Source organism: [Actinomadura] parvosata subsp. kistnae, from assembly GCF_900323885.1.
Taxonomy (GTDB): Bacteria; Actinomycetota; Actinomycetes; order Streptosporangiales; family Streptosporangiaceae; genus Nonomuraea; species Nonomuraea composti.
In genome coordinates this window covers 907,581-1,022,438 of the sequence record NZ_OOHJ01000018.1, presented here as the reverse complement: position 1 = coordinate 1,022,438, position 114,858 = coordinate 907,581, and the positions used below count along the sequence as shown (strand labels likewise).

The 114,858-nt window shown below is 71.9% G+C and carries 99 protein-coding genes and 1 pseudogene (2 of these 100 running past the window's edge); 58 read left to right on the top strand and 42 right to left on the bottom strand.

The annotated features are described in order from the left end of the window. A protein-coding gene (locus KIS93_RS24745) for an RNA polymerase sigma factor (RefSeq protein ID WP_080045418.1) crosses the window boundary here: on the bottom strand, positions 1-98 show its 5' end (the start). 1,546 nt of this gene lie to the left of the window's left edge; the window shows 98 of its 1,644 coding nt (coding positions 1-98); the start codon lies at positions 96-98; its stop codon lies off the left edge, out of view. 290 nt (positions 99-388) lie between these two features. On the opposite strand from KIS93_RS24745, the gene KIS93_RS24740 reads away from it, so the two are divergent. Genes KIS93_RS24740 through KIS93_RS24720 form a run of 5 tightly spaced genes read left to right on the top strand, consistent with a single transcriptional unit; the run spans position 389 to position 4,310 of the window. Beyond that, on the top strand, positions 389-1,447 hold the full coding sequence (locus KIS93_RS24740; RefSeq protein ID WP_080045419.1) for an ABC transporter ATP-binding protein: 1,059 nt from the start codon (positions 389-391) through the stop codon (positions 1,445-1,447). Then, positions 1,440-2,120 (top strand): ABC transporter permease, encoded by a 681-nt coding sequence (locus KIS93_RS24735; protein WP_080045420.1) that lies wholly within the window; start codon positions 1,440-1,442, stop codon positions 2,118-2,120. The genes KIS93_RS24740 and KIS93_RS24735 overlap by 8 nt, the downstream gene beginning before the upstream one ends. Further along, positions 2,117-2,809 carry an ABC transporter permease gene (locus KIS93_RS24730; protein WP_080045421.1) on the top strand — a complete coding sequence of 231 codons (693 nt, stop codon included), beginning with the start codon at positions 2,117-2,119 and terminating at the stop codon, positions 2,807-2,809. Before KIS93_RS24735 ends, KIS93_RS24730 begins: the two co-directional genes overlap by 4 nt. A 39-nt stretch (positions 2,810-2,848) precedes the next feature. Then, a complete protein-coding gene (locus KIS93_RS24725) occupies positions 2,849-3,781 on the top strand; it encodes an ABC transporter substrate-binding protein (RefSeq protein ID WP_080045422.1) in 933 nt (310 codons plus the stop codon). Positions 3,782-3,824: 43 nt separating this feature from the next. Beyond that, positions 3,825-4,310, top strand: coding sequence for a flavin reductase family protein (locus tag KIS93_RS24720; protein WP_155129145.1), 486 nt, complete (start codon positions 3,825-3,827; stop codon positions 4,308-4,310). Between the two features lie 41 nt (positions 4,311-4,351). Here KIS93_RS24720 and KIS93_RS24715 read toward each other — a convergent pair whose 3' ends face one another. The 3 genes from KIS93_RS24715 to KIS93_RS24705 form a co-directional block, all read right to left on the bottom strand. Next, entirely contained in the window at positions 4,352-5,809 is a 1,458-nt protein-coding gene (locus tag KIS93_RS24715) for a sialidase family protein (protein ID WP_080045423.1), read from the bottom strand. 227 nt (positions 5,810-6,036) lie between these two features. Beyond that, on the bottom strand, positions 6,037-7,734 hold the full coding sequence (gene sppA / locus KIS93_RS24710) for a signal peptide peptidase SppA (RefSeq protein WP_080045424.1): 1,698 nt from the start codon (positions 7,732-7,734) through the stop codon (positions 6,037-6,039). 76 nt (positions 7,735-7,810) lie between these two features. Then, complete coding sequence (locus tag KIS93_RS24705) at positions 7,811-8,800, bottom strand: NAD(P)-dependent alcohol dehydrogenase (protein WP_080045425.1); 990 nt, start codon at positions 8,798-8,800, stop codon at positions 7,811-7,813. A gap of 160 nt (positions 8,801-8,960) precedes the next feature. Here KIS93_RS24705 and KIS93_RS24700 point away from each other — a divergent pair, with 160 nt between their 5' ends. After that, a complete protein-coding gene (locus KIS93_RS24700; protein ID WP_080045426.1) occupies positions 8,961-9,602 on the top strand; it encodes a DUF2306 domain-containing protein in 642 nt (213 codons plus the stop codon). Between the two features lie 11 nt (positions 9,603-9,613). Here KIS93_RS24700 and KIS93_RS24695 read toward each other — a convergent pair whose 3' ends face one another. From KIS93_RS24695 to KIS93_RS24670, 7 genes are all read right to left on the bottom strand, one after another. Next, positions 9,614-10,261, bottom strand: a complete 648-nt coding sequence (locus KIS93_RS24695; protein WP_268967029.1) for a response regulator — start codon at positions 10,259-10,261, stop codon at positions 9,614-9,616. Between the two features lie 92 nt (positions 10,262-10,353). Next, positions 10,354-10,623 (bottom strand): sensor histidine kinase, encoded by a 270-nt coding sequence (locus KIS93_RS65610; protein ID WP_335673919.1) that lies wholly within the window; start codon positions 10,621-10,623, stop codon positions 10,354-10,356. Then, positions 10,521-11,495, bottom strand: a complete 975-nt coding sequence (locus tag KIS93_RS24690; RefSeq protein WP_246005364.1) for a sensor histidine kinase — start codon at positions 11,493-11,495, stop codon at positions 10,521-10,523. Before KIS93_RS24690 ends, KIS93_RS65610 begins: the two co-directional genes overlap by 103 nt. A 721-nt stretch (positions 11,496-12,216) precedes the next feature. Beyond that, complete coding sequence (locus tag KIS93_RS24685; RefSeq protein WP_080045429.1) at positions 12,217-13,566, bottom strand: S8 family peptidase; 1,350 nt, start codon at positions 13,564-13,566, stop codon at positions 12,217-12,219. A 236-nt stretch (positions 13,567-13,802) separates the two neighbouring features. Continuing rightward, a complete protein-coding gene (locus KIS93_RS24680) occupies positions 13,803-15,776 on the bottom strand; it encodes a S8 family peptidase (protein WP_080045430.1) in 1,974 nt (657 codons plus the stop codon). Between the two features lie 97 nt (positions 15,777-15,873). Continuing rightward, positions 15,874-18,039 (bottom strand): 1,4-alpha-glucan branching protein GlgB, encoded by a 2,166-nt coding sequence (glgB, locus tag KIS93_RS24675; RefSeq protein WP_080047527.1) that lies wholly within the window; start codon positions 18,037-18,039, stop codon positions 15,874-15,876. A gap of 237 nt (positions 18,040-18,276) precedes the next feature. Then, positions 18,277-21,492: an AfsR/SARP family transcriptional regulator gene (locus KIS93_RS24670; protein ID WP_080045431.1), complete on the bottom strand. Its 3,216-nt coding sequence runs from the start codon at positions 21,490-21,492 to the stop codon at positions 18,277-18,279. A 97-nt stretch (positions 21,493-21,589) separates the two neighbouring features. Between KIS93_RS24670 and KIS93_RS24665 the strand changes: the two genes are divergently transcribed. Then, positions 21,590-22,441, top strand: coding sequence for an NAD(P)-dependent oxidoreductase (locus KIS93_RS24665; RefSeq protein ID WP_080045432.1), 852 nt, complete (start codon positions 21,590-21,592; stop codon positions 22,439-22,441). 18 nt (positions 22,442-22,459) lie between these two features. On the opposite strand, the gene KIS93_RS24660 is transcribed toward KIS93_RS24665, so the two are convergent. From KIS93_RS24660 to KIS93_RS24650, 3 genes are all read right to left on the bottom strand, one after another. Beyond that, positions 22,460-23,791, bottom strand: coding sequence for a maltokinase N-terminal cap-like domain-containing protein (locus tag KIS93_RS24660; protein WP_080045433.1), 1,332 nt, complete (start codon positions 23,789-23,791; stop codon positions 22,460-22,462). 3 nt (positions 23,792-23,794) lie between these two features. Continuing rightward, positions 23,795-25,495 (bottom strand): maltose alpha-D-glucosyltransferase, encoded by a 1,701-nt coding sequence (gene treS / locus KIS93_RS24655; RefSeq protein WP_080045434.1) that lies wholly within the window; start codon positions 25,493-25,495, stop codon positions 23,795-23,797. 72 nt (positions 25,496-25,567) lie between these two features. Further along, a complete protein-coding gene (locus KIS93_RS24650; protein WP_080045435.1) occupies positions 25,568-27,685 on the bottom strand; it encodes an alpha-1,4-glucan--maltose-1-phosphate maltosyltransferase in 2,118 nt (705 codons plus the stop codon). Positions 27,686-27,928: 243 nt separating this feature from the next. On the opposite strand from KIS93_RS24650, the gene glgP reads away from it, so the two are divergent. After that, positions 27,929-30,511: an alpha-glucan family phosphorylase gene (glgP, locus tag KIS93_RS24645; protein WP_080045436.1), complete on the top strand. Its 2,583-nt coding sequence runs from the start codon at positions 27,929-27,931 to the stop codon at positions 30,509-30,511. A 201-nt stretch (positions 30,512-30,712) separates the two neighbouring features. Continuing rightward, on the top strand, positions 30,713-31,609 hold the full coding sequence (locus KIS93_RS24640; protein ID WP_080045437.1) for a MurR/RpiR family transcriptional regulator: 897 nt from the start codon (positions 30,713-30,715) through the stop codon (positions 31,607-31,609). Here KIS93_RS24640 and KIS93_RS24635 read toward each other — a convergent pair. The 5 genes from KIS93_RS24635 to KIS93_RS24615 form a co-directional block, all read right to left on the bottom strand. Next, the gene (locus tag KIS93_RS24635; RefSeq protein ID WP_080045438.1) at positions 31,572-33,485 is read right to left on the bottom strand and encodes an N-acetylmuramoyl-L-alanine amidase; all 1,914 of its coding nucleotides are present in this window, start codon (positions 33,483-33,485) and stop codon (positions 31,572-31,574) included. The two genes, KIS93_RS24640 and KIS93_RS24635, sit on opposite strands and share 38 nt — an antisense overlap. Positions 33,486-33,598: 113 nt before the next feature. Further along, positions 33,599-35,344, bottom strand: coding sequence for an ABC transporter ATP-binding protein (locus KIS93_RS24630; protein ID WP_268966917.1), 1,746 nt, complete (start codon positions 35,342-35,344; stop codon positions 33,599-33,601). After that, positions 35,341-37,173 carry an ABC transporter transmembrane domain-containing protein gene (locus tag KIS93_RS24625; protein WP_080045439.1) on the bottom strand — a complete coding sequence of 611 codons (1,833 nt, stop codon included), beginning with the start codon at positions 37,171-37,173 and terminating at the stop codon, positions 35,341-35,343. Before KIS93_RS24625 ends, KIS93_RS24630 begins: the two co-directional genes overlap by 4 nt. 56 nt (positions 37,174-37,229) lie before the next feature. Then, positions 37,230-38,207, bottom strand: coding sequence for a zinc-binding dehydrogenase (locus KIS93_RS24620; protein WP_080045440.1), 978 nt, complete (start codon positions 38,205-38,207; stop codon positions 37,230-37,232). 100 nt (positions 38,208-38,307) lie between these two features. Beyond that, complete coding sequence (locus KIS93_RS24615; protein WP_080045441.1) at positions 38,308-39,237, bottom strand: zinc-binding dehydrogenase; 930 nt, start codon at positions 39,235-39,237, stop codon at positions 38,308-38,310. Positions 39,238-39,334: 97 nt separating this feature from the next. Between KIS93_RS24615 and KIS93_RS24610 the strand changes: the two genes are divergently transcribed. Further along, complete coding sequence (locus tag KIS93_RS24610) at positions 39,335-39,973, top strand: TetR/AcrR family transcriptional regulator (protein ID WP_080045442.1); 639 nt, start codon at positions 39,335-39,337, stop codon at positions 39,971-39,973. A 50-nt stretch (positions 39,974-40,023) separates the two neighbouring features. Here the strand turns inward: KIS93_RS24610 and KIS93_RS24605 are convergent, their stop codons facing one another. Together KIS93_RS24605 and KIS93_RS24600 are read right to left on the bottom strand one after the other, a co-directional pair. Next, complete coding sequence (locus KIS93_RS24605) at positions 40,024-41,190, bottom strand: helix-turn-helix domain-containing protein (protein ID WP_080045443.1); 1,167 nt, start codon at positions 41,188-41,190, stop codon at positions 40,024-40,026. Next, complete coding sequence (locus KIS93_RS24600) at positions 41,183-41,941, bottom strand: hypothetical protein (RefSeq protein WP_080045444.1); 759 nt, start codon at positions 41,939-41,941, stop codon at positions 41,183-41,185. Before KIS93_RS24600 ends, KIS93_RS24605 begins: the two co-directional genes overlap by 8 nt. 158 nt (positions 41,942-42,099) lie before the next feature. Between KIS93_RS24600 and KIS93_RS24595 the strand changes: the two genes are divergently transcribed. From KIS93_RS24595 to KIS93_RS24580, 4 genes are all read left to right on the top strand, one after another. Beyond that, positions 42,100-42,879 (top strand): hydroxypyruvate isomerase family protein, encoded by a 780-nt coding sequence (locus KIS93_RS24595; RefSeq protein WP_080045445.1) that lies wholly within the window; start codon positions 42,100-42,102, stop codon positions 42,877-42,879. Between the two features lie 120 nt (positions 42,880-42,999). Next, complete coding sequence (locus KIS93_RS24590) at positions 43,000-43,887, top strand: 2-hydroxy-3-oxopropionate reductase (protein WP_080045446.1); 888 nt, start codon at positions 43,000-43,002, stop codon at positions 43,885-43,887. A gap of 71 nt (positions 43,888-43,958) precedes the next feature. Next, entirely contained in the window at positions 43,959-44,651 is a 693-nt protein-coding gene (locus tag KIS93_RS24585) for an HNH endonuclease family protein (RefSeq protein WP_222107619.1), read from the top strand. Beyond that, positions 44,652-44,921 carry a hypothetical protein gene (locus tag KIS93_RS24580; RefSeq protein WP_080045447.1) on the top strand — a complete coding sequence of 90 codons (270 nt, stop codon included), beginning with the start codon at positions 44,652-44,654 and terminating at the stop codon, positions 44,919-44,921. It abuts the gene before it with no gap. A 511-nt stretch (positions 44,922-45,432) separates the two neighbouring features. Here the strand turns inward: KIS93_RS24580 and KIS93_RS24575 are convergent. Next, positions 45,433-45,912 carry an SbtR family transcriptional regulator gene (locus tag KIS93_RS24575; protein WP_080045448.1) on the bottom strand — a complete coding sequence of 160 codons (480 nt, stop codon included), beginning with the start codon at positions 45,910-45,912 and terminating at the stop codon, positions 45,433-45,435. A 141-nt stretch (positions 45,913-46,053) separates the two neighbouring features. Between KIS93_RS24575 and KIS93_RS24570 the strand changes: the two genes are divergently transcribed. After that, positions 46,054-46,494: a PaaI family thioesterase gene (locus KIS93_RS24570; protein ID WP_080045449.1), complete on the top strand. Its 441-nt coding sequence runs from the start codon at positions 46,054-46,056 to the stop codon at positions 46,492-46,494. A gap of 280 nt (positions 46,495-46,774) precedes the next feature. Next, positions 46,775-47,461 (top strand): rhodanese-like domain-containing protein, encoded by a 687-nt coding sequence (locus KIS93_RS24565; RefSeq protein ID WP_080045450.1) that lies wholly within the window; start codon positions 46,775-46,777, stop codon positions 47,459-47,461. Positions 47,462-47,994: 533 nt separating this feature from the next. Here KIS93_RS24565 and KIS93_RS24560 read toward each other — a convergent pair. Further along, on the bottom strand, positions 47,995-48,279 hold the full coding sequence (locus tag KIS93_RS24560) for a HesB/IscA family protein (protein ID WP_155129157.1): 285 nt from the start codon (positions 48,277-48,279) through the stop codon (positions 47,995-47,997). A gap of 101 nt (positions 48,280-48,380) precedes the next feature. Between KIS93_RS24560 and KIS93_RS24555 the strand changes: the two genes are divergently transcribed. Both KIS93_RS24555 and KIS93_RS24550 read left to right on the top strand, forming a co-directional pair. Then, positions 48,381-49,055: a hypothetical protein gene (locus tag KIS93_RS24555; protein ID WP_080045452.1), complete on the top strand. Its 675-nt coding sequence runs from the start codon at positions 48,381-48,383 to the stop codon at positions 49,053-49,055. Positions 49,056-49,076: 21 nt separating this feature from the next. After that, the gene (locus tag KIS93_RS24550; RefSeq protein ID WP_080045453.1) at positions 49,077-49,850 is read left to right on the top strand and encodes an enoyl-CoA hydratase/isomerase family protein; all 774 of its coding nucleotides are present in this window, start codon (positions 49,077-49,079) and stop codon (positions 49,848-49,850) included. A gap of 145 nt (positions 49,851-49,995) precedes the next feature. On the opposite strand, the gene KIS93_RS24545 is transcribed toward KIS93_RS24550, so the two are convergent. After that, entirely contained in the window at positions 49,996-50,823 is an 828-nt protein-coding gene (locus tag KIS93_RS24545; RefSeq protein ID WP_155129160.1) for a hypothetical protein, read from the bottom strand. Positions 50,824-50,978: 155 nt separating this feature from the next. Here KIS93_RS24545 and KIS93_RS24540 point away from each other — a divergent pair, with 155 nt between their 5' ends. The 11 genes and pseudogenes from KIS93_RS24540 to KIS93_RS24495 all read left to right on the top strand — a co-directional run bounded on the left by KIS93_RS24540 (position 50,979) and on the right by KIS93_RS24495 (position 62,687). Next, positions 50,979-51,350: a hypothetical protein gene (locus tag KIS93_RS24540; protein WP_080045455.1), complete on the top strand. Its 372-nt coding sequence runs from the start codon at positions 50,979-50,981 to the stop codon at positions 51,348-51,350. After that, positions 51,341-52,552, top strand: a complete 1,212-nt coding sequence (locus tag KIS93_RS24535) for a DUF6395 domain-containing protein (protein WP_080045456.1) — start codon at positions 51,341-51,343, stop codon at positions 52,550-52,552. The genes KIS93_RS24540 and KIS93_RS24535 overlap by 10 nt, the downstream gene beginning before the upstream one ends. Then, entirely contained in the window at positions 52,537-53,391 is an 855-nt protein-coding gene (locus KIS93_RS24530; RefSeq protein WP_230465818.1) for a M55 family metallopeptidase, read from the top strand. The genes KIS93_RS24535 and KIS93_RS24530 overlap by 16 nt, the downstream gene beginning before the upstream one ends. Next, a complete protein-coding gene (locus KIS93_RS24525; protein WP_080045457.1) occupies positions 53,384-54,943 on the top strand; it encodes a flavin monoamine oxidase family protein in 1,560 nt (519 codons plus the stop codon). The genes KIS93_RS24530 and KIS93_RS24525 overlap by 8 nt, the downstream gene beginning before the upstream one ends. Positions 54,944-55,004: 61 nt before the next feature. Then, the gene (locus tag KIS93_RS24520; protein WP_080045458.1) at positions 55,005-55,517 is read left to right on the top strand and encodes a YbaK/EbsC family protein; all 513 of its coding nucleotides are present in this window, start codon (positions 55,005-55,007) and stop codon (positions 55,515-55,517) included. Between the two features lie 131 nt (positions 55,518-55,648). Beyond that, positions 55,649-57,652, top strand: a complete 2,004-nt coding sequence (locus KIS93_RS24515) for a serine/threonine-protein kinase (protein ID WP_186404417.1) — start codon at positions 55,649-55,651, stop codon at positions 57,650-57,652. Positions 57,653-57,668: 16 nt separating this feature from the next. Continuing rightward, entirely contained in the window at positions 57,669-59,477 is a 1,809-nt protein-coding gene (locus tag KIS93_RS24510) for a serine/threonine-protein kinase (protein WP_080045460.1), read from the top strand. A 35-nt stretch (positions 59,478-59,512) separates the two neighbouring features. Further along, positions 59,513-60,169: pseudogene (locus KIS93_RS69095) on the top strand (serine/threonine-protein kinase); the annotation flags it as partial. 160 nt (positions 60,170-60,329) lie between these two features. Continuing rightward, positions 60,330-60,719, top strand: a complete 390-nt coding sequence (locus tag KIS93_RS65600) for a hypothetical protein (RefSeq protein WP_246005362.1) — start codon at positions 60,330-60,332, stop codon at positions 60,717-60,719. A 214-nt stretch (positions 60,720-60,933) separates the two neighbouring features. Then, the gene (locus KIS93_RS24500) at positions 60,934-61,713 is read left to right on the top strand and encodes an electron transfer flavoprotein subunit beta/FixA family protein (RefSeq protein WP_080045462.1); all 780 of its coding nucleotides are present in this window, start codon (positions 60,934-60,936) and stop codon (positions 61,711-61,713) included. 20 nt (positions 61,714-61,733) lie between these two features. Continuing rightward, positions 61,734-62,687, top strand: coding sequence for an electron transfer flavoprotein subunit alpha/FixB family protein (locus KIS93_RS24495; RefSeq protein ID WP_080045463.1), 954 nt, complete (start codon positions 61,734-61,736; stop codon positions 62,685-62,687). Between the two features lie 406 nt (positions 62,688-63,093). Here the strand turns inward: KIS93_RS24495 and KIS93_RS24490 are convergent, their stop codons facing one another. Further along, the gene (locus tag KIS93_RS24490; protein WP_080045464.1) at positions 63,094-63,453 is read right to left on the bottom strand and encodes a cupin domain-containing protein; all 360 of its coding nucleotides are present in this window, start codon (positions 63,451-63,453) and stop codon (positions 63,094-63,096) included. Then, the gene (locus KIS93_RS24485; protein WP_080045465.1) at positions 63,453-63,887 is read right to left on the bottom strand and encodes a hypothetical protein; all 435 of its coding nucleotides are present in this window, start codon (positions 63,885-63,887) and stop codon (positions 63,453-63,455) included. Before KIS93_RS24485 ends, KIS93_RS24490 begins: the two co-directional genes overlap by 1 nt. A 351-nt stretch (positions 63,888-64,238) precedes the next feature. Here KIS93_RS24485 and KIS93_RS24480 point away from each other — a divergent pair, with 351 nt between their 5' ends. Together KIS93_RS24480 and KIS93_RS24475 are read left to right on the top strand one after the other, a co-directional pair. Next, entirely contained in the window at positions 64,239-65,021 is a 783-nt protein-coding gene (locus KIS93_RS24480; RefSeq protein WP_080047531.1) for a helix-turn-helix domain-containing protein, read from the top strand. A 226-nt stretch (positions 65,022-65,247) separates the two neighbouring features. Beyond that, a complete protein-coding gene (locus KIS93_RS24475) occupies positions 65,248-65,643 on the top strand; it encodes a hypothetical protein (protein WP_155129163.1) in 396 nt (131 codons plus the stop codon). Here the strand turns inward: KIS93_RS24475 and KIS93_RS24470 are convergent. After that, positions 65,640-66,482, bottom strand: coding sequence for a helix-turn-helix transcriptional regulator (locus KIS93_RS24470; protein WP_080045467.1), 843 nt, complete (start codon positions 66,480-66,482; stop codon positions 65,640-65,642). The genes KIS93_RS24475 and KIS93_RS24470 overlap by 4 nt on opposite strands. A gap of 271 nt (positions 66,483-66,753) precedes the next feature. Between KIS93_RS24470 and KIS93_RS24465 the strand changes: the two genes are divergently transcribed. Beyond that, the gene (locus KIS93_RS24465; RefSeq protein ID WP_080045468.1) at positions 66,754-67,515 is read left to right on the top strand and encodes an SDR family oxidoreductase; all 762 of its coding nucleotides are present in this window, start codon (positions 66,754-66,756) and stop codon (positions 67,513-67,515) included. Positions 67,516-67,630: 115 nt separating this feature from the next. After that, positions 67,631-68,248 carry a dihydrofolate reductase family protein gene (locus tag KIS93_RS24460; protein WP_080045469.1) on the top strand — a complete coding sequence of 206 codons (618 nt, stop codon included), beginning with the start codon at positions 67,631-67,633 and terminating at the stop codon, positions 68,246-68,248. A 50-nt stretch (positions 68,249-68,298) separates the two neighbouring features. On the opposite strand, the gene KIS93_RS24455 is transcribed toward KIS93_RS24460, so the two are convergent. The 7 genes from KIS93_RS24455 to KIS93_RS24425 form a co-directional block, all read right to left on the bottom strand. Next, complete coding sequence (locus tag KIS93_RS24455) at positions 68,299-69,579, bottom strand: sensor histidine kinase (RefSeq protein WP_420895880.1); 1,281 nt, start codon at positions 69,577-69,579, stop codon at positions 68,299-68,301. A gap of 179 nt (positions 69,580-69,758) precedes the next feature. Next, positions 69,759-70,469, bottom strand: coding sequence for a response regulator transcription factor (locus KIS93_RS24450; RefSeq protein WP_246005361.1), 711 nt, complete (start codon positions 70,467-70,469; stop codon positions 69,759-69,761). A 20-nt stretch (positions 70,470-70,489) separates the two neighbouring features. Beyond that, a complete protein-coding gene (locus KIS93_RS24445; RefSeq protein ID WP_155129166.1) occupies positions 70,490-71,254 on the bottom strand; it encodes a hypothetical protein in 765 nt (254 codons plus the stop codon). Next, positions 71,251-72,150 (bottom strand): ABC transporter ATP-binding protein, encoded by a 900-nt coding sequence (locus KIS93_RS24440; RefSeq protein WP_155129169.1) that lies wholly within the window; start codon positions 72,148-72,150, stop codon positions 71,251-71,253. The genes KIS93_RS24445 and KIS93_RS24440 overlap by 4 nt, the downstream gene beginning before the upstream one ends. 120 nt (positions 72,151-72,270) lie before the next feature. Then, the gene (locus tag KIS93_RS24435; RefSeq protein WP_080045473.1) at positions 72,271-72,768 is read right to left on the bottom strand and encodes an HIT family protein; all 498 of its coding nucleotides are present in this window, start codon (positions 72,766-72,768) and stop codon (positions 72,271-72,273) included. Between the two features lie 12 nt (positions 72,769-72,780). Next, complete coding sequence (locus KIS93_RS24430) at positions 72,781-73,968, bottom strand: MFS transporter (protein ID WP_080045474.1); 1,188 nt, start codon at positions 73,966-73,968, stop codon at positions 72,781-72,783. A 408-nt stretch (positions 73,969-74,376) separates the two neighbouring features. Beyond that, positions 74,377-74,892 (bottom strand): TetR/AcrR family transcriptional regulator, encoded by a 516-nt coding sequence (locus tag KIS93_RS24425; RefSeq protein WP_080045475.1) that lies wholly within the window; start codon positions 74,890-74,892, stop codon positions 74,377-74,379. A gap of 53 nt (positions 74,893-74,945) precedes the next feature. Between KIS93_RS24425 and KIS93_RS24420 the strand changes: the two genes are divergently transcribed. Beyond that, positions 74,946-76,109 (top strand): cysteine desulfurase family protein, encoded by a 1,164-nt coding sequence (locus KIS93_RS24420; protein WP_268966918.1) that lies wholly within the window; start codon positions 74,946-74,948, stop codon positions 76,107-76,109. Positions 76,110-76,152: 43 nt separating this feature from the next. Here the strand turns inward: KIS93_RS24420 and KIS93_RS24415 are convergent, their stop codons facing one another. Beyond that, the gene (locus KIS93_RS24415) at positions 76,153-77,205 is read right to left on the bottom strand and encodes a DUF695 domain-containing protein (RefSeq protein ID WP_080045477.1); all 1,053 of its coding nucleotides are present in this window, start codon (positions 77,203-77,205) and stop codon (positions 76,153-76,155) included. A 66-nt stretch (positions 77,206-77,271) separates the two neighbouring features. Between KIS93_RS24415 and mnmA the strand changes: the two genes are divergently transcribed. Continuing rightward, positions 77,272-78,330: a tRNA 2-thiouridine(34) synthase MnmA gene (mnmA, locus tag KIS93_RS24410; RefSeq protein ID WP_080045478.1), complete on the top strand. Its 1,059-nt coding sequence runs from the start codon at positions 77,272-77,274 to the stop codon at positions 78,328-78,330. Here mnmA and KIS93_RS24405 read toward each other — a convergent pair. Then, positions 78,323-78,955 carry an MBL fold metallo-hydrolase gene (locus KIS93_RS24405; protein ID WP_080045479.1) on the bottom strand — a complete coding sequence of 211 codons (633 nt, stop codon included), beginning with the start codon at positions 78,953-78,955 and terminating at the stop codon, positions 78,323-78,325. The two genes, mnmA and KIS93_RS24405, sit on opposite strands and share 8 nt — an antisense overlap. A gap of 24 nt (positions 78,956-78,979) precedes the next feature. Between KIS93_RS24405 and KIS93_RS24400 the strand changes: the two genes are divergently transcribed. The 7 genes from KIS93_RS24400 to gatB all read left to right on the top strand — a co-directional run bounded on the left by KIS93_RS24400 (position 78,980) and on the right by gatB (position 89,442). Continuing rightward, on the top strand, positions 78,980-79,960 hold the full coding sequence (locus tag KIS93_RS24400; protein ID WP_080045480.1) for a methionine synthase: 981 nt from the start codon (positions 78,980-78,982) through the stop codon (positions 79,958-79,960). Positions 79,961-80,054: 94 nt separating this feature from the next. Beyond that, on the top strand, positions 80,055-82,232 hold the full coding sequence (ligA, locus tag KIS93_RS24395) for an NAD-dependent DNA ligase LigA (protein WP_080045481.1): 2,178 nt from the start codon (positions 80,055-80,057) through the stop codon (positions 82,230-82,232). 197 nt (positions 82,233-82,429) lie between these two features. Beyond that, positions 82,430-84,484 (top strand): putative bifunctional diguanylate cyclase/phosphodiesterase, encoded by a 2,055-nt coding sequence (locus tag KIS93_RS24390; RefSeq protein ID WP_080045482.1) that lies wholly within the window; start codon positions 82,430-82,432, stop codon positions 84,482-84,484. An 82-nt stretch (positions 84,485-84,566) separates the two neighbouring features. After that, positions 84,567-86,006 carry an AAA family ATPase gene (locus KIS93_RS24385; RefSeq protein ID WP_080045483.1) on the top strand — a complete coding sequence of 480 codons (1,440 nt, stop codon included), beginning with the start codon at positions 84,567-84,569 and terminating at the stop codon, positions 86,004-86,006. Between the two features lie 99 nt (positions 86,007-86,105). After that, positions 86,106-86,405 (top strand): Asp-tRNA(Asn)/Glu-tRNA(Gln) amidotransferase subunit GatC, encoded by a 300-nt coding sequence (gene gatC / locus KIS93_RS24380; RefSeq protein ID WP_080045484.1) that lies wholly within the window; start codon positions 86,106-86,108, stop codon positions 86,403-86,405. Continuing rightward, positions 86,402-87,892, top strand: coding sequence for an Asp-tRNA(Asn)/Glu-tRNA(Gln) amidotransferase subunit GatA (gene gatA, locus KIS93_RS24375; RefSeq protein WP_080045485.1), 1,491 nt, complete (start codon positions 86,402-86,404; stop codon positions 87,890-87,892). Before gatC ends, gatA begins: the two co-directional genes overlap by 4 nt. A gap of 44 nt (positions 87,893-87,936) precedes the next feature. After that, positions 87,937-89,442, top strand: a complete 1,506-nt coding sequence (gene gatB, locus KIS93_RS24370) for an Asp-tRNA(Asn)/Glu-tRNA(Gln) amidotransferase subunit GatB (RefSeq protein WP_080045486.1) — start codon at positions 87,937-87,939, stop codon at positions 89,440-89,442. A gap of 192 nt (positions 89,443-89,634) precedes the next feature. Here the strand turns inward: gatB and KIS93_RS24365 are convergent, their stop codons facing one another. The 3 genes from KIS93_RS24365 to KIS93_RS24355 are packed head-to-tail and all read right to left on the bottom strand — an operon-like array spanning position 89,635 to position 92,602. Next, on the bottom strand, positions 89,635-91,152 hold the full coding sequence (locus tag KIS93_RS24365) for a tripartite tricarboxylate transporter permease (protein ID WP_080045487.1): 1,518 nt from the start codon (positions 91,150-91,152) through the stop codon (positions 89,635-89,637). Next, positions 91,149-91,631, bottom strand: a complete 483-nt coding sequence (locus tag KIS93_RS24360) for a tripartite tricarboxylate transporter TctB family protein (RefSeq protein ID WP_080045488.1) — start codon at positions 91,629-91,631, stop codon at positions 91,149-91,151. Before KIS93_RS24360 ends, KIS93_RS24365 begins: the two co-directional genes overlap by 4 nt. Then, on the bottom strand, positions 91,631-92,602 hold the full coding sequence (locus tag KIS93_RS24355; RefSeq protein ID WP_155129172.1) for a tripartite tricarboxylate transporter substrate binding protein: 972 nt from the start codon (positions 92,600-92,602) through the stop codon (positions 91,631-91,633). Before KIS93_RS24355 ends, KIS93_RS24360 begins: the two co-directional genes overlap by 1 nt. Before the next feature lie 144 nt (positions 92,603-92,746). On the opposite strand from KIS93_RS24355, the gene KIS93_RS24350 reads away from it, so the two are divergent. The 3 genes from KIS93_RS24350 to KIS93_RS24340 all read left to right on the top strand — a co-directional run bounded on the left by KIS93_RS24350 (position 92,747) and on the right by KIS93_RS24340 (position 97,064). Further along, on the top strand, positions 92,747-94,315 hold the full coding sequence (locus KIS93_RS24350) for an ATP-binding protein (RefSeq protein WP_230465819.1): 1,569 nt from the start codon (positions 92,747-92,749) through the stop codon (positions 94,313-94,315). Continuing rightward, positions 94,312-94,968: a response regulator gene (locus KIS93_RS24345; RefSeq protein WP_080045490.1), complete on the top strand. Its 657-nt coding sequence runs from the start codon at positions 94,312-94,314 to the stop codon at positions 94,966-94,968. The genes KIS93_RS24350 and KIS93_RS24345 overlap by 4 nt, the downstream gene beginning before the upstream one ends. A gap of 92 nt (positions 94,969-95,060) precedes the next feature. Next, a complete protein-coding gene (locus KIS93_RS24340) occupies positions 95,061-97,064 on the top strand; it encodes a VanW family protein (protein ID WP_080045491.1) in 2,004 nt (667 codons plus the stop codon). A 713-nt stretch (positions 97,065-97,777) separates the two neighbouring features. On the opposite strand, the gene KIS93_RS24335 is transcribed toward KIS93_RS24340, so the two are convergent. Then, entirely contained in the window at positions 97,778-98,845 is a 1,068-nt protein-coding gene (locus KIS93_RS24335; protein ID WP_080045492.1) for a PQQ-dependent sugar dehydrogenase, read from the bottom strand. A 38-nt stretch (positions 98,846-98,883) separates the two neighbouring features. On the opposite strand from KIS93_RS24335, the gene KIS93_RS24330 reads away from it, so the two are divergent. From KIS93_RS24330 to KIS93_RS24285, 10 genes are all read left to right on the top strand, one after another. Further along, the gene (locus KIS93_RS24330) at positions 98,884-99,792 is read left to right on the top strand and encodes a 2-hydroxyacid dehydrogenase (RefSeq protein ID WP_080045493.1); all 909 of its coding nucleotides are present in this window, start codon (positions 98,884-98,886) and stop codon (positions 99,790-99,792) included. Between the two features lie 236 nt (positions 99,793-100,028). Beyond that, positions 100,029-102,659: a putative bifunctional diguanylate cyclase/phosphodiesterase gene (locus tag KIS93_RS24325; protein WP_230465820.1), complete on the top strand. Its 2,631-nt coding sequence runs from the start codon at positions 100,029-100,031 to the stop codon at positions 102,657-102,659. Between the two features lie 205 nt (positions 102,660-102,864). Then, a complete protein-coding gene (locus tag KIS93_RS24320; protein ID WP_080045494.1) occupies positions 102,865-104,604 on the top strand; it encodes an acetolactate synthase large subunit in 1,740 nt (579 codons plus the stop codon). Further along, positions 104,597-105,121, top strand: coding sequence for an acetolactate synthase small subunit (gene ilvN, locus KIS93_RS24315; protein ID WP_080045495.1), 525 nt, complete (start codon positions 104,597-104,599; stop codon positions 105,119-105,121). The genes KIS93_RS24320 and ilvN overlap by 8 nt, the downstream gene beginning before the upstream one ends. A 23-nt stretch (positions 105,122-105,144) precedes the next feature. Then, positions 105,145-106,128, top strand: a complete 984-nt coding sequence (gene ilvC / locus KIS93_RS24310) for a ketol-acid reductoisomerase (RefSeq protein WP_080047534.1) — start codon at positions 105,145-105,147, stop codon at positions 106,126-106,128. 127 nt (positions 106,129-106,255) lie between these two features. After that, the gene (locus KIS93_RS24305) at positions 106,256-107,224 is read left to right on the top strand and encodes an NAD(P)-dependent alcohol dehydrogenase (RefSeq protein ID WP_080045496.1); all 969 of its coding nucleotides are present in this window, start codon (positions 106,256-106,258) and stop codon (positions 107,222-107,224) included. Positions 107,225-107,278: 54 nt separating this feature from the next. Continuing rightward, the gene (locus KIS93_RS24300; protein ID WP_080045497.1) at positions 107,279-107,803 is read left to right on the top strand and encodes a PadR family transcriptional regulator; all 525 of its coding nucleotides are present in this window, start codon (positions 107,279-107,281) and stop codon (positions 107,801-107,803) included. Positions 107,804-107,805: 2 nt separating this feature from the next. Further along, the gene (locus KIS93_RS24295) at positions 107,806-108,528 is read left to right on the top strand and encodes a siderophore-interacting protein (protein ID WP_222107617.1); all 723 of its coding nucleotides are present in this window, start codon (positions 107,806-107,808) and stop codon (positions 108,526-108,528) included. 89 nt (positions 108,529-108,617) lie between these two features. Further along, positions 108,618-109,385 carry a type I methionyl aminopeptidase gene (map, locus tag KIS93_RS24290; protein ID WP_080045498.1) on the top strand — a complete coding sequence of 256 codons (768 nt, stop codon included), beginning with the start codon at positions 108,618-108,620 and terminating at the stop codon, positions 109,383-109,385. A 222-nt stretch (positions 109,386-109,607) separates the two neighbouring features. Then, positions 109,608-109,847, top strand: a complete 240-nt coding sequence (locus tag KIS93_RS24285) for a hypothetical protein (RefSeq protein ID WP_155129175.1) — start codon at positions 109,608-109,610, stop codon at positions 109,845-109,847. 89 nt (positions 109,848-109,936) lie between these two features. Here KIS93_RS24285 and KIS93_RS24280 read toward each other — a convergent pair whose 3' ends face one another. Next, complete coding sequence (locus KIS93_RS24280; protein ID WP_080045500.1) at positions 109,937-110,866, bottom strand: adenosine deaminase; 930 nt, start codon at positions 110,864-110,866, stop codon at positions 109,937-109,939. 87 nt (positions 110,867-110,953) lie between these two features. Here KIS93_RS24280 and KIS93_RS24275 point away from each other — a divergent pair, with 87 nt between their 5' ends. Then, the gene (locus KIS93_RS24275) at positions 110,954-112,135 is read left to right on the top strand and encodes a PucR family transcriptional regulator (RefSeq protein WP_080045501.1); all 1,182 of its coding nucleotides are present in this window, start codon (positions 110,954-110,956) and stop codon (positions 112,133-112,135) included. On the opposite strand, the gene KIS93_RS24270 is transcribed toward KIS93_RS24275, so the two are convergent. Then, positions 112,100-113,284 (bottom strand): metal-dependent hydrolase family protein, encoded by a 1,185-nt coding sequence (locus KIS93_RS24270; RefSeq protein WP_080045502.1) that lies wholly within the window; start codon positions 113,282-113,284, stop codon positions 112,100-112,102. The two genes, KIS93_RS24275 and KIS93_RS24270, sit on opposite strands and share 36 nt — an antisense overlap. A 219-nt stretch (positions 113,285-113,503) precedes the next feature. Here KIS93_RS24270 and KIS93_RS24265 point away from each other — a divergent pair, with 219 nt between their 5' ends. Both KIS93_RS24265 and KIS93_RS24260 read left to right on the top strand, forming a co-directional pair. Continuing rightward, a complete protein-coding gene (locus tag KIS93_RS24265) occupies positions 113,504-114,562 on the top strand; it encodes an ABC transporter substrate-binding protein (protein WP_080045503.1) in 1,059 nt (352 codons plus the stop codon). Next, positions 114,559-114,858, top strand: partial view of an ABC transporter ATP-binding protein gene (locus tag KIS93_RS24260; protein WP_080045504.1) — the 5' portion only. It continues 453 nt past the right edge of the window; the window shows 300 of its 753 coding nt (coding positions 1-300); the start codon lies at positions 114,559-114,561; the stop codon falls past the right edge of the window. Before KIS93_RS24265 ends, KIS93_RS24260 begins: the two co-directional genes overlap by 4 nt.

The window sequence follows — 114,858 nt, the reverse complement described above, 5'->3', positions numbered from 1 at the left end:
TGGTCGGCGCAGTACGCGAACAGCCCGGCGGCATGGAGGTCGTAGAGCTCTGCGATCACTTCTGCGCGCCGGCGCTGATCGGTGAGCGACTGGGACACGGGCCGGTTCCTCTTGCTGGATGCGGACGCTGGGGGGTGAGTGCGCGTCAGGAGTTGTGAGCTGAAGCGTCAAGAATTGTGAGGGTTATCATGCCAACTCTTCGTGGTCCGGCGCACTACCAGATCCAGATTTCGTCGGAATCTCCCAGCTCAGGTGAAACGCTTCAGGAAAACCCGAGGGGACAGGCCGGTACGAGCCGCCGTAGTCTGTGGGTTCAGCAGATCATGCGGCGGTCGTGGCACGGGGGCTGCGGCACTGCCGCCGGAAGCCCCTGAGCGAGAGTTCGCGCGTGATCACATTCGAGTCTGTCACCAAACGCTATCCGGACGGCACGGTCGCGGTCGACCGCCTCACCCTGGAGGCGCCCACCGGCCGGATCACCGTGTTCGTCGGCCCGTCAGGCTGCGGGAAGACCACCTCCCTGCGCATGATCAACCGGATGATCGACGCGACGGAGGGCCGCATCCTCCTCGACGGCGTCCCGGTGCAGGGCATCGACCCGCCGACGCTGCGGCGCGGCATCGGGTACGTCATCCAGCAGGCCGGCCTGTTCCCGCACCGGAAGATCGTCGACAACATCGCCACCGTCCCCTACCTGCTGGGCTGGGACCGCAAGAAGGCCAGGGCCACGGCCATGGAGCTGCTGGAGCGCGTCGGCCTCGACCCGGCGCTGGCGGGCCGCTACCCGTTCCAGCTCTCGGGCGGCCAGCAGCAGCGCGTCGGCGTGGCCAGGGCGCTGGCCGCCGACCCGCCCGTGCTGCTCATGGACGAGCCGTTCAGCGCCGTCGACCCCATCGTCCGCACCAACCTCCAGGACGAGCTGCTGCGGCTGCAGAGCGAGCTGAACAAGACGATCGTGTTCGTCACCCACGACATCGACGAGGCCATCAAGCTGGGCGACCAGGTGGCGGTGCTGCAGGTGGGCGGCAGGCTGGCCCAGCTCGCCGACCCCAAGACGCTGCTGTCGGAGCCGGCCGACGACTTCGTCCGCGAGTTCCTGGGACAGGACCGGGGGATCAGGCGGCTGCGCTTCATCTCCACGGCGGGGCTGCGGCTGCGTACCGACCTGACCGTGGCGGAAGGTTTCGACGGCAGCTCGCCGGAGCGGTGGCTGCTGGTGGTCGACGGCGACGGCCGGCCGCTCGGCTGGCGCTCCAGCGACCGGCCTGAGGAGCTGGAGCCGTTCGGGACGTTCGTGCACGGCACCGACAGCATGCGCGCCGCGCTCGACGCGGCGCTGCTGTCGCCGTCCGGCTGCGCGGTGGCCGTGGACGAGCGGGGCAGGGCCGTCGGCGTGGCCACCCGGCAGGCACTGGACGAGGCGCTGGCGGAGGCGGCAGATGGGTGACGGTCCTCCCTCCATCTGGGAGTGGATCGGGCGCAACTGGGACACCGGCCGGGCCGACAGCATCAGGAACCTGCTCACCGACCACCTCACGATGTCGCTGGTGCCGATCGTGCTCGCGCTGGTCCTCGCGCTCCCGCTGGGCCTGGCCTCCGTGCGCTGGCGCTGGCTCTACCAGCCCACCACGGGGCTCATGAACGTCGTGTACGCGCTGCCGTCGCTGCCCGTCTTCATGCTGCTGATCTCGGTGACCGGGCTGTCGCAGACCACCGTGATCATCCCGCTCACCTTCTACGGCATGGCGGTGCTGATCCCGGCCGTGGTCGACGGGCTCAACTCGGTGCCGGACCACGTACGCCAGTCGGCCGTCGCGATGGGCTTCACTCCGCTGCGCCGCCTGCTCCAGGTCGAGCTGCCGATCGCGGTGCCCGTGGTGCTGGCCGGGATGCGCGTGGTCGCGGTCTCCAGCATCAGCCTGGTCAGCGTGGGGGCGCTGATCGGGCAGGGCGGGCTCGGGGGGCTGTTCACGCGGGCGTACCAGAACCCGTTCATGCCGCCGGTGATCGTCGGCATCGTGCTCATCGTGCTGCTCGCGCTGGTCGCCGACGGCCTGCTGGTGCTGGCCCAGCGGCTGCTCACCCCCTGGGTGCGGGCGCGGAAGGGGCAGGCGTCATGACGTGGCTGTCGTCGTTCGTGAGCTGGCTGGGCGAGTTCTTCGGCAGCGGCGAGAACTGGTCGGGGCCGGGCAGCATCCCGGTCCGCCTGCTGGAGCACCTGGAGTTCTCGGGGCTGGCGCTGCTGCTGGCGGTGCTGATCGCGGTGCCGCTGGGCCTGGCGATCGGGCACACGGGCCGGGGCGAGCTGCTGGTCGTCGTGTCCGCGAACCTGGCCAGGGCGCTGCCCACGCTGGGCCTGCTCGTGATGTTCGTGCTGCTGCTGGGCACGGCGTCGATCTGGCCGGTGATCATCCCGCTGGTGCTGCTGTCGGTGCCGCCGATCCTGGTCAACACGTTCGAGGGGATCAAGGGGGTCGATCCCGAGCTGCGCGACGCCGCGTACGGGATGGGGCTGCGCGGCCCGCAGGTGCTCGGGCGGGTGCTGGTGCCGGTGGCGCTGCCGCTGATCCTGCTCGGCTGCCGGTTGTCGGCCATCCAGGTGGTGGCCACCACCACGGTCGCCGCCTACACCGGGCTGGGCGGTCTCGGGCGTTATGTGATCGACGGTTTCGCGACGAAGGATTACGCGAGCGTCGTGGGGGGTTCAGTACTGATTGTGCTGTTCGCCCTTGTGGTGCAGGTCCTGTTCGCGCTCGCCCAGAGAGTGACGGTGTCGCCTGGGGTGAGCCAGCGGTTGAAGGTCCGATAGTCTCCTGTATTACCTCCCGCTTGGAAGGGGAAAAGCAAGATGAGACGCAAGTACGGCGTCGCCGGCGTGTTCCTGACGGCGATGCTCGCACTCGCCGCCTGCGGGGGCGGCGGCAGCACCGGGGGCAACCCGCTCGACACGACGAGCGCCGCCCCCAGCGGCTCGGCCTCGGCCTCCGGAGCCGGCGGCAAGGCCGTCGTCGGCTCCTTCGACTTCGACGAGAGCGTGCTGCTCGCCTCCATCTACGCCCAGGCGCTGGAGGCCAAGGGCGTGCAGGTGGAGGAGAAGCCGCGCATCGGCAGCCGCGAGGTCGTCTACGACCAGGTCAAGGGCGGCGGCCTGACGATCGTCCCCGAGTACAACGGCAACCTGCTCGCCTTCATCGACCCGAAGGCCACCGCCGCCACCACCGACGAGGTGAACGCGGCGCTCAAGGAGAAGCTGCCCGCCGAGCTCGAAGTGCTCGACTCCTCGCCCGCCGAGGACAAGGACAGCCTGTCGATCTCCAAGGACACCCAGACCAAGCAGTCGCTGAACACCATCGAAGACCTCGCCAAGGTCTCCAAGGACATGGTCGTCGGCGGCCCGCCCGAGTTCAAGAAGCGGTGGGAGGCGCGCTTCAAGGAGGTCTACGGCCTGGAGTTCAAGGAGTGGAAGCCGACCGGGCCCACCACCTCCGACGCCATCAAGGACGGCTCCATCCAGGTCGGCAACGTCTTCACCACCGACCCCAAGATGGCCGCCAACAACCTCGTCGCGCTCCAGGACCCCAAGAACATCTTCCCCGCCCAGAACGTGACGCCCCTCCTGAACAAGGCCGCCGCCAGCGACACCATCAGGACCACCCTGAACGGCATCTCGGCCAAGCTGACCACCGAGTCCCTGCTGAAGATGATGCAGCAGATCTCCGTCAACAAGGACGAGCCCGCGACCGTGGCCAAGGAATGGCTGACCACCAACGGCCTCGGATGACCCCCGCACCGCCACGGGCCCCCGGACGCCGGGGGCCCGCGCGGTGAGCGAGCTGTTCACGGAGGCGATGGCGCAGCTCGCCGCCGGGGTCGCGGTCGTGACGGTTCGAGACGGGCGCGACGACCTCGGCACCACCGTGTCGGCCCTCATGTCCGTCTCGCTGGAGCCGCCGCTGGTCCTGGTCAGCCTGGCCGCCCGGAGCTACCTGAACGAGGTCCTGCTCCGGCAGGACCGCTGGGCCGCCTCCCTGCTGTCGTCGGGCCAGGCCGCCGTCGCCAGCCGCTTCGCCACCGCCGGCCGGCCCAGCGCCCGCCTGCTGGTGGCCGGCACCCCGCACCACCGGGGCGAACGGACGGAAGCGCTCGTCATCGACGGCGGGGTGGCCGCGATCGAGGCCGAGACCACCCAGGTGGTGCCGGCCGGCGACCACACGCTCTTCATCGCCGCCGTCCTCGCCGTCGACTACGTCGACCCCGCCCAGGCCCCTCTGGTACGGCTGCGCGGCCGCTACCGCTCGACGTCCTCCTGACCCGGGCTCAGCCCGGGGAAGACGGCGCTGTGCAGGTCCACTCAGCCGGGGAAGACGGCGCTGTGCAGGTCCACCGGGTTCGCGGCGTCGGCGGTCGCGACCCCGTACACGGCGGTGAACGTGCTCCCCGCCGAGACCAGCCCCGTGTAGTCGCCGAGCAGCCGCCCGACGCTGGTCACCGGGACCTTCCGCGTGTCGAACGGCCCCTCGACGTGCCGCTCGCGCCACGACCCCGGCTTCGCGCAGTCGCCCGCGCACGTCACCGCCCACAGGTCGGTGGGCAGGGTGGCCGGGTCGGGCGTGTTGTTGCGGAAGTCGTAGTAGGTGATCGCCACGGTGCCCGTCCTGGACGCGGCCACGACCGGCACGGCGGCCGAGCCCGTGGGCGTCTTGTCCACGCGGATCGGGGCCGACCAGGTCTTCCCGCCGTCCGACGAGCGCGAGTAGGCGACGTGGAAGGTGCCGTCGGAGTCCTGGCTCGGCCAGACGGCGTTGACCACCCGCGTGCCCGGCTGGGCGGCCAGCAGCGGCAGGGCGGCGTTGCGGATCGGGTCACCCGAGTCGTCCGGGTCGGGGATGCGCGGGCCCACCGCGAGCGGGGCCGGGACGTTCAGCGTCGGCGCCGACCAGGTCGCGCCGCCGTCGGTCGAGCGGATCACCTGGGTCGAGCCCTCCGTGATCGTCTCGTGGTGCATGCCGATCAGCAGCGTCCCGTCCGGGAGCGCCACGAGCTGCGTGCCGATCACGCCGCTGTTCGTCGGCACGTCGTAGACCTTGCGCGTGGTCCAGGTGCGGCCGTCGTCCGTCGACTTCGCCAGGTAGACCGGCTGCACCCAGTTGGGCGTCGTGCTCGTCGACTGGTCGTCGATGCGGTCCCACACCGCGTAGAGCACGCCCGGCCGGTACGGGTCCGCGGTGACCGACGGGCGGTCGTTGAAGAAACGCACGTTGTCGTCGCGCTGCAGGGTGACCGGCGCCTCCCACGTCCGGCCGCCGTCACCCGAGCGGGACACCAGGATGGCGGTGACGTCGCCGGCGCGCGACATCGCCAGCGACGCGGCCACCGCCGTGCCCGACGGCGTGACCGTCACCCAGTGGTCCGTCGCGACGTCGTAGTCGCCGCCGTCGCAGCGGGAGAAGGCGGGCCGGTTCCCGGACTGCCGCCAGGTCAGGCCGCGGTCGTCCGACACGGCCACGCCCGTGCCGTTGCTGCCGTAACGGTTCCAGCGGTCCTGCTGGAAGACCGTGACGAGACGTTGCGGCCGGTACGGGTCCTGCGCCAGCGCGGGCAGGACCTCGGTGTTCGGGTTCAGGGTGTAGCCGTCGGCGGGCGGCGGGCCGCAGTCGGCGGGTAACGGGCTGACGCCCGAGACCTGCCGCACGATGGCGGCCCCCGCGGCTCCGGTGGCCGCGTCGTCGTCCGCCGTGGCGGGTTGGGCGAGGGCGCAGGCCAGCAGGACAGCAGCGGCCGGCAGAAGAGCCCTGGAGGGTCGGATCACGAGCCTTCCTCGTTCTCGTCGTGTCCATGAAGACGTCGCCGGACCTTCCCGAGGGGGTCCGGCGAACGACGGAGGAAGATTACCGGCCCAAGATCAGGTTTGTTCGCTTTATCCGCAAAGGCGATGTCTGACCTGGTCCTTCGTGATGCTCGCGAGTTGACCGGCTCTCGACCGCGCGCACCCGTCGCGCGGTCTTCACTGGATCGTGCACCAGCCCGCCACGCGGGTCAGCGGATCGTGTACCAGCCCGGCAGGATCAGCGGACCCACCGCCGGCAGGCCCAGCTCGGCCGACAGGCGGGCCAGCGGGCCCCAGGCGTCCATCCGGATCCTGGCCAGCGCCGCCGACCTGTCCTCGCTCGACTCCGGGCCGCGCAGCCGCTCCAGCGGGTTCAGCCGGGGATAGGTGCGTACCGGCGCGTCCTCCGCCAGGCCGGCCCGCTTCCTCGCCATGGCCAGCGCGTCCTCCAGCCCGCCCAGCTCGTCCACCAGCCCGCTCGACCGGGCGTCCGCGCCCGTCCAGACGCGGCCGCGGGCCAGCTCGTGCGCCCGCTCCCGGGACAGGTCGCGGCTCTGCGCCACCTTGCCCACGAAGTCGTCGTAGATGCGGTCGAGCCAGGCGTTGATGCGCTCCCACTGCTCCGGCGAGAAGCCGCGGGAGGTGGAGAACATGCCGGCGTTCGCGCCCTCGGCCACCATCTCCGAGTTGACCCCCACCTTCTCCAGCAGCTCCGCGAAGACGGGCTTGCCGCCGTACACGCCGATCGAGCCGGTCAGCGTGCCCGGCTGGGCCACGATCACGTCGGCCGCCATCGAGATGAAGTAGCCGCCGGAGGCCGCCAGGTCGCCCATGGACACGATCACCGGCTTCACCTTGCGCGTCAGCGTCACCTCGCGCCAGACCGTGTCGCTGGCCACGTACGAGCCGCCGGGGCTGTCCACCCGGAACACGACCGCCTTGATGTGGTCGTCGCGCCGGGCCGCCCGCAGCGCCGCGCTGATCGTGTCGGAGCCCATGGCGCCGCCGCCACCAAGCGGGCTGCGGCCGCTGCGGCCCGTCCTGATCATGCCGGTGGCGTGCACGAGCGCGACCGCGTCGGCCATCGGATGCGGCAGCTTCCGCACGGCCGCGCCCCTGGCGTAGCGGGAGACGTACAGCAGGTGCGCGTCGTCGCCCGCGGCCCGCTTCAGCTCGTCGTACACCTCGTCGCGGTAGGCCAGCCCGTCGACCAGCCCGGCCTCCTGCGCCTCCGAGGCGGTGAACGGCCCGCGGTCGACCAGCTCCCGCACCTTCCCCGGATCGAGCCGCCGCCCATCGGCGATGCCCGCGACCAGCGTCTCCGTCACCGACTCGACGATCCGCGCCATCGACTCGCGGTGCGGATCCGTCATGTGGTCCTGGGTGAAGGTGTTGGGCGCCGTCTTGTACTCGTGCCGCTGCCCCGCCTCGAACCCGACCCCCAGCTTCTCCAGCGCCCCCTTGACGAAGCGCTGCTCCAGCGCCACCCCCGTCAGCCCGACGTCGCCGCTGGGCTGCAGGTAGAGCCGCTCGAAGGCGGTGGCCAGGTAGTACGGCACGGTGCCGCCGCCGAACTCCCCGAACGACTCGGAGAACGCGACCGTCAGCTTCCCGGAGGCCCGGAAGTGGATCACCGCCTGGCGCAGCTCCTGCACCATCGCCAGCCCCAGCGGCTGCCCCCCGATCTTCACCACCAGCGCCTTGACCCGCGGGTCCTGCCGGGCCCGCTTGAGCCCGGACAGCACGTCGGCCAGGCGCGGCTTCCGCATGGACAGCACGGCGGCGAGCGGATCGGCCGGCGGGCCCTCGGTGAGACCCTCTGTGAGGTCCAGCTCCAGGATCAGCGGGGCGGTGCGCCGCTGGCGAAGCTTTTCGACGGTTTCGATGATCGCCTTACCTGCGTCCATAGAGCCACCCTAAGCGACACAAATCGAAGTGCGGCGGCGCTCGCGTCGGCCGCCGTAAACCCGTGCGCGAGGACGATCACACCCGGACGACGACCTTGCCCGGGGTGTGGCCCTCCTCCTGGTAGCGGACGGCCGCCCGCAGGTCCTCGAAGTCGTAGACGCGGTCGAGCACCGGTGTGAGCCGGCCCTTGTCGATGAGGGCGGTCAGTTCCTCCAGGTTGCGCCGGTTGCCCTTGCAGGCGAGCACGTTCGTGAGCACCGCCTTCTGGGGGACGAACGCGGAGGCGGCGAGGGTGGCGAAGACGTGGCCGGCGGGCTGGAGCCAGCGGGTGGCCGCGCCGCCGATCAGGACGCAGACGCCCTTGCGGGTCAGCACCCGGCGGCACTCCGCGAACGAGCGGTTGCCCGCGATGTAGAGGAGCGCGTCGTAGACCTGGCCGCTGCGGGTGAAGTCCTCCTTGGTGCGGTCGAAGACCTCGTCGGCGCCGAGCGAGCGCACCAGGTCCAGGTTGCGGGTGCTGCACACGCCCGTGACGTGCGCCCCGTACGCCTTGGCGAGCTGCACCGCGAACGTCCCGACGCCGCCCGACGCGCCGTTGACCAGCACGCGGGAGCCCGGCCGGACCGCGCCCTGGTCGCGCAGCGCGAGCAGGGCGGTGCCGGCGGCCAGCGGCACGGACGCCGCCTCCTCGAACGTCAGGCTCGCCGGCTTGGGCGCGAGCTCGGTCTCCGGGACGCACACGTACTCGGCGAACCCGCCGCCCTTGGCCGTCATCGCGAACACCTCGTCGCCCGGCCCGAACCCCGTCACCCCGGGCCCGACCGCCGCGACCTCGCCGGACACGTCCGCGCCCAGGATGGTGATCCGCGGCCGGCGCAGCCCGAGCGGGCCGGGCATGAGCCGGGAGATGAACGGCTCGCCGCGCATGAGGTGCCAGTCGGCGGGCTGGACGGAGGCGGCGCGCACCCGCACCAGCACCTCGCCGGGGCCGGGCGCCGGCCGGTCCACGTCCTTGAGCTGCAGGACGTCGGGGGAGCCGTACGAGCCGAGAACGTACGCCTTCATCGGGGTCTCCTTCCGGGAGGGTCGATGGGGCTCAGTGTGCGAGCGACCTGCGGGAAGGCGTAACGGTCGAAAGTACGAGCTCTGGCCTGGCCGATCGGCTCATCCAGGTCCGGCCGTCCGGGCGATGAGGCGGGGCGGGCCCGGCGGACACCATCGGGGCATGCCCAAAGACCTCGTCGCCCCCAGGAGGGGCTGGCTGGTGCCGGCCGGGCTCGTCGCGCTCGGGTTCGTCCCGCTGCTCGCGGGCGCCGTCCGGCTCGCCGAGCTGATCTCCGGCGCGGAGATCACGCAGGCCAACGCCCGCTTCTTCGCCTCGCCCGTGCCGATCGTCGCGCACATCGTCGGCGTGACCGTCTACAGCGCGGTGGGCGCGTTCCAGTTCGCGCCCCGGTTCAGGCGGCGCCGGCGCGGCTGGCATCGGCGGGCCGGGCGGGTGGTGGCCGGGTTCGGGATGGTGGCGGCGGCGTCGGGGCTGTGGATGACCGTGTTCGCGGAGCTGCCGGCCGGGGACGACGGGCTGCTCACCGTGTTCCGGTGGGTGGCGGGGACGGTCATGCTCGCCTCGCTCGTGCTCGGCCTCGCCGCCATCCGCCGCCGGGACGTGCGCCGCCACCGCGCCTGGATGATGCGTGCGTACGCGATCGGGCTCGGGGCGGGCAGCCAGGCCGTGACGCAGGCGGTGTGGATCACGGCCGCCGGCGCGCCGCCCGATCACCTCACCCGGGCGTTGCTGCTGGGGGCGGGGTGGGCGATCAACGCCGCCGTGGCCGAAGTGATCATCCGGCGGGCGGGTGTCGCCTGAGGGGGGCGCCGTCAGCGTGGCCGGACGCGGTTCGTCTCGTACGCCCACATGGCGATCTCCACCCTGTTGCGGACGCCCAGTTTCGTCATCAGGCTCGCCACGTGGCTCTTGACCGTGCTCAGCGAGATGTGCAGCTCGTCGGCGATCTCGCTGTTGGTCCGCCCGCGCGCCACCGTCACCAGGATCTCCTCCTCCCGCTCGGTCAGCGGCTCGATCGGCTGCACCCGCGGCTGCGCGGGCCCGGTGCCGGCGAACGCGGACAGCAGGCGGGCCGTGATGCTCGGCGCGATGAGCGCGTCGCCGCCCGCCGCCGCGCGCACCGCCTGGGCCAGCAGCTCGGGGCCCGCGTCCTTGAGCAGGAAGCCGCGGGCGCCCGCCCGGAGCGCCGCGTAGACGTACTCGTCGAGGTCGAACGTGGTGATCACGACGACGGCCATCGGGTCCGCCACGTCGGGCCCGGCCAGGGAGCGGGTGGCCTCGATGCCGTCGCAGCGCGGCATGCGGATGTCGAACAGGCACACGTCCGGACGCAGGCGCCGCGCCAGCTCGACGGCCCGGTGCCCGTCCGCCGCCTCCGCCACCACCTCGATGCCGGGCTGGGCGTCGAGGATCATCCGCAGGCCGGTACGGGCGATCTCCTGGTCGTCGGCGACGATCACACGAATGGGCCCGCCCTGCTCCACGCCGTCCGCGTCCTCGCCCGTAGGGTCCCGATCGCCCGTCTCCTCCACCGGTACCGGTTCCAAGGTCGTCATGAGGCTCCCGTCCGAGGCAGTACGGCGGTCACGGTCCAGCCGCGACCGGGATTGGGCCCGGCCTCGCAGGTGCCGCCGAGCAAACCGGCCCGTTCGATCATCCCGACCAGCCCGTACCCGGCGGACGTCATGGGCCGCCCCGCGGTGCTGTCACCGTCGTCGGTCACCCGCAGCCGGACGGACGTGTCGTCGGCGGCCACCCGCACCTCGATGCGGGTGGCGTGCCGGGCGTGCCGCCGCGCGTTCGTGACCGACTCCTGGGCGATCCGGTAGATCGCGGCCCCCACGGACGCGGGCACGCCGTCGAGGTCGCCGTCGATCCGCACGTCCACGGCCGGTCCGACCCGCCCCGCCCCGCGAGCTGCCGCAGGTCGGTGAGGTGCGGGTTGGGCGCCAGCTCCGGCGCGGACAGCTCGTCGCGGCGCAGCACCCGCACCATGGTGCGCATCTCGGCGAGCGTACGGGACGCCTCCGCCTCGATCACCCGCAACGCGTCCACGGCGGCCCCCGGATCCGCCGCCGCCGTCGCGATGCCCGCCTGCGCCCTGATCGCCATCGCGGAGACGTGGTGGGCGACGGTGTCGTGCAGATCGCGGGCCAGCTGCTCCCGTTCGAGCAGCTTGACCTGGTCGAGCTCCCGCATCCGCGCCCTGGCCCGGTACCGGAAGGTGCCGCCCAGCGCCATCCCCGCGAACACGACCGCGAACGCCCCCGCGACGTCCCCCGAGACGATGTGCCCCGCCACCACACCCGCCAGCACCGCCACGACGATCAGCACCAGCCCCGCCGCCACCTCCCGCCCCGACCCCCAGCGGGCCAGCGCGTAAAGCAGGATCAGGATGTACGCCGCGGACCCCAGCTCGGCCGGATCCGCACCCGTGAGCAGCTGCACCACCGCCGAGGCCACGACCGGGACCGCCAGGGCGGTCAGCGGTCGCGTGCGGCGCCACAGCAGGGCGGGCAGCATCAGGGCGGTGAAGGTCACCGAGATCGGCCGGTACTGCAGGTCCGTCCGGAACACGGCCTCCAGGACGATGGCCAGGGCGAGCAGCCCTACGAGCGCCCAGTCCCGCCACACCCGGGGCGGCGCCTGGGGCGGACGGGGCTCGTCCCATAACGAGCGGAGAAGGCCCTGCACGCAATCATCGTACGAGGCCATGACCCGGTCCTCACCAGTGCCTTGTTCTCGGCGCCGGACGGCCGGGCTGGTACAGGGGAATCGGGCTGCGTGGGAGCGCAAAAGGCACCCAGGAGCGCATCACCAGGCACCCAAGGGCCCGCCGCCAGGCGTCCGGGGGCGCGCCGCCAGGCGTCTGGGGGCGCGTCGCCAGGCATCGCGAGTGCGCCGGAGGCGCGGGGTGCGTCGTCAAGCGCCTGAGGGGGACGACCGAGCGGAGCCGCCCGAGCGGAGACGCCCGAGCGAAGACGCCTGAGCTGTGTGGCGCGCGTAGCGCGCCTCTGTGGCGAAGCTTGTGGTTCGGGGTGGGCTCCCAACGGCCAGGCCGGTAATTGGGATTGGGGTGGGCGAGTGCGCCGGAGGCGCGGGGGTTGCGCCGTCAGGCGCCGGAGTGAGGGGGTCTGAGCTTTTGAGGCGCGTAGCGCCCGCTGGGGCGGAGTCCTTGGTTCGGGGTGGGCTCCCAACGGCCAAGCCGGTAAATGGGATTGGGGCGGGCGAGTGCGCCGGAGGCGCGGGGGTTGCGCCGCCAGGCGCCGGAGTGAAGGGGGTCTGAGCTTTTGAGGCGCGTAGCGCCTCTGTGGCGAAGTCCTTGGTTCGGGGCGGGCTCCCAACGGCCGGCCACCCCATCGGGCAACGGGTGGGCGCCAGGGGCCGGGCGCGGGTGTGGCCCGGCCCCCTGTGGTCAGATGCCCGGGTTCACGGGGGCCTGGGCGGTGGTGGTGGCGCGTTCCATGTCGATCCGTGATTTGATCACCGCCGTCCCCGCCGAGTCGAACTGGACGGGTGTGCCGGTGTCCTGGAGTCGTTGCAGGCTTTGTGCGACGGTGTTCTCCGGGAAGCGCTGCCGCATGAGGGCGAACGCTCCGGCCACGTGTGGTGCGGCCATCGAGGTGCCCTGCTTGACCCCGTACGCGTCGTCGGGCACCGCGGAGTTGACGGCGACGCCGGGTGCGAAGAGGTCGAGCAGGTTGCCGCGGTTGGTGAAGGTGGGCAGGGCGTCGGCGTCGTCGGTGGCGCCGACGGCGACGGCGGTGGAGATGCAGGCGGGGGAGGAGACGGCGTTGGGCAGGCCCGCGTTGCCTGCCGCGACGACGGGCGCCACTCCGAGGCCGGCCAGCGCGTCGAACTCGGGTTTGACGCCGGAGGCGGCCGGGTCGGCGTCGCACGCTTCGGTGTAGCCGCGGCTGCCGCCGAGGCTCATGTTCACGGAGGCGACGTTGAACGTCCTGACGACCCGCGTCACGTATTCGAGTGCGAGTTTCTGGTCGGAGGTGTAGCTGAGGAAGCAGGGTGCGGTGGAGCCGCCGATGGCGCAGGTGAGCGGGTTGTCGATGCGGCTGAACACTTGGATGGGCAGGAGGCGGGCCTCGGGGGCGACGCCGTTGGCGGGCGCTCCCGGGGTCATCCTGCCTGCGGCGATGCCGGCGACGTGGGTGCCGTGTGAGCAGGCGTTGGCGCCGTTGACGGTGCACTGCGGGATTTCGACGTTGGCGGAGCCGGGGCCGGTCTGGCTGGGCTGGTTGTTGGGGCAGAGTGAGACGGCGCCGTCCCTGCCGCTGGAGGAGGAGAAGCACGCCTCGTCCGCGATGCGGCCGGTGAAGAACGGGTGGTCGCTGTCGATGCCGGTGTCGAGGACGGCGACGGTGGTGCCGGTGCCGTTCCAGCCGGCCCGGTTGGCCTGGACGGAGCGGATGGTGACGGTGCTGGTGTCGAGGAAGGGCATGCTCAGTTCGTCCTTGTAGACGGACTGGACGCGGGAGTCCCGTTTGAGTTTCTCCAGCGTGGTGCCGTCGACTTCGGCGACGAAGAAGTTGGGTGACTGGGCGGCTTCGAGGACGCGGCTGCCCTCGGAGGCCTGTTCGATGTCGGCGGCCACGGCCTCGACGCTTTGGCCTGGTTTGAGCTGGATGATGCTGCGTACTGCGCTCTTTTCCTTGATCTCCGAAACGAGCGCGGGGCTGATGATCGGGTCACCGGTGTCGGTGGTGTCGGCTCGGAGAGCCGGACCGGCGCAGAGCGCACCGGTTGTCATGGCCAGCGTCGTAGCGCCGGCCAGCAGAGACCGTAGCCTCACTTCTTCCTCCCGGAGGCTGGAGCCGTGAAGCGTTTCCGGCTCCCGGCTGCGTACGACCGCTTACCTCCCCACCTGCGACAACTGTGATGTCAGTGACGTATGTAACCCGATTAAACGTTGGAGGCATTTTTGCTTTTAAGCGACACAAGCGAAAAGGCCGGTCGCAAGTGACCGGCCTTTTTCAGGAAATGCTGTTATTTGACGGTTTTGAGGATGTTGCTGGTGGCCTTCTTCAGTGCCGCCGCGCTCGGCTTGCTGCTCAGCCGCACCTTCTCCGCCGCGGCCAGCGCCGTCGTGCCGTTCGTGCCGTGCGCCCAGTTCAGCCACGCGGTCAGCAGCGCGCTGTCCAGCTTGGCCTTGCGCGTCTGGGGGCTCTTCAGCACCCGGTACGCCGTCCCCAGCGACGACGCCTTCGTCAGCTCGGGGAACACCTTGCTCGACTTGCCGATCAGCTTCAGATAGCAGGAGAGCGTCTCGTCCGAGATCGTGCCGCTGGCCCGGTGCAGCTCCAGGGCCCACTTCTTGGCCGTCAGCTTCTGGGCGGCGGTGCCGCGCGTGCAGACCGCCGCCGGTAGCTTGGCCGTCTCGGTCACGGTCACGGTGACCGTCACCGTCGGCAGCGGGACCGGCGTGGACGACGCCGAAGGTGCGGGGTCCGTGGGAGTGGGCGTGGGGCCGCTGCTGTCGCTCGGGTCCGGCTCGGGCGCGGTGTCGTCGATGGTGCCGTCCGTCCCGGGGGACGGGGTCTGCGTGACGGGCGGCTGCACGGCCGCGCCGGTCAGGGCCGCCGCCAGGTCCAGGCGCGGGGTGGTGACCTGGGTGCCGGACACGTCGTAGACGTACGGCCGGCCGGTGCTCTTCAGCGTCTCGATCAGCTCGGTCATCGGCTTGCCCGGCGAGGCCGCCTTCATCAGCGCCAGCGCGCCGGTGACCTGCGGGGTCGCCATGGAGGTGCCGCTGTAGACGACCGTGGTGTTGTCCGGGACGGCCGACTCGATGTCCACGCCGGGCGCGAACAGGTCGAGCAGCGGGCCCCGGTTGGACCACTCGGCGATGGTGTCGGAGTTGTCGTTCGCGCCGACGGCCACCGCCGTGGAGACGCAGGCGGGGTGGGCGGTGCCCTCGTAGTACTCGTTGCCCGCCGCCACCACGGTCGCGATGCCCTTGGCCAGCAGCGCGTCGAACTTCTCCTTGAAGATCGCGCCTTCCTCGGTGGTGTCGCAGCTCTGGTCGTAGAGCATGCCGCCGAGGCTCATGTTGACCGCCGCGATGGGCTGGTTCAGGTCCCGTACGTAGTCGAGGGCCTGGCGCAGCGACGACTCGTACGCCACGAGGCAGGCCGGCTCGCCGCAGCTGGCCTCGTCGTTGAGCCGGCTGAACACCTGCACCGCCACGATGCCCGCGCCCGGCGCCACCCCTCCGGTGCCGGCCGCGATGCCGGCCACGTGGGAGCCGTGGTCGCACAGGTTCACGCCGTCGAGCAGGCACTTGGGCGTCATCGCGTCCGCCGCGTTGCCGTCCGTCTGCGCGTTGGTGCCGTTCGGGCAGAGCGACTCGACGCCGCTGTCCTCCGTGGCGGAGAAGCACGCCTGGGCCACGATCCGGTCCTTGAACCACGGGTGGTCCACGTCGATGCCGGTGTCGAGCACCGCCACGACCTGGCCGGCCCCGGCGTTGCCCGCCGCGTGCACCTTGTCGGCGCCGATCAGCGACAGGCTGGGGGCGACCTCGGCCGGCGTGTACGTCCGGTCCCGGTGGATGGAGGCCACCCGCGGGTCCTCGGCCAGCTTGGCCAGCTCCTCCGCCGTGCCCTCCACGACCATGAACGGCTGGCTCTGCGGCTGCAGCACCACGTCCACGCTCTCGGCGGCGGCCTGGGTGGCGACGGGGGCGGTCTCGGCGGGGTGGGTCAGCTCGACGATGGCCCGCTCGGTGCCGCCGTCCACGCCTAAGCCGTCCTCGACCTTGCTGTCCGGATCGGCGCTGTCCGGATCGGCGCTCTCAGGATCCGGGGAGTCCTCCGTTGAAGGGGGAGGCGGAGGCTGTTCCGTGGGGGTTTGCGTCACACTCGGCTGCGGCGTGGGCGTGGGGTCCTCCGCGTAGGCGGGGCCCGACAGCGGCAGCAGGGCCAGAGCGATCGTGCTGACGATCAGGGGGCGGAATCGCACGCGTCCTCCGAGGGGGATGATCTCGGAGTTTAGGGCGATTTGTCCCGGAGGCACAGGCCCCCGGGGGGTTTCTCACCGAACTTTCAGCGCGTGCACCTCATTCGTTCAGCCGACCGCTCCCCTCGTGGGTGAGCCAGACCGCGCCCAGCGGCGGCACCCGCAGCGTCGTCGAGTACGGCTGCCCGTGGCACGGCTCCTCCTCGGCCTCGACCGCCCCCAGGTTGCCCACGCCGCTGCCCCAGTAGTCGTAGGCGTCGGTGTTGACCGCCTCCGTCCACCGGCCGCCGTACGGAAGCCCGAGCCGGTAGTTCTCGTGCGGCCCGCCGCTGAAGTTCACCACGCACGCCACCGCGGACCCGTCGGCGGCGAAGCGGACGAACGACAGCGTGTTGCCCGAGGCGTCGTCGGCGTCGATCCACCGGAACCCCTCCGGCCGCGTGTCCTGCTCCCACAGCGCGGGAGTCTCGCGGTAGAGCCGGTTGAGGTCGCGCACCAGCCGCTGCACGCCCTGGTGCCCGTCGAACTCCAGCACCCACCAGTCGAGCCCCCGGCTCTCCGACCACTCCGAGCCCTGGCCGAACTCGCCGCCCATGAACAGCAGCTGCTTGCCCGGATGCGCCCACATGAACGCCAGCAACGCCCGCAGCTGCGCGAAGCGCTGCCACTCGTCGCCCGGCATCTTGCCGAGCAGCGAGCCCTTGCCGTGCACCACCTCGTCGTGCGACAGCGGCAGCACGTAGTTCTCGGAGTAGGCGTACAGCAGCGAGAACGTCATCTCGTGGTGGTGGTACTGGCGGAAGATCGGCTCGTGGCGCAGGTACTGGAGCGTGTCGTGCATCCAGCCCATGTTCCACTTGAACCCGAACCCCAGCCCGCCCAGGTGCACCGGCCGCGACACGCCCGGCCAGGCCGTCGACTCCTCGGCGACGGTCGTGATGCCCGGCGCCTCCCGGTAGCAGACGGAGTTCATCTCCTTCAGGAACTCGACCGCGTCGAGGTTCTCCCTGCCGCCGTACACGTTCGGCGTCCACTCGCCCTCACGCCGCGAGTAGTCGAGGTAGAGCATCGAGGCCACCGCGTCCACCCGCAGGCCGTCGATGTGGAACTCCTTGAGCCAGAACAGCGCGTTGGCCACCAGGAAGTTGCGCACCTCCCTGCGGCCGAAGTCGAACACGTACGTGCCCCAGTCCGGGTGCTCGCCCCTGGCCGGGTCCGCGTGCTCGTAAAGAGGCGTGCCGTCGAAGCGGGCCAGCGCCCAGTCGTCCATCGGGAAGTGCGCCGGCACCCAGTCGAGCAGCACGCCGATGCCGCGCTGGTGCATGCGGTCCACGAAGTGGCGGAACTCGTCGGGCGTGCCGAACCTCGCCGTCGGCGCGTAGTAGGAGGTCACCTGGTAGCCCCACGACCCGCCGAACGGGTGCTCGGCCACCGGCAGCAGCTCCACGTGCGTGAAGCCCAGGTCCGCGACGTACTCGGAGAGCTGGTCGGCCAGCTCCACGTACGACAGCCCCGGCCGCCACGACCCCAGGTGCACCTCGTAGATGCTCATCGGCCCGTTCTGCGCCTGCCGCTCGCGCCGCTCGACCATCCAGGCGTCGTCCTGCCAGCTGTAGTCGGACTTGTCGATCACCGAGGCCGTCATCGGCGGCACCTCCGTGCGCCTGGCCATCGGGTCGGCCTTGTCCCGCCACACGCCGTCGGCGCCCAGCACCTGGTACTTGTACCGCTGGCCCGCCCCGAGCCCCGGGATGAACAGCTCCCACACCCCCGACCGGCCCAGCGAGCGCATCGGGTAGGCGACGCCGTCCCAGTGGTTGAAGTCGCCGACGACCCTGATGCCGCGCGCGTTCGGCGCCCAGACGGCGAACGCGGTGCCCTGGACGTCCTCGTGCTCCATCACGCGCGCCCCGAGCACCTCCCACAGCCGCTCGTGCCGGCCCTCGCCGATCAGGTGCAGGTCCACCTCGCCCAGCGTGGGCCAGTGCCGGTACGGGTCGCGCACCTCGTACGGCTCCGCGCCGGCGTACTTGACGCTCAGCGTGTACGCGGGCACCTTGTCCAGCCCGGGGACCGTCACCTCGAACACCCCGTGCGCCTGGTGCTTCATGTCATGGGCAGAGCCGTCCTCCAGCACCACCCGCACGCGCTCGGCCAGGGGGCGCAACGTGCGGAAGACCACCCCGCCGCTCACGGGGTGTGCTCCGAGCACGGAGTGGGGATCGTGGTGCGCTCCGCCCGCGAGGCGGTCGAGCTCTGTCCTCATCGGCATGCTCCCAACACTGCCTTATGATGACCCGTCCATCCCAGGCACTGCCCGCTTTCACCGAGACAATCACTGCAAGTGCGAAAAACAGGGAATGTTCTTGGGTTTAGATGACACCCTCGCCGCCTGTCCCCGGCCCTGATACGGCGTCCTCCAGCGCCTCGGATCGGGCCGTGGCGAGCACGTCGTCCAGCGGCGGCGCGGCGCCTTCGGCCAGGGTCGTGGTGAGCGTGTCCTTCAGCGGCGATGTGGCGCCTCGGCCAGGGCCGTGGCGAGCGTGTCCTCCAGGGGCGAGGCGGCGCCTTCCGACAGGGCCGCCGTCAGCGCGTCCTCGCCCAGGGCGGTGCGCAGGGTGGCCGTGATGCGGTCCACGTCGCCGCGCTCGCCCGGCGGTAGTGGCGCGCCCACCGACGCCCTGAGCGCGGCGGCCCGGCCCAGCAGTCGCGCCGCCTCCCCGGGCCGCCCGTCCAGGGCCAGGGCTCCTGCCAGGCCCTCCAGCGCCAGCGCGCTCGCCCGGGGGTCGCCCACCTTGCGGGCCGCCGCCAGCCCCTGGCGTTGCAGGTCCAGCGCCTGGGCGGCGTCGCCGCGCAGCTCGGCCACGAACCCCAGCTCGGCCAGGATCAGCGCCGCCCCGGGGTCGCCGGAGACGTCCTTCACCCAGCCCAGCCAGGCCCGCAGCCGCCGCTCCGCCTCGTCCAGCCGGCCCTGACGGCGCGCGCTCAACGCCAGACCCAGCTCGGCGAACTCCTCGGCGGGCCGGTTCGACTGCTCCGCCGCCAGGCGCCTGGCCCGCTCGTGGTAGTCGTCGGCACGTACGTGGTCGCCCTTCAGCAGGGCGATCCGGCCCAGCCGCGACAGCGCCTCCGACACCGAGGTGGCCAGCCCCAGGTCCTCGGCGATGGCCAGGGCTTCCAGGCGCAGCGCGGTGGCCTGGTCGTAGTCGCCGGTGATCTCGGCCAGCGTGCCCAGGTTCTCGGCGGCGCGCAGCTCGCCCCACCGGTCGCCGGTCCGCGCGAACAGGGCCTGCCCCTGCTCGGCGCTGTCCCGCAGCGCCGCGAGGTCGCCGCGCATCGCCGCGTGCCGGCCCAGCAGGGTCAGCGCGGCGGCGGTGCCCCAGTCGTCGCCGAGCCGCCGGAACTCGGCCAGCGCCGTCTCCACCAGCTCCTGGCTCGCGGACAGGTCGTCGTACCCGAACAGGGCGAACCCGGTGAACCACCGCGCCCGCGCTCTCGCCAGCGGCTCCTCGATCGCCGCGAACAAACCCGGGTCCAGCGGTACGAGGCGGCCCGCCAGCAGCTCGAACCCGGCCCGCCACACCTCGGCCTGCGCCGTGGCCGGGTCGCCCGGCGGCGCCACTGACAGGGCCACCGACAGGGCGCGGCGGGCCTCGCCCAGCCGGCCGCGCAGCACCCAGTACCAGGCCAGATGGTTCACCAGCGTCAGCGCCTCGGCCGCCGCCCTCGCCTTGACCGCCGTGTCCAGGGCCGTCCTGAAGTTGGCCGCCTCGGCGTCGAGCCGGGCGAGCGCCGCCCCCTGCCCGGCTCCGCGCAGGGCCGGCTCCAGCCGGGCGGCCAGGGCAGCGTAGTGGCGCGCGTGCCTGAGCCGCACGCTCTCCAGCTCGCCCGCCTCGGCCAGCCGCTCCTGGCAGTACGCGGCCACCGACTCCAGCAGCCGGTACCGCGGCCCGGCCACCTCCGGCCGCGGGCCTGGGACGGTGAGCCCCGCCGCCTCCGGTCGAGGGCCCGGGGCGGTGAGCCCCGCCGTGTCCGGTCGAGGGCCTGGGGCGGCGAGTCCCGCCGTGCGGACCACCAGGGAGCGGTCCACCAGGCGGGCCAGCAGGTCGAGCACGTCGAGGCCGGGCTCGGCGGCGACGTCCTCGGCCGCTTCCAGCGTGCAGCCGTCGGCGTGCACGGCCAGGCGCCGCAGCACCACCCGCTCGGCGCCCGTCAGTAGCTCCCAGCTCCAGTCGATCATGGCGCGCAACGTCTGCTGCCGGGCCGGGGCGCCGCGCAGGCCGGAGGCGAGCAGCCGGAAGCGGTCGTCGAGGCGTTCGGCGAGCTGGCGCGGGGTCAGCGCCCGCATCCGCGTGGCGGCCAGCTCCAGGGCCAGGGGGATGCCGTCCAGCCGCGCGCAGATCTCCGCCACGTCGCCGTCGGGCTCGATCCCCGCCCGCGCGGTGAACAGCTGCACCGCCGCCTCGCGCCCCAGCGGCGGCACGCTCCACAACGCCTCGCCCTCGATGCGCAGCGACTCCTGGCTGGTGGCCAGCACGCGCAGCCCGGGGGCGGCCCGCAGCAGCCGGCCGGCCAGCGTGGCGACCTGCTCGACCAGGTGCTCGCAGTTGTCCAGGACGAGCAGCGTGGGCCGGGCCGCGAGGACGGCGGGCAGGCGCTCGGTGATGCAGCCCGGCGCGTCGTCCCGAAGGCCCGGCACGTCGTCGCGCAGGCCCAGCACGCCCGCGATCACCTCGGCCACCTCGACGACCTGCGCCCCGGCCCCGAGCGAGGCCAGCTCCACCAGCCACACCCCGCCCTCGAACCCCTCGGCCTCCGACGCGGCGGCCAGCGCGAGGCGGGTCTTGCCGACGCCGCCCGGGCCCGTGAGCGTGACCAGCCGGTTGGCGCGCAGCAGCGCCCGTACCTCGGCCACCGCCTCGTCCCGCCCGATCAGGCCGGTCAGCGGCGCGGGCAGGTTCGTACGGGGCCGCGCGGCGGGCGCCTCCAGCGACGGGTCCTGCTCCAGGATCGCCTGGTGCAGCGCCGCCAGCTCGGGCCCGGGGTCCAGCCCGAGCTCGCCGGCCAGCCGTCGCCGCAGGTCCGCGTACCCGGCCAGCGCCTCGCCCTGCCGTCCGGCGCGGTAGAGGGCTTTCAGGTGCACGGCCCGCAGCCGCTCGCGCAGCGGATGCGCGGCGACGAGCTCGGCCAGCTCGGCGGCGAGCGGCGCGTGCTCGCCGAGTTCGAGCCGGGTCTCGGCCAGCTCCTCCATCGCGACGAGCCGCTGCTCCTCCAGCCGGGCCACGGCGGCCTGGGCGAACGGCTCGTCGGCGAACTCGGCGTAGGCGCCGCCCCGCCACAGCCCGAGCGCCTCGCGCAGCAGCGACGCCCGCGTCTCCAGGTCGCCGGCCTGCCGGGCGCGCAGGAGCAGCGACTCGAACCGCCCGGCGTCCACGGACTCGGGGTCGGCGCGCAGCACGTACCCGGGCGCCCGGTAGGCGACCAGCTCCCGATCGCCCAGCGCCCGGCGCAGCTGGGAGACCTTCACCCGCAGCGCCGCCGGGGCGTCGGCGGGCGGCCGCTCGCCCCAGAGGTCGTCGATCAGCCGGTCGGCGGAGACGGTGCGCCCCGCCTGGATCAGCAGCCCCGCCAGCAGCGCCCTGACCTTGACCTCGGGCACCTGGACCGGCCGTCCGTCCGCCGTCCACACCGCCAGCGGGCCCAGCACCCCGAACCGCATCCGCCCCCCATAACCCGTTCAGAACCCGACCATAACCGCCCCCGAGCAGGCTGGCCGCAGCAAGACCCTCTCGGAACACTTCCTAAGGAACGCTGAAATGTCGGAAACCATCTCCCTGCTCGGGCTCGGCCTCATGGGCACCGCGCTCGCCGAGAGCCTGCTGGCCGCCGGCCACCAGGTCACCGTGTGGAACCGGACGCCCGCCAAGGCCGAGCCCCTGCTCGCCAAGGGCGCCAAGCAGGCGGCCACCCCCGAGGAGGCCGTCGCGGCGAGCCCGCTGGTGATCACCTGCCTGCTCGACTACCCGTCCGTGAGGGCCACGCTGGAGGGTGCGTCGCTGGAGGGGCGGGTGATCGCCAACCTCACCACCGGGCGTCCCTCGGAGGCCCGCGAGACGGCGGAGTGGGTGGCCGGGCGCGGCGGCGAGTACGTGGCCGGCGGCATCATGGCCGTCCCCCAGATGATCGCCCAGCCGGGCGCGCTCATCCTCTACAGCGGCTCCAGGACGGCCTTCGAGCGGTACGAGGGCGCGCTGTCCGCCATGGCCGAGCCCCGCTTCACCGGGGACGACCCCGGCATGGCGCCGCTGCTGGACCTGGCCATGCTGACCGGCATGTACGGCCAGATCGCCGGCCTGCTGGAGGCCGCCGCGCTGGTCAGGTCGGCCGGCTACCCGCTGACGGACTTCGTGCCGTCGCTGCTGGTGCCGTGGCTGAACGCGATGGCCGCGCAGCAGCCGCAGTGGGCCGAGAAGATGGCCTCCGGCGACCACAGCACCCAGGTCTCCAACCTGGAGATCAACCGGGCGGGCGTGGCGAACCTGGTGCAGACCTTCTACGAGCAGGGCGTCAAGCCGGACCTGCTGCTGCCGCTGAAGGCCGTCATCGACCAGCGCACCGCGCGGGGGCTGGGCCACGAAGGGCTGTCGGGCCTGATCGAGGAGCTCTAACCAGCTCCGGGACGCGCATCAGGTCGCGCGTGGACGGAAGGCGGCGAGCGGGATCGAGATCCACGAGGGTCGGTTGCGGGCCTCGTAGACGACCTCGTAGACCGCCTTCGACAGCTCGAACGCGCGCAGCAGCGCCGCGTCCGCCGGCGTGATGACGCCGCCGCCCTCGGTGTAGCCGTCGAGGAAGGCGGCCCGGTTGCGGTCGGCCCACTCCTGGGCCCTGGGCTCCAGCCCGTCGGCCTCGGGGTGCCCGGCCAGCAGGTGCCTGGCCGCGTAGTCGAACGAGCGCAGCATGCCCGCCACGTCCCGTAGCGGTGAGGACAGCGCCCGCCGCTCGGCGAGCGGCTGCCCTGGCTCGCCCTCGAAGTCGAGGATGATCCAGTCGGTCGGCGTGCGCATGACCTGGCCGAGGTGGTAGTCGCCGTGAACCCGTTGCACAGGCACCTCGTTGGTGAGCAGCTCGACCTGGTGGTAGGCGTGCTCAATGGCGCTCACGTGCTGCCGCAGCTCGGGCACCTCGGCCACAGCCCGGCCGAGCCGCCGCCTGAAGCCCTCGGCCATGCGCTTGACCTCGTGGATCTCGATGACGCTGGTCGGGAAGGCGGCGGCCAGCTCGTGGTGCACGCGGGCGGTGGCGTTGCCCAGCCGCAGCGCCTCGGCCGCGAAGTCGCCGCCCGCCTCGCCGGCCGGCACCTGGGGCAGGCAGGCGTACAGGTCGCGCACGCTGGCCAGCGCGAGGTCCCAGCCGTCGTTGGCGGGCGTCAGGAACTCCTGCATGATCGCGAGCGTGGTGCCGGTGCCGTCGAGGTCGGTCTCGATCCACCCGTACGGCTGGGCGATGTGCGGCGCGTCCCTGGCCGCCAGCGCGGTGATGATCTCCAGCTCGGGATTCACGCCGGGGATGAGCCGGCGGAACAGCTTGCAGATGTAGGCGTCCCCGTACACCAGGGAGGTGTTGGACTGCTCCGCCCCGAGCACGAGGCTGCGCGGGGCGGTGTCGATGGTGACGCCGGGCACGTGCCGCATGCGCAGGCCGCTGCGGGTCTCGTCGCGGGCCATGCCGTCGAGCAGCCAGCTCATGCGCTCGGAGTCGTGCACGGCGTCGTAGAGCTTGCGGTCGCCGACGGTGCCGATGAGGGCGTGGGCGAGGCGGTCGGGCAGGTCGTCCCGCTCGCCCAGCAGGATCTGGTAGCGATCGCGCGAGCCCTCCTGCCAGACGGCGACGATCAGGTGCCTGAGCCCGGGCGTCAGCTCGACGTCCGAGTCGATCGACAACTCGTCGATCGGGCGCCCCTTGCCGCCGAACCATCGTTGACGACTGATCCATGCGGCAAGGAGCTCGTCAAGCACGGCTTACTCCTCCTGGGTGATCGCCGGCGGGAGTGTGAACCAATAGAACCCATGCCCGGGAAGCGTCAAAAGATACGGAAGTTCGCCAATTGCCGGGAATGGTACGCCTCCCATGGTCTCCACGGGGGACACGCCGACGAATCTCCGCAGGTCCAGCTCGACCGGCTGCGGGAAGCGTGACAGGTTGTTCACGCACAGCATCCGGTCGTCGCCCAGCTCCCTGACGAAGGCGAGCACGCTGGGGTTGGAGGAGTTGAGCTCCGCGTAACCGCCCAGCCCGAAGACCGGGTGGCGCTTGCGGATTTCGATCATGCGCCGGGTCCAGTGCAGCAGCGAGCCGGCGTTCTTCTGCTGGGCCTCGACGTTGATCGCCTGGTAGCCGTAGATCGGGTCCATGATCACCGGCAGGTAGAGGCGGCCGGGGTCGCAGTCGGAGAAGCCGGCGTTGCGGTCGGGGTCCCACTGCATGGGCGTGCGGACGCCGTCGCGGTCACCGAGCCAGATGTTGTCGCCCATGCCGATCTCGTCGCCGTAGTAGAGCACGGGGGAGCCGGGCAGCGACAGGAGCAGCGCGGTGAACAGCTCGATCTGGTTGCGGTCGTTCTCCAGCAGGGGCGCCAGGCGGCGGCGGATGCCGACGTTGGCCCGCATGCGGGGGTCCTTGGCGTACTCGGTGTACATGTAGTCGCGTTCCTCGTCCGTCACCATCTCGAGCGTCAGCTCGTCGTGGTTGCGCAGGAAGATGCCCCACTGGCAGTGCTCGGGGATCTTCGGCGTCTGCGCCAGGATCTCGGAGATGGGGTAGCGCGACTCCCTGCGCACGGCCATGAAGATGCGCGGCATCAGCGGGAAGTGGAAGGCCATGTGGCATTCGTCCCCGCCGCCGACAGGGTCGCCGAAGTACTCCACGACGTCCGACGGCCACTGGTTCGCCTCGGCCAGCAGCACGCGGTCGGGGTAGAGGCGGTCGACCTCGGCCCTGATGCGCTTGAGGTATTCGTGGGTGCGCGGCAGGTTCTCGCAGTTGGTGCCCTCCTCCTCGAAGAGGTACGGCACCGCGTCGAGGCGGAACCCGTCGATGCCGAGGTCCAGCCAGAAGCGCAGCACCTCCAGCATCGCCTCCTGCACGTCCGGGTTCTCGTAGTTGAGGTCCGGCTGGTGGTGGAAGAAGCGGTGCCAGTAGTACTGGCCGCGGACGGGGTCGTAGGTCCAGTTGGAGGTCTCGGTGTCGATGAAGATGATGCGGGCGTCCTGGTACTTCTCGTCCGTGTCGGACCACACGTAGAAGTCGCCGAACGGGCCCTCGGGGTCGTGCCGGGAAGCCTGGAACCAGGGGTGGGCGTCGCTGGTGTGGTTCATCACGAGGTCTGCGATGACGCGCATACCACGTTTGTGTGCTTCGTCCACAAGCTTCACGAAGTCTCCGAGATCGCCGAACTCCGGGAGGATCTTCATGAAGTCGGCGATGTCGTAGCCGCCGTCCCGCAGCGGCGACTCGTACAGGGGCAGCAGCCAGAGACAGTCGACGCCCAGCCATTGCAGGTAGTCGAGCTTGCTGATGAGCCCTCTGACGTCGCCGGTCCCGTCGCCGTTGGAATCGGCGAACCCGCGGATCAGGACCTCGTAGAAAACCGCGCGCTTGTACCAGTAGGGATCGCGCGGCTTTTCCTCGTCAAAGGTGTTGGGAATGGGTGTGGAGCTCATGAGCCGCCTCGCAGGAGGCTCATGAGGGAGGCGCTGTCACACACGTTGAAGACTCCCCGCTGAATTCAGTTTCTACCGTGGCGCGGCTCGTACGGTGAGAATATGGGCTGGCTGGATGTGTGGGTCGAGGCGCACGTAGTTACGCTGCCCCCACCGGTACGACTCGCCCGACAGCTCGTCGTCGACGACGAACTCGGCGTTCCAGTCGAGGCCGAGGGCGGGCAGGTCGAGGTCTACCGTCGCCTCGTGGGTGTGGTGCGGATCCAGGTTGACGACCGCCAGAACGACATCGCCCAGCCCGTGCCTTCGTGTGGCCGTGTCATAGGCGCCCGGGAGTCGTTTGGAGAAGCAGACGATGTCCGCCTGGTCGACCCTATGGAACCGTAGATTACGCAATTCCTGAAGCGCCGGATGCGCTCTTCGGAACAAATTCAGTTGCGTGATGAGGGGGGCCAGGCTCCGCCCTTCACGCTCTGCCGCAGCCCAATCGCGCGGTTTGTATTGATATTTCTCGCTATCCAGGTATTCCTCGCTGCCCGGGCGTACCGGGACATTCTCGAAGAGTTCGTACCCGGAGTAGACGCCCCAGGTGGGCGAGGCGAGCGCCGCCAGGACGGCCCTGATCTTGAACGCGGGGACGCCGCCGTGCTGCAGGTACTCGTGCAGGATGTCCGGCGTGTTGACGAACAGGTTCGGCCGCAGATAGCAGGAAGTCTCGTGGGCGAGCTCCGTGAGATACGTTTCCACGTCGTACTTGGAGTTCTTCCACGTGTAGTACGTGTACGACTGGTGAAAGCCGGTCTTGGCCAGGGCGCGCATCATCGCCGGCCTCGTGAACGCCTCCGAAAGGAAGAGCACGTCGGGGTCGGTGCGGTGGATGTCGGCCAGCAGCCGCTCCCAGAAGGCCACCGGCTTGGTGTGCGGGTTGTCCACCCGGAAGATGCGCACGCCGTGGTCCATCCAGTGCCGCAGCACCCGCTTGACCTCGTTGTAGACGCCCTCCGGGTCCTTGTCGAAGTTGATCGGGTAGATGTCCTGGTACTTCTTCGGCGGGTTCTCGGCGTACGCGATCGACCCGTCCGCCCGGATGGTGAACCACTCCGGGTGCTCCTTGACCCACGGGTGGTCGGGGGAGCACTGCAGGGCGAAGTCGAGGGCGATCTCCAGGCCCAGCTCCTTGGCCCGGCCCACGAACTCGTCGAAGTCCTCGATCGTGCCGAGGTCGGGGTGGACCGCGTCGTGGCCGCCGTCCTCCGACCCGATCGCCCAGGGCGAGCCGGGCTCGTCGGGCTCGGGGCTGAGCGTGTTGTTGCGGCCCTTGCGGAACGTGGTGCCGATCGGGTGGATGGGCGGCAGGTAGACGACGTCGAAGCCCATCTTGGCGATCGCGGGCAACCGCTTCGCCGCTGTCTGGAAATTTCCGGATTTGGAGATGCCGTGCTCGTTCACCACCGCGCCCTCTGAACGCGGGAAGAACTCGTACCAGGAGCCGTAGAGCGCCCTGCGGCGATCCACCCTGATCTTGTGGGACTTCGACCTGGTCACCAGCTCCCGGAACGGGTGCGCCTCCAGCAGCGCGGCCGTCTCGGGGAGCTGGGCGATCGAGAGCCGGGCCCGCGGGTCCAGCTCCTCGTCCCGCAGCCTGGCCGCGACCGACAGCAGCGCCGCGCGGTGACCGCAGGCGCTGTCGCCGTTGCCGCCCTGCTTGCGCGTGCCGTTCCCGGCGGCCTTTCCGCCGTTCGCGGCGGCCGGAGTGCCACTCGCGGTCGCCGGGGTGCCGTTGGGGCAGTCGGCGGCACGCACGGCCTTGGCGGCGCGCTCGAACAGCCGCGCGCCCTCCTCGCACATCAGATCGACGTCCATGCCGCGCGGGATCTTGATCTCGGCGTCATGCAGCCAGGTGCTGATCGGGTCGCTCCACGCCTCCACGCGGAACAGCCAGTCACCCTCGGCGGGCAGGCTCACGTCGACTCCCCACCGGTCGGTGCCGGGGGCGAGCTCACGCATCGGTTTCAGGCGGCCGCGCTGGCCGTCGGGCGTGGTGAGCACCACGCCGGCGGCCACCGCGTCGTGGCCCTCTCTGAACACGGTCGCCGAGACCTGGAAGGTCTCGCCGGCGACCGCCTTGGCGGGCCACTGCCCGCAGTCGACGACGGGGGAGATGTCCGTGATGGGAATTCGTCCGATCATCGCATTCGAGAGTTTGCGGCGGCACTCCCGGTGCCGCCGGAGGCTTCCCTGGCAGGAACGATCCTTGCATGTAAATTGTGGACAGCAGCGGATAGACCTCCCGAGAGTGTCTACGGGAGAGCCCAACAACCTGGAAAGTTGCCCCAATAGTCCCTCTTCATGCTTGTTCCCGGAAGGGGTTTGAACGGCCTTCATGAGGGTGAAGGACTCAGAGGTCCCTCCTAGCCCGTAGGGTGCAGAAACGTGAGAGCTATCCGCCGTTTTACCGTCCGCACCGTCCTGCCCGCGGAGCTGGCCGCCCTCGGCGAGCTCGTCCACAATCTCCGCTGGTCCTGGCACCCGGAGACGATGGACCTCTTCGCGGAGGTCGACGCCGCCCTGTGGGAGCAGGTCGGGCACGATCCCGTGGCGTTGCTCGGCGCCGTCACACCGGCCCGGCTGAGCGAGCTCGCGGCCGACCGGCGCTTCCTGCGCCGCCTCGCCGACGCCGCCGACGACCTGCGCGAATACATGACCTCGCCACGCTGGTACCAGACGCTGCCCGACAGCGCGCGGGCCATCGCCTACTTCTCGCCGGAGTACGGCATCGCCGCCGCGCTGCCCCAATACTCGGGCGGCCTCGGCATCCTGGCCGGAGACCACTTGAAGGCGGCCAGCGACCTCGGCGTGCCCATCCTGGCGGTCGGCCTGCTCTACCGCCACGGTTACTTCACTCAGTCGTTGTCGCCAGAGGGCTGGCAGCTGGAGCACTACCCGTCTCTAGACGCGGGCGGGCTGCCGCTGAGCCTGCTGAAGGACGCCGACGGCGCCCCCGTCAAGATCCGCATCGCCCTGCCCGACGAGCGCGTCCTGCACGCGCAGGTGTGGGTGGCGCAGGTCGGGCGCGTCCCGCTGCTGCTGCTCGACTCCGACGTGGCCGACAACGACGCCGCCGCCCGCGACGTCACCGACCGCCTCTACGGCGGCGGCACCGACCACCGGCTCATGCAGGAGCTGCTGCTCGGCGTCGGCGGCGTGCGCGCCATCAGGGCCTACTGCAAGATCACCGGCCATGCCGAGCCCGAGGTCTTCCACACCAACGAGGGCCACGCCGGCTTCCTCGGCCTCGAACGCATCCGCGAGCTCACCGAGGCCCGCCTGACCTTCGACGAGGCCCTGGAGGCCGTCCGCGCCGGCACCGTCTTCACCACCCACACCCCCGTGCCCGCCGGCATCGACCGCTTCCCCATCGACATGATCGAGCGGCACTTCGGCGGCGCCAACGCCTGGCCGACCGTCCCGGTCGAGCGCATCCTCGCGCTGGGCGCCGAAGCCGACCCCGGCCGCTTCAACATGGCCGTCATGGGCATGCGCCTCGCCCAGCGGGTCAACGGCGTGTCCCAGCTCCACGGCGAGGTCAGCCGGGAGATGTTCAAGAATCTTTGGCCGGGATTCGACCTCGACGAGGTGCCGATCGGCTCCATCACCAACGGCGTGCACGCTCCCACCTGGGTCGGCAGGGAGCTCATGGAGCTGGCCGGGCGCGAGGTGCCCTCCCTCCTCGAGCGGGCCCGCGGCTGGGACGCCATCCAGAAGATCCCCGACGCCGACATCTGGGAGATCCGCGGCGTGCTGCGCCGCCGGCTCGTCGAAGGAGCCAGGGAACGCCTGCGCCGCTCGTGGCGCGAGCGCGGCGCCTCCGACGCCGAGCTGGGCTGGATCGACGACGCCCTCGACCCCGGCGTGCTGACCATCGGCTTCGCCCGGCGGGTGCCGTCGTACAAGCGGCTCACGCTCATGCTGCGCGACCCCGAACGGCTCACCGAGCTGCTGCTCGACCCCGACAAGCCGGTCCAGATCGTCATCGCCGGCAAGGCGCACCCCGCCGACGAGGGCGGCAAGAAGCTCATCCAGCAGATCGTCAAGTTCGCCGACCGCCCCGAGGTGCGGCACCGGATCGTGTTCCTGCCCGACTACGACATGGCGCTCGGCCAGCTCATGGTCCAGGGCTGCGACGTGTGGCTGAACAACCCGCTGCGCCCCCTGGAGGCGTCCGGCACGTCCGGCATGAAGTCCGCCCTGAACGGCGGCCTCAACCTGTCGATCCGCGACGGCTGGTGGGACGAGTGGTACGACGGCACCAACGGCTGGGCCATCCCCACCGCCGACGGCGTCAACGACCCCGACCGGCGCGACGAGCTGGAGGCCGCCGCCCTGTACGACCTCATCGAGCACGAGGTGTCCGACCGGTTCTACGACCGGGCCCTCGACGGGCTGCCGCGGCGCTGGCTGGAGATGGTCAAGCACACGCTCACCTCACTCGGGCCGAAGGTCCTGGCCGGGCGCATGCTGCGCGACTACGTCGTCGACCTCTACAACCCGGCCGCCGCCTCCGCCCGCGCGCTCAGCGCCGACGCCTACGCCCCCGCCAAGACGTTCGCCGCCTGGCGGGTCCGGGTCACCAGGGCCTGGCCGGGCGTGCGGGTCGAGCACGTGGAGGCGGCCGGCGTGGGCGACACCCCGGAGGTCGGCGCCACCGCCGAGCTGCACGCCACCATCGCGCTGGGCGACCTGGAGGCCGACGACGTGCTGGTGGAGGCCGCGTACGGGAAGGTCGGGCCGCACGACGAGCTGGTGCACCCGTCGTACGCGAAGCTCACGGTGCGCTCGGTGGACGACGACGGCCGCGCCCACTACACGGGCACGGTCCCCCTCGACCGCACGGGCGCCTTCGGCTACACGGTCCGCGTAGTCCCCGCCCACCCCCTGCTCGCCACCCCGGCCGAACTGGGCCTGATCGCCGTCCCAGAGGAGCCGGCAGGCATGACGAACGGAACGCTGCGCTAAAGAGCCGCCGTCGTGCGGCGGGAACCGGTGCGTGAGCTACGGCGAGCGCAGCGGGTCTCCGACACGCATGACGGCGGCCGCCCGTGGGGGTTCCCCAAAGCTTGTAGGGGTGATCGATCACCGTCGAGGACGGTCACTCCGGAGAAGCGATCAGGGGCGGCGGGGACGGCGCGGATCGTGCGCAGGCGGCATAATCGGGGCGTGGACGACAGTGGGAACGGCCTGCGGGCTGACACTCTGGTGGCCACGGTCCGCGGTGTGCTGCCGTCCCTGACGCCTGCCGCCCAGACCGTCGCCCGCCTCATATTGGAGGACCCCGCGACGGTGGCCAGGAGCACCATCACGGAGCTTTCCGCCGCCTCGGGCACGAGCGAGGCCACGATCGTACGCACGGCGAGGCTGCTCGGCTTCGCCGGATATCCCCAGCTCAGGCTGGCTCTGGCGGCGGCGGCCGCGCAGCCCGACCGGCTGGTGCCGGGTGACCTGGCCCCCGACGACCCCCTGTCGGAGGTGATCCAGAAGGTGGCGCGGGCCGAGTCGGAGGCGATCAACGACACCGTCGCCCAGCTCACCTCCGAGCGGCTGGGCCTGGTCGTGGACGCGATCGTCGGCGCCCGGCGCATCGACGCGTTCGGGGTCGGCGCCTCCGGCCTGGTCGCCGAGGACGTCGCGCAGAAGCTGCTGCGCATCGGCCTGTCCAGTCACGCCTTTCAGGACGCGCACCTGGCGCTGACCAGCGCGGTGCTGCTGCGCGAGGGCGACGTCGCGATCGGCATCAGCACCTCGGGCGAGACTCCCGACGTGATCGAGCCGCTGACCCGGGCCAAGGAGGCCGGGGCCACGACGGTGGCGATCACGAACAATCCGCGGTCGTCCATCGCGGAGCTGGCCGAGCACGTGCTGATCTCGGCCGGGCGCGAGACGGAGTTCCGTCCCGGCGCCCTGGCCAGCCGGATCAGCCAGCTCCTCGTGGTCGACTGCGTGTTCGTCGGTGTCGCCCAGCGCACGTTCGACTCTTCTCAGCAGGCGCTGGCGAGCACCAGGCGCGCCGTCAACGAGTTCACCCGGAGAACGTCACCTGCACGTCGTCAGCCTTGACGAACATCACGCGGTGCCCGAACTGGATCTCCAGGTACTTCGTCCTGCCCCGGACCACCTTGTGGTCCTCCAGGTTGAAGGTGACCGCCCGGTAGTACTCGGTGGCGGCCGGGCCCGCGAGCGTGTACTTCTCGCCGGCGGAGAACGTGTACTGCAGCGGCGTCACCGCCTGGTACGGGATGCCCTCGGGGTAGGCCTCCTGCTCCGGGTACGCCCTGCCGTACACGGGGACGGTCGCCTTGCCCGGCTTCGGCGTCACGACGAGGCCCATCGACGGCACCGCGGTCGGCGCGCTCGCCGGGTTGTGGAACCACGCCTTCTGCCCCAGGTACCAGATGGCCGTCCAGTCGCCCTGGCGGTCGGCCACGGCGAAGCGCTGGCCGGTGGTGGCGCGGGCGCTGTGGTCGTACACGCTGTAGAGGGAGTCGCCGGTGGGGTGCTTGCCGATGTCCTTGACGAGCGGCGCGTCGGCGCGGGGCTCGGTGCGCAGCCAGACCGTGCTGGCCGGCAGCGGCGGGCAGGCGGCCTCGGGGTTCTTGCGGTCGCAGCCGTAGAAGTACGGCTTGTTCGTGGCGAAGTCCGGCTTGATCATGACGGAGCCGGCGCCGGGCCCGCCGAACTGGTGCAGCGGGGCGCCCATGAGCTGGAAGTAGTGCGCCCAGTCCCAGAACGGCCCGGGGTCCTCGTGCATGCCGCGCACGGTCGTCGGCAGGGTGCCGGGGACGTTGTCGTGGCCGAGGATGTGGGCGCGGTCCAGCGGCACGCCGTGCCGCAGCGCCAGGTAGCGGACCAGGCGGGCGCTCGACCGGTACATCGCCTCGGTGTACCAGGTGCCGCCCTCGGCGAGGAAGCCCTCGTGTTCGAGGCCGATGGACTTGGCGTTGATGTACCAGTTGCCGGCCTGCCAGCCGACGTCCTTGGTCTTGATGTGCTGGGCGATGTGGCCGTCGCTGGAGCGGATGGAGTAGTGCCAGCTCGCGCCGTAGTTCGGGTCCTGGTTGAGGCGGATGGAGGGCAGGAAGTATCCCTCCATGTCGTGGATGATGATGTAGTCGACCTTCTGGCTGAACGGGCGGTTCGCCAGGTCGTAGTGGCCGTAGTCGTCGTCCGGGAGCTGCTGGTAGGCGGCCGGGATCCACTCGCAGGAGATCGAGGCCGGGCACTCCACCCCGTCGGGGCGGGTGCGGCGCAGGCCCAGCTTCTCCAGCCACTTCTCGATCTTCTCCAGGCCGGGCACGGCCTTGAGCGCGACCTGCTCGCCGTCGTCGGTCGTGCGGGTGACGCCCTCCTCGATCACCGAGAAGACCTCGTCGGCGAAGAACTTGGCCGCGCCGGCCTCCTCAGCGCCCGAGTACCGGGCGACGGCGCCGTACCACTCGCCGGGGTCGTCGCTGAGCGGCGCGCCGAGCGCCTTCTGGTAGTCGGCCAGTAGCGCGGCGCCGCCGCGGATGTTCGCGGCGTCGTCCGCGCGCAGCTTCTCGCGGCTCTCCCCGGTCAGCTCGGCGGCCCGCTCCAGCGTGCGCAGCGAGGCGGGGATGTCGGCGGGCGCGGGCTGCTCGGTGGGTGCGGGCAGGGGCCGGCTCTCGTCGCCGCGAGCGTCCTCCTCACCCTCATTGTGGTGGTTTCCTGCGGTGAACGCGGCCGCGTCGGTCAGGTGCATCGGCCCGAACCCGGCGTCGCTGGAGGGCTGCCCGGCGTGGGCGTCCCAGCGGGACTCCAGGTAGGAGACGCCGAGCAGCACGCTCTGCGGCACCTGGAACTCCTGCGCCGCCGCCGCGAACGCCTGCTGCCGGTCGGCGGGCTCCTGGGCGTGAGCGGCGCTGATGTTGCTTAAGGGGAGTACGGCGACCAGGGAGATCGCCAGTAGTCTGCGCATGGACCACTCCTCGGGGCTGGGGGGCGCGTTGTGCAGTTCAGCGTCTCAACATTTTCCTTCGCAGGCGAGATCTTTGCGAAGATATTTTTCAGCCGTTAACGCTTGAGGATCCGCTAAGCAGCCTGCCAGGAGTGCCAGAGCGCCGCGTACGTTCCCCCGGCCGCGACCAGCTCGTCGTGCGTCCCCAGCTCCGTGAGCCGCCCGTCCTGCATCACCGCCACCCGGTCCGCGTCGTGCGCCGTCTGCAGCCGGTGCGCGATGGCGATCACCGTGCGCCCCTGGAGCAGGGCGGCCAGGGCCCGCTCCGTGTGCCGGGCCGTGCGCGGGTCCAGCAGGGCCGTGGCCTCGTCGAGGATCAGCGTGTGCGGGTCGGCCAGCACCACGCGGGCCAGCGCCAGTTGCTGGGCCCGGGCGCCGTCCGGCCGGTGGGCGCCGTGCCCCAGGTCGGTGTCCAGCCCGTCGGGCAGGTCGTCCACCCAGTCCGCGCCCACCGCCTTCAGGGCCGCGCGCAGCTCGGCGTCGGAGGCCGAGGGGGCGGCGATGCGCAGGTTCTCGCGCACGGTGCCGAGGAACACGTGGTGCTCCTGCGTGACGAGCACGACCCGCTCGCGGAGCTGGGCCGGGTCGAGATCCGCCACGGGCACCCCGCCCACCGTGACCGAGCCCTCCCTCGGGACGTCCATCCCGGCCAGCAGCCTGCCCAGCGTGGTCTTGCCCGCCCCGGAGGGCCCGACGATCGCCAGCCGCTCGCCCGGCCGTACCCGCAGGTCCACCCCGCGCAGGACGTCGGGCCCGCCGTCGTAGGCGAAGCGCACCCCGGAGACCTCGATCCGGTCGTCGACCGGCACGGGGGAGACCCCGGCGGGCTGCTCGGCCAGTGCGAGCCCCTCCACGCGGGCGAACGACGCGGAGCTGCTCTGCAGGAGTTCCAGCTGCTCCAGGATGGTGTTGAGCGGCTCGGAGAGCCGGCTCAGGTAGAGGGCGGCGGCCACCACCGTGCCCAGCGTCACCGGGCTCGGCTCGCGCATCAGCAGCGCGCCGCCGAGCAGCAGCACGGCGGTCACCGGCAGCACGTGCGAGACGTCCACCGCCGGGAACAGCACGCTGCGCAGGTTCAGGGTCTTGAGCCGGGTGCGGCGGCACTCCTCGATCGCCCGCCGGCAGGCTTCGAGCCGCCGCCGTTCGAGGCGCAGCGCCTCCATCGTGCGGGCGCCGCCCGTGGTCGAGGCCAGTTCCTCCGCGAGCGCCGAGTTCGCGGCGCCCTCCTCCAGGTACGCCACCATCGCCCGCCGCAGGTACCACCGGGAGGCGAACCAGATCCCGATCAGGCTCAGCAGCCCGCACGCGCCCAGCAGCGGATCCAGCACGAAGACGGCGACGAGGACGAACAGCGCCCGCACGGCGGCGATGGCCACGTCCGGCCCGGCGTCCCGCAGCGTCGCCCCGACGGAGGCCACGTCGGTGGTGCCCCGGGTCGTCAGGTCACCGGTGCCGGCCCGCTCCACCGCCGACGACGGCAGCGCCAGCACCCGCTCGGTGAACCGCTCCCTGATCCGGGCCAGCGTCCGCTCCCCGAAGCGGTGCCCGACATAGCTCGCATACCTGGACAGGAGCGCCTGCGCCACGGCACAGACCAGGATGGCCAGCGCCAGCCGATCCACCGTCGCCAGGGACGCGCCCGCCTTCACCTCGTCGATGATGCGGCCCAGCAGCCACGGCGCGGCCAGGCCCGCGATCGCGGCCAGGCCGTTGAGGACGAGCATGCCCGCGAAGGCCCGGCCGTCCATCCGGATCAGGCGCAGAGCGGCCCGCCGGGTCGCCGCGGGCTCGGCGACGGGCAGGTGCCCGGTGGCGCTCACCGGACACCCCCTTCCGCCACGACCCCGCCGCGCGGCGCCTCCCCGTCGTCGCCCATGTCGTCGCCCGCGCCGCCGCCCCCGTCGTCGTCCGCGTCGTCCGCGTCTCGCGCGACGAGCCGCCGGTAGCCCGGCTCGTCGCGCAGCAGGGCGTGGTGGCTGCCCGAGGCCGCCACCACGCCGTCCACCAGGTAGTGCACCGTGTCCGCGTGGTCCAGGACGAGCGGCGAGGTGGTGGTGACCGCCGTGGTGCGGCCGGCGCGGGCGGCACGCAGCCGGGCGGCCACCGTCGCCTCCGTGTGGGCGTCCAGGGCCGAGGTGGGCTCGGCGGCCAGCAGGATCTCCGGGTCGGCCAGCAGCGCCCGGGCCAGCCGGAGGCGCTGCCGCTGCCCGCCCGACAGGTTGCGGCCCTGGGCGGCGATGAGCGAGTCCAGCCCGTTCGGGAGCGCCTGCACGATGTCGTCGGCCATGGCCGCGTGGATCGCCCGCGCGACGGCCTCATCCAACGAGCGCGCCCGGCCGGCGTCGGTCGCGTGCGACTCGGGTGGGGCGTCCAGGCGGCCCGCGACGACCGAGCGCACGGTGCCCGCGAACAGGTCGGCCTCGTTGTCGGCCACCAGGATGCGCTCGCGCAGCCGTACCGGGTCGATGTCGCGCAGCCGTATCCCGCCCCAGGTGGCGTCCGAGGTGGTGAAGCCGCCCAGGCGGTCCAGCACCGCCACCGCCTCCGACGGCCGGGCGCTGACCAGCGCGGTCAGCTTCCCGGGCGCGAGTTCGACGCCGGACGCCGGATCGCGCAAGGGGGCGGGCCCGGGTGGCGGGGCCTGGTCGCCGCCGGGCGTGTCGGGGGCGAGGGTCAGGAAGTGCACGACCCGGCGGGCGGCGACCAGCCCGCGGCCGATGTCGTAGCCGCCCTCGACGAAGAACGAGACGGGCACCACCAGCACGGCGGCGTACCCGTACACGGCGACGAGCTCCCCGACCGTGATGTCCCCCTGCACGGCCATCCGGGCCGCCAGCCACGTCACCGCGCCCAGGAACAGCGTGGGCAGCCCCACCCCGAGGGCGTGGATCCAGCTCGTCACGGCCCCGACCCGGTACCCCTGCTCCCGCAGCTCCTGGGATTCCCGCCGGTAGCGGGCGGCGTAGACGTCCTTGCCGCCGATGCCGTTCAGGATCCGCAGGCCGCCCGCGATGTCGGCGAAGCGGGCGGCGAGTTCGCCCTGCCGTAAGCGGTAGGCGGTCTCGGCGCCGCGCAGCCGGCCGAGCAGCGGGCCGAGCAGGACGACGAGCAGCGGCACGCCCAGCAGCACCACGGCGGCCAGCAGCGGGGAGACGGCCAGCAGCAGCACGGCGATCACGATGTAGGCGAGCACGGCGCCGACGCCGGGCCCGGTGACGGTGAGCGTGCCGCTCATCATGGCGGCGTCGCCGAACCCGATCGTGACGACCTCGCCAGCGCTCACCTTGCGCGGCAGCGCGGCGCCGAGCCGGGCCGCGTGGAGGGCCACCACCTGGACGGAGCGGAACGCGGCGTCCATGCGCACCCGGGTCATGGTCCGGTGGCGCATGATGGCCAGCCACGCGTTCAGCACGCCGGTGCCGAAGACGGCGGCGGCCCAGCCGGCGAGCACGGGCCAGCGTCGCGTGGCGAGGCCGTCGTCGATGGCGCGCGACAGGAAGTACGGGGGCAGCGTCAGGCACACCATCCAGGCGGTCCCGAGGCAGGCGCCGGCCAGGACCCGGCGGCGCTGCCGGGTGACGAGCCACCACAGGTACCGTCCGGCGCTGCGGCAGTCAGGGGTGCCCGGGTTCATCGTCGGATCCGCCATGTATCGCACCCTATTGAGCGGAGAGTCCGCTTCCGTGGGGAGGGCCGCTACGGCGCTTATGGGATGAGGACGACCTTGCCCGTGGTCTGCCGGGACTCCAGCGCGGCGTGGGCCGCGGCGGCCTGCGACAGCGGGAACGTCTGCACGTCCGGCACCAGCGCGCCCTCGGCCGCCGCCGCCAGCGCCCTGACCTCGTACTCCGGCCGCGTCTCCGGCTGGGCGATGAGCTGGAGCAGGGCGTTGGTGACGGTGAGGCCGCGCTCCCGCACCGTCTCGGGGTCGGGCGTGAAGTCGCCCTGGGAGGCGTTGCCGATGGTGACGTACCGGCCGCCGTCGGCCAGCAGGCCGAACGCCGCCCGCGCCTTGTCGCCGCCCACGCCGTCGAGCAGGGCGGTGACCTTCCTGCCGCCGAGCCAGGAGGCGACCTCCTCCGGCCAGGAAGGCAGGTCGTAGTCCACGGCGAAGTCGGCGCCCAGCTCGCGGACGGCCGCCACCTTGCCGGGGCCGCCGGCCGCGCCGATCACGGTGGCGCCGAGGCGGCGGGCGTACTGGACGATCAGCCGTCCGATGCCGCCCGCGGCGGAGGTGACGAGGAGCACGTCCGAGGGGGTGGGCTGGGCCACGTCGAGGAACTGCAGGGTGGTGCCGCCCGTGACGATCATCGCCACGGCGGCCTCGTGGCTGAGGCCGTCGGGCAGGCGGTGCACCCTGCTGAGGTCGGCCACGGCCAGCTCGGCGTAGCCGCCCGGCTGCCCGCCGGCCGTCACGACGTCGCGTCCGATCCACTCCGGGTCCACATCAGGGCCGACGGCGTCCACCCGGCCGGACACCTCGCCGCCGAAGATGGTGGGCAGCTCCGGCTGGGGCGGCAGCGAGTCGCTTGCCCGGCCGGCCCGCAGCATGGTCTCCACCAGGTGGACGCCGGCCGCCTTGACGGCGATGCGCACCTGGCCGGGGCCGGGCTCGGGGTCGGGGACGGTCTCGTAGCTGAGGTTCTCGGCGGGGCCGAAGGCGTGCAGGACGACGGCGTGCATGGTGTTTCTCCCGTAGGTCGGTGGCTCCTACGAGGGGTGTCCTCCCGTAGGTCGTGCTCCCTACGAGGGTGCAACCTCAAGCATTATTGAGGTCAAGTCGTCAGTCGATGTCCAGCACCGCCTTGCCGTGCAACCGGCCCTCGACCAGGGCGGCGATGGCCTCGTCCGCCCGCTGCCACGGGCCGCGCCACGAGATGCCCGGGTCGAGGTCGCCGGCGGCGACGCGGGCGGCCAGCCAGGTCAGGTCGGGCACCAGGTCCCCGCCGTCGAGCAGGTAGAACGTGACGAGGGAGCGGTCGTGCCGCCCCTCGTTGCCGAAGAGCGCGCCGAACGGGAACGTTTCCGCCTCGCCCGTCCCGTGGCCGACGGCGACGAGCGTGCCGTGCGGCGCCAGCTTGTCGAACGCGGCCACGAGCTGCGGCCCGCCCACGTTGTCCACCACCCCGTCCACCAGGCCGCCGGCCTGCCCGGGGTGGGCGACCACCTCGTGGGCGCCGAGGGCGCGCAGCGTGTCGCCGTGCTCGGCGGGGTTGCCGGTCGAGGCGATGACGTGCGCGCCGGCCTGGCGGGCGAGCTGCACGGCGTACCGTCCGACGCCTCCCGTGGCGCCCGTCACCAGCACGCGCCTGCCCAGCAGCGGCCCGACGCGGCGCAGCGCGCGCAACGCGCTGGCGCCCGCCACCGGGACGGTGCTGATCGCGCCGAGGTCCGCGCCGGCGGGGACGACGCCCAGCGTCGAGGTGTCCACGGCGCGCAGCTCCGCCCACGCGCCGTCGAGGCCGACGGTGATCACGGGGGTGCCCGCGGCCGGACCCGAGCCGTCGGCGGCGGGCCGCTCCACCACGCCTGCGGCGTCCCAGCCGAGCACGGAGCCGTCGGGGGCGCTCTCGATGCCGTGCCTGACCTCGCCGAAGTTGAGCGAGGTGGCGTGGACGCGGACGAGGGCCTGGTGCGGCTCGGGCACGGGGTCGGCGCTCTCGCCGAGGCGCAGGCCGGACGGGGCGGAGTGGTCGATGAGCAGAGCACGCATGGGTTCGCGCCTTCCTTGGACGGGACAACGGCTCCTTTATGCCACTGAGTGGCATTCGCTCGCAAGTGGCGTTCGCCTCTCACGTACACTTCGTGCCATGACCACCGCATCGCCGCTGCGCGAGCGCAAGAAGCAGCGCACCAGGCAGGCACTGATCGACACCGCCCTGCGCCTGTTCAGCAGCCGCGGCTTCGGCGGGGTGACGCTCGACGAGCTGTGCGAGGAGGTGGAGGTCTCCAAGCGCACGTTCTTCCGCTACTTCACCGGCAAGGAGGACGTCGCCATGGCGCCGCTGCACGACATGTGGCGCGCCTTTCTGGAGGAGCTGGAGACGATCCCCGCCGACGGGCGCCCGCTCATGGAGCTGATGGAGGCGACGCTGCTGGCCGCGCTGGAACGGGTGGCGGACCCGGCGTGGGCCGGGCGGGCCGCGCTCAGCTACCGCCTGTCGCAGGAGACGTCCTCGATGGACGCCTACAACCTGCACTTCTGCGAGAGCACCCTGGGCACCGTGATGGAGGTGCTGCACCGGCGCCTCGACCTGCCCGACGACCCCCGCACAAGGCTCGCGGGGGACATGCTGGTGGCGGCGTGGCGGGTCGCGGCCGGCGGGTGGGCGGCCGAGGCGGGCGACCCGCCGTCCGTGCCGGACCTCGCGGCCCGCTTCCACGCCGCGGTCGCCGCCCTGCCCGGCAGCCTCACCCTCACCGCCGACCCACGTCCGGAAGACCGCTGAACCGCCGCTGGGGTGCGGGTCAGGGGCGGGCCTGGATCAGGGGACGAGCTTCAGGGGACGAGCTTCAGGGACGGGCGCCGGTCGGGCAGGCCGATCAGCTCCCGTACGCGCGCAATGGGCCAGGCCAGCTCCTGAGCCAGCGTGGCGGCGCTCAGCCCGCTCTCCCGCCCCGCCAGCTCGAACGCCCGCGCCAGCAGCACCGGCTGCTCGCCCGGATACCCGGAGACGGGCTCGTTGGTGAAGCCCGGCTGGTCGCGCAGCGCGGCCAGCCGCTGGTAGGCGCGGCCGGCGGCGGAGTCGGACAGCAGCCCCGTCTCCCTGCACCGGTAGAGCAGCGAGTCGACCGACACCCCCCACGTGCGGCGCAGCTCGGCGAGCCGGCGCAGGTCGGCGCGGAGCGGGAGCTGCGGCAGGATGCTGTCGCGCGGCGTGAGGAACTCGGCGGCGAACGCGTCGGCCTCGCGCTCCTGCTGCGTGTCGCCCGCCGCCGTGTCGCCGTGCAGCACCAGGTGCCCCAGCTCGTGGGCGGCGGTGAAGCGGTGCCGGTAGATGTCGTCGAACCGGTTGGGCGTCAGCACCACGATCGGCCGGGGCAGGCTGGAGGTGGAGAAGGCGTCGACGGTGACCGCGTCGGGGTCGTGGCGGGGGAAGGCCACGACGATGCCGTGCGCCTCCATGCGGCGTACGAGGTGGCCGATCGGCCCGGTGCCCAGCCCCCAGTGGGCGCGCAGCGCGCGGGCCGCGCCCGCCGGGTCGCGCGGCAGGTCGGAGTGCATCTCGCCGCCCGCGAAGCCGGGCAGGTCGACGGCGGGGAGCTGGACGCGTTTCTCCAGCGCGTACGTCAGCTCCCACACCTGCTCGACGAAGGCCACGGCCTTGGCCCGCTGGTAGGCGCGGGTGGAGCGCAGGCTGCGGAAGTGCGCCATGGAGCCGTCGAGCTTGCCGTGCGGGCGCCCCGGCAGGAAGAACGCCATCGGCACCGACAGCACCTCGGCCAGCCGGGGGATCAGGTCGGGGCGTGGCCGGGTGACGCCGGATTCGTACTGGCCGACGGCGGCGGGGGAGACGCCGAGGTGCTCGGCGACCTCCTTCTTGGTGAGCGCGGCCAGGTGGCGGGCCTGGGTGAGGCGGGTGGCGTCGAACGCGTCGGCGACGGCCTGCGGGCTCGGCCCGCCCGGGTCACGCGAAGGCCGCCGCCCGGTGCCGGAGTCACGCACCGCTGGCGGCTTCTGGCCCGAACGGCAGCGGCTCGGCGACCGGCGCCCCGAGCCTGGCGGCGCCGGTGCGCGGGTTGAGCTGCGGCGCGGGCGGCACGCCCTGGTCGAACGCGGCCGCCTCGCCCTCCCGCCCGGCCGGCACCGCGCTCTCCTGGACCAGCGGGATCTCCTCGCAGTGGTGCCAGCGCAGGCTGCCGGTGCGGTCGAGCAGCTCGGCCTCGCCCCACCAGGCGTCGAGCAGCCCGGAGTGGGCGTTGCAGGCGTAGGCGATGAGCACCAGCCGGGTGTCGTCGGGCAGCTCGCCCAGCGCCTCGGCGACCGGGACGGCGTGCGGCGCGACCTCGTGCAGCGCGAGCTGACGCATGCGCGGCTCGGGCCCGAACCGGTCGAACAGCGCCTGCACCAGCGCGGACGGCCGCCCGTCGCCGATGCGGGCGCTCATGACGTTGACCGAGCGGTCTTTGGCGTAGCGGAACGGGAACAGCAGCTTGCCGTCGAGCACCACCAGCTCGTGCTGCGAGCCGCCGGGCTTGATGATGCGCACGTCGCCGAGGTCTTCGAACGCTTCGGCCAGCGCCTCGAACTTGCGCGACATGAGCGTGAACCCGAACGGGTGCAAATGATCGGTCTGCGCCACCTTCTGGGCATCGAGCGCATTCTCCAGCGCGACCGCCAGCGCCTCGGCCACACCCTGTCTGATCAGGGGAACCCGCTGCCCGAACGTCTCCTGGGCCCACTGGGACATGCGCATGCCCGACCTCCAGCCGCTTTACTTTCCAACATCATAGACCCGCTGCGGCTTCATGTTGCCCGCACGACACACCCGTCCCACGCCGCCCCGATGGACGCCTTCCACCAGTCCGGCGCCATACTCGGAGTCGCCGACCCCAACCCCAGGAAGAGGCCCGCGTGACCAAGTGGACGGCGAACTGCTCCATCCTCTACACCGGCCTGCCGCTGCTCGAACGCCCCGCCGCGGCGGCGGCCGACGGGTTCACGGCCGTGGAGTTCTGGTGGCCGTGGCCGGTGGCGGTGCCGGACGACCGCGACGTGGACGCGTTCGTCCGTTCGATCGAGGACGCCGGGGTGCGGCTCACCGGGCTCAACTTCTTCGCCGGCGACATGCCCGGCGGCGACCGCGGCGTGGTGTCGTGGCCGGGCCGCTCCCGCGAGCTGCTGGACAACATCCCCGTCGTGGCGGCCATCGGCGAGCGGCTGGGCTGCCGCGCCTTCAACGCCCTGTACGGCAACCGCGTCGACGGAGCCTCCGCCGAGGAGCAGGACGAGCTGGCCGTCGAGATGCTGTCCGCCTGCGTGGCGGGCGTGGCGGGCACGGTGCTGCTGGAGCCGGTCAGCGGCGCGCCGCGCTATCCCCTGCTGACGGCCGCCGACGCCGTGGCCGTGCTCGACCGCGTCCCCGGTGCCGGGCTGCTCGCCGACCTCTACCACCTGGCCGTCAACGGCGACGACGTGCCGGCCGCCATCGAGCGGTACGGATCGCGCGTCGCCCATGTGCAGATCGCCGACGCGCCGGGCAGGGGCGCGCCCGGAAGCGGTGAGCTGCCGCTGCGGCAGTGGCTCGACGACCTGGAGGCCGCCGGGTACGACGGGTATGTCGGCCTCGAATACCTCGCGACGGGCCCGGACCCGTTCGCCTGGCTACCCAGGGAGCAACGACCCTCCGCGTGACCTCCGACAGCGACCGTCCGCGTGACGTCCACCGGACACCCGCGGCGCCGAGACCGTCCACGCCCCCGGGGCGGCGACCTTACCCGACACGACACCACACACACGGAAGGAACTTCGGACGTGACCGCCATCGCCTTCATCGGCCTCGGCATCATGGGCAGCCCCATGGCTGTCCACCTGGTCGAGGCCGGGCACGCCGTGGCCGGCTACAACCGCACCCCCGAGAAGGCCCGGCCGCTGGTGGCGGCCGGCGGGCGGGCGGCGGAGTCGATCGCCGACGCCGTGACCGGCGCCGAGGTCGTGGCGCTCATGGTGCCGGACTCGCCGGACGTCCAGGACGTACTGACCGGGCCGGACGGCGTCTTCGAGCACGCCGCACCCGGCACCCTGATCATCGACTTCTCCACGATCCGCCCGGACGTCACCCGCGACCTGGCCGCCGAGGCGGGCCGCCGGGGCCTGCGCTACCTCGACGCCCCCGTCTCGGGCGGCGAGGCGGGCGCGAGGAACGCGACCCTCTCGATCATGGTCGGCGGCGAGGCCGACGCGTTCGAGGCGGCCAGGCCGGTCTTCGACGCGGTCGGCAGGACCGTCGTGCACGTCGGGCCGAGCGGCTCCGGCCAGACGGTCAAGGCGGCCAACCAGCTCATCGTGGCGGCCAACATCGAGGCGGTGGCGGAGGCGGTGGTGTTCCTGCGGGCGTACGGGGTGGATCTGGAGGCGGCGCTGGACGTGCTCGGCGGCGGCCTGGCGGGCTCGGCCGTCCTCACCCAGAAGCGCGCCAACCTGACCGGGCACTCCTTCGAGCCCGGCTTCCGCCTCGCACTCCACCACAAAGACCTGGGCATCGTCACCTCGGCCGCCCGCGAGGCCGGGGTCGTGCTGCCGCTCGGCGCCCTGGTGGCCCAGCTCGTGGCGTCGGCGAACGCGGCCGGCGACGGCGCCCTCGACCACTCGGCCCTCCTGCGGGTCGTCGAACGCCTCTCAGGCACTACTCCGTCAAGCTAACCCCACCGCCGTCACTCTAAGTGACAGGTGACGCGTGTCTTCGATTACTCACCGTAACCGAACCTGTAGTCGTGGGCCATGTTCTCCATGCGATCATGGCCCGCCCGCACGGCGAGCGCCGCGACGGCGTCCCTCCTGGCCCTCACCCTGCCCCTTGGCCTGGCCCCGCGGCAGGCGCGAACGCCGCCTCTCCCACCGAACTCCCGCCCACCCTCTCCGCCCCCGCCGCCCACGCCCAGCTCCACCAGCTCGCCACCGCCGAGCCCCGCCCCATGACCGGCTACAGCCGCGCCCGCTTCCCCCACTGGGTCCAGCAGGGCCACTCCTGCGACACCCGCGAGACCGTCCTCGCCCGCGACGGCGAGGACGTCAAACAGGACGAGAACTGCCGCGCCATCAGCGGCACCTGGCACAGCGTGTACGACGGCAAGGACTTCACCAGCGCCTCCGACCTCGACATCGACCACATGGTGCCCCTCGCCCAGGCGTGGCGCTCGGGCGCCGACGAATGGACCGACGCCCAGCGCCGCCGATTCGCCAACGACCTAGAAGGCCCGCAACTCATCGCCGTCTCCGCCTCCTCCAACCGCTCCAAGGGCGACCAGTCACCCGACCAGTGGAAGCCGCCGCTGCGGTCGTACTGGTGCACGTACAGCCGCGCCTGGATCGACATCAAGTCCCGCTACGACCTCACCGTCACCGCCCCCGAACGCGACGCCCTCGAAGAAATGATCGCCACCTGCTACGGATCCACCGGCTCCTAAGTGACCCCCGAAACCTACGAGACCACCGTCCTCGCCGGCCCCGGCGGAGTGATGACCGAGGACGTCGGCATCATCACCGGCGAACTGACAGTCCGCACCGTCGTGGCCGGCGACCAGGTCTCGATACGGATCCAGTACCTGAACGCGGACGAGTGGTACGAGCTACAGGGCAGCCCTATGCCTCCACCCACGACCTCCGGCCCCTGTCTCCACCAGAAAATCGTCCAAGCAATCCGCCACGGCCTCCCCACCGGCCTCCCACCCACCTGACCCCGCCCTGCCCCGCCAACCCCACCGGCGAGCCGCACTGCCGGAGGCACCGACGGGGCCCTGGCGGGGCGCGTGGCGGTGGCGGCACGGCGGCGCCAGCACGCTGGTGGCGGCACGGCAGTGGCGCCACGTGCGTGTCCCGGCGCCGGGTCGGCGGGTCGTCGTGCGGCGCGGTCCGGCGCAACGCGGTCGGCGCCCAAGCTCACGACGCTGGCACGCATCGCCTACGCGCCCCTGGCCCCGGCAGCCGGGTGCCTGCGCACGGCGGCGCCAGCATGGCGCGGCGGTGGCGGCACGTGCGTGTCCCGGCGCCGGGTCGGTGGGTCGCTGTGGGGTGCGGCTCGGCGCAACGCGGTCGGCGCCCGAGCTTGTACGAGAAACGGCGCCCGTACCCAGCGAGAGACGGCACCCGTGCCCGTACCCGAGATGGCGCCCGAGCCCGTACCCCGAGACGCGCCGGTGCCCTACGCAAGATGGGCGCCCCAGCCCGTACCCGAAAGGATGCCCGTCCCTAACCGGAGATGCGCCGCACCAGTTCCTCCCCCGTCAGCGCCATCCCCGGCGGGGCAGGGGCGGGGTGGGTGCGTAGGCCGGAGAGGACCAGGCGGGCGGCCCGCTCCCGCAGTTCCTCGCCCACCCCCGCGGGCACCGTGGGCAGGCCGCGGACGACGAGCCCGACGATGCCTACCACGTCGCCCACGCCGACGTCCGGACGCAGCGCACCTTCGTCGTGCCCAGCCCGCACGACCTCTTCGAGCACCCCCAGCAGACGTTCACGAGCCGAGCGGGACACTCCCGCGCCCTCGACCGCCGCGAGCGGATCCAGCCCCTGCCCGGCGCACCCCGTCACGAACCGGCTGAGTGCGTCGAAAGCCCAGGTCTCTTCCGACTGGGCCTCCTCCGCCAGCGCGATCATGCGATTCGCCTGGTCGGCCAGTGCGGCCTCCTGGTCTGCTCCGGTCTGCGCGGTCAGATGGCCCGGCGCGCTCATGCGGTCAGCCGCCTTCCTCTGCTCGGATGCTCGGACATCGGCTTGCTCACAGCAGCCTAACCCGGGGTGTGCGAAGGCGGCTTCCCGCAGGTCAGGGCGGATGTCCGGGAACTGTCGGTGCCGTCGAGTTCAATGGCCCGCATGGAAACACCGACGCGCGAGGGCCCGTTCTGGGACGTGCTGGCGGGCCGGCTGCCGCCGCCTCCCGCCGCCGCCACGCTCGGCTGGGAGCTGCTGCACGTCGATCCAGGTCAGGGGACGATCGAGGTGGCGTTCAAGGCCGACGAGAGCTTCACGAACCCGGTGGGCGTGATCCAGGGCGGGTTCCTGGCGGCGATGCTCGACGACACGCTGGGGCCGGCGCTGGTCGCGACGCTGCCGCCCGGGCAGTTCGCGCCGACGCTCGACCTGCACGTGCAGTTTCTCCGCCCGGCGCGTCCCGGCCGGTTAGTGGGGCGGGGCAGGGTGGTGCGGCGGGGGCGTCAGGTGTGCTTCATGTCCGGCGAGCTGCTCGGCCCCGACGGCGAGCCGGTCGCCGTGGCGACCGCGACCGCCCACCTGCAGACGATCGATCGAGCCTGAGCGGGGCGGTGTGCCGGAGAGGGTCGGATATGCCGCCTGTGCCCATCCCGGCTTGACCTCGACGCCTCAGCCCATCCCGGCCTGAGCGGGCGGCGCGCCGGTGATGGCCCGATGCGCCGCCTGTGCCCGTCTCGGCCTGACCCGACGCCTGTGCCCGTCTCGGCCCGATCCGACGGTCGCCGCCGCGGGCATGGATCCGGTCCTTCGTGCAGGTACGGGGAGGCCATGACCTGAGCCTGGGCAGGGCAGCTCCTGACCTGCGTCTGGGTACGGGCAGGTCATGACGCACATCATCGACCGCGGGGCCGTGCACGACCTGCTGGCCACCCGGCAGGCGCAGCTCGTCGAGGTGCTGCCGGAGCGCGAGTACGAGTGGGCCCACCTCCCCGGAGCCGTCAACCTGCCGCTGGGCCGCCTCGACGGCGCGCTGCCGTTGGAGCGGGGGCGGCCGGTCATCGTGTACTGCCACGACTGGCTCTGCGACCTGAGCCCGCGGGCGGCGCACCGGCTCGAACGGCTGGGCTTCGGCGAGGTGTACGACTACGGGGTGGGCAAGATGGACTGGCTGTCCGCGGACCTGCCGTACGACGGCCATGCCGCCCTGGTGTCGAGAAACCTGCGCAGAGACCCGGTGACCGCCTCCCTCGACGATGCTCTGGACACGCTGACCGAGCGCGTCATCGCCGACCCGGCCGGGATGGCCGTCGTGGTGGACGGGGACGACGTCGTCCAGGGCGTCATCGGCTCCCGCGAGCTCAAGGGCGCCGACCTCGACGGCACGGCCGAGAGCGTCATGCGGGTCGGCGCCACCACCGTACGCCCGAGCGAGGAGGTCGGCCCGCTGGTCGAGCGCATGGACCGGGCGAAGGTCGACCATGTGGTGGTCGCCCAGGTGGACGGCACGCTGGTGGGCCTGTTCGGCCTCGGCGACACCCGCCCACCCGAGAACGACTCCGACCAGGGCTGACCCGCCCGATCCCAGGCTGCCTGCCCAAAGCCGCAGCCAAGGGTGCAGGCCGCAGTTCTCGACTCAGGTCCGATGGTGCTCACTCGACCGGAGCAAGATGGCCCAGGCCCGATGGTGCTCACCCCGCCGGAGCCGACGGCCGAGGTCCGAGGTCCGATGCTGCTCGCGGAGCCGGAGCCGGAGCCGGAGCCGGAGCCGGAGCCGGAGCCGGAGCCGGAGCCGGCGCCGGCGCTGGAGCCGGAGCTGGAGCCGGAGCCGGAGCCGACGGCCCACCCTCGGAGGTGCATAGCCCCAGGCTGGCAGCGGCCGAGACCGTGCTCAAGGACGGCGTTCGGCCTCAGGGCCGATCGCCGAGGCCGGCGCTTGTGATCGCATGCGGGGGCTCCCGGTGCGGCAGTCGAGGCCGAGCGTCCGGTGTCCGGTGTGCCCAGGTGGGGCGGGTTGTCCGCGTTCAGGTTCGGCGGTCGTGGCCGAGCGTCCGGCATCCTGGCGTGTGCCCGGCTGGGTGTCCAGGTAGGGCGGGTTGTCCGGGTTCACGTCACGCGGTCGAGGCGGAACGTCGGGTGGCCCGGGGTGCCGGGCTGGGCGTCCAGGGACTTGTCGTCGAGGATCGGCACCGCCTCCTCAGCCACGAACACGCGTACATCCTCCTTCTCCACCACCTGGTCACCGGCCTGCGGCGTGCTCGCGAGCGCGACCTCCAGCGTGCCCGCCTCGTCGGGCTTGGGGGAGATGCGCAGGCCCGCGTCGGCGGGTACGTCCTCCCCGACCATGAGGTCACGGATGGCCTCCACGGCGTTGTCGGTCAATGTCAGCACGACCTGCTCCTTCACTAGCGTGAGACCTTCGCCTCCCCCTCGTCCACGAGCCCAAACACCGCCCCGGCATGCCCGGCCGAGCTGCGGGTAGGCGCAGCGGCATGGCCAAGAACGGTGCAGGCGAAGAGGACGCGGCCGTGCTGGATGTGCTGCTCGACCGCTACGGACGTACGTATGCGGCGGAGGCCGGCATCAAGCTGGCCGACCAGCCGAAACCGCTCTACCAGCTGCTGGTCCTGGCCACCCTGCTCAGCGCGCGCATCTCGGCGGAGGTGGCGGTGGCGGCGGCGAAGGAGCTGTTCGCGGCGGGGTACGGCACGCCGAAGGGCATGCGTGAGGCGAGTTGGCAGGACCGGGTGGACGCGCTGGGCCGCGGCCACTACCGCCGCTACGACGAGCGCACCGCCACGATGCTCGGCGACGGCGCCGCCCTGGCGATGGACCGCTGGAAGGGCGACCTGCGCCGCCTGCGCGACGAGGCGGGGGGCGACGAGCGGCGGATCGCGGACCTGCTGATGGAGTTCCCCGGCATCGGGCCGACGGGGGCCGACATCTTCCTGCGCGAGGTGCAGGCCGTCTGGCCGCAGGTCGCGCCGCACCTCGACCGTAGGGTGCTGGACGGCGCCGCCAAGCTCGGGCTGCCCCGCCAGGCCGGCCCGCTCGCGGAGCTGGCGCACTCCGGCGCGGAGCTGGCCCGCCTGTCGGCCGCTCTGGTGCGGGTCTCGCGCAGCAAGAAGTCGGCGGACGCGGTCAGATCCGCGGCGGCGGGCCGGTGAGCACCTGTTAGGTTCGATCACATGGGTGAGTTTGTGAGCGTCGAGGTGGCCGACCAGATCGCCACGATCCGTCTCGACCGTCCGAAGATGAACGCCCTCAACGGCCAGGCCCAGCGGGAGCTGGCCGAGGCGGCCGGGCTCGTGGACGCCGACCCGCAGGTGCAGGCGGTCATCCTGTACGGCGGGCCGCGGGTGTTCGCCGCCGGCGTGGACATCAAGGAGATGGCCGACATGTCGTACGCCGACATGGCCGCTCACTCCGGCACCCTCCAAGCCTGCTTCACCGCCGTCGCGAAGATCGGCAAGCCGGTCATCGCCGCGGTCACCGGCTACGCCCTCGGCGGCGGCTGCGAGCTCGCGCTCTGCGCCGACTTCAGGGTCGCCGGAGAGTCGGCCAAGCTGGGGCAGCCGGAGATCCAGCTCGGCATCATCCCCGGCGCCGGCGGCACCCAGCGGCTGCCCCGCCTCGTCGGGCCGGCCCGGGCCAAGGACCTCATCTACACCGGACGGCACGTGGCCGCCGCCGAGGCGCTGGCCATCGGGCTGGTGGATCGGGTGGTGCCCGACGAGCAGGTCTACACCGCCGCCCTCGAATGGGCGGCCACCTTCGTGGGCGGGCCAGGGGTGGCGTTGCGGGCCGCCAAGCAGGCCGTGGACCGGGGGCTGGAGACGGACCTGGACACTGGGCTGGAGATCGAGCGGCTGCAGTTCTCCGGGTTGTTCGCCACGGAGGACGCCAAGATCGGGTTGCGGGCGTTCGCGGAGAAGTCCAAGCCCAAGTTCACCGGCCGATAGCCCTGGGCGCGCCGCCGCCACGCCCCTCACCCGCCGTACTCCGGTGCTGTCCTTTGAGGGAGGAGGAGTACGGCGGCCCGCCGCACTCCGACGCCCAAGGGCCGATGCGGTGGCGCTGCCGTGCCAGAGGCGGAGGGCGAGGTGGTTAGACGAAGAGTTCGTCGATGGTGAGGGCGGTGGCGGCGCGGTGGGCCCACTCGTCCAGTTGTTCCTGGTCGGCGCATGACGTGATGGCCGTCAGCGCGTCGTCCGTGATGGTGACGCCGCGCGCCCGCAGCACCGCCAGGACGGCCCGGGCCTTGCCTTCCGAGAGGCCGGCGAAGCGGCCCCTGGTGTAGTGCTCGCGGGCGAACGGGCTGTAGACCGGCCACGTGGTGGACGCCATGGTCTCCTCCAGGACGCGCCGGACGTCGGTGGACGCCAGGCGGTAGGCGTACTCGTAGTAGCGGGCCCCGTGGCTTTCCTCCGCTTTGGCCAGCGCGTCCAGGAACGTGCCGACGACGGCCTCGTCGTCCCCGTGGGACAGGACGGACAGGACGGCGAGTTCCAGGCATTCGGCGGCCTGCGCGGGGTCGGAGATGGGGGGCACCTGGTCGGGGCCGATGACGAGCGGGTGCAGGACGTACCCGGGCAGGCTGGTGACGACGGGCTGGGCCGCCCAGTCGCAGATGCCGGCGTCGGGGGCGAGGACGAGCACGAGCACGGGGCGCCTGAGCAGCAGCCAGAGGGCGGCGCTGCGGCGCGCCCAGCTCTGCCGGTCCTCCTCGGACACGGTGTGCTGCAGCTCCACGATGACGCCGTGCGCGGCCTGGCGCCAGGTGGCCGGCGCCAGGGTGGCGGGGCCGTGCGGGGCCACCTCGACGAGGGTGTCGGAGGGCAGATCGATGTCGAACACGTCGCAGAGCAGGTCGACGGCGAGGGAGGGCCGGTTCCGAAACAAGGCGTTCAACGCCTCATGCACGGAGGAGGGCATGTCGCGGAACGTTAGCAGCCATGTACGCGGCGTGCCCGCGCATTGGGCGAATCGGGCCTAACGAATCGGTCTGGAGTGCCCGGTGCAACGAGAAGTCAACGCATTCGGTCAGGGTCGTCCGTTCCGATGGGGGTTTGCCACTATGGTGGCGTTTCATGATGCGCGTCCCCGTCCCTGCCCGGCTCAGAAGGGCCGTGCGCACCTGGTTCGACTCCCGGTACATCTCCATCGCCGACCATCGTCAGGACATCCGGGACGCGCTCTGGGAGGTCCAGACCTTGAGGCGGGAGATGGCGACCTTGCAGAGCGAGGTCGAGCGGCTGCGTAACGCCCGCCCGGCGGCGGCGGCGCCCAAGCCGGATCCGGCGCTGAAGGCGAAGGCGGACGATGCCCACCGGCTCGCGCAGGAGACGGCCAAGGCCCTGGACGGCGTGCTGCAGAACGAGGTGCTGGTCTGGCAGGCCATCGACGAGCTCCGCGCGAAGCTCGACGAGCCGGGCAGGTCCGAGGAGCAGCCGTGCGCGTGACCTGGAGCGCCGGCGGGCACCTGACCTTCCGCCTGGACGCGGAGGACGAGATCACCGGCCGGGCCTCCGACGAGTACCCGATCAAGCTGGCCATCAACTCGTGCTCAATCGGCGGTGTCCCGGACGACGCGCACCCCGACCTGTTCGCCGTGGCCGCCTGGACGATCGTGGCGCCGTGGACGAGGCGGCGGATCACGTTCGACCGGGCCGTGTCGGCGGAGCTGGCGCAGGCGCTGCACGACGGCTGGGGCGTCGAGGCGGGCCCGGTGGGCGCGGAGCCGCGCCGGCCGGGCACGAGACTGGCGATCTCCTACAGCGGCGGCGCGGACTCGGTGGCGGCGGCCACGATCTTCTCTGAGGCGCCGTTCGTGCACTTCCGCCGGGTGGCGCACCCGCGCGTCCCGAACCGTTGGCCGCACTACCGCTCGGACGTCCTGGCCAAGCTGGCCGCGAAGACCGGCCGCGAGCTGAGCGTGGTCACCTCCGACCTGGAGTACACGCTGGCCGAGCCGCGCCCCGGCTACCCGGAGCACCACGCGGTGGCCGCCGGCGCGCTGCTGCTGGCCGACCGGCTCGACCTGGGCGGCCTGGGCTTCGGGTACGAGATGGGCTCCCGCTGGCTGGGCGGCGGGCGTTACCTGTGGCGGTTCACCCCCGACAACCCGATGTGGGCGCCGCACGGCCGGTGGGGCCGGCTGTTCGCAGCGGCGGGCGTGCACATCGTGCTGCCCGTGGGCGGCGTGAGCGAGGCGGTCACCATGCGCCTGGCGCTGAGCTCGCCGCTCAAGGAGCAGGTCCGCTGGTGCCTGCGCGGCACGGACGGCCCGTGCCGCAACTGCGGCAAGTGCCTGTACAAGGAGCTGATCCAGGCCGCCGTGGAGCGCCGCCCGCTGGACACGCCGATCACCGCCGACCGCTCCGTGGCCCGCAAGTACCTGCAGAAGCCGCCGTACGGGGGTCAGGAGATGATCCAGTACGGGCTGGCGCGCGTGCCGGGCATCGAGAACACGTTGTTCGCCCCGGCGCTCGACTACTTCGACGTCTCGGAGGAGTCGACGAGCTGGCTGGACCACTGCTACCCGCCGGCCCTGGAGGAGATCCCGGAGCGGTGGCGGGCGGAGGCGGCGGCGTTCGTCGAGGCGAACGTGGGGCTGATGACGGAGTCCGAGGTGCGCAAGGTCGAGTCGTGGGGGAGCGCGTGAAGGTCTATCTGTCGGTGGACATGGAGGGCGTGACGGGTCTGACGGACCCGGAGGAGATGCACGCGGGCAAGCGCGGGTACGAGCGCGGCTGCGAGCTGATGACGGCCGACGCGAACGCCGCGATCGAGGGCGCGTTCGCCGGCGGGGCGAGCGGGGTGCTGGTCAACGACGCCCACGGCTCGACGAAGAATCTCCGCATCGACCTGCTGGACCCCCGGGCGAGCCTGATCAGGGGCCCGGGCAAGGCGCAGCGGATGGCGCACGGGCTGGACGGCTCATTCCAGGCGGCGGGTTTCGTGGGCTACCACGCCCGCGCGGGCGTCCCGCACGGGGTGCTCAACCACACGTGGATGGGCAAGGAGATCCAGAACGTCTACCTGAACGGCGAGCTGTGCGGCGAGACGAGGCTGGTCGCGGCCTGCGCGGGGTTCCACGGGGTGCCGGTGGTGCTGGTGACCGGGGACGAGGCCGTGGGCGAGGAGGCCCGGGAACTGCTCGGCGACGTCGAGACGGTCGCGGTGAAGAAGGGGATCGACAAGTTCTCGGCCGAGCTGCTGCCGCCGGTCGTCGCCCAGTCCCGCACCCGTGAGGCCATGGCCCGCGCGTTGGGCCGGTTGAACGACTTCACGCCGTACGTCGTGGAGGCGCCGTACACGCTCGGGGTGGAGTGGAACTCCACCGCCATCGCCGCGGCCGTGTCGCTGATCCCGGGCGTGAAGGCGGCGGGCGCGCGGCACACGGAGTTCAGCACCGACGACTTCACCCAGATCATGGCCCTGTTCGGGCTGTTCGCGAGCATCGCGGGGCAGGTCGCCTGCGGCAGCGGCCCCTATGGGTGACGGGAAGGGCGCCGCGCTGACCCGGCGGGGGCTGCTCGTCGGGATCGGGGCGGCCGGGGGCGCGGGCGCCATGTACGCCGCCATGGGCGCGCTCGGCCTGGCCCCCACCGGGCAGGACAAGAAGTACACCCCGCCGCGCCAGGGCGACTTCACGCTGAGCGGCCGGGCCTCGGCCAAGGTGGTGATCCTGGGCGCGGGCGTGGCGGGGCTGACGGCCGCGTACGAGCTGGGCAAGGCCGGCTACGACTGCACGCTGCTCGAAGCCCGGCAGAAGGCCGGCGGCCGGAACCTGACGCTGCGCGGCGGCGACCGCCTGACGGAGCTGAACGGCCCGGCGCAGGACGTGCGGTTCGGCGCGGGCGTCTACTTCAACGCCGGCCCCGGCCGCATCGCGCAGTGGATGGTGACCCTCGACTACTGCCGCGAGCTGGGCATCCCCATCGAGACGTTCATCAACAACAACGCCTCGGCCTACGTTCATACGAACGGCCAGACGGTCAGAGCCCGCACGGCCAGAGCCGACATGTACGGATACGTCGCCGAGCTGCTGGCCAAGGCCACGAACGTCGGCGCCCTGGACAAAACCCTCACCAAGGACGACCGCGAACGCCTGCTGGAGTTCCTCAGACGCTTCGGCGACCTGGGCCCCAAGCTCGACTACGAGGGCACCGAACGCCGCGGCTTCACCAAGTTCCCCGCCCTCGACGGCGGGACCCCCATGCCCGCCCCCGGCACCCTCCACCAGGTCCTCGCCGCCGGCACCGGCCGCGCCATCACCAACGACTTCGGCTACGAGCAGGCCACCCCCATGTTCCAGCCCGTCGGCGGCATGGACGCCATCGTCACCAAGCTCCAGCAGGCCGTCGGCCAGGAGCGCATCAGGACGAACGCCAAGGTCACCAAGATCACGACTCTGGACGACGGCGTCGAGGTCGCCTACACCGGAGGCACGATCAAGGCCGACTACTGCATCGCCACCCTCCCGCCCCACCTCCTCGCCAAGATCCCGCACAACCTCGGCGCCCGCGTCACCGCCGCGCTCGCCACGCCCGTCCCGATCGCCGCCGGCAAGATCGGCCTGGAGTACGGCCGGCGCTGGTGGGAGATGGAGGACCGGATCTACGGCGGCGTCACCGAGACCGACCTCGACATCACCCACATCTGGTACCCCTCGCACGACTACCACGCCGAGCGCGGCCTGCTCGTCGGCTACTACAACACCGAGCGCGTCGCCGAGCTCTACGGCGCGCTCACCCCTGAGGACAGGAGGCGCAGGGCGCTCACCCAGGGCAAGAAGATCCACGGCGAGAAGTACCGCCAGAACCTGCTGTCCAGCGTCTCCATCGCCTGGGAACGCCAGGAGCACATCCAGGGCGGCTGGATGCGCTGGCCGTCCTTTGATTCGTCCTTCACTCTTCTGCAACGCCCCGCCGGAAGGGTCTACTTCGCGGGCGACTGGCTCACCCACCTGATCGCGTGGCAGGCGGGCGCCATGGAGTCCGCCCGTGGCGCCGTCACGCAACTGCACAGGAGAGTCCTGCAGTCTCCGTGACGCCGCCCGCTGCTCGCGGGAGCGCAAGTAGGCTCCTGGGAGAGGCGATCGAGGAGATGGAATGACGTTGCAATGGGTGCCCGCCGCCGAACGTACCGACCTGCTGGCCGATCCGGTGGCCCGTGCCGTGCGTGACGTGGAGGGCGCCGAGGTGGCCGAGATCGATCCCGATCTCGCCGACACGGCCGCGTTCTGCGAGAAGTACGGCGTGACCCTCGACGAGTCGGCCAACTGCGTGGTCGTGGCGGCCAAGCGGGGCGGCGAGACGCGTTACGCCGCCTGCATGGTGCTCGCGACGATGCGGGTCGACGTGAACGGCGTGGTGCGCAGGCACCTCGACGCCCGCAAGGCCAGCTTCGCCCCGATGGCGGAGGCGGTCGAGCTGACCGGCATGGAGTACGGCGGCATCACGCCCCTCGGCCTGCCCGAGGAGTGGCCGATCCTGGTCGACACGCACGTGGCGGAGCACGCGAGAGTGGTGATCGGGAGCGGCGTGCGCAGGTCGAAGCTGGCCGTTTCCGGCGCCGCGCTGGCCGGGCTGAAGAGGGCCGAGGTCCTCTCGCTGGCCGGCTGAACGAAATCGAGGCCGATTCGAGACCGTTGGATGGGAAACCGATGAGGCCGTTCTGGACGTTGTACGAGTGGGAATGTGGCCTCATGGTTCATCTCGTGGGCGGGGATTAAGCCGGTATGGTGCTTCATGCCATGAACGATGACCGACTAGGCCCTTACCGGCTGCTCAGGCGGCTCGGTGAAGGCGGGATGGGCGTTGTCCACCTCGCTGTCGACCCTCAGGGGCGGCAGGTGGCGATCAAGGTCCTGCGTGGAGAGGTCGCCGGTGACGAGGTCGCCAGGCGCCGGCTTTCGCGCGAGGTCGAGACCATGCGCCGGGTGCGCAGCAAGTACATCGCCGAGGTGCTCGACGCCGACGTCACCGGTCATCGTCCCTACATCGTCACGCGTTACGTGGCCGGTCCGCCGCTCGACGAGATCGTCAAGAACGACGGGCCGCTCGACCTGCCGGCGCTGCTGCGGGTCGCGCACGGGGTGGCCGCGGCGCTGGCCGTGGTGCACTCGGTGGGCGTGATCCACCGCGACCTCAAGCCGGGCAACGTGCTGATCCTCGACGGCGAGCCGGTGCTGATCGACTTCGGCATCGCGCAGGCGGTCGACGCGACGCGGCTGACGCAGACGGGCATGTTCATCGGCACGCCCGGCTACCTGGCGCCCGAGATCATCGAGGGCCAGGAGGCGGGGCCGGAGGTCGACATCCACGCGTGGGCCGGCACGCTGCTCTATGCGGGCACGGGCCAGCCGCCCTTCGGCAAGGGCACGCTGGAGATGATCTTCTACAACATCACCGCGGGCAAGGCCGACATCAGCGCTGCCCCGGCCGAGCTGCAGCCGCTGCTCAAGGCCGCCTTCCAGCGCAACCCGGCCAAGCGGCCCAAGGCGGCCGAGCTGGCCGAGCAGCTCGCCCGCATGCTGCCGAAGTCGGCGCAGCCGTCCTCGCCCGACGAGATCTCCACGGTGCCCAGGCCCGACGCGGTCGCGCCGCCGCCGAAGGTGACCGAGCGGCCGTCCTACGAGATCTCGACGCCGCCGGTGACGCCCAAGCGGCTGCTCGAAGGCCACGACCAGCCGGTGCCGCCGCAGCAGCCCCAAGACCAGAAGTACGTCTCGCTGCTGCCCAACCAGCCCGACCCGTGGCCGACCCGCAGGGTGTCGCCGGAGGAGCTGCGGCAGATCCAGCGCGAGGCCGGCGTCTACCCGCCGCAGCCGCCGCCCGCCGCCTCGGCCGGGCCCGCGGCGCCCGCCGCGCCGTCCGTGCCGGTCGCGCCGGCCACCGGGAACGGCCCCGCCGTCCCGCCGGGCGAGACCGACGTGCCCACCAGGCGGGTACGCCCCGACTCGGCCGCCGGCCTCCGGATGAACTCGGGCCCGCAGTCCGGCCCGCAGTCCGGCCCGCAGGCCCCCGACTACGGGCGGCCCAACCCCATCCCGGTGCAGCCGCCGCCCTACATCCCGCCGCAGTTCCCGCCGCCGCAGCCCGACCGGCTGACCAAGCGGGAGCCGTACGTTCCGGGCGCGCAGCCGGGCAAGCCGCTGCAGCGCTCCCGGGCCTACGGCGTGGCCAGTGCCATGCTGCTGGTCCTGCTGATCGTGGCCGCCGTGCTCGCGCCCGTGCTGGTGTCGGTCGTGGCGCTGCCGATCGCGATCCTGCTGCGCGCCGCCGACCTGGCCCAGCCCCAGCTCGCCGCCCGCAGGGCGGCCGGCGCGGCGGCGCTCGACGTGGTCAGGGTGTTCGCCTACCCGGCGGCGCTGGCCAAGTCGGCCGGCATCACGCTGGCCCTCGTGCTCTACGCGCTGATCCTGGGGCTCCCGGTGACGCTGCTGCTCACCGTGGTGGCCGGGATGAACTCCGCCAATGCCCTGGCCTGGGGCGCGGCGATCGCGCTGTGGACGGTCTGCGCGGGCCCCGGAGTCGAAGGCCCCGGCAAACAGATGCGCAGAACGCTCGCATCCCTCGTACCCTCGAGAACAGCGGCGATGGTGATGGCGGGAGTTCTCGCGGCGGGTGCCGCGCTCTCGCTGATCCTCGCTTACGGCACGTTCGGGGACAATCCAAGGGGGGGCGTATGGACTCCGCTGAACGTCGAACCAGTGACGGAGCAACTCGACCAGCTAGGGGGGAATTCCGGGGGATGACGCGGGGAAGGTGGCGATGAGCACCCAGGCACCAGAACGCCTCGGCCCGTACCGCCTGGTCAGGAAGATCGGCGAGGGCGGCATGGGGGTCGTCCACCTCGGCCTCGACGGTGAGGGCCGCGAAGTCGCCATCAAGGTGCTGCACCCGCACGTGGCCGCCGACCTCAAGGCGCGCGACCGGCTCACCCGCGAGGTCGAGACGATGCGCCGGGTACGCAGCCCGTTCGTCGCGGAGGTCATCGACGCCGAGCTCGTCGGCAGCCAGCCGTACGTGGTGACCCGCTTCGCCCCCGGGCGCACCCTGGAGGACACCGTGCTGTCCGAGGGCCCCCTGGAGGCCCGCCAGGTCATCCAGCTCACCCAGGGGCTCTGCCAGGCGCTGGTGGCCATCCACGCCGCCGACGTGATCCACCGCGACTTCAAGCCGTCCAACGTCATGCTCGTCGACGGGCGGCCCCTCGTCATCGACTTCGGCATCGCCCACCTGGTGAACGCGACCCGGCTGACCCAGACCGGGATGTTCGTGGGCACGCCGGGCTACCTGGCGCCCGAGATCATCCGCGACTCCGAGATCACCCAGGCGGCCGACGTGCACGCGCTGGCCTCCACGGTGTTCTTCGCCGCGACCGGGGCGCCGCCGTTCGGCACCGGCACGTTCGAGTCGGTCTGCTTCAACATCATGGAAGGGCGGGCGCAGATCGACAAGGCGCCCGCGTGGCTGCGCGGCTGGCTCACCCGGGCGCTCCAGGTCGAGCCGTCGCTGCGGCCCGGCGCCCAAGAGCTGCTGCGGCTGGCCAAGGCCCTCGACCCGGCGGTCACCACGTTCAACGAAGGGCCCACCGGGACGAAGCGGATCGTGCCCCGCACCCGCACCATGGACACGTTCTCCGACCTGCTGCCGCCGGTCGAGTACGGCCAGGCCGCGCCGCCACCGCCGGCACCGTCGCCCACGCCGACCCGGCAGGAGGAGCGGCCGGCGCGGCGCGAGGAGCGGCCGCCGCCCTACGTGCCCGCGCCGATGCCGGCCAGGCCCGCACCCCACCCCGACCAGCGCGTGGCCGGCCACCCGCCGCCCGACCGGCGGCTGGTCCCCAAGCCCACCGCGCCGTCGCAGGTGCGGCCCTACACGCCGCCGCCGCAGTACACCCCGCCGTCCGAACGCAAGCGCTACCTGTTCGGCAGCCAGGTCGTCGGGCTGCTGCTGCTCGTCACGCTCGTCGCGGTCACCGTCATGATGCCGGTCATGGCCGGCGCGGTGGCCGTCGCGCTCGCGCTCGTGCTGCGCCTCGGCGAATACCTCTTCGGCGACCTCGTCAAACGCCGCCAGACACGCGGCAGCAGCGCCGCCGACCCGCTGCTCGCCCTGGTCGGCACGCCATGGGCGCTGGTCAAGTCCGCGCTGGTCACGGCGGTGCACGTGCCGCTGTCGCTGCTGTTCGGCGTCTGCGTCTGGGGCGTGCTCTACTGGGCCGGGAAGATGGGCGTCAACGAGGCCGCGGCGTACGCGGCGGGCGCCTTCGCCGCCGGCCTGTTCGTGCTGCCCGGAGGGGGCGCGCCGCGCAAGGCCGTCACGCGCACGCTCACCGGCGTGCTGCGCAGCCCCGGCGCCGCCCTGGTCGCGGTCGTGCTGGTCGGCACGGCGGCGCTGTTCGCGGTGATGTTCGCGCTCGGCCAGGACCCGACGTGGGCGCCATGGCGGGCCCCCGAATCGGTGATCAACGACCTGGCGAGCGACGCCAGGCAGAGCACGATCGGCCTGATCACCGGCCTGATCGGCGATCTGCTCGACCGTCTGGGGCTGGGGTGGCTGAATCCCTGGTCCTGAGTGTCTGCCGTGTCCCCTCTGGGGAGAGATGAGGTATGAGCGAGCGCCTCGGCCCGTACGAGCTTCTCTCCCGTCTGGGGGCCGGTGGGTTCGGCGAGGTGCACCTGGCGCTCGACCCTGAGGGCCGTACGGTCGCGGTCAAGGTCCTGCATCCGCACGTCGCCGCCGACGGCGGCGCGCTGGCGCGGCTGGCGCGCGAGGTGGAGACCATGCGCATGGTCGGCGGGCCGCACGTGGCCGAGGTGCTCGACGCCTCGCTGACGGGCGGCCGGCCCTACCTCGTCACCCGGTACGTCCAGGGCCGCCCGCTCAGCTCCGTCCCGCTGCCGGTGGCCGACCTGCGGCGGCTGGCCTCGGGGCTGGCCGACGCGCTGCACGCCATGCACGAGGCCGGGGTCGTGCACCGCGACCTCAAGCCCGCGAACGTGATGATGACCGAGGGCGAGCCGGTCGTGATCGACTTCGGCATCGCCAGCGCGCTCGACTCGCTGTCGGTCACCGCCTCGGGCGCGGTCGTCGGCACGCCCGGCTACCTGGCCCCCGAGGTGCTCGAAGGGCGGGCCGTGGGCACGGAGGCCGACGTGTTCGCGTTCGGGGCGACGATGGCGTACGCGGCCACCGGGCGGCACCCGTACGGGCAGGGGCCGGCCTCCGCGGTCGCCTACCGGGTCGTGCACCACCCGCCCGACCTGGAGGGCGTCCCCGAGTGGCTGGAGCCGTTGTTACGCGAGTGCCTCGACACCGATCCGCCGCCCGGCCCACGGCCGCGCAGCTCTGCGCCCGGCTGGGCGTCGCGCCCGTCCCGCGCGCCGCTCCCCGGCCGGCCCCCGGGTCCGGCCGGCCAGCGACGACGTGAGCACCAGGGAGTGGCGGCCCGGCAAGGAGCGGCACCGCCGTTCGGTGGAGGAGTCGAGGGCCCGGCACCGGGAGAAGGTGCGCAGGCGCTGGCTGATCGGCTCGGGGCTGTTCGTGTCGCTGCTGGCGGCGGCCGCCCGGGAGCCGCTGCCCGAGGTGTCGCTGTTCCTGCTGGCGGCGTACGCGCTGGGGGTCGTCTCCGACGCGGGGGTGGCCATGTTCTCGCGCGGCCTCTACCGGCGCGGCCGCATCGTCGCCGACGCGGTCAGCGTGGCGGGGGCGGTGGGGCTGTGCTTCGGGCTGGCGGCGCTGTTCAGCACGTTCACGCTGGCGTTGTTCGCGGGTACGGCGTTGGTCGTGGGGATCGTGTTCCTGCTGTCCGCGTGAAGGCGACCGAATAAAGTTCGGTATGGTGGGGATCGACAGTGGTACCGAGGGCCTGCTTTTGTGCCGAACCTACTCATGGGTAACATAACGGCGAAACCATCGGCAGACCCTCTGCCGGATGCCCCCAGGGCACCTGGCAGTCTTGACAGATGCATGGGCGCCCCTCGCAGCGAGGCGGGGGCGCACGCGAGCTACGGGAGGTCGGCCACCGGCCATGAACATCGTCGTCTGCGTGAAGCAGGTCCCCGACACGGCGACCGAGCGCAAGCTGCGGTCCGATGACAACACGCTCGACCGCGACGCCGCCGACGGCGTGGTCAACGAGCTTGACGAGTACGCGGTCGAAGAGGCGCTGAAGCTGAAGGAGGCCCACGGCGGTGAGGTGACCGTCCTCACCATGGGCCCCGGCAAGGCGACCGACACCATCCGCAAGGCACTGGCCATGGGCGCCGACAAGGCCGTCCACCTCAGCGACGACGCGCTGCACGGCTCCGACGCGCTGTCCACCTCGTACGCGATGGCGCAGGTGCTCAAGAAGATCGGGTTCGACCTGGTCATCCTGGGCTCCGAGTCCACCGACGCGCGCACCGGGGTGCTGGCCGCGATGCTGGCCGAGCGGCTCGGCACCGCGCAGCTCACGCTGGCCAACAAGGTCGAGGTCGAGGGCTCCTCGATCAGGATCCAGCGCCTGACCGACTACGGCTTCGACCGGGTCGAGGCCACGCTGCCCGCCGTCGTCTCCGTGGTGGAGAAGATCAACGAGCCGCGCTACCCGTCCTTCAAGGGCATCATGGCGGCCAAGAAGAAGCCGGTCGAGACGCTCGCCATCGGCGACGCCTCCATCGACGCCGGGCAGGTGGGCCTGGCCGCCGCCTGGTCCGAGGTGGTCGACTTCGCCGCGGCTCCGCCGCGTGCGGCCGGCACGATCGTGAAGGACGAGGGTGACGGCGGCGCGAAGGCGGCCGACTTCCTGGCGTCCAAGAAGTTCATCTGAGAACGGGGGTTAATACGGAAATGTCGGAAATTCTCGTTCTCGTTGACCACGCCGAAGGCGAAGTCAAGAAGGTCACCCTCGAACTCCTGACCCTCGCCCGCACCCTCGGCACGCCCGCCGCCGTCTGGGCCGGCCCCGGCATCACCGCCGACGCCAAGGCCCGCCTCGCCGAATACGGCGCCGAGAAGATCTACGTCGCCGGCGCCGACGACATCGTCGAATACGTCGTCGCCCCCAAGGCCGAGCTGCTCGCCCAGCTCGTCGCCGCCAAGTCGCCCGCGGCCGTCCTCGTCGCCGCCACCGCCGAAGGCAAGGAAGTCGCCGGCCGCCTCGCCATCAAGACCGACTCCGGCGTCATCACCGACGCCGTCGGCCTCGGCGAAGGCTTCGTCGCCGACCAGTCCATCTTCGGCGGCGGCATCAACGTGCACTCCCGCGTCCGCAAGGGCACACCCATCGTCGCCGTCCGCCCCAACTCCACCGCCCCCGTCGCCGCCGCCGGCGCCGGAACGGAGGAGGAGATCACCGTCACCCTCTCCGACGCCGCCAAGGCCGCCCGCGTGGTCGAACGCGTCAAGCAGGAGAAGGGCGCCCGCCCCGAACTGACCGAAGCCGCCATCGTCGTCTCCGGCGGCCGCGGCGTCGGCTCCGCCGAGAACTTCTCCGTCATCGAAGGCCTCGCCGACGCCCTCGGCGCCGCCGTCGGCGCCTCCCGCGCCGCCACGGACGCCGGCTGGTACCCGCACCAGTTCCAGGTCGGCCAGACGGGCAAGACGGTGTCGCCGCAGCTCTACATCGCGGCCGGCATCTCCGGCGCCATCCAGCACCGGGCCGGGATGCAGACGGCCAAGACGATCGTGGCCATCAACAAGGACCCGGAGGCCCCGATCTTCGAGCTGGCCGACTACGGCGTGGTGGGCGACCTCCACCAGGTCGTACCCCAGCTCACCGAAGAGATCAACAAGCGCAAGTAGGGGAACCAAAGCAAGGTCTTCCCCATCGGCGCTACGCGCACGGGGCTCAGGCCGTGACATTGGGGGGCACCGCCCCCCAAACCCCCATTCCCAGGGCTCGGTCCTCCCGCGGGGCGCTTCGCGCGTGGGGGTTCGGGCTGTGACATTGGGGGGCACCGCCCCCCAAACCCCCAGCTCCACAAGCATGGTCCTCCCGTGGGGCGCTTCGCGCATGGGGGTTCGGGCTGTGACATTGGGGGGCGCGGCCCCCCAAACCCCCGCTCACAAGCCGCTGCGCCCCTGCGCCGGCCGACAAGGCCACGAAGGTTCACTTACCGAGGCGCCACCGGTCGCAACCCCGGTTGCCGCGTCCGGTCGGCGGCTGCCAGTCGCGCGGCCAAGCCCTACCCGATCCCCGGCAAACCGCTCACACCGGAATGAACAGCGCCTCGAACGGCGGCTCGCCCACCCCGGTCGTGACATGCCCCTTCCCGCTGGTGTCGGCGGCCAGCACCAGATCGCCCGGCCCGAACCGCCGCCGGCTCCCGTCGCTCACCACCACCTCGATCATCCCCTTCACCATCACCACCCACTGCTCCCGCGGAGCGGGATGGGCGCTGCTGTCGAAGGCGGCGCTGCGCAGGAACTGCACGCCGTCCCGGGACGGCAGCGCGCCCACCGCCATCGGCGGCACCCCCTCTGCGACCTGCCGCTGTTCGAGCGCGAGCTCCCCGTCCTCGAACGCGGACCCGCCGTCCTCCGTGCGGACGATCCTCGTGAAACGCATCAGCTCCCTCCGATGAACTGGTGGTCGGTGCGGATGCGGTCGTCCTCGTCCAGGGCGAGGACGTCAAGGCCGCCGCCGACCGCCTCGCCCGTGCGGGTGGACACCATCGACCACCGGACGCCGACCACGCGCGGCAGGAGCAGGACCGCTTCCCCCGCCGCCTCGAAGACGTGCTCGCCGGGTGCCACGAACATCTCGTACGCGCGCCGCACCCTCGCCTCCAGGGCGTCGTGACCGCGCACCTCCAGCGGCGGCGCGGGGAACGCGATCGCCGCGGCGGCGTCGCGGATCGCCTCAGGCGGGTCGATGAGGACGTGGACGGCGTCGCTCGCCCACAGGTCACGGACGAGGGCGCCGCGCGTCGCCGGGTCCGGCTCGTTCCACTGGGCCACGTAACGGTCGGCCCACTGCTTGACATCGAAGGTGTTGCTCATGGCGAGCAGTGTGCGGGCCGGAGGTGTGGTCCCGCGATTCCCTCCAAGGAATCGCGCAGTTGCGGGCGTGCGGTATGAAATGGGGCATGACGGCCCTCGTATGGGGGTCCTGTGGATGTTGGTGGAGCCGAGGCGGGTTGGGGGAGGGCAAGGCCGCGTTGCCCGGGCCGGGCTGGGATGAGTGAGGGGCAAGGCCGCGTTGGCCGAGCCAGGCTGAAATGGGTGAGGGCGAGACCGCGTTCCCCGGGCCGGGCTGGGATGAGTGAGGGGCAAGGCCGCGTTGGCCGAGCCGGGCTGAAATGAATGAGGGCAAGACCGCATCGGTCGGGCGGGGTTGGGATGGGTGAGGGGATGACGGTCGCGACGAAACCTGACCGGTTCGGGCGGGAACTGCGCCGCTGGCGGACGCGCCGCCGTTTCAGCCAGCTCGACCTGGCGATCAGGGCCGACACGACCCAGCGCCACCTGAGCTTCCTGGAGCAGGGCCGTTCCCGGCCGGGGCGGGCCATGGTGGTGCGGCTGGCCGAGTCGCTGGGGTTGTCGTTGCGGGAGCGGAACGCGTTGCTGCTCGCCGCCGGTTTCGCCCCGGTCTACGCCGAGTCGAGCCTGGACGCCCCCGAGCTCAGCCCGGTGCGGGAGGCGCTGGAACGCGTTCTCGACGGGCACCTGCCTTACCCGGCGGTCGTGGTCCGGCCGTACGGGGAGTTGGTGGCGGCGAACGCGGCGTTCGGGGTGCTGTGCGAGGGGGTCGCGCCGGCGCTGCTGAAGCCGCCGATCAACGTGCTGCGCCTCGCCCTGCATCCGGACGGGATGGCGCGGCGGGTGCAGAACCTCGCCGAATGGGGCCGGCACATCACCGGCAGCCTGCGCGAGCAGGCGTCGCGCAGCCCCGATCCGGAGCTCGACGGGTTCGTCGCCGAGCTGGACGGGTACCTGCCGGACCTGGACCCGCCGGCCGAGCACCTCGGTTTCGCCGTGCCGCTGCGGTTGCGGGTGCCGGAGGGGGAGCTGCGGCTGATCACCACGCTGACGTCGTTCGCGACCGCCGTGGACGTCACGCTGTCCGAGCTGCGGCTCGAAGCGTTCCTGCCGGCCGACGAGGCCACGGCCGAGATCCTGCGCCAACGCGCCTGACCCGACCCGACCCGTCCCCACCGGCTGGCCGGTCGAGCTGTGTGGGCGGGGTGGATGGTGGAAGCCGCGTGGACCGGGCCGACGGCCGAAGCGATGCGGATCCGGCGGACGGCTGGAGGCGTTCGGGCTCGCCGGACGGCGCCGCCCGCCGCCCGCGCGGCACCTGCAAGTGATCGTCAAGCACCCCCACCTACCGTGATCACAAACAGTCACGAAGGGTGTGATCGTGGACAAATCTTCGCCGGTCGGCAGGACGACAGGGCTGGTCGTTGCGGGCGCGCTGGCGGGCGCGGCACTCGTCGGGGCCGGGGTGGCGCTGGCGGACGGGCTTCCGGGAAGCAGCCCGAAGGTCACGTACGTCAAGGAGAACAGGACGATCCCGCCGGGCTACCTGTCCACGAACGTGGTCTGCCCCGAGGGGCAGCAGGCCATCGGCGGCGGGTTCGCGCATGTCGGCGAGCACCAGCAGGAGCATCCGGTGATCGCCGAGATCAGCGCGCCGAGCAACACGAGCGGCGAGCCGGACGACCCGACGAACGCCTGGACCTTCTTCTTCGTCAACGACAAGAAGCGGACGACCCCCGTCGAGGTCCACGTGATCTGTACGCCGATCGACGACTAGGAAGAGGCGGCGGGTGCCGTCCAGCTGGTGAGGAGGCGGAGGGCGTCGGCGGTGGGGGAGCCGGGCTCGACGTTGTAGACGCACAGGGTCTGGTCGGGGTCGCCGGGCGGCTGGAGGGACTCGTAGGAGAAGTGCAGCTCCCCGACCAGCGGATGGTGGTAGTGCTTGCTGCCGTGGGTGCGGCGCAGCACGCGGTGGTCGTTCCACCAGGTGCTGAACTCGGGCGAGCGCAGGGTGAGCTCGCCGACGAGGTCGGCGAGGCGGCGGTCGTCGGGGTAGCGGCCGGCCTCCAACCGCAGCATGGCGACGGTCTCGGAGGCGATGCGCTCCCACTCGCCGGTACGGGTGCGGGCCTCGGGGTCGAGCAGGTAGTAGCGGGCCAGGTTGCGCTGGGGCACGGGCAGGGCCTCGAAGTCGGTCAGCACCTCGCGGGCCAGGCGGTTGCTGGCCAGGACGTCGGTGCGGCGGCCGAGGATGAACGCGGGCACATGGTCGAGGGTCTGCAACATGAGGTGCAGGCCCGGCCGGACGCGTTGCGGGGTGATGGGGGCGCGGCGGCTGGGGCGGGTCAGCAGGTCGGTGAGGTGCTCGCGTTCGGCGGGGTCGAGCTGGAGCGCACGGGCGAGCGCCTCGGTGACCTCGGGCGAGGGGTTGCCGGCGCGGCCCTGCTCCAGGCGCGTGTAGTACTCGGTGCTGACGCCGGCCAGCCGGGCCACCTCGTCGCGCCGCAGGCCGGGCACGCGGCGGGCGCGGCCGTCGGCGGGCAGGCCGGTGCGGTCGGGCGTGATCCGGGCTCGGCGTGAGCGCAGGAAGTCGGCGAGCTCGCGGCTGCGGTCCATGTTGTCCAGTGTGGCTCGTCTGACGGGCCCGCGAGGTCGCGGGGGTGGCCCTGGCAGTACCTGCCTCGCCGTTACCCGCCTGGTCAGGGCCTGCTCGGGCACCCCGAGGGCGGGGTGATCCCTGGTGTGCTTATGGAGGAGCGCGGCGGACAGCCGCGCCACACCTTGAAAGGCACACAGCCTGTGAGCCCACATCCTGCAAGCCACGCAGGCCGCAAGGCCACATCAAGGCACACACCCTGCGAGCGACACACTTGAAAGGCGTACACCGATGATCACTTCCCTCTCTGGCCGCGTCGCCGTCGTCACCGGTGCCTCCAGCGGGATCGGCGAGGCCACTGCCGAGCACCTGGCGGAGCTGGGCGCGCGGGTCGCCGTGCTGGCCCGCCGCGCGGAGCGGCTGGACGGCCTGGTCTCCCGCATCGAGAAGGCCGGCGGCCGGGCGCTGGCGTTGGCGGCCGACGTCACCGACGCGGCGGCGATGCGGGCGGCGGCCGCGCGGGTGGCGTCCGAGCTGGGCGGCGCCGACCTGCTGTTCAACAACGCGGGCGTCATGCTGCCCGCCCCGATCGAGGAGCTGGCCGCCGACCAGTGGCAGCGTCAGATCGACCTCAACGTCACGGGCCTGATGAACGTGATCGGCGCGTTCGTCCCGCAGCTCGTGCAGGCCGCGGGCGAGCGCGGCGTGGCCGACCTGATCAACACCTCCTCGATCGCGGCGCAGAACATCTTCCCGAACTTCGCCGTCTACTCCGGCACCAAGGCGTTCGTCACGCACCTGTCGCGGCACCTGCGGGCCGAGCTCGGCCCCAAGAACGTGCGGGTCTCGGCGATCGAGCCGGGCATCGTCGGCACGGAGCTGCAGAGCCACGTCACCGACGAGGGCGCGCTGGCCTGGCTGGAGGGCTCCAAGCAGGAGATGGAGTGGCTGACGCCGCAGGACGTGGCGCGGACGGTCGGGTTCGTGGCGAGCCTGCCGCCCCGGGCGAACCTCCAGCAGGTCACCATCATGCCCACCGGCCAGGCGAGCTGATCGGCGAGCTGATCCGCCAGGCTGCCTCGACGCTGATCTGGCCGGCGATGAGTTCCGGGGTCGGGCGGGGTCTGTATGGGCACGGACCCCGCCGACCACCGATGGAGGCACGGACATGAAGATCACCTTGGCGACGTTCCTGTCGCTGGACGGCGTCATGCAGGCGCCCGGCACGCCGACCGAGGACACCAGCGGCGGCTTCGAGCACGGCGGCTGGCAGTTCCCCTACGCCGACGAGGAGCTGGAGACCTACACGGACCGCTGGTTCGCGGAGGCGGACGCGTTCCTGCTGGGCCGCAGGACGTACGAGATCTTCGCGGCCTACTGGCCGACCGTCACCGACCCGGACAACGTGGTGGCGTCCAGCCTCAACACCCTGCCCAAGTACGTCGTCTCGACGACCCTGGGCCGGGCGGAGTGGCACAACACGACGATCATCGGCTCGGACGTGCTGAAGGAGGTCGCCGAGCTGCGCGCCCGCCCCGGCCGCGAGCTGCAGATCCACGGCAGCGGCACCCTCGCCAGGACGCTGCTCGACCACGGGATGATCGACGAGCTGCGGCTGTGGACGTACCCGGTGGTGCTGGGCAGCGGCATGCGGCTGTTCGAGCCGGGGCGCACGCCGACGGCGATGCGCCTGGTCGAGACCCGGCCGACGGGGAGCGGCTGCGTGCTGAGCGTCTACCGGCCGGCGGGCAGGCCCACCTACGGCGACTTCTCCAAAGAAGGCTGAGCTTGTCCGAGAGGCTGAGCGTTACCGCGACTTCTCCGACAGGCTGAGCGCTAGCGCGGCTGCTCCAGGGGAGGGTGGGCGGGGAGCCTGATCTCGAAGGCGGCGCCCCGGCCGGGCGCCGACCGCAGCTCGACCCGCCCGCCGTGCGCGGCCACGATCGACCGTACGATGGCCAGCCCCAGACCGGCCCCGCCGGTGGCGCGGGCGCGGGAGCCGTCGGCGCGGTAGAAGCGGTCGAAGACCCGGGACGCCTCCTCGGGCGCGAGCCCGGGCCCTTCGTCGGCGATCACCAGCACCGCCTCCCCGCCGTCGGTGCCCACCCCGACCCTGACCGGGGTGCCGGCGGGCGTGTGGGTGACGGCGTTGCCGACGAGGTTGCTGACGACCTGCCGCAGCCGGGCCTCGTCGCCGAGCACGGGGGCGCTGGCGGCCGGCCCGCCGGAGGGGCCGGTGAAGGCGATGGGCCTGGCCGGGTCGAGGGCGGCGAAGTCGTGGCGGGCGTCGGCGGCCAGCGTACGCAGGTCCATGGGGGTCAGGTCGAGCGCGGGGCCGTCGCTCTCGTCGAGCCCGGCGAGCAGCAGCAGGTCGTCCACCAGCTTGGCCAGGCGGCCCGACTCGCTCTCGATGCGGGCCATCGCGGGCGCCGCCTCCGTGCCGCCCATGCGGTACAGCTCGGAGAAGCCCTTGATCCCGAACAGCGGGGTACGCAGCTCGTGGCTGACGTCGGCGACGAACCTGCGCATCCTGGCCTCCGACTCCACCTTCGCCGCCACGCCCTGCTCGATCTGGGCGAGCATCTTGTTGAGCGAGCGGGCCAGCCGCCCCACCTCGGTGCCGGGGGTGGCGGGCTCGGGCACGCGCCTGCTGAGGTCGCCGTCCGCGATGGCCGCCGCCGTCTCCTCCACGCGGCGCAGCGGCGCCAGCCCGGCCCTGATCGCGATGCCACCCGCCAGCGCCAGCACGGCCAGCAGGATCGAGCCGGCCACCAGGCAGGCGAGGCGCACCCGGCCGACGGTCGCGTGCAGGGCCTCCAGCGACACCGCCGCGACCACGGCCGAGCGACCGCCCGCGCCGCCTGGGCCACCCACGCCGCCCGCGCCGTTCGACGGAAGGGCCACCGCCCGCCACTCCTGCCCGTCCGCGCCCTCCACGGTGAAGGGCCGCCCGGCATGGGCCGTCACAGCGGCCGTGTCGAGCCGGGGCAGGCTCGGGCCCGCCCCGTCGCCGAACGAGCGCAGCACGGTGCCGTCGGCGGACAGGTAGGCCGCGTACCCCGCCGTGATCAGGTCGAGCGGGTCCACCGGCGCCTGGCCGCCCGCGTGGGCCTGCATCACGGCCAGCAGCTCGGGCGGCACCGCGGTCAGCGCCCGGCCCATGGGGGCGAGCTGGGCGTCCACCCGGGTCATGAGCTGGTGCTCGAGCTGCCGTACGACGACGGAGCTGATCACCACCAGGCCCACGACCAGCAGCGCCACCGTGATCGACAGCAGCCGGGCGCGCAGCGAGAGCCTCATGGGCGTGGCCTGCGCAGCAGGTAGCCGACCCCGTGTACGGTGTGGATCAGCTTGGGGCCGGTGGTGTCGAGCTTGCGCCGCAGGTAGCTCACGTACGTGTCGACGATGCTGGTGTCGCCGGCGAAGTCGTAGCGCCAGACGTGCTCCAGGATCTGCGCCTTCGGCACCACGCGCCCGGCGTTCAGCACGAGGTGGTGCAGCAGCCTGAACTCGGTGGGCGACAGCCGCACCGGCCGGCCCGCCCTGAGCACCTGGTGGGCGTCGGGATCGACCTCCAGGTCCCCGACGACGAGCGTGCGGTCGTCGGGGACCGCGCCGGTGCGCCGCAGAATCGCCTGGATGCGGGCCAGCAGCTCCTCCAGGTCGAACGGCTTGGTCACGTAGTCGTCGCCGCCGAGCCGCAGCCCGTTGATCTTGTCGGCGGTGGCGTCGCGGGCCGTCAGGAACAGCACCGGCACCGGGCCGGGGCGTCCCCCCGCCCGTGGCAGGCCGCGCAGGCGGCGGAGCACCTCGAAGCCGTCGAGATCGGGCAGCATGACGTCGAGCAGCACCAGGTCGGGCGGGTCGCGCCGGGCCGACTCCAGCGCCTGCGCGCCGCTGTCGGCCGAGCTGACGGTGAAGCCCGCGAAGCGCAGCGTGGCCGACAGCAGCTCCTTGACGGTGGGCTCGTCGTCGACCACGAGCAGCCGCTCGCCCAAGTGCGCCACCTCCCCGGTGTCCAGCGTAATCAGGTGTCCTGGCGGTCGAACCGGACGAAAGCCCCGATCATCATGACCGCGACGAACCCCACGAACAGCCCGTACGCCACGACCGGCGGCAACGCGGAGGTCCCCGACAGGGCCTGGAAGGCGGTGGTGTTCGGCCAGAAGTTCTGGATGAAGTCCCGCACAGGGGCGGGCGAGGCGGAGGCCAGGACGGGCAGCAGGAGGAACGCGGTCCCGGCGTTCACCGCGGCGGCCGTGGTGCGCAGCAGGAACCCCAGCGCCAGCCCGAACAGCGCCAGCATGGTCAGCACGACCGGCCCGAGCAGCAGCATGCGCGACGCGGCCGGATCGCCCGGCATGAGGTACGGGGCCCCGCCCGCGGCCAGCGTCACCTGGCTGACCGCGTACATCACCCAGATGGCGGCCACGCTCACCGGCAGGGCGGTCAGCACCGTCATCCCCGCCTTGGCGGCCAGCAGTCGGCCGCGCCCGCCCACGGCGGCCAGGCTGGCCCGGATCGTGCCCGACCCGTACTCGGAGGAGGCGACGAGCACCCCCAGGGCCGCGATCAGGAGCTGGGCGATGAACACCCCGCGCATCCCCATGTCCAGCGGCTGGAAGCCGAGCCGCTCCTGAGCCGAGGTCGCGGCGTATTCAGTGGCGCTCACGTTGCCGAACATCCACCCGAACAGCCCCGACACGGCCACGGTCACCAGCGACAGCACCATGGTGGCCCTGATGCTGGAGAACTTCGTCCACTCCGCCCTGAGCACGCCCATCTCGATCATCGGGCCGCTCCGTACTCGACGGCGTCGCCGGTCAGCTCCATGAACGCCTCCTCCAGCGAGCCGCGCCGCGTGCTCAGCTCCTCCAGGGGCACGCTCTCCGCGCAGGCCAGCCGTCCCACGTCGGGCATGCTCAGCCCGGTGACCAGCAGCTCGCCGCCCTCACCCGCCCGCACGCGGGCGCCGGCGCGCTCCAGCCGCCGCCCGAACGCCGCCGCGCCGGGCGTCCTGACGATCACGGCCGCCCCCGTCTCGGTGAACGCGCCGAGCTCGCCCTCCGCGATCAGCCGCCCCTTGCCGATGACCACCAGCCGGTCGGCGGTCAGCGCCATCTCCGCCATCAGGTGGCTGGAGACCAGCACCGTGCGGCCCTCCGCCGCCAGCCCCCTGATCAGCGTACGGACCCACCGCACCCCCTCCGGGTCCAGCCCGTTGACCGGCTCGTCCAGCAGCAGCACCGGCGGATCGCCCAGCAGCGCGGCGGCCAGGCCCAGCCGCTGGCTCATCCCCAGCGAGAACCCGCCCGCCGGCCGGCCCGCCACGTCCGCCAGCCCGACCGTGTCCAGCACCTCGTGCACGCGGGAGGCGGGCAGGTCGTTCGTCTGCGCCAGGTAGAGCAGGTGCTTGTACGCGGTGCGGCGCGGGTGCACGGCCTGCGACTCCAGCATCGAGCCGATCACCCGCAGCGGGCGGGGCAGCTCGTGGTGGTGGCGGCCGTCGATCGTGGCCTGGCCGGCGGTGGGCCGGTCGAGGCCGAGGATCATGCGCATGGTCGTGCTCTTGCCCGCGCCGTTCGGGCCGAGGAAGCCGGTGACCAGGCCCGGCCGCACGGTGAAGGTGAGGTCGTCCACGACGAGCCGGTCGCCGTAACGTTTTGTCAGTCCGCTGAGCTGGATCATGACGTCCAGCGTGCGGCGGCTGGTTGGAAGCGTTCTGGGCGGTTCTGTGAGTTCTCTGTGAGCGCGGGCGCCCCCACCTGGGGCGGGCGGCGGGGCCCGCCCCGGATCCACAGGAACGTCTCAGGACAGCGCCGCCCTGAGACGGGCGGCCAGCTCCCCGGCCTGCTCCTCGTCCCAGGGCAGCACGCCGTTCTCCGCCATCAGCGCGTGGAACTGCTGCCGCTCGTACGGGACGCCGGGCGGCAGCGGGGCGACGTGCCAGTGCAGGTGCGCGTTGCCCTGCTGGCTGCCGAGCGAGAGCACGTACGTGCGTTCCGACGGCACCACCGCCTCCACGGCCAGCGCCACCCTCCTGACCACGCCCATGATCGCGTGGAACGCGTCCTCGTCGAGGTCCCGCACGACGTGCTCGACGTGCCGCTTGGGGCTGACCAGCACGTAGCCGGGGAGGGTGGGGTAGCGGGCCAGGAACGCCACGTGCTCCGCGTCCTCGTAGACGATGCGTTCGAGGGAGTAGGCGGGGTCGCCGGCCACGATCGCGCAGATGAAGCAGGGGCGCGACCTCACCCGCTCCACATAGGCGGCCACGTCGAACGGCACTTTCCCATCGGGATCCATGATCCGATGGTGTCAGGCCGCGGCCTCCACGGCCTCGCGGGCGGGCAGGGAGGTGAGCTCGGCCGGCTCGCGGCGGGGGAGCAGGCGGCCCGCCAGGGCGATCAGCACGCCGAGGACGACGCCGATGCCGAGCGCCGTGCGCAGTGAGGTCGCGTCCGACAGGAAGCCGATCACGACGGGCCCGAGCAGCAGCCCCGCGTAACCCATGGCGCCGGCCTGGGCGATCGCCGGGCCTGGCGCGTCCGTCGCGGTGCCCGCCAGCGACAGCGTGAGCGGCGAGATCGTCGCCACGCCGAGCCCGACGAAGAACATCGCCGAGACCGCCACCAGCGCCGCCGGCGCCAGCAGCACGACCGCGAAGAACCCGGCCGTGGCCACCCCGGACACGGTCAGCATCCCGCGCACCCCGAACCGGACGCGCAGCCGGTCACCCGTGAGCCGGGCGATCAGCATGCCCACCTCGAACACCGGGTAGCCGAGCGCCGCCACGGCCTCGGGCGCGCCGAGCTCGTCACGCATGTAGAGGCCGTTCCAGTCGGCCACCGTGCCCTCCACCATGAAGGCGAAGAACATGATGGTGCCGAGCAGGTAGACGATCGGCGGCATGCGCTTGCGCCCCTTCCGCGCGGTCTCGGCCGCCGGGCGCTCCTGGAGGTACGTGCGGCCGAGCAGCACCATGACGGGCAGCGAGACGAGCGCGACCAGCGCCACGTTCGCCGTGAAGGGCAGGCCGACGGCGATCGCCAGGCTGCCCAGCCCGCCCGCCGAGATGGCGCCGACGCACCAGCCGGCGTGCATGCCGTTCATCAGCGGGCGCCCGTACGCCTGCTCGACCGCGGAACCCTGGGCGTTCATGGCGACGTCCACGGTGCCGAAGGCCATGCCGAAGAGCGCCACGGCCACCATGAGCAGGGGAAGGTCGGGGGCGAGGGCCACGCCGAGGAGGCCGAGGGCCGTCAGGGGGCCGCCTGCCCGCAGGAGCGTCCGGCTGCCCAGGCGCGCCATGACGCGGCGCATGGACTGCATCGTCACCAGAGCGCCCAGGCCCCACACCAGCAGGATCGTCCCGACCATGGCCTCGGACAGGCCGAGTTTGTCGGTCAGGGCGGGGATGCGCACGGTCATCGTGCCCACCATCAGGCCGGCAAGGACAAAGGTGAGGACCGCCCCGTAACGGGCACTCCTCAGCTCGCGGGTCATAAGGCCACCTCACTGAGTTTCATGCTTTATGTGGATAAATCGGGCAAAGGGGGGTGGGTGGGGGTGCTGAGGGAACGGTGCTGAGGGCGGGGGTGCCAGGCCGAACGCACGCACGCGTGCGCCGCCTGTCGCGCATCCCGGCCACGTCGCACATCCCGGCCACGTCGCACATCCCGGCCACGTCGCACATCCCGGCCGTCCGCCGGAAAGCCCTACCGTCCGCCGGGAAGCGCTACCGTCCGTCGGGGATCCCGGCCCGGAGGCGTGCCTGCCCATCGGTGGGGCGCGACCGGTTCAGGGGCCGGTGCGCGATCGGTTCAGGCCGATCGGCTGCCGGTCGAGTGGTCCAGGGCGTCGTCGGTGCCGTACCGAAAGAGCAGGGCACGCGGCACGGACGAGGCCGGCCGGTCAGGCGGGCGAGGGTTTGATGAGCGCCTTGAGGCGCCGCTCCAGGGCCTGGAGGTCGGCCTCCGTGTTCAGCTCCGGGTCGTGGCTGGCGACGTCCCAGAGCCCCTCACAAGCGAGCCGTACGATCTGCGACGCCACCGGGTCGGGCTCTTCGCTCAGCCCCTCGCGATGCCATCGGGTCATGGCCTCGCGCAGCGGCGCGAGCAGGAAGAGGTTGCCCGACGCCCCCGTGACGACCGCCCATCGTCGCAGCCGCCCGGAGCGGACGGCCGCCAGGGTGGCGGCCAGGTAGCGCTCGGTATAGGTGTCGCCGGGCTGAGCGGCCAGCAGTGCGTCGAAGTCTTCGATCAACCGCTCCACCATGCCCTTGATGAGGGCTTCCTTGGAGCCGTAGTGGTAGAGCAGGCCGCCCTTGCTCACGCCCGCCCGGTCGGCCACGGCCGCCAGGGTGAGCGCGGCCGAGCCCTGGTCGCAGAGCAGATCCTCCGCCGCGTCCAACAGCTCGTCCCTTCGCATGCCTCTACTGTACCGTCCGGACGGTACAGTTGCAAGCGAGATACCCTGAGCACGTGACCAGACCGTCTGCCTACCTTGATCATGCGGCGACCACCCCCATGCTCCCCGAAGCGATCGAGGCCATGACGGCTCAACTCAAACGCGTCGGAAATGCTTCCTCCCTGCACGCGGCCGGTCGTCAGGTCCGCAGGGTGGTCGAGGAGTCCCGCGAGACGATCGCCGCCGCGCTCGGCGCCCGGCCCAGCGAGGTCGTGTTCACCTCCGGCGGCACCGAGGCCGACAACCTCGCGATCAAGGGCCTCTACTGGGCGCGCCGTCCCCGCAAGCGCGTGCTGATCAGCTCGGTCGAGCACCACGCCGCGCTCGACCCCGCCCACTGGCTGGCCGAGAGCCAGGGCGCCGAGGTGGAGCTGCTGGAGGTCGACGAGCACGGCCGCGTCCACCCCGAGACGCTGCGCGCCGCCATCGAGCGCGACCCCGACGACGTCGCCATGATCAGCGTCATGTGGGCCAACAACGAGGTCGGCACCGTCCAGCCGGTCCACGTGCTGGCCGCCATCGCGCACGACCACGGCATCCCGTTCCACACCGACGCGGTGCAGGCGGTGGGGCAGCTGCCCGTGTCGTTCTCGGGCTCGGGTGCCGACGCGCTCACGCTCACCGGTCACAAGATCGGCGGGCCGATGGGCGCCGGGGCGCTGCTGCTGGCCAGGGGGCTGACGCCGGTCTCCGTCCAGCACGGCGGCGGGCAGGAGCGCGACGTGCGCTCCGGCACGCTCGACGCGCCCGCCATCGCGGGCCTGGCCGCCGCCGTCAGCACCGCCGTGCGCGAGCAGGAGGCGCTGGAGCGGCGGCTGGTGGCGCTGCGCGACGAGCTCATCCGGCGCGTCCGCGACGCGGTGCCCGACGTGGTGCTCAACGGCGACCCCGTCGACCGGCTGCCCGGCAACGCGCACTTCTCCTTCCCCGGCTGCGAGGGCGACGCGCTGCTGATGCTGCTCGACGCCAAGGGCGTGGAGTGCTCCACCGGGTCGGCCTGCTCGGCGGGGGTGGCGCAGCCGTCCCACGTGCTGCTCGCGATGGGCGCCGACGCGGCGGCGGCGCGCGGCTCGCTCCGCTTCACGCTCGGGCACACCTCCACGCGCGAGGACGTCGACCGGCTCATCGAGGTACTGCCGGCCGCCGTCGAGCGCGCCCGCCGCGCCGGCCTCGGCTAGCCGCACCCAGGTCAGGGCCGCGCCGGCCTCGGCCAAGCCGCACTCAGGTCAGGAACGGCGCCACCGCGGTCCAGGCCGGGTCGGCGGAGACGTCCACCCGGGGCTCGCCCTCCTCCCACCCCACGATCAGCTCCTTGGCGTGGATCGCCGCCTCGCTCGTGGGGTCGGCGTAGACATGGATGATCCGGTGCCCCTCCGCGCTGAGGTGGGCGGCCAGCACGGCGTCGTCGCGCAGCTTGAGCAGGCGGGCGGCCAGGCGCTCCTCGAAGTCGCGCAGCGCGGCCAGGGAGTCGCCGACCGGCAGGCCGCTCTCGTCGCGGTGCGCGTAGGGGAGCGTGATCGCGATGTGCTGGTCGAAGAGCGGGTGGTCGACCGGGCGCAGCGGGTGGCGGGCGGTGGCGACCAGCGGCGCGCCCGTGCCGGTCTGGCCCTCCATGAGCACCCACTCCTCCTCGGAGTAACTGGAGGCCACGTCGGCTACCACGGCGGGCAGGTGCACGGCCGCGACGGCGTCGATCGGCTCGAACGTGACGGCGGTGATCTCGCCCACCCAGCGGGCGACGTCGTCCTCGCCGAGCAGCCAGTCGAGAGCCAGCAGCGTGGTCTCCATGCGGGTGTCGTCGTCGAGCTCGCCGAAGATCGGATGGTAGGCGGCCACGTCGACGCGCGGCTGGTTGCGCGGCACGCGCAGGCCCAGCGTGAGCTTGTCGAGAGCGAACGCGTAGCCGCCGACGTCGAGCGTGACCTCCAGGGCCATCGGGTTGGCCTGCCGCGACGGGTGGAACTCCCACAGCAGGTCGGGCGTCGGCGCCGCCTTCGCCCAGCGGTGCGCGAGCGAGCGCAGCTCGGCGTCGCCCGCCGCGGTCACGACCAGCGCGTGCGCGGCCTCCTTGCCGGGGGCGACCTCGTAGACCAGCCCGGGGTGGATCGCGGCGACCGCCGGGGTGAGCAGCTTCTCCACCTCCTCGGCGTCGCCCGCGCCCAGCAGGGCGTCGAGCCGGGGCCTGGCCTCCTGCCACCACGTCCAGAATCCGGCGATGGCCTCGGCCGGCCCGCCGGCCTCCTCGTCGGCGTCCTTGCGCCCGAACAGTCGCATGCTCGCATACTCCCAGACCGGGGGCGAGGTCGTGCACTCCCCGCCGGACAGTACGCTGGAACGGTCATGGGACTGCGTGTGCTTGCCGCCATGTCGGGCGGCGTCGACTCCGCCGTGGCCGCCGCTCGGATCGCCGAGGCCGGTCACGACGTCACTGGTGTCCATCTCGCGCTCTCCGCCAACCCCCAATCGCACCGCACGGGGGCCAGGGGCTGCTGCACGATCGAAGACTCGCGCGACGCGCGGCGCGCCGCCGACGTCATCGGCATCCCCTTCTACATCTGGGACATGGCCGAGCGCTTCCAGCGCGACGTCGTCGAGGACTTCGTGGCCGAGTACGCCGCGGGCCGCACCCCCAATCCCTGCCTGCGCTGCAACGAGAAGATCAAGTTCGCGGCGGTGCTCGACCGGGCTTTGGCGCTGGGCTTCGACGCCGTCGCCACCGGCCACCACGCCAAGCTGGTCGACGGGGTGCTGTCGCGCAGCGTCGACCAGGCCAAAGACCAGTCCTACGTGCTGGGCGTGCTCACCCGCGAGCAGCTGGGGCACGCGATGTTCCCGCTGGGCGAGTCCACCAAGGCCGAGGTGCGCGAGGAGGCCGCCCGGCGCGGCCTGACCGTGGCCGACAAGCCCGACAGCCACGACATCTGCTTCATCGCCGACGGCGACACGCGCGGCTTCCTGGCCAAGCGGCTCGGCTCGGCCGAGGGGCCGATCGTCGACCAGAGCGGCGAGGTCGTGGGCAGCCACCAGGGGGCTCACGGGTTCACGGTGGGGCAGCGCAAGGGGCTGCGCATCGACCGGCCGGCGCCCGACGGCAGGCCGCGTTACGTGCTGTCCATCGAGCCGGTGTCCAACACGGTGACGGTGGGGCCGCGCTCGGCGCTGGAGGTCACCACGATCACGTGCGGCGCCCCCGTCTGGAACGGGCCGTCGCGCCGCGACGACCTGACCGTGCAGCTCAGGGCGCACGGCGAGGTCTACCCGTGCCGGTTCGAGGAGCGCGCGGGCGGGCTGACGATCGAGCTCGACCGGCCCGCCACGGGCGTCGCGGCGGGCCAGGCGGCCGTGCTCTACTCCGGCGCCACCGTGATCGGCTCGGCGACCATCGTCTCGGCTAGCTGAGCGTGGTCGACTCGCCGACCTTGAGCCGGCGGATGTCGGTGCCCTGCTTGTCCGCCTCGATCTTCAGCCAGCCGTCCACCAGCCGGTAGCCGATCTCGCTGTAGAGGGCGTCGTGGGTGGAGTACGCCCGCGCGGGCCGGATCTCGCGCAGGTACTCCACCACCTCGCCCATCTTCAGCCACGGCGCGCCGGTCGGCACGAGCAGCGTGCCCACCTCCGCGGCCGGCACGGTGAACGCGTCACCCGGGTAGAACAGCTCGTCGTCCACCAGGAAGCCGACGTTCTGCACGACGGGCACGTCGGGGTGGTTCTTGGCGTGCCACTCGCCGAACACCTTCACCTGGAAACCGGCCGTCTCGAAGTCGTCACCGTGCCGCACGACCTGCACCTTGCCCGGCACCTCGCTCAGCCCCGCCGCGACGGCCTCGCACGTCCAGATCTCCAGGTCGGGTGAGGCGGCCTTCAGCTTCTCGACGTCCACGTGGTCGAAGTGCTCGTGGGTGATGAGCACCGTGTCGGCGCCGTCGAGCACCGGGTCTTGCGTGAACGAGCCCGGATCGATGACGAGGACCTTGCCGTCCTTCTCCACGCGCACACAGGCGTGGCCGAATTTCGTGAGCTTCATTCGGCAGAGCCTACGCTTGTGCCCATGTCTACGTGGGAAGCCACCGGGGTCGGTTCGCATCCGGGTGAGGATCATCTTGAGGCGATCAGGGTCGTGTTCGGCGAGGTGCCCGGGCTGCCGTACCTGCCCGAACTGCCCGCCAGAGGCGTCGGCGCGGACATGGTCGGGCGGACGGCGGCCCTGCTCATCGACCTGCCCGTGGAGGTGCAGCCGTCCGGGTGGCGGCTGAGCGACCGGCCGGGCCGCGACCACCAGCGGGCCGTCGACCATCTGCGGCGCGACCTCGACGGGCTGGAGGAGGTCGCCCACGACTACGAGGGGCCGCTGAAGCTGCAGGTCTGCGGGCCGTGGACGCTGGCCGGGTCCATCGAGCTGAAGTTCGGGGACAAGATGCTCTCCGACGCGGGCGCCGTCCGCGACCTGACCGCCTCGCTGGCCCAGGGCGTCGCCGACCACTGCGCCGAGGTGCGCCGGCGCCTGCCCGGCGTCACCGAGATCGTGCTGCAGCTCGACGAGCCGGGGCTGCCCGGGGTGCTGGCGGGCACCGTGCCCACCGCGTCCGGGTTCGGGCGGCTCGCGGCCGTCGAGGAGTGGCGGGTGGAGGAGTCGCTGCGCTCGTTCGAGCGGCCCGTGGTGCACTGCTGCGCGCCCGGCGTGCCGTACGCGCTGCTGCGCAGGGCCGGGGTGCGGGCCGTGTCGGTGGACGCGGCGCTGCTGCGGCGCCGCGACGACGACGCGCTCGGCGAGCTGTTCGAGGCCGGGACCACGCTGTTCATGGGGGTCGTGCCCGGCACCGACACCCGCCTGCCCGACCCGGGCGTGGTGGCCAAGCCGGCGCTGGAGCTGTGGCGGCGGCTGGGCTTCGCGCCCGACCGTCTCTCCGAGCAGGTCGTGCTGACGCCGGCGTGCGGCCTCGCGGGCGCCTCCCCGAGGTACGCGCGGGCGGCGCTGGCGGCCGTGCGGAAGGCGGCGCAGGTGCTGAGGGACGATCCCCGGGAGGGATGAGCCGTGGCTCCGCCGGTGCTTGTTCTGTCGGGGCTCGTTCTGTCAGTGCTCGACGATAGCGTTTGCACAGGTCATCGTACGGAAGGAGGCTCACGTGGATGAGGTCGAGGGTGTGCCGGTGAGCGCGCTCAAGCGGCACGCGGAGCTCAGCGAGCTGGTCGAGGACGCCCGCTGGCGTTACTACGTGCTCGACCAGCCGACGGTGAGCGACGCCCAGTTCGACGAGTGGTTCAGGGAGCTGCTCGCGCTGGAGGAGGCGCACCCGACGCTGCAGACGCCCGACTCGCCCACGCAGAAGGTGGGCGCCGCGCCGTCGGGCGACTTCGCCAAGGTGCAGCACCTCAACCGGATGGAGAGCCTCGACAACGCCTTCAGCGCCGACGACATGGCGGCCTGGCTGGCGCGGGCCGAGCGGCTGGCCGAGGGTGACCCCGGCCCCTACCTGTGCGAGCTGAAGATCGACGGGCTGGCCATCGCGCTGGTCTACCGTGACGGCAAGCTGGAGCGCGGCGCGACCCGCGGCGACGGGCGCACGGGCGACGACGTGACGGCCAACGTCCGCACGATCCAGGGCATCCCGCACCGCCTCAAGGGCGACGACGTCCCGAGCCTGGTCGAGATCCGCGGCGAGGTCTACATCCCGGTCGAAGGCTTCAAGCAGCTCAACGAGCAGCTCGTGGAGCAGGGCAAGCCCCCGTTCGCCAACCCGCGCAACTCCGCGGCCGGCACGCTGCGGCAGAAGGACCCGCGCATCACCGCGCAGCGCCCGCTGCGGATGCTGGTGCACGGCATCGGCGTCTGGGAGGGCGCGGCGGAGCCGCGCGCGCAGTCGCACGTCTACGACCGGCTGCGCGAGTTCGGCCTGCCGGTCAGCGACCTGTACAAGGTGGTCGACGGGCTCGACGGCATCAACGAGTTCATCGAGTACTACCGCGTGCACCGGCACGACCCCGCCTACGAGATCGACGGCGTGGTCGTGAAGGTCGACGACTTCCGCACGCAGCGGGAGCTGGGCTCCACGTCGCGGGCGCCGCGCTGGGCCATCGCCTACAAGTACCCGCCGGAAGAGGTCAACACCAAGCTGCTCGACATCCAGGTGGGGGTGGGCCGCACCGGGCGGGTCACGCCGTTCGGGGTGATGGAGCCGGTCGTGGTGTCGGGCTCGACGGTCGAGCGGGCCACGCTGCACAACGCCGCGATCGTGGTGAAGAAGGGCGTGCTGATCGGCGACACCGTCGTGCTGCGCAAGGCGGGCGACGTCATCCCCGAGATCGTCGGCCCCGTGGCGGCGCTGCGCGACGGGTCCGAGCGGGAGTTCGTCATGCCCACGCACTGCCCCGAGTGCGGCACGGAGCTGGCGTACGAGAAGGAGGGCGACGCCGACCTGCGCTGCCCCAACGCGCGCGGCTGCCCGGCCCAGATCCGCGAGCGCATCTTCTTCGCCGCCGGGCGGCGCGCGCTCGACATCGACGGGCTCGGCTACGTCGCCGCCACCGCGCTCACCCAGCCGCTGCCGCCGCAGGAGCCGGTGGTGCGCACCGAGGCCGACCTGTTCGACCTGACGCTGGAGCGGCTGCTGCCGATCAGGTCGGTGGTCCGCGACCAGGACACCGGCCTGCCCAAGATCGACCCGAAGACGGGCGAGGAGAAGGTCGTCACGTTCTTCTCCAACATCAACGGCGAGCCCAGCCAGAACGCGTTGCGCCTGATGGAGGAGCTGGAGCGGGCCAAGGAATCCTCGCTCGCGCAGGTGCTGGTCGCCCTGTCGATCCGGCACATCGGCCCGCCCACGGCGCGGGCGCTGGCCGACGCCATGCGCTCGATCGACGCCATCATGAACGCCTCCGAGGAGGAGCTGGCCGCGGTCGAGGGCATCGGGCCCAGGGTGGCGGCCACGATCAAGGAGTGGTTCGAGGTCGACTGGCACCGCGAGATCATCGAGCGGTGGCGGGCGGCGGGCGTGCGCATGGAGGACGAACCCGCGCCCGAGAAGGGCCCGCAGACGTTGCAGGGCCTGACGTTCGTGGTGACGGGCACCCTGGAGGGCTACACGCGTGACACCGCCGCCGAGGCGCTCACCAGCCGGGGCGGGAAGGTGTCGGGGTCGGTGTCGAAGAAGACGTCGTTCCTGATCGCGGGGGAGAACGCCGGGTCGAAGTACGACAAGGCGGTCACCCTGGGCGTGCCGATCCTCGACGGGGCCGGGTTCGAGGTGCTGCTGAACGACGGGCCGGAGGCGGCGGCCGGGGTGGCGGTCACGCCCGAGGGCTGACGTCTGGAGCCGGGAGGGGTTCGTCCGCGGAGGGTGTGCGGGCGGGCCCCTTCGGCGTTGTGTGCTCGGTTTGCTACTGAGGGTGCTTTTTGGGTATATGTCTGGAGACTAGAACTACGGACCGTACGCGCTTGGTTTCGCGAAGTGGGGTGAAGGTCGTACCCTCCCATAGTGACCTAATGGGGGTTCTGTTACCGATGACTGACCCAACCGACACCCGCGACACCGGACCACGCGTCGGCACGCCCTTGTGGGGATACCTCGCGGGCATCACTGTGATCGGCTTCACCGCCCTGGTGGTGGCCATGCTCAGGCTCGACGCGACCGGGGTGGCGGGGCTCGCCCGCACGCCGCTGTTCTGGGTGCTCGCGGTCCTGGTGGTCCTGGGGGAGCTGCGGCCCGTCATGGTCTCGTCCGCGACGGCCGTGGGCGGCACCTATCCCTCCACCATGTTCACCTTCGCCGTGCTGCTCCACCTCGGGCTGCCCGTGGCCGTGCTCATGCAGGCCGTCGCCGTGATCATCAACGGGGTGGTCACGCGCAAGTCCTGGCACCGGGTCATGTTCAACATCGCCCAGTCCACGCTCGCGCTCACCGCCGCGGCCGTCGTGCTCGGCACGTTCGGCATCGTGCCCAGCCCCGCCGCGCCCTGGGTGCCCGCCGGGAACGACCTGCTGGCCATCGCGCTGGCCGGCATCGCGTACTTCGTCACCAGGGCCACCCTCGTCAGCGGCGCCGTCGCGCTGCACGAGCGGCGCTCGATCGTGCGCGTGCTGAAGGTCACCGTCGGCCCGCAGGGCCTCGTCTACACCGGCCTGCTCGGCCTGGCGCCCCTGGTCGTGGTCGTCATGAGCCACTCGCCCGGCCTCGTGCCCCTGTTCGTCGCCCCGCTGGCCGCCGTCTACTTCACCGCCACGCTGTCCATGCGCCGCGACCACCAGGCCCTGCACGACGAGCTGACCGGCCTGCCCAACCGCAAGATGCTCATCGTCAGCACCGAGGAGGCGCTGGCCGAGGCGCGCCAGGACGAGCGGGTCGGGCTGTTCCTGCTCGACCTCGACCGGTTCAAGGAGGTCAACGACACGCTGGGGCACCCCGTCGGCGACCGGCTGCTGCAGCTCATCGCGCATCGGCTCACTCACTCCGTACGCCCCGGCGACGTCGTGGCCAGGCTCGGCGGCGACGAGTTCGCCGTGCTGCTGCCCTCGATCAGGGACGCCCACGCCGCCAGGGAGGTCGCGGCCCGGCTGCGGGCGGCGCTCACCGAGCCCGTACGCCTCGAAGGCATGACCTTCGACCTCGACGGCTCCGTCGGCATCGCCCTCTACCCCGACCACGCACCCGACTTCGAGCTGCTGCTCCAGCGCGCCGACGTGGCCATGTACCTGGCCAAGGAGGGCCGCACCGGCGTCGAGCTCTACCAGGCCGACAAAGACCGCAACTCGCCCGAACGCCTCACCCTGCTCGGCGACCTGCGCCGCGCCATCGACAACCGCGAGCTGCGCCTGCACTACCAGCCCAAGGTCGGGCTGGCCGGCGGCGACGTCCAAGGCGTCGAGGCGCTGCTGCGCTGGCGGCACCCCGTGCACGGCATGATCGCGCCGTCGGAGTTCGTGCCGCTGGCCGAGCAGTCGTACCTGATGCGGCAGCTCACCGCGTACGTGATCGAGGAGGCCCTCGAACAGGCCGCCGCCTGGTGGCGCACCGGGCTGCGGGTGCAGATCTCCGTCAACATCTCCGCCCGCGACCTGCTCGCCTCCGCCCTGCCTGAGCAGCTCGAAGTCGGCCTGGCCCGGTACGGCCTGCCGCCCGCCGCGATCCAGCTCGAGGTCACCGAACGCATCCTCACCGGCGACCAGGCCTACACCCAGGAGACCATCAAGGCCCTGGCCACGCTCGGCGTCCCCCTGGCCCTCGACGACTTCGGCACCGGCTACTCCTCCCTCATCCGCCTCCAGCGGCTCGCGGTGTCCGAGGTCAAGATCGACGCCTCCTTCGTCCGCCGCATCGCCGAGTCCGAGGACGACTACCGCATCGTCCGCTCCATCGTCGACCTCGTCCGCTCCCTCGGCCTGCGCTCGGTCGCCGAGGGCGTCGAATCGGACGACGTGGCGCTGCGGCTGGCGGAAATGGGGTGCGACGTGGGGCAGGGCTGGCTCTTCTGCCACCCGATGCCGGCACCGGACGCCGCGGCGTGGTTGCGGGAGAGGATGGGGGCCGAGGTCGAGTACGAGGTCAGCAGCTCAGCCTGACGCTCTGTAGCGTTCTTCATACGTAAGTACGTTTCTTAGAAGTAGACTTCTTAGGAACGTACTTACGTGATCAGGGGCGGCCGTGCTGTCAAAGCCTTCAGAGATCTTCGCCCGCGACGACGAATGGCAGTATCTGGCCAGATTCGCCGAGCGCACCGGCACCCGCCCCAAGCTGGGCATCGTCAGCGGGAGACGTCGTCAAGGCAAGACCTTCCTGCTGGTCTCGCTCGCTCAGCAGTCGGGTGCCTTCTACTTCGGTGCGACGCAGGCCGTGGAAAGGGATGCGCTGACCCTGTTCTCGGCGGCTCTCGCCGAGCACATCGGGGCCGCCGCGCCGTTCAGCTTCGAGAGCTGGGATTCGGCGATCAAGCAGCTTTTCGTCATCTTCGCCGAGCGGCGAGAACTGATCGTGATCGACGAGTTCCCCTACCTGAGCAACGTCTCACCGGATCTTCCCTCGATCATTCAGCGGGAGTTCGACCGCGCGGTGTCCAGCAACGCGCCTGTCTCCCTCCTGTTGTGCGGGTCGGCGATGTCCGTCATGGGCCGCCTCCTCGCGGGCAACGCTCCCTTGCGCGGACGGGCGGTGCTGGAGATGGTGCTGCGGCCCTTCGACTTCCGGCTCACCGCCGACTACTGGGGTGCGACCGACCGGCGGCTCGCGGCGATGACCCACGCGATCTTGGGCGGCACTCCCGCCTACCTGCCCTTCGTGGAGGGCGACGTGTGCGAGGGGCTCGACGATTTCGACGACTGGGTGCGGCGCACGGTGCTCAATCCCAACAAGACCCTCTTCAGGGAGGCGCGTTATCTCTTGGGGGAGGAGGTGGAGGCACGGGACAAGGCGATGTACCAGTCGGTCCTCGCGGCGGTGGCCACCGGCAACTGCACAAGGGGCGCGATCGCCTCTCAGGTCGGCCGCAAGGTCACGGACATCGGGCACTACCTCAACGTGCTGGAGGACTGTCACCTCCTGCGGAGGGAGCCCGACGTCTTCCGGCCCTCGCGCTCCGTCTTCCGCGTTTGCGAGCCATTGATCCACTTCTATGAGGTCATCATGCGGCCACGCTGGGGGCTGCTGGAGAGCGGTCTCGCGCGCAACGTGTGGGCCGATTCGCGAGCCAGGTTCAGCGATCAGGTTCTCGGCCCCCACTTCGAGGAGATGTGCCGCCAGTTCGTCATGCTCGAACCCGAGTTCTTCGATGACCTGCCCGGTGAGGTCGGCTCAGGGGTCGTCACCGACCCCGTACGTCGTGAGCAGATCCAGATCGACGTCGCCGTCTTCGCGCCCGCCATGCCCGGCGAGCGGCGCCGCGTCCTCTCGCTCGGCGAGGCCAAATGGGGCAGGACCATGGGATCCGGGCACGTCGCCCGGCTCAGGAGGGCCAGGGACCTGCTCGACGCCAAGGGGTACGACGTGAGCGACACCGTCCTGACGTGCTACAGCGGCACGGGATTCGACGCCTCACTGGCCCATGAAGGAGATGTGCGCACGGTGGGGCTCGGAGAGCTCTACGGGTGAGGACGTACCCGGCGGGATAATGCGTTCGGGGCTGCCAGGTCAAGCCCCCTAGGATGGCAGTGTCCAAAGACTCCATCCACGAAACGGGTTCAACGACTCATGTCCGCCATAACCCGCGACGAGGTCGCGCACCTGGCCCGGTTGTCCAGGCTGGCGCTCACCGACGACGAGCTCGATCACTACGCCACCCAGCTCGATGCCATCATCGAGTCGGTCGCGAAGGTGGCCGAGGTCGCCGCCGAGGACGTGCCGCCTTCGTCGCACGCGCTTCCGCTGACCAATGTCTTCCGTGCCGACGAGGTGCGACAGTCCCTGACGCCCGACCAGGCGCTCGGCGGCGCCCCCGCCGTCGAGGACGACCGCTTCCGGGTGCCGCGCATCCTCGGGGAGGAGGCATGAGCTTGATCCGCAAGACCGCCGCCGAGCTCGGCTCGATGATCGCGGCCGGCGAGGTGTCGGCCGTGGAGGTCGCCGAGGCGCACCTCGACCGCATGGCCGAGGTGGAGCCCAAGGTTCAGGCGTTCCTGCACGTCGATCGGGAGGTCACGCTCGAGCAGGCGCGCGCCGTCGACGCCCGGCTGCGGGCCGGCGAGAAGCTGGGGCCGCTGGCCGGCGTGCCGATCGCGCACAAGGACATCTTCACCACGCGCGACATGCCGACGACGGCCGCCTCCAAGATCCTTGAGGGCTGGCGTCCCCCGTACGACGCGACCGTCACCGCCCGCCTGCGCGAGGCCGGGCTGGTCATCCTCGGCAAGACGAACCTCGACGAGTTCGCCATGGGCTCCTCCACGGAGAACTCCGCCTACCACCCGACCCACAACCCGTGGGACCTGACGAAGGTGCCCGGCGGCTCCTCGGGCGGTTCGAGCGCGGCGGTGGCCGCGTACGAGGCGCCGCTGTCCACCGGCACCGACACCGGCGGCTCGATCCGGCAGCCCGCCGCCGTGACCGGCATCGTCGGCATGAAGCCCACCTACGGCGGTTCGTCCCGCTACGGCCTGATCGCCTTCGCCAGCTCCCTCGACACGCCGGGCCCGTTCGCCCGTAACGTGCTCGACGCGGCGCTGCTGCACGAGGCGTTCTCCGGCTACGACCCGATGGACTCCACCTCCATCGACGCGCCCGTCCCCTCCGTTGTCGAGGCCGCGAAGAACCCCGACGTGGCCGGCATGCGCATCGGCGTGGTCAAGGAGTTCGCCGGCGAGGGCTACCAGGCCGGCGTGCTGGCCCGCTACCACGAGGCCGTGCAGCTCCTAGAGTCGCTCGGGGCCAAGGTCGTCGAGGTCTCCTGCCCGTCGTTCACGACCGCGCTGCCCGCCTACTACCTGATCGCGCCCTCGGAGTGCTCGTCCAACCTGGCGCGCTTCGACGCGATGCGCTACGGCCTGCGCGTCGGCGACGACGGCACCCGCAGCGCCGAGGAGGTCATGGCGCTGACCAGGGCCGCCGGGTTCGGCCCCGAGGTCAAGCGCCGCATCATGCTCGGCACGTACGCGCTGTCGAGCGGCTACTACGACGCCTACTACGGCCAGGCCCAGAAGGTGCGCACGGTCATCGCGCGCGAGTTCGAGGCCGCCTACCAGCAGGTCGACGTGCTGGTGTCGCCGACCACGCCCACCACGGCGTTCCCGATCGGCGAGCGCGCCGACGACCCGATGGCGATGTACCTCGCCGACCTGTGCACGATCCCGTCCAACCTGGCGGGCAACGCGGCCATGTCGGTGCCGTGCGGCCTGGCCGACGAGGACGGCCTGCCGGTGGGCCTGCAGATCATGGCCCCGGTGCTGGCCGACGACCGCTGCTACCGGGTCGGGGCGGCCGTGGAGCAGGCCCTGGAGAGCCGCTGGGGCGGCAGCCTGCTGTCCAAGGCCCCTCAGCTCTAGGGCGATCCGCACATGCTGCAACGATCTGAACGAAGGACCTCACCATGACTGCCGGCACGATCATGCCGTACGACGAAGCGCTCGAGCGGTTCGAGCCGGTGCTCGGCCTCGAGACGCATGTCGAGCTGGGCACCAGGTCGAAGATGTTCTGCGGCTGCAAGACGACCTTCGGCGCTCCGCCCAACACGCAGGTCTGCCCGACCTGCCTGGCCTTCCCCGGCGCGTTGCCGGTGGCCAACGCCCAGGCGATCGAGTCGACGATCCGCATCGGCCTGGCGCTCAACTGCTCGATCGCCGAGTGGTGCCGCTTTGCCCGGAAGAACTACTTCTATCCGGACATGCCGAAGAACTACCAGATCTCGCAGTACGACGAGCCGCTCTGCTTCGACGGCTACGTGGACGTCGAGGTCGACGGCAAGACCGTGCGGATCGAGATCGAGCGGGTGCACCTGGAGGAGGACACCGGCAAGTCCACGCACGTGGGTGGCGCGACCGGGCGGATCCACGGGGCCGACTACTCGATCGTCGACTACAACCGCGCGGGCATCCCGCTGGTCGAGATCGTGACCAAGCCCATCCCGGGCGCCGACCGGCTGGCGCCGGAGGTGGCCAGGGCGTACGTCACCGAGCTGCGCGAGATCATGCGCTCGCTGGGCGTGTCCGACGTGCGCATGGAGGAGGGCTCGCTGCGGTGTGACGTGAACGTCTCGCTGATGCCGCGCGGCTCGTCCGAGTGGGGCACCCGTACGGAGACGAAGAACGTCAACTCGCTGCGCAGCGTCGAGCGGGCGGTGCGCAGCGAGATCGAGCGGCAGGCGGCGGTGCTGGCCGGCGGCGGGACGATCACGCAGGAGACCCGGCACTTCCACGAGGACACCGGCACCACCACGTCGGGGCGGTCCAAGGAGGAGGCGCAGGACTACCGGTACTTCCCCGAGCCCGACCTGGTGCCGATCGCGCCCGACCCGGCGTGGGTGGCGGAGCTGAAGGCGGCGCTGCCGGAGCTGCCGTCGGTCAAGCGCAAGCGGTTGCAGGCCGAGTGGGGGCTGTCCGACCTCGACATGCAGGCCATGCACAACGCCGACGCGATCGATCTGGTCGAGGCGACGGTCGCGGCGGGCGCGCCGGCGGCCGACGCGCGCAAGTGGTGGATGGGCGAGCTGGCGCGCAAGTCGAACGAGAGCGGCACGCCGCTGGCCGACCTGCCGATCACGCCGGAGCAGATCGCCCGGGTGACCGAGCTGGTGGCGTCGGGCGCGCTCAACGACAAGCTGGCGCGCGAGGTGCTCGAAGGCGTGCTGGCCGGCGAGGGCACCCCGGACGAGGTGGTCGAGCGGCGCGGGCTGAAGATCGTCAACGACGAGGGCGAGCTGTCGGCGATCATCGACCAGGTGCTGGCCGACAACGCCGACGCGGCCGAGAAGGTGCGCTCCGGGAAGATCGCCGCCGCCGGGGCGCTCGTCGGCGGGGTCATGCGGGCCAGCAAGGGCAAGGCGGACGCGGCCCGGGCCCGGCAGCTCATCCTGGAGAAGCTCGGCGTCAGCGAGTAAGCAAGCAAGCGGTCAGCGAGTAAGCAAGCAAGCGGTCAGCGAGTGAGCAAGCGAGCGGTCAGCGAGTAAGCAAGCGAGCGGGTGACCTTTCCAAAGCCCCGCCACGCACCCCCTGCGGCCCCGTCGATCCGGACAGATCGGCGGGGCCGTCAGCCAAGAACCACCCCGGGGGATTCCCCGCCGGGGCGCGCGTTACTCGTCGTTCGAGGGTGCGGGCGCCAGGCCGCGGCGGGCCAGGAGCTTCCTGAGCACGGGCGCGAGCAGCGCCAGCGCCGACAGCGCGAGCAGGACGGCCGCGATCGGGCTGCGCACCAGCACGCTCACGTCGCCCGCCCCGATGGCCAGGGCCCGGCGGAGCTGGATCTCGGCCATCGGGCCGAGGATCATCCCGATGACGGCGGGCGCGACGGGCAGGCCGAAGCGCCGCATGGCGTAGCCGAGCAGGCCGAGCACGTACAGGACGAACAGGTCCACCACGCTGCCGTTCAGCGCGTAGACGCCGAGGGCGGCGAACAGGACGATCCCGGCGTAGAGGTACGGCCGGGGGATGCGCAGGACGCGCGCCCAGAGCGGGGCCATCGGCAGGTTCAGCACCAGCAGCATCGTGTTGCCGATGAACAGCGACGCGATCATGCCCCAGACCAGTGCCGGGTTGTGGTCGAAGAGCTGCGGGCCGGGCTGCAGGCCGTACTGCTGGAAGGCGGCCAGCAGGATCGCGGCCGTGGCCGAGGTGGGCAGGCCGAGCGTGAGCAGCGGCACCAGCGTGCCGGCGGCGGAGGCGTTGTTGGCCGCCTCGGGGCCGGCGACGCCCTCGATGGCGCCCTTGCCGTACTCCTCGCGGGCCACGCCGCGGGCCAGGCGCTTCTCGGCCGCGTACGACAGGAACGTGGGGATCTCGGCCCCGCCGCCGGGCAGCGCCCCGAACGGGAAGCCCAGGGCGGTGCCGCGCAGCCAGGGCAGCCAGGAGCGGCGCCAGTCGGAGCGGCCCATCCAGGCCCGGCCGACCGGCACGACCTCGGGCGGCGCGTGGCGCAGCCGGGAGGCGACGTAGAGCGCCTCGCCGAGGGCGAAGAGGCCGACCGCGACGATCACCACGTCGATGCCGTCGAGGAGCTGCGGGATGCCCATCGTGAGCCGGGCCTGCCCGGTCTGCTGGTCGATGCCGATCAGCCCGATGACCAGGCCGAGGCCGAGCGAGGCCAGGCCGCGCACGATGGAGCGGGACAGCACCGACGACACGGCGGTGAAGGCGAGGATGGCCAGCGCGAAGTAGTCCTCGGGGCCGAACGCGATCGCGAAGCTGACCACCGCGGGCGCCGCCACGACGAGGAGCGCCGTGGCGATGGTGCCGGCCACGAACGAGCCGATGGCGGCCGTGGCCAGCGCCTGGGCGGCGCGCCCGCGCCGGGCCATCTTGTTGCCCTCCAGCGCGGTGATCATGGAGGAGGACTCGCCGGGCGTGTTGAGCAGGATGGAGGTGGTGGAGCCGCCGTACATGCCGCCGTAGTAGATGCCGGCGAACATGATGAACGCGCTGGCCGGCGGCACCGTGAACGTGATCGGCAGCAGCAGCGCCACGGTCATCGCGGGCCCGATGCCGGGCAGCACGCCGACGAGGGTGCCGAGGGTGACGCCGATGAGCGCGTACAGGAGGTTGACGGGGGTGAGCGCGGCGGCGAAGCCGTCGAGCAGGAGCTGCAGCGAGGTCATAGCGGCAGCACCCCGCCGGGCAGGCTCACGCCGAGGCCCTTGACGAACAGCAGGTACGTAACCAGGCCCAGCACCACCGCGACCACGGCGGCCCGCAGCCGGTGCTCGGCGCCCAGCACGATCGACAGGGCGAAGAACAGCAGGCTCGCGCCGATGATCCAGCCGAGCAGGTCGAGGAGCGCGGCGAAGGCCAGGAAGATGCCGCTGACCAGGCCGACGCTGCGCCAGTCGGCGGGGGCTTCGGCGTCGACGTCCTCGCTCTCCTCGGGGTCGCCGTGGCCGCCGCGCAGCACGTCGGCCACGTAGAACAGGCCGACGACCACCATCGCGCCGCCCACCAGCATGGGGAAGAAGCGCGGCCCGATGCCGAGCTGGGAGGCCGCCGCGGACACGTCGAGCGTGCCGACCACGACGAGCACGCCCAGCACCAGCACGACGACCGCCAGCCCGAGCTCGGGCCGCCACCAACGGCCGATCATCAGGAGACGAGCCCCATCTCGGCGATGATGCCCTTGACCCGGGTCTGCTCGGCGCCGAGGAAGTCGGCGAACTGCTGCCCGGTCTGGAAGGAGTCGATCCAGCCGTTCTTGGTCACGGCGTCCTTCCACGGCTGGGAGTCGTGCATCTTGGTGACCGCGTCCGTCAGCGCCTTCTTGTCGGCCTCCGAGAGGCCGGCGGGGGCGACGAAGCCGCGCCAGTTGGCCAGCTCGACGTCCAGGCCGCCCTCCTTGAGGGTGGGGGCGTCGAGGCCGGGCACCCGCTCGGCGGAGGTGACGCCCAGGGCGCGCAGCTTGCCCGACTTCACGTGCTCCGCGAACTCGGCCACGCCCGAGATGCCCACGCTGACCTTGTTGCCGAGCAGCTCGTTCAGCGCCTCGCCGCCGCCCGAGTGGGCGATGTAGTTGACCCGCTTGGGGTCGACGCCGGCGGCCTTGGCCATCAGCCCGGCCACGATGTGGTCGGTGCCGCCCGCCGAGCCGCCCGAGATCGACACCTTCGCCGGGTCGGCCTTCCAGGCCGCCACCAGGTCGGCCAGCGACTTGTACGGGGACTGCGCCGGCACCACGACCAGCTCGTACTCCTCGGTCAGCTTGGCGATGGGCGTGGTCTCGGCGAGCGTGACCTTCGACTTGTTCTGCTCGATGGCGCCCACCATGACCAGGCCCATCGTCATCAGCAGGTTGCCGTTGCCCTTCTCGCCGGCCAGCTGCGCCAGCCCGATCGTGCCGCCGGCGCCCGGCACGTTGAACACCTCGACCTTGCGCTTCGGGTCGGCCGCCTTGAACGCCTGCTCCGCCGTGCGGGAGGTCTGGTCCCAGCCGCCGCCGGGCGCGGCCGGCGCCATGATCCGCAAGGGGCCGGCGGCGGACGTGCCGCCGCCCGACTGGCCGCACGCCGTGAGCGCGCCGAGGGAGAGTGCCGCGAGGGCGGCGAGTACGCGCAAGCGCATGATCACTCCAGGGGGGATTTCACCGTTATGGAACTGGCATGGTGAGGTTCCTTCCCTCGCGCGTCGAGCCTTTGCACGCTTGGCGTCATAGTGGTCGTATTGGTCGCGACCCGGACGTGACCTGCGGCTGTTTCCATGGGCCTGATGAGACGGGTTCGTGACGCCTCCCTCGGGACCCAGCTGTTCGTGCTGCAGATGGTGATCGTGCTGCTCGCCGTCGGAGGCACCGGCGGCGTGTGGGCCGAGCACACGCGCGACCAGCTCGACGCGCTGCACCAGCAGCGCGCGCTGGCGATCGCCCAGTCGGTGGCCGGGCTGCCCGAGGTCAGGAAGGCGTTCGGGCTGGAACGCCCCGAGAGCGTGCTGCAACCGCTGGCGATGAGCGTCCAGCACGAGACCGGCGCCGACTACGTCGTGATCGCCAACACCGAGCAGAAACGCTACGCCCACCCCAACACCTCCCTCATCGGCAAACGGTTGTCCACCGACGGCAGCACGGTCCTGCGGACGGGCCGCAGCTGGGTCGGCACCGAGACCGGCACCATCGGCACCACGGTCAGGGGCAAGGCGCCGATCCGCGACGAGTACGGCACCGTCATCGGCCTCGTCTCCGTCGGCGTGCTGGAGACCACGGTCACCAGCCAGGTCTTCCAGGCGCTGCCGCCGCTCCTGTGGACCGCGCTGGCCGTGCTGCTGGCCGGGCTCGCCCTGGCCGCGCTGATCACCGCGCGGGTGCGCAGGCAGACGTTCGGGCTGGAGCCGCGCGAGATCGCCGCGCTGCTGGAGCAGCGCGAGGGCGTGCTGCACGGCGTCAAGGAGGGCGTGCTCGCGCTCGACCTGGAGGGAAGAGTGACCCTGGTCAACGACGCCGCCCGCGAGCTGCTCGGGGACGTCGGCGCGGACCTGACGCGGATGCCGGTCTCCGAGCGCATGCGGGACGTGCTCGGCGGCGCCGACCCCGGCGAGGACCGCATCGTCCTGCACGGCGACCGGGTGCTCGTGCTCAACCGCACCCCGGTGTGGGTACGCGGGCGGCACCGCGGCTGGGTGGTCACCCTGCGCGACCGTACCGAGCTGATCCGGCTGGCCCGCGAGCTCGACGACGCCAGCAGCGCCACCGAGGCGCTGCGGGCGCAGGCGCACGAGTTCGCCAACCGGATGCACACCGTGGTCGGGCTGCTGGAGCTGGGCGAGCACGAGGCCGCCATCGGCTTCATCACCCGCACCACGCACGGCGCGTACGCCACCGACCTGCGCGAGCGCATCCAGGACCCGACGCTCGCCGCGCTGCTGCTGGCCAAGTCCGCCGAGGCGGCCGAGCGCGGGGCCGAGCTGGTGCTCGCCGAGGACTCCTCCGTGCCGGAGGGCCTGATCGGCGACCCGCGCGACGCCGTGCTCGTGGTCGGCAATCTCGTCGCCAACGCCATCGACGCCCTCGACGGCGCGCAGGGCACGATCGAGGTCTCGGTGCAGGCCGACGCCGGCGGGCTGCGCGTCCGGGTCGGCGACTCCGGCCCCGGCATCGCGCCCGACCTGGTGGAGGAGGTCTTCAGGGAGGGGTTCACGACGAAGGCCGCCAAGGCGGGGCCGCGCGGGCTGGGGCTGGCGCTGACCCGGCAGGTGTGCCTGCGCAGAGGCGGTTGGGTACGGGTGCGGAACGCGGGCGGGGCGGTCTTCACCGCGTTGCTCCCGGCGGTGAAGGCAGGCTCATGATTCGCGTACTGGTCGTCGACGACGACTTCATGGTCGCCCGCATCCACAGCGGTTACGTCGGCCGGGTGCCGGGCTTCAGCGTGGTCTCCGTCGCGCACAGTGGCGCCGAGGCGCTGGCGGCGGCGGCCGAGCTGCGGCCCGACCTCGTGCTGCTCGACATCTACCTGCCCGACATGTCGGGCCTGGACGTGCTCAAGGCGCTGCACGACGTGGACGTCCTCATGATCAGCGCCGCCCGCGACGTGCCCACCGTCAGGGAGGCCATGCGCGGCGGCGCCTTCAACTACCTCATCAAGCCGTTCACCGCCGCCGCCCTGACCGAGCGGCTCCAGCAGTACGCCGACACCCGCAACCGCCTGACCGCCATCGGCCCCGAAGCCCGCCAGGACGACGTGGACCGGCTCTTCGGCACCCTCAAGACCGCCGTGCCCATGCCGAAAGGGTTGTCCGCGGCCACGTGCGCGCTGGTCGCCGATACCCTCCGAGAAGCGGGCCGCGACCTGTCGGCCGCCGAGGCCGCCGAGCTCACCGGCCTGTCACGGGTCAGCGCCCGCCGCTATCTGGAACACCTGTGCGCGGCGGGACAAGCCGAGCTCCGGCCGCGATACGGCACGGCCGGCCGGCCCGAACATCGCTACCGGTGGCTAGGTTGACACATTTCCGTAGCCATTTCCCGTGACATATGCGGATCCGCGTGCCTTACTGTTGCCTGAGACTTGGCTGCGGACCGGGAGGAGATTGAGGCGTGCGTAACGCCGGACCGATCGAATCACCGACCGACCCGTTCGCCTCGGTGCCCTTACCCACGTCGGCCGTCTCCAGGAAGCCGCGGATCGAAGGACTCCCCCCGGGCGTCTCCCGGGACATCTTCGGCCCGCCGGAGCGAACGGAGCCCCGACCGGCCCAAGGCCCGAGCGCCCCGGACGGTACGTCGGGCAAGCCCGCGCTGCCCCCGGTGGCGCCGCCCGCGCAGCCCTGGCCCATGGCCGCCGACAAAGAGCCGCAGAGCCGGCCCGCCACCGCGTTCGGCACGCCCGAACGGCCCTCGCCGTTCGAGCCAGAACCGCCCCGGCGCCGCCGGCTGCTGCCCGGCCTCGTCGTGCTCGCGCTCGTACTGGCCGCGCTCGCGTACGTGGTGCCGGCCGTCCTCATGTCCGGCTCCGTCCTGCGCGGCACCCGCGTCGCCGGCGTCGACATTGGCGGCCTCACCGTGACCCAGGCCGCCGACAAGCTCCGCACCGAGCTGGCCGCCAAGCTCGGCAAGCCCGTCGTCGCCGACATCGGCGGCAAGAAGGACACCATCCAGCCCGACGAGGCCGGACTGGAGCTCGACGTCGTCGCCACCATCGGGCAGGCGCCCAGCGGGTTCCCCACCCCCGAGGAAGTGTGGCGCGGGCTCTTCGGCACCACCGAGCTGCAGCCCCGCATCAGCGTCGACTCCTCTCAGCTCACCCGGACCGTCGAAGGGCTCGCCGAGAGCATCGACAAGCCCGCCGTCGAAGGCCGCGTCACCTTCACCGGCCTGCGGCCCAAGGCCCGCCAGCCCGAGGACGGCGTGCTGCTCGACCGCGACGACGCCGTACGCAGGATCAGCGAGACGTTCCTCAAAGGCGGCGGGCCCGTCGTCCTCACGCTCAGGCCCGCCAAGCCCGCCACCACCCCAGAAGCCGTCACCGCCGCCCTCGCCAAGGCCAGGGCCGCCGTCGCCGCGCCCCTGACGCTGACGCTCGGGGCCAAGCAGGTGCAGGTCCCGCCGGCCATGATCGCCGCGAACCTCACGTACAACTCCGACGGCGACGGCACCCTCGCGCCCGAGTTCGACGCCAAGAAGGTGCTCGCCGCCGTCGGCGGCGGCCTCGTCGACGCCGCCCAGCAACCCCGCGACGCCTCCTACCAGATCGTCAACGGCAAGCCCGTCCTCGTGCCCGCCCGCACCGGGCGTGGCGTCAACGACAAGCTGCTCGCCAGGGACGCCGAGAAGGTCTTCGCCGACGGCGGGACCCGCACCATCCCGGTACGGCTCGGCACCGTCGCGCCCACCGTGGACACCTCCCAGATCCAGGGCCTCGGGATCAAGGAACTGGTCGGCGAGTTCACCACCACCTACGACTGCTGCCAGGCCCGGGTCAAGAACATCCAGCGGATGGCACAGGAAGTCGACGGGCACCTCGTCAAACCCGGCGACACGTTCTCACTCCACGACGTCGTGGGCGAACCCACCGTCGAGGACGGATACGTCGAAGCCGGGCAGATCGTCGGCGGGCGCATGGTCAACATCGTCGGCGGCGGCGGATCCCAGTTCGCCACCACCATGTACAACGCGGCCTTCTTCGGCGGCTTCGACGACGTCGAACACCAGCCGATGGACTACTACGCGCCCCGCTACCCCGCCGGGCGGGACGCCGCGCTCCTGTACCCCGACCTTGACCTCAAGTGGCGCAACGACTCCGAGTACGGGGTGCTCATCAAGACCGCCTTCACCGACACCTCCGTGACCGTCTCCCTCTGGAGCACCAAACGGTACGACCGGGTCGAGGCCGTGGAATCGGAGCGGCGCGACCTCACGCCGTTCCGGCGGGAGAGCAGCTCGGCTCCTGACTGTCTGCCTACGGTGGGGGAGCAAGGGTTCACGATCGACGTGACCCGCGTGTTCCACAAGGACGGCAAGGTGGTCAAGAAGGACAAGAAACTCACCACCAAGTACCGGCCCCAACCCCAGGTCACCTGCACGGGAACCGGCACCGGCTGACGCCCCGGCCCGCGGCCCCTGGGCCTCACACCCCAGGGCCTCGGCCTGTGCGGCGCCGTAGCGGGCTGAGGTCCTTCCGGGGGAGAGGGCGCTGCCCTGCGCCCCGCCCCGCTCGTCCCGTGCCGGCGCCCGCCCCGCTCGTCCGGCGCCCGCCCCGCTCGTCCCGTGCCGGCGCCCGCCCCGCTCGTCCGGTGCCGGGCCCCGCTCGCGTCGCTGCGCCTGCCTGTGCCGCCCCGCCCCCCAGGGCCGCCGTGCCGCGCTCCCGCCCTGCCGCGCCGCGCCGCCGTGCCGCCCCGTGCGGCGGTCTCGCGGTGCCGCGTCCGCGCTGGCCGCGCCACGTCCACGCCGCCCCGTGCCGCGCGTTACTCGCGTCGCTGCGCCTCCTCGCCTCGAAAGGACCTCAGCTTGTGCGGCGCTGTTGCCGGGCTGAGGTCCTTTCGAGGGGAGGGCAGCCGCGCTGCGCCTGCGCTTCGCCCTGCCCCGCCTCGCTCGCGCTGCCCCCGCGCCGGCTCGCGCTGCGTCCCGCCCCGCCGGCCCGCGCCGCGCCCGCCCGTGCGGCGCCGTAGCGGGCTGAGGTCCTTTCGAGGGGGGAGGGCAGCCGTGCTGCGCCTGCGCTGGGCCTTGCCGTGCCTCGCTCGCGTCGCGTCCCGCCCGCGCCCGCCCGTGCGGTGCCGTAGCGGGCGGAGGATCGCCGTGCCCGAGCGGGGCGGGGGTCAGGAGGGGGTGACGGACATGAGGCGGTCGTCGCCGGCCCGGGGGGAGCCGCGGCCGTCCTTGTTGCTCGTTCCCACCCACAACCCCCCGCCCGGTGCGGCGGCGATGGCGCGGAGGCGGCCGTAGCGGTTGGTGAAGCGGGCCACCGGGGCGCCGGCGGAGCCGTCCTCGCCCAGAGGGATCTGCCACAGGCGGGCGCCGCGTAGTGCGGCCACCCAGAGGGAGCCGTTGGCGTAGGCCATGCCGGAGGGGGAGGCTTCGGAGGTGGACCAGGTGAGGATGGGGTTGATGTAGCGCTGGTCGTTGCCGCGCCCCTCGACCTCGGGCCAGCCGTAGTTGCCTCCGGGCTGGATGCGGTTGACCTCGTCGTAGGTGCTGGCGCCGAACTCGGAGGCGTACAGGCGGCCGGAGCCGTCCCAGGCGAGGCCCTGGACGTTGCGGTGGCCGTAGCTGTAGATGAGCGTGCCGAACGGGTTGCCGGGCGCGGGTGCCCCGTCGACGGTCATGCGCAGGATCTTGCCTCCGAGGGAGTCGGTGCGCTGGGCGAGTGAGCGGTCGCCGGTTTCGCCGGTGGTGGCGTAGAGGTAGCCGTCGGGGCCGAAGGCGAGGCGGCCGCCGTTGTGGATGCCGCCTTTGGGGATGTCCTGGACGAGGAGTTGCTGGTCGGTGAGCCCGCCGTCGGTGAGGCGGTAGCGGACGATGCGGTTGTCGAGCTCGCCGGTGTAGTAGAGGAAGATCTGGTCGTCTTTGACGGCCACGCCGAGGAGGCCGCCTTCGCCGTCGGGGCGGGCGTCCTCGATCTTGGCGAGTTCGGTGACCCGGCCGATGGGGGTGATGCGGAGGACGCGGGCGGTGTCGCGTTCGGTGACGACGGCGTCGCCGCCGGGCAGGAACGCGATGCCCCAGGGCACGGCGAGCCCGGTCACGATGTCCTTGGGGTCACTCGGGGCGGGCCCCGCCGACACGGCCGCCGTGGGGAGGACTTCTCCGCCGCGGTCGGAGCAGGCCGTGAGCCCGGAGCATGCCGTGAGCGCGGTCAGTAGCATGATCGTCCAGAGCTTCCTCATGTGTTCCATACTTCCCCCGTAGTCGTAAGGTTCTCCGCATGAAGACCTGGGTTCCGTCCGATTCGGTGGCTGATGTTCTGTCCGAGCTTCCCGGCGTCGAATGTGCCGTCTATGACGGCACGTCCTCGATGCCGGACGGGGTGGAGGAAGTGGAGGTGTGGATCCCTCCGCTGGTGACGGTTCCGGACGTGCCGGGGACGCTGGCCAGGATGAGCTCGTTGCGGCTGCTGCAGACCGTGACGGCGGGGGTGGAGCCGTACCGGCCGCACATGCCGGAGGGCGCGGTGCTGTGCAACGCGCGCGGCGTGCACGAGGCGGGCACCGCGGAGTGGGCGGTGGGGGCCATGATCGCGGTGCTCAGGGAGTTCCCGGGGTTCGTGGACGCGCAGCGCAGGGGCGAGTGGACCTACCACCACACGGACGTGCTGGCCGACTCGACGGTGCTGATCGTCGGCTACGGCTCGATCGGCGCGGCGCTGGAGCGGCGGCTCGACGGGTTCGAGGTGGAGATCGTCCGGGTGGCGCGCAGCGCCCGGGAGGGCGTGCACGGCATGGACGAGCTGCCCGCGCTGCTGCCGCAGGCGGACGTGGTGGTGCTGCTGGTGCCGGCGACGGCGGCGACGGCGGGGATGGTGGACGCCGCGTTCCTGGCCAGGATGAAGGACGGCGCGGTGCTGGTGAACGCGGCCAGGGGCGGGGTGGTCGACACCGACGCGCTGGTGGCGGAGCTGAAGGACGGCCGGCTGCGCGCGGCGCTCGACGTGACGGCGCCGGAGCCGCTGCCCGAGGGGCACCCTCTGTGGAGCGCGCCGGGCGTGCTGATCACCCCGCACGTGGCGGGCAGCACCCCCGCTTCGGTACGCCGCACGCTGCGGCTGGTCCGCGCCCAGGTGGAGCGGTATCTCGCTGGTGAACCCTTGGAGAATGTCATCACCGACTCGTACTGAGAGGATCCCCGAACGTGGCTGGTCCGTGACCTTCGGTGCGTACGGTTGCGTTTGCAGGGAGTTCCTGACTCACTGTCAAGGAGCTCTTGGCGGCAATTGGTCTGTCTGGTTATCAGATCGGTGACGACATCGGCGTTGTCACCACCCGCGCACCCACGACAGCACACACTGGCGAAGTGATCGACCGGGCTTCGGCGGTCACTGGTGCAGAGTTCGAGACGGGATGGGCAACGACTGTGATCCGCTGGCGTGATCCCCGGGTGCCGCCGGCCGCCGCTGCGGCGGCCGGCGCGGTGGCGTTCGCCGCCGCCCTCCTGACGGAGAGCCCGGCCTTGGTCACCGGAGCGGTCGCCGGTGGGATCGCGGCGATGGTCGCCGCAGTCTCCTTGCTGATCGCCTCGGTGAAGCAGGCGGCCACGCACCGCCCGGCGGCGATGGCCGCGCGCTGGATGAGCGGCGGTGCCGTCATCTGGACGGCGGGGGTGGCGCTGCGGCCGTTCACCGAGAACGCGTTCGACAGCTTCGCGGACATGTTCATGCTGGTCGGCACGGTGGTCACGGCGAGCGGCGCGTTGATCGCCGCCGACCGGAAGCTTTCGGCGCGGCTCGCTTTACGGCATCTCACCGACGCCTACCTGTGCGCGGCCTCGCTGTTCCTGATCGGCTGGATGGTGGCGCTGCGGCACGTGTACGCCGAGACCGCCGACGCGCCGGCGTTCACGCTGGTCATGCTGCCGCCGCTGGTGGGGCTGCTGGTGACGTTCGCCGTGGTGCCGTCGGTGCTGACCAGCAAGGCGTCGTCCTGGCTGCTCGGCCTGGCGGGCGTGGGGGTGCTGGCCACGATGACGGTGGCGGGCCTGTCGGCGGCGGTGGCCCGGCTCATGGACGTCGAGCCGCAGCTGTGGGCCGTCATGCTCGCGCCTGTGGCGTTCCTGCTGCTGGCGGCGGTCCCGTGGGGGCCGCGGGTGCGGCAGGTGGCCCGGCCGGCGGTCGGGCACGCGGTCGCGATCGTGCCGCTGGCGCTGGTGGCCGTGGCCGCCGGGGTGCTGCTGGTCCAGCAGGCCGGCGGGCGCACCGGGGCGCCGGTGACCGGCGTCGTGGTGGTGGCGGTCTCCGTGGTGCTGCTCCTGCTGGTGCGCCTGTTCGTGGTCTCGGCGGCGAACGTCCGCCTGCGCGGGCTGGCCAAGCTGAGCGAGCGCCAGCTCAGGGAGCTGGCGGAGAGCACCGGCGACGTGGTGTTCACCTGCGACTACGAGGGTGTCGTGCGCGAGATCGGCGCGGGCGTCGAGGTCACCTACGGCTACAGCCCTGAGGAGCTGGTCGGCGGGTCGATCTTCGACTACCTGCACCCCGAGGACGTGCCGGGCATCCAGGTCGCCATGCGCGCGATGAACCTCGACGAGGACAACACCGCCCCCGGCGCCTGCCTGATCGCCTGCCGGGTGCGCGCGGCCGACGGCACCTGGCGCCCCACGGAGTCCGTGGCGACCCGCCACGCGGGCGGCGAAGACCTGCTGCTGGTGACGACGAGAGACGTCAGCGACGAGGAGGCGCTGCGCAACCAGGTGGCCCACCTGACCTTCCACGACGGCGTCACCGGGCTGCCCAACCGCGCCTACTTCGAGGAGCGCACCCGCGAGGTGCTGGCGGGCCGGACGTCGGGCCCCGGCACGGCGAACGTGGCGGTGATCTTCCTCGATCTCGACGGTTTCACCTCGGTCAACGACTCGGTCGGGCACGCCAGCGGCGACTACCTGCTCGGGCAGGCGGCCCGCAGGCTGCGCGGCGCGGTGCGGGCCGACGACACGCTGGCCCGGTGGGGCGGCGACGAGTTCGCGGTGCTGGTGGAGACGGGCGGCGACGCGCAGGTGGCGGTGGACCTGGCCGAGCGGCTGGTGCGCGCGGTCTCGCAGGAGCCGTTCCGGGTGGCCGACCGCGACGTGGCGCTGACCGCGAGCGTGGGCGTCGCCTTCACCGAGGACGACCTGCCGGCGGGCGATCTCATGCGTAACGCGGATGTGGCGATGGCCCGTTCCAAGGAGCTGGGCGGGCGGCGGGTGGAGGTGTTCGCGGCGCAGATGCACGCCGACGTGATGCGCCGCCTGGAGCTGGCCGCCGACCTGCAGCGGGCGCTGATCGAGCAGCAGTTCGCGATCGAGTACCAGCCGGTGGTGGACCTGGCGACCTCGCGGGTGACCGCGGTGGAGGCGCTGGTGCGGTGGTGGCGCGGGTCGGTGTTCGTGCCGCCGGAGCAGTTCCTCGACGCGGCCGAGGACACCGGGCTGATCGTGCCGCTGAGCGAGTGGATCCTGCGGGAGGCGTGCCGCGAGGTGGCCGCCTGGCGGGCCTCGTCGTGGGACATCGGGCTGTCGCTGAACCTGTCGGCGCGCCAGATCATGGCGCCCAGGTTCGTCGAGACGGTCGAGGAGGCGCTGACGGAGAGCGGCCTGCCCGCGTCCATGCTGACCCTTGAGGTGATCGAGGAGATGCTGGTCGAGGACGCCGAGGAGACGATCAAGCGGCTGTCGGAGCTGCGGGCTCTGGGCGTGCGGCTGGCGATCGACGACTTCGGCACCGGCTACGCCTCGCTGGCGTTCCTGCGGCAGCTCCCCGTCGACATGATCAAGATCGATCCGTCGTTCGTGTCGGGGCTCGGCAAGGACGACACGCTGACCCTGCTCACGCGCACGATCGTGCGGCTCGGGCACGACCTCGGGCTTATCGTGGTGGCTGAGGGGATCGAGCGTCCTGAGCAGCTCGAACTGCTGAAGCAGATGGGCTGCACGAGGGGGCAGGGCTTCTTGGTGGCGCGGCCGATGGCGGCGCGCGGGGTCGACTCGCTGATGCGTACGAGTCTCACTGTTTGAGACTTGTGTCCACGAAGTTGGCGCGATGGCGTTCCGAGCGGCTATGGTGTAGGCCATGCTTCGCAGTGAGATTCTCGTAGTACTTCGCCGGCGCGCAGGCCGATAGCGAAGCACGACGACCTGCGCGCCGCCCCAGACCCGCCGTCTAGGTGGGAAGGGGCATTTTTTATGTCCTTAAGCGAGTAGCCACGCAAGGAACGAGCCGATGACCGAACGGATGACAGGTGCACAGGCCCTGGTCAGGGCGCTGGAGCACGTGGGAGTCGACACAGTGTTCGGGATCCCGGGCGGTGCCATTCTGCCGGCCTACGATCCTCTCTACGACTCGACCAAGGTCCGGCACGTGCTCGTACGGCACGAGCAGGGCGCGGGTCACGCGGCCGAGGGCTACGCGCAGGCCACGGGCAAGGTCGGGGTGTGCATGGCGACCAGCGGCCCCGGCGCCACGAACCTGGTGACCCCGATTGCCGACGCCTTCATGGACTCCGTGCCGATCGTGGCGATCACCGGTCAGGTGGCCTCCCCGATGATCGGCACGGACGCCTTCCAGGAGGCGGACATCTCCGGTATCACCATGCCGATCACGAAGCACAACTTCCTGATCACCGACGCGAGCGAGATCGCCCGCACGATCATGGAGGCGTTCCACATCGCCTCCACCGGCCGTCCCGGCCCGGTCCTGGTGGACATCTCCAAGGACGCGCTCCAGGCCGAGACCACGTTCTCGTGGCCGCCCACCATGCAGCTGCCGGGCTACCGCCCGGTCACCAGGCCGCACTCCAAGCAGATCCGCGAGGCGGCGAAGCTGATCGCCGAGTCCAAGCGGCCCGTCCTGTACGTCGGCGGCGGCGTCCACAAGGCGCGCGCGTCGGCCGAGCTGCTGCAGCTCGCCGAGCTGACGAAGATCCCGGTCGTCACCACCCTGATGGCCCGGGGCACGTTCCCCGACAGCCACCCGCAGCACATGGGCATGCCGGGCATGCACGGCAGCGTCTCCGCCGTGGGCGCGCTGCAGAAGTCGGACCTGATCATCGGCCTGGGCGTGCGCTTCGACGACCGGGTGACCGGTGACCTGTCGTCGTTCGCCCCGTACGCGAAGGTCGTGCACGCCGACATCGACCCGGCCGAGATCTCGAAGAACCGCCACGCCGACGTGCCGATCGTGGGCGACTGCAAGGAGGTCCTCACCGACCTCATCGCCGCCGTCCAGGCCAGTGGCCAGAAGGGCGACTACGACGAGTGGTGGGCGACGCTCAACGGCTACAAGCAGACCTACCCGCTGGGCTACGACACCTTCGACGACGGCTCGCTGGCCCCGCAGTACGTCATGGAGCGCCTGAGCGCGATCGCGGGCCCCGACACCTACTACGTGGCCGGGGTCGGGCAGCACCAGATGTGGGCCTCGCAGTTCATCGACTACGAGAACCCGGGCACGTTCATCAACTCGGGCGGCGCGGGCACGATGGGCTTCGCCGTGCCGGCCGCGATGGGCGCCAAGATGGGCTGCCCCGACGCCACGGTGTGGGCCATCGACGGCGACGGCTGCTTCCAGATGACCAACCAGGAGCTGGCCACGTGCGCGCTGGAGGGCGTGCCGATCAAGATCGCCATCATCAACAACGGTAATCTCGGCATGGTCCGCCAGTGGCAGACGCTGTTCTACGACGAGCGCTACTCCAACACCAACCTGCAGGCCCCCCGCCGCATCCCTGACTTCGTCAAGCTCGCGGAGGCCTATGGTTGTGTGGGCCTGCGGTGCGAGCGTCCCGAGGACGTGGACGCCGTGATCAAGAAGGCCATGGAGATCAACGACGTGCCCGTCGTGGTCGACTTCGTCGTCCACGAGGACGCCATGGTCTGGCCCATGGTCGCGGCGGGCACCAGCAACGACGACATCAAGATCGCCCGTGACATGGCGCCGAGGTGGGAGAACGAGGATGAGTAGGCACACGCTGTCCGTGCTGGTCGAGAACCGGCCGGGCGTGCTCGCCCGGGTGTCGGCGCTGTTCAGCCGCCGGGGGTTCAACATCGACTCCCTCGCCGTCGGGCCCACCGAGCACGACGACATCTCCCGCATGACGATCGTGGTGAGCGTCGAGGAGCTGCCCCTTGAGCAGGTCACGAAGCAGCTCAACAAGCTGGTGAACGTGCTCAAGATCGTCGAGCTCGACCCGAACCAGTCGGTGCAGCGCGAGCTGATGCTGATCAAGGTGAAGGCCGACTCCGAGAGCCGCTCCCACGTGCTGGAGCTCGTCAACCTCTTCCGCGCCCGCTGCGTCGACGTGGCGGCCGACGCCGTGACCATCGAGGTCACCGGCACCCCCGACAAGCTGGAGGCCTTCGTGAAGGTCCTCGAGCCGTTCGGGATCAAGGAACTCGTCCAATCGGGCATGGTGGCCATCGGCCGCGGCGCCCGCTCCATCACCGACCGGTCCCTCAGGGCACTGGACCGTACCGCCTGAAAGGTTTTGAGCAAGTGACCGAGATTTACTACGACGACCAGGCCGACCTGTCGATCATTCAGGGACGCCACGTGGCCGTGCTGGGGTACGGCAGCCAGGGCCACGCCCACGCGCTCTCCCTGCGTGACTCCGGCGTCGACGTGCGCGTCGGCCTGCCCGAGGGCTCCAAGAGCCGTGAGAAGGCCGAGAACGACGGACTGCGCGTGCTCACGCCGTCGGAGGCGGTCGAGGAGGCCAACCTCACGATGATCCTGGCGCCCGACCACATCCAGCGCCACCTGTACGCCGAGCACGTCGCCCCCAACCTCGTCGAGGGCGACGCGCTGTTCTTCGGCCACGGCCTGAACATCCGCTACGGCCTCATCGAGGCCCCGGAGGGCGTGGACGTCTGCATGGTGGCCCCGAAGGGCCCCGGCCACCTCGTGCGCCGCCAGTTCGAGGCCGGGCGCGGCGTGCCGTGTCTGGTGGCCGTGGAGAAGGACGCCTCGGGCAAGGCGCTCGACCTCGCGCTGTCCTACGCCAAGGGCATCGGCGGCACCCGCGCGGGCGCGCTGCGCACCACGTTCAAGGAGGAGACCGAGACCGACCTGTTCGGCGAGCAGGCCGTGCTGTGCGGCGGCGTCTCCGAGCTGATCAAGGCGGGCTTCGAGACGCTGATCGAGGCCGGCTACCAGCCGGAGGTGGCCTACTTCGAGTGCCTGCACGAGATGAAGCTCATCGTCGACCTCATGTACGAGGGCGGCATCTCGAAGATGTACTGGTCGGTCTCCGACACGGCCGAGTACGGCGGCTACACCCGTGGCCCGCGCGTCATCAACGAGGAGTCGCGCCAGGAGATGCGCCGCATCCTCGCCGAGGTCCAGGACGGCACCTTCGCCCGCCAGTTGGTCGAGGAGTTCGACAGCGGCCAGAAGGAGTTCCAGCGCTACCGTGACGAGCTGGCCGAGAACCCGATCGAGAAGACCGGCGCCAAGCTCCGCCCGATGATGAGCTGGCTCAAGGCCTGATTCCGTAGAGAGCGGCGGCCGGGAGGATCTTCCTCCCGGCCGCCGCTTTTTGTTCGCCCGCGAACGCCTCGCGAGAGGTACTGTTTTCATGCGTCAGTATTTTCTTTCAGGTGTAAGAGGAGCTGAAATGAAGGCCGTTCGCCGTCACGTCTACGGTGCGCCCGAGGTCATCGAGCTGGAGGAGGTCCCCAAGCCGGAGATCGGCGACGACGGGGTGCTCGTCCGGGTCCGCGCGGCCGCGGTCAACCCGGGCGACTGGCACCTGCTCAGGGGCACCCCGTACGTCCTGCGGGCCGTGTCCGGCCTGTCGAAGCCGAAGGTCCCCGGGTTGGGGGCCGACTTCGCCGGGGTCGTCGAGGCGGTGGGCAAGGGCGTCAGCCGGTTCCAGCCCGGCGACGAGGTGTACGGCTGCGCGCCTGGCTCGTTCGCCGAGTACGTCGCCGTCCCCGAGGGTGGCCCGATCGCCGCCAAGCCCGCCGGGCTGACGTTCGAGCAGGCCGCGGCCGTGCCCACGTCGGCGATGACCGCGCTGCAGGCGTTACGCGACAAGGCGGGCCTGGAGCGGGGGCAGAAGGTGCTCGTCAACGGCGCCGCGGGCGGCATCGGCACGTTCGCGGTGCAGCTCGCCAAGGCGTTCGGGGCCGAGGTCACCGGCGTGTGCGGCGGCGCGAACGTGGAGCTGGTCCGCTCGATCGGCGCCGACCACGTGATCGACTACACCAAGGAGGACTTCACCCGCACCGGCCGGCGCTACGACGTCATCCTCGACAACATCGCCAACCGCACGGTGGGGGAGTGCCGGCGGCTGCTCACCCCGGCCGGGGCCTACCTGAGCAACAGCGGCGGGGGCGGGCGCTGGGTCGGCGTGATGGGCCGCGTCATCCGGCTGAACCTCACGAACCTGTTCGTCCGCCACACGCTGCCCACGTTCGTGACCCGCGAGAACGCCGCCGACCTCGCCGCGTTGCGCGAGCTGATCGAGGCGGGCGAGGTGACGCCGGTCGTCGAGCGCGTCTTCCCGCTGGCCGCGGTGTCCGAGGCGATCGCGCACGTGGAGCGGGGGCACGCGAAGGGCAAGGTCGTCATCGTTCTGTGAAAACGCGATAGTACGTCTTTACCGCGATATATCGTTCGATATAGCATCCGACACATGATGAACGCGCGCCGAAACCCGGGCGCGGGCGGGATGGGCCCCACGGGCCGCTTCTTCGGGCCGGGCGAGCTGCGCCTGGCCGTCCTCGCCCTGATCGCCGAGCAGCCCGGCCACGGCTACGACGTGATGAACCGCCTCGCCGACCGTTTCAACGGCACCTACGAGCCCAGCGCCGGCTCCATCTATCCGACCCTGCAACTGCTGGAGGACGAGGGTCTCGTCCGCGTCGAGCCCGCCGACGGCCGCAAGGTCCACCACCTCACCGGCGAGGGCCGCCGGGTCGTGGCGGAGCAGGCCGAGGAGATCGAGCGGCTGTGGAGCCGGGCCGCCAGCAGGGGCGAGTGGGGGCTGTTCCGCGAGCCGGAGGCCGCCGAGATCATCGGCCCCGCGCTGCGGCTGGTCAAGGCCGCCGTGAAGACGCTCGCCCACGCCCACGGCGACCCCCGCGTGGTCGAACGCATCCAGGAGGTCTTCGTCGACGCCCGCCACCGCATCGAGCAGCTCGACCCCCGGAGGAGGTAGCCGTGCGACGGACCATCGCCCGCAGGTTGCTCGACCGGATGTTCCTGACCGGCGAGGTGCTGGAAACCGAGCAGGTCACGCCCCGCATGCGCCGGGTCAGGATCGGCGGCGAGGCCCTGGCGGATCTGCGCTGGACGCCGGGGCAGCACGTCCGGCTGCTGGTGGGTGCGGGCGGGCCGCTCGGCGGCGTGCTGCGCACGTACTCGGTCTGGCGCCACGACCCCTCCTGGGAGGCCCTCGACGTGATCGGGTACGACCACGGCGGTGACTCGCCCGGCGTCTCCTGGATCAGGAACGCGCGGCCCGGCCAGGAGATCTCTTTCATGCGCCCCGAGGGGAGCTTCGTGCTCCAGCGGGAGGCGCCCTACCACCTGTTCGCCGGCGAGGAGACGGCGTCGGTGGCGTTCGGGGCGATGCTCGGCGCGCTGCCCGCCGGGGCGGAGGTGCACGGCGTGGTGGAGGCCGGCTCGCCGGACGACCACCTCGACCTGCCGGGCGGCCTGGTGCGGGTGTGCCGGGGCGACGCGTCCGCGGCGGGCTCGGAGGTCCTGGTGGAGGCGGTGCGGAAGCTGGAGCTGCCGGAGAAGCCCGGGGTGGCCTACCTCGCGGGGGAGGCGCGCACGATCCAGGCCGTCCGTGCGCACCTGGTCGGCGAGCGCGGCTGGCACCGCAGGGACGTGCGGACGAAGCCGTTCTGGACGCCGGGAAGGAGAGGGATGGACTGAGCGGGGTAGAGGGTCCCCGGCGTGAACGCTGCCAACGCTGCCATGATCCGTGATAATAATACCGGTATAGTTATCGGCAAGGAGGGGCAGTGATCGAGTACAAGTCGGCCGGGGAGATCGCCGCGATGCGGGAGTCCGGCAAGGTCGTCGCCGCCGTCCACGCCGCCGTGCGCGAGCAGGCGGGCGTGGGCGTGTCGCTCAAGGAGCTCGACGAGGTGGCGCGGACCGTCATCGCGGAGGCCAGAGCCAAGCCGTCGTTCCTCGGCTACCACCCCTCCTTCGGGGCCATGCCCTACCCCGGCGTGATCTGCACCTCCGTCAACGGCGTCATGCTGCACGGGCTGCCGTCGCCGTACGAGCTGCGCGACGGTGACCTGATCAGCGTCGACTGCGCCGCGTACATCGACGGGTGGCACGCCGACGGCACGGTCAGCTTCACCGTCGGCGAGCCGCGCGCGGAGGACCTCAAGCTGATCAGGGTCGCCGAGGAGACACTCGCCGCGGGCATCGAGGCGGCCGTGCCCGGCGGCCGGATGGGCGACATCGGGCACGCCATGTCCACGGTCGGGCGCGGCGCCGGCTATGGCATGCAGAACGACTTCGGCGGCCACGGCATCGGGCGGGCCATGCACGAGGAGCCGTTCGTGCCCAACGAGGCGCGCGCCGGGCGCGGGCTGCGGCTGCGGCCCGGAATGGTGATCGCGATCGAGCCCAGCCTGATGGCCGGCGGCGGCGACCGCTACTACATGGCCGCCGACGGATGGTCCGTCTGCACCGGCGACGGCAGCAGGAGCGTGCACGTCGAGCACACGGTCGCCATCACCGAGGACGGGCCGGTCATCCTGACCCTTCCATAGGCCGCCGGGGGCCATGGTCATGGCTCGGGCAGGAAAAGGTCGGCGGTTGTGCACTCCCTGACACATATGCGTCAAGTGGGGCGATCTCTGTCACCGTTTGACTAGACGCGGCATTTTTGCAGGTCAACAGCAGAAATGTCGGTGTTTGTCGAACTGGGGCGAGGGGGAGATTTCCCACCGATAGCTACGGAGAGTAGTCGAGAGGTATCAGGGAGAAACACAATGTATAGAAACGGACTTATCCTCGCCGGGCTCGTCGGCGGGATGGTCATGTTCGGTGGCACCGCCCTCGCCGCCGCGCCGAGCGTCACCGCCGAGTCGGGCATCCTGCCCGGCCCCAACCACGGCAAGGACGACGAGACGAAGTGGGACTTCGGCGAGTGGAACAACTTCGGTGAGGACAACGACATCCTCGACCTGGACCTCCTGAACGAGCTGCTCAGCAGTGTCCTGAGCGGCTGACGAGACGTCCTGATGGGGCCCGCCCGGCGAGGGCGGGCCCCATCCGCGTGCTCAGGCGGCTTCGTGGACGAGAGGACGCCTCGAAGGGCTCAGGCCGGCTCGTAGGCGAAGGACGCCTCGAACGAGTGGCGCGCGATCCGGTCGAGCTGGTCGTCCGTCATCCCCAGCTCGCGCCGCAGCGCCTCGTAGTTGTCGTCCACGTAGCCGCCGAAGTAGGCGGGGTCGTCGGAGTTGACGGTCACGACCAGGCCCTCGTCCAGCATCGCGGGCAGGATGTGGTCGCGCAGGGACGGCACGGCGCGCAGCCGCACGTTCGACAGCGGGCACACGGTCAGCGGGATCCGCTCCGCCCGCAGCCGCGCCACGAGCTGCGGGTCCTCCATCGCCCTGATGCCGTGGTCCACCCGCTCGACCCGCAGGATGTCCAGCGCCTCCCACACGTAGTCGGGGCCGCCCTCCTCGCCCGCGTGCGCGACCCGGCGCAGGCCCTCGGCGGCGGCGATGTCGAAGACCCGCCGGAACAGCGACGGCGGATACCCCACCTCGGCCGAGTCGAGCCCCACCCCGATGAACCGCTCCCGGTACGGCAGCGCCGCCCGCAGCACCTCCTCGGCCTCCTCGGGGCCCCGGTCACGCAGGAAGCACAGGATCAGCGCGGCCGACATCCCGCCGTCCTTCAGCGCCGCCGACAGGCCGCCGAACACGACCTCCAGCGGCACGCCCCTGCTCAGGTGCGCCTGCGGGTCGAAGAAGATCTCCGCGTGCCGCACCCCCTGCGCGGCGGCCCGCCGCAGGTAGGCGGTGGCCAGGTCGTAGAAGTCCTCCTCGGTGCGCAGGACGGCCATGTTCTCGTAGTACACGTCCAGGAACGACTGCAGGTTCGCGAAGGAGTAACGCGCGCGGATGGCCTCCACGTCGAAGGTGGGCAGGTCGATCCGGTTCCGCCGGGCCAGCTCGACGACGAGCTCGGGCTCCAGGGTGCCCTCGATGTGCAGGTGGAGTTCCGCTTTGGGACGCATGCATCGAGTAAACCGGACCCAGGAGGGTGGAGGTATCGTGCGAACCTCTGAACTCTCCCGCTCTGAGCTGGCATAACATCAGATTTCATGAGGCTGTCGGATCTGCTCGCCCGCGAGGACCTACGGCTGACGCCGGTGACCGGCCCCGCGAGCCCCGGTGATCCGCTCGACCGGGAGGTGCTGCGCGCGTACCCGACGGACCTGCCCGACCCCCGCCGCTACCTGCGCTCCGGCGACCTCGTGCTGACCAGCGGCGTCTGGTACACCGGGCCGGCCGACTGCGAGCGCTTCGCCGACGCGCTGTGGGCGGCCGACGTCGCCGGCCTGGTGGTCGGCCTGATCGTGCTCGGCGAGCTGCCGCGGGCGCTGGTCGAGGCCTGCGAGCGGCGGCGGCTGCCGCTGCTGCTGGCCGCGCCCGACCAGGCGTTCGGCGCGATCAGCGAGGTGGTGACGGCGGAGGGGTTCGCCGCCGAGCAACGCAGGGCCGAGCGGGTCAGGGCGCAGACCCTGCTCGACGTGCTCGGCCAGATCCCGCCCGGCGAGGTGTCGGCGCACCTGCGGCTGCTCGGCGCCGACCCCGGCCTGCCGACCGCGGCCATGGCGGTCACGCTGACCGGCGGGCCCGAGCTCGACCTGCCCGAGCTGCTGCACGAGGGCCTGACCAGGAAGGGCCGCCACCTGATCGTCGGCGGCACCCCACGGGAGGCGATCGTGCTGGTCAACGGCCGCGCCTCGCGCAAGAGCCTGGCCGACGAGCTGCGCGCCCTCGTCCCCGACGGGCGGGGCGCGCCGGGCGACGCGAGGCGGCAGGGGGTGAGCATCGCGGCCGGGATCAGCGAGATGGTGGCCAGCGTGTCGCAGCTCGGCGAGGCGCTGGAGACGGCCAGGCGCGGCATGGAGTCCGCGCGCGGCGGCCCGGGCCCGGTCTCGATCATGTCGGTGGCCGACATCGACAGCTTCGACCTGCTGCTGGCGGCGCTCCCGTCGAGCGTGCGCCGCTCCTTCCGCGACCACCTGCTCGGCCCCGTCGAGGAGTACGACGCGCGGCACGGCTCCGAGCTGCTGCGCACGCTCGACACGTTCCTGGAGACGTGCGGCTCCTGGCAGCGCACGGCCGACGAGCTGTACGTGCACGTCAACACCCTGCGCTACCGGATGCAGCGGATCGAGGAGCTGACCGGCCGGCGCATGTCGTCGATGCGCGACCGTACGGATCTCTACCTGGCGCTGCGGTCAGGGCAGGCGGCCCGCGACGACCCGGCCACGTGAGACGACGGCCACGATGTTCTCGGTGGCCAGGTCCTCGATGCGCTCCCACGGGCGGCCGCGCAGCACGACCAGGTCGGCGCCCAGGCCGGGCGTGACGCGGCCCACGGGCATACCGATCGAGTCGGCCGCGTCGGAGGTGGCCGCGCGCAGTGCCGACTCGGCGTCGAGGCCGAGGATCCGGGTCATGTGCACGACCTCGGCGAGCTGGTCGCCGAACCGCACGTGGTGCCCGTTGGCGTCGGTGCCCAGCACGAACCGCACGCCCAGCGCCGCGGCCTGGGCCAGCAGCACGTCGCGGGTGGCGACCAGCTCGGCGGCCTTGGCCCTGGCCTCGTCGGTGACGGGCACGCGGCCGTCGGCGATCGCCTCGTTGATCAGCAGGGTCGGCGCCACCGGCGTGCGGCGGGCGGCCAGCGTCTCGGCGAGGTCCTTGCTCATCAGCGTGCCGTGCTCGATCGAGTCGACGCCCTCCTCGACGGCCACGCGGATGCCGTCCTCGGAGTGGGCGTGCGAGGCGACCAGCATGCCGAGGGCGTGCGCCTCGTCCACGACCGCCTTGATCTCGTCGCGGGTGTAGTTGCGCCACACGTTCTTGTCGCCGATGGACAGCACGCCGCCGCTGGTCGTCAGCTTGATGCCGTCCATGCCGGCCCTGGCCCAGGTGCGGACGAGCTTGCGGCACTCGTCGGGCCCGTCGGCCGTCGGCTTTCTGATCGGGAACGCGGGCGGCACGAACAGGTCGTTGTGCCCGGCGGTCATCCCGACGACGCCGTGCACCTGGATGCGCGGCCCGGGCAGCACCCCGGCGTCGAAGACGCGGCGCAGCGCGATCTGCGCCTCGTCGCCCGCCAGGTCGCGCAGCGTCGTGACGCCGTGCCGCATGGCCCGCTGGGCGTGCGCGGCGCCGTGCAGCACCTGCTCGTCGCGGGTGGTGGTCAGCGGCCAGGTCGCGAAGTCGGGCGGCGTGCCGGGGCCGGCGTAGCCGACGAGGTGGACGTGCGTGTCCACCAGGCCGGGCAGCACGCACAGGTCGCCGTGCCGGGCCGTCGCGGCGGGGGTGACGCCGGTGATCCGGTCGGGCTCCCACGTCAGATCGACCGGGCCGCGGAATTCGGTACCGTCCCAAAGGGGGATTCCGTCGAGTCTCATCTCGGGCTCGACGCTACCGGAGCCCCTGGGCGGCTGGAGGGATCTACGGTCCTCGCGCGGCGCTCTCGTAGGGACCTACAGGGGCCGCCAGCGGTTTTCCCGGCTTCCCGATGCGCGGGCGTTCCCCGGGTCGCGATGTCCGAAACCATCGTCACACGATGGTAATAATCGAGGGATACCTTCCTGACCTGCATCTTCACGGGCCGTTCAAGGAGAATTATGGCTACCTTCGACCGTCGCGCGTTCCTGCGGACATCCGGTCTGGCCGGTCTGGCGCTCGGTCTGGCCGCGTGCGGGGACAACGGCACGACCACCACCACCTCCTCCAGCGGCGGTGGCGGCGGGTTCGGGTCGGTCAAGCTGCAGCTCTCCTGGAAGAAGAACGTGGAGTTCGCCGGCGAGTACTTCGCCGACACCAACGGATACTTCAAAGCGGCCGGGTTCTCGCAGGTGGAGCTGCTGTCCGGCGGCGGCTCCGGCACCTCGGTCGAGTCGGGCCTGGCCACCGGGCGCTGCTGGGCGGGCCTGTCGGCCCCCACGATCACCGCGCCCGCCGTGCTCCAGGGCGCCCCGCTGAAGATCGTCGGCGCCACGTTCCAGAAGAACCCGTTCGCCATCATCTCCCTCAGCAAGAACCCGATCGAGAAGGCCGCGGACCTCGTCGGCAAGAAGATCGGCGTCCAGGACTCCAACGAGCTGGTCTGGAACGCGCTGCTCAAGGCCAACGGCATCGACGCCGCCCAGGTCACCAGGGTGCCGTTCCAGTCGGACCCGTCGATGCTCACCTCCGGGCAGCTCGACGGGTACGTGGGCTTCGTCACCAGCGGCCCCGTCAACCTGCGGATGAAGGGGCACGACCCGGCGTACCTGCTGCTCGCCGACGCCGGCCTGCCGCTGGTCGCCGAGACGTTCACGGTCACGCAGGAGACCATCGACAACGAGCGCGACAAGCTCAAGGCGTTCCTGACCGCCGAGATCAAGGGCTGGAAGGACGCCGTCGCGAACCCGGCCAAGGCCGCCGAGCTGGCCGCCACCGTCTACGGCAAGGACCAGAACCTCGACGTCAAGGAGCAGACCGAGGAGGCCAAGATGCAGAACGAGCTCGTCGTCACCGACGACGCCAAGGCCAACGGGCTGTTCACGATGACGCCCGAGCTGATCGAGCAGAACATCTCCTCGCTGTCGAAGGCCGGCCTGACCATCAAGGCCGAGCAGCTGTTCGACCTGTCGATCCTGAACGAGATCTACCAGGCCGACCCGAGCCTGAAGCTGTCATGAGCGGCATCGCCATCACCGGGCTGACCAAGACGTTCGGCAAGGGCGTCACCGCCGTCGACGGCGTGGACCTGAGCACGCCGAAGGGCTCGTTCCTGTCGCTGCTCGGCCCGTCCGGCTGCGGCAAGTCCACGGTGCTGCGCATCCTCGCCGGCCTGGAGGAGCCCACGGCGGGCGAGATCAGGGTCAACGGCGAGACGCCGCAGGAACTGCGCAGGAGCCACCACCTCGGCATCGCCTTCCAGGACTCCGCGCTGCTCGCCTGGCGCAGCGTCGCCGCCAACATCCGGCTGCCGCTG

Coding starts and splice junctions, on each gene's coding strand:
- KIS93_RS24360 (WP_080045488.1), bottom strand. CDS start 91,631: ATGATCGGCCGTTGGTGGCGGCCCGAGCTCGGGCTGGCGGTCGTCGTG.
- KIS93_RS24615 (WP_080045441.1), bottom strand. CDS start 39,237: ATGCGTGCTCTGCTCATCGACCACTCCGCCCCGTCCGGCCTGCGCCTC.
- KIS93_RS24400 (WP_080045480.1), top strand. CDS start 78,980: ATGTCTACGTGGGAAGCCACCGGGGTCGGTTCGCATCCGGGTGAGGAT.
- KIS93_RS24265 (WP_080045503.1), top strand. CDS start 113,504: ATGGCTACCTTCGACCGTCGCGCGTTCCTGCGGACATCCGGTCTGGCC.
- KIS93_RS24685 (WP_080045429.1), bottom strand. CDS start 13,566: ATGACAACCGGTGCGCTCTGCGCCGGTCCGGCTCTCCGAGCCGACACC.
- KIS93_RS24280 (WP_080045500.1), bottom strand. CDS start 110,866: ATGCGTCCCAAAGCGGAACTCCACCTGCACATCGAGGGCACCCTGGAG.
- KIS93_RS24445 (WP_155129166.1), bottom strand. CDS start 71,254: ATGATCGAGATGGGCGTGCTCAGGGCGGAGTGGACGAAGTTCTCCAGC.
- KIS93_RS24735 (WP_080045420.1), top strand. CDS start 1,440: ATGGGTGACGGTCCTCCCTCCATCTGGGAGTGGATCGGGCGCAACTGG.
- KIS93_RS24670 (WP_080045431.1), bottom strand. CDS start 21,492: ATGCGGTTCGGGGTGCTGGGCCCGCTGGCGGTGTGGACGGCGGACGGA.
- KIS93_RS24285 (WP_155129175.1), top strand. CDS start 109,608: ATGTATAGAAACGGACTTATCCTCGCCGGGCTCGTCGGCGGGATGGTC.
- ilvN (WP_080045495.1), top strand. CDS start 104,597: ATGAGTAGGCACACGCTGTCCGTGCTGGTCGAGAACCGGCCGGGCGTG.
- KIS93_RS24335 (WP_080045492.1), bottom strand. CDS start 98,845: ATGAGGAAGCTCTGGACGATCATGCTACTGACCGCGCTCACGGCATGC.
- gatA (WP_080045485.1), top strand. CDS start 86,402: ATGAGCTTGATCCGCAAGACCGCCGCCGAGCTCGGCTCGATGATCGCG.
- KIS93_RS24270 (WP_080045502.1), bottom strand. CDS start 113,284: ATGAGACTCGACGGAATCCCCCTTTGGGACGGTACCGAATTCCGCGGC.
- KIS93_RS24365 (WP_080045487.1), bottom strand. CDS start 91,152: ATGACCTCGCTGCAGCTCCTGCTCGACGGCTTCGCCGCCGCGCTCACC.
- KIS93_RS24405 (WP_080045479.1), bottom strand. CDS start 78,955: ATGAAGCTCACGAAATTCGGCCACGCCTGTGTGCGCGTGGAGAAGGAC.
- KIS93_RS24665 (WP_080045432.1), top strand. CDS start 21,590: ATGTCGGAAACCATCTCCCTGCTCGGGCTCGGCCTCATGGGCACCGCG.
- KIS93_RS24345 (WP_080045490.1), top strand. CDS start 94,312: ATGATTCGCGTACTGGTCGTCGACGACGACTTCATGGTCGCCCGCATC.
- KIS93_RS24515 (WP_186404417.1), top strand. CDS start 55,649: ATGAACGATGACCGACTAGGCCCTTACCGGCTGCTCAGGCGGCTCGGT.
- KIS93_RS24565 (WP_080045450.1), top strand. CDS start 46,775: ATGACGCACATCATCGACCGCGGGGCCGTGCACGACCTGCTGGCCACC.
- mnmA (WP_080045478.1), top strand. CDS start 77,272: ATGGGACTGCGTGTGCTTGCCGCCATGTCGGGCGGCGTCGACTCCGCC.
- KIS93_RS24460 (WP_080045469.1), top strand. CDS start 67,631: ATGAAGATCACCTTGGCGACGTTCCTGTCGCTGGACGGCGTCATGCAG.
- KIS93_RS24575 (WP_080045448.1), bottom strand. CDS start 45,912: ATGAGCGCGCCGGGCCATCTGACCGCGCAGACCGGAGCAGACCAGGAG.
- KIS93_RS24305 (WP_080045496.1), top strand. CDS start 106,256: ATGAAGGCCGTTCGCCGTCACGTCTACGGTGCGCCCGAGGTCATCGAG.
- KIS93_RS24625 (WP_080045439.1), bottom strand. CDS start 37,173: ATGGCGGATCCGACGATGAACCCGGGCACCCCTGACTGCCGCAGCGCC.
- KIS93_RS24570 (WP_080045449.1), top strand. CDS start 46,054: ATGGAAACACCGACGCGCGAGGGCCCGTTCTGGGACGTGCTGGCGGGC.
- KIS93_RS24490 (WP_080045464.1), bottom strand. CDS start 63,453: ATGCGTTTCACGAGGATCGTCCGCACGGAGGACGGCGGGTCCGCGTTC.
- KIS93_RS24600 (WP_080045444.1), bottom strand. CDS start 41,941: ATGCGCATGTCCCAGTGGGCCCAGGAGACGTTCGGGCAGCGGGTTCCC.
- KIS93_RS24455 (WP_420895880.1), bottom strand. CDS start 69,579: ATGCAGGCCCACGCGGGCGGCCAGGCGCCGGTGGACCCGCTCGACCTG.
- KIS93_RS24540 (WP_080045455.1), top strand. CDS start 50,979: ATGATGCGCGTCCCCGTCCCTGCCCGGCTCAGAAGGGCCGTGCGCACC.
- KIS93_RS24485 (WP_080045465.1), bottom strand. CDS start 63,887: ATGAGCAACACCTTCGATGTCAAGCAGTGGGCCGACCGTTACGTGGCC.
- KIS93_RS24495 (WP_080045463.1), top strand. CDS start 61,734: ATGTCGGAAATTCTCGTTCTCGTTGACCACGCCGAAGGCGAAGTCAAG.
- KIS93_RS24525 (WP_080045457.1), top strand. CDS start 53,384: ATGGGTGACGGGAAGGGCGCCGCGCTGACCCGGCGGGGGCTGCTCGTC.
- KIS93_RS24435 (WP_080045473.1), bottom strand. CDS start 72,768: ATGGATCCCGATGGGAAAGTGCCGTTCGACGTGGCCGCCTATGTGGAG.
- KIS93_RS24725 (WP_080045422.1), top strand. CDS start 2,849: ATGAGACGCAAGTACGGCGTCGCCGGCGTGTTCCTGACGGCGATGCTC.
- KIS93_RS24470 (WP_080045467.1), bottom strand. CDS start 66,482: ATGGACCGCAGCCGCGAGCTCGCCGACTTCCTGCGCTCACGCCGAGCC.
- KIS93_RS24730 (WP_080045421.1), top strand. CDS start 2,117: ATGACGTGGCTGTCGTCGTTCGTGAGCTGGCTGGGCGAGTTCTTCGGC.
- KIS93_RS24440 (WP_155129169.1), bottom strand. CDS start 72,150: ATGATCCAGCTCAGCGGACTGACAAAACGTTACGGCGACCGGCTCGTC.
- KIS93_RS24620 (WP_080045440.1), bottom strand. CDS start 38,207: ATGCACGCCGTCGTCCTGCACGCCTTCGGCCCCGCCGAGAACCTCAGC.
- KIS93_RS24545 (WP_155129160.1), bottom strand. CDS start 50,823: ATGCCCTCCTCCGTGCATGAGGCGTTGAACGCCTTGTTTCGGAACCGG.
- KIS93_RS24430 (WP_080045474.1), bottom strand. CDS start 73,968: ATGACCCGCGAGCTGAGGAGTGCCCGTTACGGGGCGGTCCTCACCTTT.
- KIS93_RS24390 (WP_080045482.1), top strand. CDS start 82,430: ATGACTGACCCAACCGACACCCGCGACACCGGACCACGCGTCGGCACG.
- KIS93_RS24550 (WP_080045453.1), top strand. CDS start 49,077: ATGGGTGAGTTTGTGAGCGTCGAGGTGGCCGACCAGATCGCCACGATC.
- KIS93_RS24425 (WP_080045475.1), bottom strand. CDS start 74,892: ATGCGAAGGGACGAGCTGTTGGACGCGGCGGAGGATCTGCTCTGCGAC.
- KIS93_RS24465 (WP_080045468.1), top strand. CDS start 66,754: ATGATCACTTCCCTCTCTGGCCGCGTCGCCGTCGTCACCGGTGCCTCC.
- KIS93_RS24355 (WP_155129172.1), bottom strand. CDS start 92,602: ATGCGCTTGCGCGTACTCGCCGCCCTCGCGGCACTCTCCCTCGGCGCG.
- KIS93_RS24480 (WP_080047531.1), top strand. CDS start 64,239: ATGACGGTCGCGACGAAACCTGACCGGTTCGGGCGGGAACTGCGCCGC.
- KIS93_RS24610 (WP_080045442.1), top strand. CDS start 39,335: ATGACCACCGCATCGCCGCTGCGCGAGCGCAAGAAGCAGCGCACCAGG.
- KIS93_RS24635 (WP_080045438.1), bottom strand. CDS start 33,485: ATGCGCAGACTACTGGCGATCTCCCTGGTCGCCGTACTCCCCTTAAGC.
- KIS93_RS24650 (WP_080045435.1), bottom strand. CDS start 27,685: ATGATCGGACGAATTCCCATCACGGACATCTCCCCCGTCGTCGACTGC.
- sppA (WP_080045424.1), bottom strand. CDS start 7,734: ATGGACGCAGGTAAGGCGATCATCGAAACCGTCGAAAAGCTTCGCCAG.
- KIS93_RS24510 (WP_080045460.1), top strand. CDS start 57,669: ATGAGCACCCAGGCACCAGAACGCCTCGGCCCGTACCGCCTGGTCAGG.
- gatB (WP_080045486.1), top strand. CDS start 87,937: ATGACTGCCGGCACGATCATGCCGTACGACGAAGCGCTCGAGCGGTTC.
- treS (WP_080045434.1), bottom strand. CDS start 25,495: ATGAGCTCCACACCCATTCCCAACACCTTTGACGAGGAAAAGCCGCGC.
- KIS93_RS24520 (WP_080045458.1), top strand. CDS start 55,005: ATGACGTTGCAATGGGTGCCCGCCGCCGAACGTACCGACCTGCTGGCC.
- glgB (WP_080047527.1), bottom strand. CDS start 18,039: ATGAGGACAGAGCTCGACCGCCTCGCGGGCGGAGCGCACCACGATCCC.
- KIS93_RS24350 (WP_230465819.1), top strand. CDS start 92,747: ATGAGACGGGTTCGTGACGCCTCCCTCGGGACCCAGCTGTTCGTGCTG.
- gatC (WP_080045484.1), top strand. CDS start 86,106: ATGTCCGCCATAACCCGCGACGAGGTCGCGCACCTGGCCCGGTTGTCC.
- KIS93_RS24415 (WP_080045477.1), bottom strand. CDS start 77,205: ATGCGACTGTTCGGGCGCAAGGACGCCGACGAGGAGGCCGGCGGGCCG.
- KIS93_RS24275 (WP_080045501.1), top strand. CDS start 110,954: ATGAGGCTGTCGGATCTGCTCGCCCGCGAGGACCTACGGCTGACGCCG.
- KIS93_RS24700 (WP_080045426.1), top strand. CDS start 8,961: ATGCCCAAAGACCTCGTCGCCCCCAGGAGGGGCTGGCTGGTGCCGGCC.
- KIS93_RS24555 (WP_080045452.1), top strand. CDS start 48,381: ATGGCCAAGAACGGTGCAGGCGAAGAGGACGCGGCCGTGCTGGATGTG.
- KIS93_RS24300 (WP_080045497.1), top strand. CDS start 107,279: ATGATGAACGCGCGCCGAAACCCGGGCGCGGGCGGGATGGGCCCCACG.
- KIS93_RS24320 (WP_080045494.1), top strand. CDS start 102,865: ATGACCGAACGGATGACAGGTGCACAGGCCCTGGTCAGGGCGCTGGAG.
- KIS93_RS24330 (WP_080045493.1), top strand. CDS start 98,884: ATGAAGACCTGGGTTCCGTCCGATTCGGTGGCTGATGTTCTGTCCGAG.
- KIS93_RS24500 (WP_080045462.1), top strand. CDS start 60,934: ATGAACATCGTCGTCTGCGTGAAGCAGGTCCCCGACACGGCGACCGAG.
- KIS93_RS24705 (WP_080045425.1), bottom strand. CDS start 8,800: ATGAAGGCGTACGTTCTCGGCTCGTACGGCTCCCCCGACGTCCTGCAG.